Genomic DNA, 115,343 nt, shown 5'->3' on the forward strand with positions numbered 1-115,343 from the left:
TACGCCCGCTGCCGTGACGCCTCACGCGACGCACGGGTCTCGGCGATCAGCCGGTCGGGGTCCACACCGTGCGCCGCGGCCTGGCGCCGGCCGCCGAGCTCCAGCCAGCGCAGGAGTGTCGCCTCGGTGATCTCGGGGTGGAACTGCACGCCGAGCGCCCGGCCGACCCGGAACGCCTGCGGACCGACCGGGCCGCGGGCCAGCTCCACGGCTCCCGGCGGAATCACGAACCGGTCGAAGTGCCACTGGAACCATGGGCCCGCCGAGATCAACTCCGACGTGCCGGTCTCAGAGATCTCGACAGCGTCGGCGGTCCTGGTGGGCAGGGTGGTCTCGACGGGCCGGGCAGTCGTGGCGGGCCGGGCGGGCCCGTCGGTCCCGGTGACTTCTACGGCCATCCAGCCGATCTCGGGGTTCGGCGCCCGCTCCACGCTTCCGCCCAGGGCGGTCGCCAGCGCCTGGGCTCCGAAGCAGATGCCCAGGACGGGGATGTCCGCCGCGTGTGCGGTGCGCAGCAGGTCCAGTTCGCCGTCGATCCACGGACCGACCGCGGCGCGGTCGTAGACCGACCAGGGGGCTCCGAGCAGCACCAGCAGGTCGTGGCCGAGCGGGTCGGGGAAGGCGAAGTCCACCGCGGGGGCGTGGTGCCGGTCCTCGGGCACGACGGTCAACTCGTCCAGCGCGTAGCCGAGTTGGACGAGGCGTTCACCAACAGGGCCGGACAGCGACGCGTGGTCGTGGCGTACGACGAGGGCGCGCACGTGAGTTCTCCCCTTCTCGGCGGCACCGGGCGGCCACCGGCTGCGGGCCGGACACATCGGCCTCGGTCGGGTTGACCTCGAACGGGTCAGCTCTTGTGGTCCGTGACGTCCCGACGATATCGTTTGACTCCAAACATATCGTATCGCGCACTCCGGGAGACACCCATGGCGGACGGCACCCACGACGACTGGCTGCGCCGCGCCAAGGCGCTGACACCGCCCGCGGCCCATCACATCGACGGCACCGAGGAGCCGGGCGGCGGGCGGACCTTCGCGGTGGTCTCGCCTCGCGACGGCCAGGTGCTGGCCCGGGTCGCCGACGGCGGCGAGGCCGAGGTGAACGCCGCGGTGGCAGCCGCTCGCCGGGCCTTCGACTCCGGCCCCTGGCCGCGACTGGCGCCTGTCGACCGGGGCCGGGTGCTGCTGCGCATCGCGGACCTGCTGGAGGAACGGCGTGCCGAACTCGCTCTGACCGTCAGCCTGGAGATGGGCAAGCCGATCACGGACGCGTACGACATCGAGCTGCGTGCCGCCGTCAACACCTTCCGCTGGTACGGGCAGTTGGCCGACAAGCTCACCGACGAGTCCCCGCACACCGCGCCGGACGCGCTCGCGCTCGTCACGCGGGAGCCGGCCGGGGTCATCGGCGCGGTGGTGCCGTGGAACTTCCCTTTGACGCTGGCGAGTTGGAAGGTGGCCCCGGCACTGGCGGCGGGCTGCACGGTCGTGCTGAAGCCGTCGGAGAACTCTCCGCTGTCCGCGCTGCTGCTCGGCCGCCTGGCGACCGAGGCCGGGCTGCCGCCAGGTGTCCTGAACGTGGTCGCGGGTGACGGGCCGACCGCCGGACGCGCGATCGGTCTGCATCCGGACATCGACGTCCTCGCCTTCACCGGCTCCACCGCCGTCGGACGCCACTTCCTGCACTACGCCGCCGACTCCAACCTCAAGCGGGTCTGGCTGGAGCTGGGCGGCAAGTCGCCCAACATCATCCTTCCGGACGCCCCTGACCTGGAGAAAGCCGCCGCCACCGCCGCCTGGGGCATCTTCTTCAACCAGGGCGAGATGTGCACCGCCCCCTCCCGGCTGCTCGTCCACTCCTCGATCGCCGAGCGCGTCACCGAGGCCGTCGTGGCACGGGCCCGGGAGCTGCGGGTCGGTGATCCCCTGGACCCCGGCACCGAGATGGGCGCCCTGGTCGGCGAGGGCCACCTGGATCGCGTACTGGACCACATCGGCGGCGGTCTGGAGCAGAGCGCCCGGCTGCGCACCGGCGGCACACGCATACTCACCGACTCCGGCGGCAGCTTTCTGGAACCCACCGTCTTCGACCGGGTCGGCCCGGGGACGCGACTGGCCCGGGAGGAGATCTTCGGCCCGGTGCTGTCCGTGCTCGCCTTCGACGACCTCGACGAGGCCGTCGCGCTCGCCAACGCCACCGAGTACGGGCTCGCGGCCGGGCTGTGGACCAGCGACCTGTCCACCGCGCACCAGGTCTCGCGCGCGTTGAAGGCCGGCACGGTGTGGGTCAACTGCTACGAGGAGGGCGATCTGACCGTGCCCTTCGGAGGCATGAAGCAGTCCGGGAACGGCCGGGACAAGTCCGCCCACGCCCTGGAGAAGTACACCGAACTCAAGACGACCTGGATCCAGTTGTGACGACGCTCGTGACACCTCCCAGCAGACCGCTCATCGCGATACCCGCCCGTTTCGCCGCGTCCACCTCGGCCCTGCGATACGCCGCCGAGGTCAACGCCCGCGCCCTGATCGAGGCCGTATGGCGGGCCGGCGGAGAGCCCGTGACCATCCATCCGGCCGACCCCGCCGACACCGATGTGGCGGCCCGGATCGCCCGCTTCGACGGCGTACTGCTCCCAGGCGGCGGCGACCTCGCCCCGCGCCGCTACGGCGCCGCCGACACCCACGACAGCGTCTACGACGTCGACGACCTCCAGGACGCCTTCGATCTCGAAGTCGCCCGCCAGGCACTGGGCTTGGGGTTGCCCCTGCTCGCGATCTGCCGTGGTCTCCAGGTCGTCAACGTCGCCCTCGGCGGGACCCTCCACCAGGACATGGGCGGTCCCGCCGGCGAACACCGGCACGTCGTGCACCCGGTGGCGATCCGGCCCGGCTCACTGCTGGAACAGGCCGTCGGGTTGGGGAAGGTGGAGGCATCCTGCTATCACCATCAGAGAGTGGACCGTACGGGCACCGGCCTGACGGTCACCGCCCGCGCCGCCGACGACACGGTCGAGGCGCTCGAACTCCCCGGCGCCAAAAGCTGGTTCACCGCCGTCCAGTGGCACCCCGAGGACACCGCGCACCACGACGAGACCAACCAGAACCTCTTCGACGCGCTGGTCCGCGCCGCCGGCACCGCACGGCGGGCCTGCGTCGCCCAAACCAGTTGAGATGCTGCCCTACGGTGCGGAAGGGTCCATGGTCATGGAGTTCTTCTGTTACCACCGCGATCGGCCCGGATCCCTGCCGCTGCGCGACGAACTGCTGGAAGAGCACTGGTCCTACATGGACCGGTACGAGAAGGAGATGATCGCCCGCGGCCCGACCCTCGCCGACGACGGAGACACACCCACCGGCAGTGTGCACATCGTCGACCTGCCGGATGCGGCCGCCGCCCGCGCGTTCGCGTTCGACGAGCCCAACTACCAGGCCGGCGTGTACCGGGACGTGCTGCTGCGCCGGTGGCGCAACATGCTGGGGCGCACCATGTGGGAATTCCCCGGTGGCCGAACTGATGGCAACCGGTACCTGGTGCTCGGCCTCGGCGCGGGACAGGACGCCGACCTCAACCTGCCGCCCGACCAGGACGAGCTGATCGCGTACGGGCCGCTGCTGTCCGACGACGGCACCGCCTGGCTGGGTACAGCGGCACTGGTCCGAGCGCCGGACCCGGACACGGCACGCGCCGTCCTGACCCCGGACCGGTACGACGGCATCGAGGTCCACAATTGGTGGTTCGGCGGGCGGTCGTCCTGAACGGGCCGACACGGCGGCACGCCGCCTGAGCACATCCACTGAGCAGCGCCGGGAGGCCCCGGAGTCAGCGGTCATCGGCCCACTCCCGGCACGGTCCGGAGCACCGCCCCGATGGGCGAACCCGGGCCTCCACGGCGCCGCCACCGGCGGTGACGGCGTTGTGGGATGCTGGGCGAGTGACATTGGAGGACCTCGTCCGGTTGCGCCGGGCCCGTGACCGGATGGACCGCGACTACGCGCAGCCGCTCGACGTTCCGGCGCTGGCGCGGGCCGCCCTCATGTCGCCGGGCCATTTCTCCCGCAGCTTCCGCGCCGCCTTCGGAGAGACGCCGTACAGCTATCTGATGACGCGCCGGATCGAGCGCGCCAAGGCGCTGCTACGGCGGGGTGACCTGACGGTGACGGAGGTCTGCTTCGCGGTCGGCTGTACCTCGCTGGGATCGTTCAGCTCGCGGTTCACCGAGCTGGTCGGCGAGAGCCCGAGCTCGTACCGGGCCCGCCGCCATGACGAGGGCGCCGCCATCCCGGCCTGCGTCGCCAAGATCCACACGCGACCGGTCAGGAATGGAGAAGCCAAACCCACCCGCCGTCCGTAGCGTGGAACGCATGGACATCAAGCTTTCAACCTGCTTCATCGCCGTCGACGACCACGACAAGGCGCTCGCCTTCTACCGGGACGTTCTCGGCCTGGAGATACGCAACGACGTCGGGTTCGAAGGGATGCGCTGGGTGACCGTCGGCTCGCCGTCGCAGCCGGATGTGGAGATCGTCCTCGAACCGCCCCTCGCGGACCCGAACGCCTCTCCCGCCGACAAGGAAGCCATGGCGGAACTGCTGGCGAAGGGCATGCTGCGCGGTGTCATCTTCACCACCGACGACGTCGACGCCACCTTCGAGCGCATCAGCGCCGCGGGCGGCGAGGTGCTGCAGGAGCCGGTCGACCAGCCGTACGGCGTCCGCGACTGCGCCTTCCGCGACCCCTCCGGCAACATGCTGCGCTTCAACCAGTCTCGCAAGCAGTGAGCTCTGATCCCGCGAACCGGACACTGCTCTCCCGGCGAACCGAAGCGCCACCAGTGCCCCGGCCGGGATGCGATCTGCTCAGGTGATCACCTGGTGCGCGCCGGACACGGCAAGGACGTCGTAGCCGATCCGACGGCCTTCCAACCGGGACCGCGTCAACCAAGGGAACCAGACGTACGAAGCTGGTTAGATCGAGCGAGGCGACGCCGACGGAGACTGCGAAGGCGGCCCCGAGTTACAGATGGAGACAGGATGAGCATGGCCACGAGGACGGACACGCAGTCGCCTGCGCTGCACGTTGCCGACAGCCACGATCTGATCCGCGTGCACGGAGCGCGCGAGAACAACCTCAAGGACGTCAGCATCGAGATCCCGAAGCGCCGCCTGACGGTGTTCACCGGCGTCTCCGGCTCGGGCAAGAGCTCGCTGGTGTTCAACACCATCGCCGCGGAGTCGCAGCGGCTGATCAACGAGACCTACAGCGCCTTCCTGCAGGGCTTCATGCCGACGCTGGCGCGGCCCGAGGTCGACGTACTGGACGGGCTGACGACCGCGATCACCGTCGACCAGCAGCGGCTGGGTGCCGACCCCCGCTCCACCGTCGGCACCGCCACCGACGCCAACGCGATGCTGCGTATCCTCTTCAGCCGGCTCGGCCGGCCGCACATAGGCCCGCCCAGCGCGTACTCCTTCAACACCGCCTCGGTCCGGGCGAGCGGTGCGATCACCGTCCAGCGCGGTAACAAGACCAAGGCCGAGAAGGCGACCTTCGAACGCACCGGCGGCATGTGCACGCGCTGCGAGGGCCGCGGCAAGGTCTCCGACATCGACCTCACCCAGCTCTACGACGACTCCAAGTCGCTGTCCGAGGGCGCGTTCACCATCCCCGGCTGGAAGTCGGACAGCCAGTGGACCGTGGGGCTCTACGCCCAGTCGGGCTTCGTCGACCCGGACAAGCCGATCCGCCAGTACACCAAGAAGGAGATGCAGGCCTTCCTCTACGGCGAGCCGGTCAAGATCAAGGTCAACGGCATCAACCTCACCTACGAGGGCCTGATTCCCAAGATCCAGAAGTCGTTCCTGTCCAAGGACAAGGAGGCGATGCAGCCGCACATCAGAGCTTTCGTGGAGCGGGCGGTCACCTTCACCACCTGCCCCGAGTGCGACGGCACCCGGCTCAGCGAGGGCGCCCGGTCGTCGAAGATCAAGAAGATCAGCATCGCCGACGCGTGCACCATGGAGATCCGCGACCTGGCCGAATGGGTCCGCGACCTCAAGGAGCCGTCGGTGGCACCACTGCTCACCGCCCTCCTGGGAACCCTCGACTCATTCGTGGAGATCGGCCTCGGCTACCTCTCGCTCGACCGCCCGTCGGGCACGCTGTCGGGCGGCGAGGCACAGCGGGTCAAGATGATCCGCCACCTCGGCTCCTCCCTCACCGACACCACCTACGTCTTCGACGAACCCACCATCGGCCTGCACCCCCACGACATCCAGCGGATGAACGACCTCCTCCTCCGCCTGCGGGACAAGGGCAACACGGTCCTCGTCGTCGAGCACAAGCCGGAGGCGATCGCGATCGCCGACCACGTCGTCGACCTCGGCCCCGGCGCCGGCACGGCGGGCGGCACGGTCTGCTTCGAGGGCACCGTGGAGGAACTGCGGGCCAGCGACACCATCACCGGCCGCCACCTCGACGACCGAGCCACCCTCAAGAAGACGACACGAAAGCCCGCAGGCACGCTGGAGATCCGAGGCGCAACGGCGAACAACCTCCAGAACGTCGACGTCGACATCCCGCTGGGGGTGCTCTGCGTGGTCACGGGCGTCGCAGGCTCCGGCAAGAGCTCCCTGATCCACGGCTCGATCCCGGCGTCCTCGGGCGTCGTCTCGGTCGACCAGGCCCCCATCCGCGGCTCCCGACGCAGCAACCCGGCGACGTACACCGGACTGCTCGACCCGATCCGCAAGGCGTTCGCCAAGGTCAACGGCGTCAAGCCGGCACTGTTCAGCGCCAACTCAGAGGGCGCCTGCCCCACCTGCAACGGCGCCGGCGTCATCTACACCGACCTGGCCATGATGGCCTCGGTCGCCACCCCCTGCGAGGACTGCGAGGGCAAGCGATTCCAGCCGGCAGTCCTCGAATACACCCTCGGCGGCAAGGACATCAGCGAGGTGCTCGCGATGTCGGTGACCGAGGCCGAGGAGTTCTTCGCCACCGGCGAGGCGAGCACACCGGCAGCGCACCGAATCCTGGAACGCATGGACCAGGTGGGCCTGGGCTACCTGAGCCTGGGCCAGCCCCTCACCACGTTGTCGGGCGGCGAACGCCAGCGCCTCAAGCTCGCGACACACATGGGCGACAAGGGCGGCGTCTACGTCCTCGACGAGCCCACCACGGGCCTCCACCTCGCCGACGTGGAGCACCTGCTCGGCCTCCTCGACCGCCTGGTCGACTCCGGTAAATCAGTAATCGTCATCGAGCACCACCAGGCGGTCATGGCCCACGCCGACTGGATCATCGACATGGGCCCCGGCGCAGGCCACGACGGCGGCCGCATCATCTTCGAAGGCGCCCCCACCGACCTCGTCGCCGCCCGCTCCACCCTCACCGGCGAGCACCTCGCGGCCTACGTCGGCACCTGACCGAGGCCCTCGCGGACACCGTGAGACGAGTTCTCTCATCTGTTTCGACTCGTCTCACGGTTCACGGGTGCGGGTTGTCGCCGTAGTCCTCGTCGCCGACCACCCTGCGGACGAGCGTGCCCGCGTCCAGAGCATGGGCAACCATCCGCGCGGCCGGCACCGGCTCGATCGCGAAGTCGAGGGCGTCGGGGACTCCGGCGGCCCGGGGGTGGTCGTCGTCAGCGGTCCACGAACGCGGTTCGCAACCGGCAGGCGCAACTTCCTTGCTGAATCGCGATCCACACTGGGTGACTCTTTGCCACTCCGAAGGCGGATAGCACAAGAAAGGCAAACAATGCGCGCGACATGCGGTCTATTTTCGCTTCATGGATGACTCATTGAAGGACCTCACTGGAACTCGCGGCGTGAACCCACTGCGGCAGCTGTCTCTGGAGCAGCTGCGGCAGCGCACGAGTATGAAGTGGACGACCTACCAGGACGACGTATTGCCACTGTGGGTGGCGGAGATGGACGTGCCGGTCGCCGAGCCCGTAGCACGAGCCATCCACAGTGCGGTGGAGCGCGGAGATACCGGGTATCCGGCCGGAACCGCCTATGCCGAGGCATTCGCGGACTTCGCCGCGCGACGTTGGGACTGGGACGACCTGGCTGTTGAGCGGACGGCGATCGTCCCTGACGTGATGCTGGGCATCGTCGAGATGCTCAAGTTGGTCTCCGGCCCCGGGGACCCCGTCGTGGTCAACTGCCCTGTGTATCCGCCCTTCTTTCAGTTCATCCGCAACGACGGCCGGCCGGTTGTCGAGGCGCCGTTGACCGAGGAAGGGCGGATCGACCTGACCACCCTGGAGGTCGCATTCCAGAAAGCCACCGGTCGCGGCGGGCGGCCGGTGTATCTGCTGTGCAGTCCGCACAATCCGACCGGCACCGTACACACCGCCACTGAACTGACCGATGTTGCCGAGCTTGCGCGCCGGTACGCCGTGCGCGTGGTGGCGGACGAGATCCACGCTCCCATCGTGGCTGCCGGCACCTCCTTCGTTCCTTACCTGAGCGTGCCGGGCGCGGAGAACAGCCTGTCGGTGATGTCCGCCTCCAAGGCATGGAACCTGGCCGGTCTCAAAGCCGCCCTCGCCATCGCTGGCCCCGAGGCCGCCGACAACCTGGCCCGCCTCCCCGAGGAAGTCAGTCACGGCCCCAGCCACCTCGGCGTCATCGCCCATACCGCGGCTCTACGGGAGGGCGGTGCCTGGCTCGATAGCCTGCTGGCCGGACTGGACGAAAACCGTCATCTGCTCGGCGATCTACTGTCCACCCACCTGCCCGCCGTGCGCTGCCGCCCAGGCCAGGCCACCTACCTGGCCTGGCTGGACTGCCGGAAACTGGCCCTTGGCAACGACCCGGCGGCCGTCTTCCTGGAACGAGGCCGGATCGCCCTCAACTCCGGGATGGCCTTCGGGCCGGGCGGAGCGGGGTTTGTCCGTATGAACCTGGCCACCTCCCCGGAAATCCTCGCCGAAGGGGTCCGCAGGATGGCCTCCGTACTGTGAGCTCGTCGACTCGAAAGGGACGTGACGGGTAGCCTCTGCGGTCCGCTCAGCAGGACTGCGTAGGTAACCGCCCGTCCTGTGCGCCGCCGCAGAGCCGTGCCGCATCTCAGAGGCCGGCCCATGCGATCCGTCTTCGGCCACTCTTGGTCTCACTGACGAGCTCCCGATGCCCCAGGAGGGGGTCCCAGCCAGGCGGGGCGAGAAGCGGGCCTGGGCATTCGGTTCCGCGCGTCTCTCAGCCCATTGGCATCTCAGCGATGAGTTCATGCGCAATTGTCGGTACCGGGTCAGGGCCGGGGTTGGGCGAACAGGCCGGGCTCGATCTCGGCGCGGCGGGCCCGGCCGAACGCGGCGTACCCGCAGGCGCCGGAGCAGACCAAGCAGCAGGCGACCCGAGCGTTCTCGATGCGGCCGACGGTGTCGGTGCGCCGGCACCGCACACCCACGGCCGCGGTGCCCCTCCGCGGGTACCTGGTCTCGTCGACCACCCGCACCGCCTCACCGTGGCCGGGCTCGTTCAGCCGAGCACGAGTGGGATCTTCGCTGCCAGCTCACCCAACGCGGCCTTCTCGGCGTCCGTCGGAGCGCGCCGTCCGGTCCCGACCAGCAGCGCGTCCTTGTCGGAGAACGACGCCGGAATCGGTGCCCCGGCGATCTCTTCCAGCGACGCGCGGGCAGCCGCGAGGGTCTCGGCGGGCGGTTCGGCGGCCGCGGGAAGGTGCGCGATCAGGTCGAGGTGGTGCAGCGCCCATTCCATGACATACGCGGACAGGTAGTCGCCGACGGTCAGCACCTTGTCCTGGGTGCTGACGCGGACACCCGGGTCGGCGAGTTCGGCGGCGCGCCCGGCGGCGGAGCCGACGTCGTCGAAATGGAACTTGAGCCACCGCGGCTCGCCGTACGCGGCGGCCAGCCGGGGGATCAGCGCGTCGAGCGGGTCCTCGCCGGTCGGGGGTTCGACGAGGTTCCAGTAGGTGACCGAGTCCGCGGTCGGTTCGGTTTCGGCGGGCGTGACGAGTGTGATCAGGACGTCCTGGGCGTCGATGATCAGGTGGCACACCAGGTCCCGCACGAGCCAGCCGGTACAGCCGGACGGCCGTTCCCAGTCCTGGTCGGAGAGTTCGTCGACCGCCGTGCGCAATGCCGTCCAAGAGTGTGAGAAGAGATCCACTCCGGCAAGGTAGTCCCGTTCGGGAACGGCGGACAAGCGGATAAGGCCGGCCGACTCGCGTACCCGGACGGTCGGTTCGTGTACCCGGATCCAGCCCCCTCACCCCGACCGCCTCATTCATGTCCATGAATAAGGATCAAGTACCAGTCTATTGACGCGTTCACGGCACGCATTTAGCGTCCCATGGAAAGCGCTTTCCCTGCCCGGATGCGGGATCCGGCTGTTGGGCCCGTTCATGTGGTCGAACCGCTGCCTCGTCATGCCCGCAACACCACAGAGAGGGGTCAGCCCATGCGTCTGCCCTCGTGGCGCCGGACCGGACATCACCGCCGCACGGTCCCTCGACCGCTCCTTTCACCGGAGCCCTGGTCGGACGAGCCAACCAACATGGAGACAAACGATGCAACTGAGACCAGTCATCGCGTGCGTCGGCCTGCTGGCCGGTGCGCTCGTCGCGCTGTCCGGCACCACGGCGCAGGCCGCGTCCACCCGTTATGAGGCCGAGAGCTCCCCGGCGGTCTGTACCGGCGCCATCGACTCCGACTGGGCCGGCTACTCCGGCAGCGGATTCTGCAACGCCGACAACGCGGTAGGCGCGTACGCACAGTTCACCGTGAACGCCCCCGCCGCGGGCACGGCGACCCTGAGGATCCGCTTCGCCAACGGGACCACCGCCGCACGGCCCGCGAGCCTGACGGTGAACGGCTCGTCGGCCACGTCGGTGTCGTTCGAGGGCACCGGCGCGTGGGGGACGTGGGCGACGAAGACGCTCACGGTGCCGGTGAGTTCGGGCAGCAACACCATCCGGCTCAGCCCCACCGCCGCCGCCGGCCTGCCCAACATCGACTACCTCGAGGTCGAGACGAGCGGCGACAACCCGGCGCCGACGGGCCCCGCACTGTACGTGGCGCCGAACGGCACCGACGGCGCGGCCGGAACGGAGTCGGCCCCGACGACGCTCACCTCGGCGATCTCCCGCATCACGCCCGGCGGGACGATCTACATGCGCGGCGGTACCTACCGCTACTCGCAGACGGTCACCATCCCGGCGGGCAACAACGGCACCGCGAGTGACCGCACCGAGTTGACCGCCTACCCGGGTGAGACGCCCGTACTGAACTTCTCGGCCCAGAGCGAGGCCACGTCGAACCGCGGACTTGCCGTCAACGGGTCGTACTGGCACGTCAAGGGCATCGTCGTCGAGCGCGCCGGTGACAACGGGATCTTCGTCGGCGGCAGCAACAACATCTTCGAGCGCACGGTGACCCGCTACAACCGTGACACCGGGCTGCAGCTCTCGCGGATGCTCTCCAGCACCCCCAGCAGCCAGTGGCCGTCCAACAACCTCATCCTCAGCGCGGAGTCGCACGACAACGCCGACTCCGACGGCGAGGACGCCGACGGCTTCGCCGCGAAGCTCACCTCCGGTCCCGGGAACGTCTTCCGCTACGCCGTGGCCCACAACAACATCGACGACGGCTGGGACCTCTACACCAAGACGGACACCGGACCCATCGGCGCGGTGACGATCGAGGACTCCCTCGCCCACGACAACGGCACCCTCAGCGACGGCTCCCAGGCCGGCAACGGTGACCGCAACGGCTACAAGCTCGGCGGCGAGGACATCGGGGTCGACCACGTCATCCGGCGCAACATCGCCTACAACAACGGCAAGCACGGGTTCACCTACAACAGGAACCTCGGCACGATGTCGGTGTCGGACAACGTCAGCATCGACAATGACGAGCGCAACTACTCGTTCGACGGCGGCACTTCGGTGTTCCGGAACAACGTCTCGTGCCGTAGCGGCAGCGGGTCGAACGACAGGATCGTCGGTAATGCCGACAGCTCGAACCAGTTCTGGTCCGGCTCGAACGGGTCCCGGTGCTCCTCGTACTCCGGCGCCCTGAACTGGTCCTTCGCCTCGGACGGCCGCCTCGTCGTGACCTTCGGCGGCAGTCGGACAGCGCCGTGACCTCGAGGACGGCCCCGCGAGCGGCCGGCCATGACCGCGGCTCGCGGACCGTCCGGTCGAACGGGCCGAAGGTACTGACCCGGTCGACGGTCTGACGTCGCTGATGACCCTGGCCGGCGCATCCCGTTCGTCCGGATGGGCCGGCCGCACACCTCCGCCGCCTTCGGGCCCCATCCTTCAGACCACAGGCTTCAGACCCCGGGCTTCAGACCGCGGGTCTCATGCCTTGGGTCGACGCCCGCTGCGGCGCGGGGCCGGCTCGGCGCCGTCGAGGAGCTCCAACCGGCGTTCCTCGCCGAAGGATTCGACCTGGACGACGATCCGGCGCAGCGCGTCCGCGGTCGTACGGCACTCCTCGTCGCTGAGCGGGGCGGCGACGAAGGCCTCCTCCGCGTTGAAGGCCGGGAAGAGGCTCTGCATCAGGGCCTCGCCCTCGTCCGTGAGACCGAGCAGGACGCGGCGGCCGTCCGAGGGGTGCTCGGAGCGCCTGACCAGCCCCCGCGACTCCAGCGTGCGGGCCACCCCCGTGAGCGTGCCCTTGGAGATCCCGGCCTCCTCGGCGACGAGCCGCGTCTCCGTCTCGCCCGAGATCCACACCACCCACAGCACGACGAACCCGGTCCACGTCAGGTCGGAGCCCCGCAGTACGGAGTTCTCGACGTGCTGACGGACCGCGGACGCGGCGCGGTAGATGTTCGCGACGACCGCCATCTGCTCGTGCCGGATGGGGGTGTCGCCGAGCTTGGCCTTGACGAGTTTCTCGGTCTCGATGATGGATCGCTGCCCGACCACTGAACCCCTCCGATGCGCGCCGCTGAATCGTTCGGAGTCAAATTATACGTGTAACGTGCGGCCACCATACGGCCGGATGCCTCGGTTCTCCCGAGGCATCCGGCCGTACGCGTGTCGCGAGGTGACGCGGGCCGGGTCAGGCGTCGGCCTCGCGGGCAACCGGTGCACCGGCGTCCGCTGCCCGCACCGCCGCCGCCCTCCTCGCGTACGGCAGCCGGGAGAGGCCGACGCAGAGGAGCAGCACGGCCGGCACGGTCAGCGCGAGCCAGGCGGCCGTGGCGGAGTCGCCGCCGATGAGAGTGGTGAAGTTCTCCAGGATCAGCCAGATGGCACCCGCGGTGCCCGCCGCGCCGAGCAGGGGCGCGATCAGTGTGTTCCAAGGGCGGGTGTCCAGCCGCTCCCGCCGGAAGAACACGACGACCGACAGCGAGGTCAGGAAGTACAGCAGTGTGATGGCGAGGACGGCGATACCGCTGAACCAGGAGAACAGGGTGAGCACGGGGTCCTTGCCCGCCAGTGCGAACGGCACGACCAGCAGCGCGGCGGTGGCGGTCTGCATGGCGCCCGCGGCCCACGGCGAGTGCCGGCGGTTGAGGGTGGACAGCCGTGCCGGGAGCAGTCCGTCGCGGCTGAGCGAGTAGAAGTACCGGTTCGCGGAGTTGTGGAAGGCGAGGATGCCCGCGAAGAGGGAGGTGGCGAGCAGGAAGGGCAGCACGTCGTTCGTCCAGCCGCCGAACAGGTCCGCGACCGGGCCGAAGACGAAGGCCGTCGAGTCTCCGCTCTCCAGCGCCTGGCCGGCCGCCGCCCCGCTCTTGGACACCCCGTAGGAGGAGATGAGCATCCAGGAGGTGAAGGCGAAGAAGGCGGTGACCACGGCCACCGAAAGGTAAGTGGCCCTGGGGACCGTCTTCTTGGGGTCGCGGGCTTCCTCGCCGTAGATCGCGGTGGCCTCGAAGCCCAGCATCGAGGCCAGGGCGAACATCAGGGCCACGCCCGGCGCTCCGTCCAGCGCCGCAGAGACCGAGAAGCTCTCGGCCGGCGCCAGCCCCTCGGGGCCGCCGCCCTTGAAGAAGGTGACAAGACCGAAGGCCAGCAGGATGCTGAACTCAGCCAGCACGAAGACCGCGAGCACCTTCGCCCCCAGCTCGATGCCCGCCGCGCCGAGCACCTGGACGACCGCCATGGTCACCAGCGCGGCCGCCCACCACGGCACACTGACGCCGGCGTACTGGTCGAACAGCCCGCTCACCACGGCCCCGTACAGCCCGTACATCGCCGCCTGGATGGTGCTGTAGGCGAGCAGCGCCACGCCCGCGCTGCCCGTTCCGGCGGTCCTGCCCAGGCCCTTGCCTATGTACGTGTAGAAGGCGCCGGCGTCGACGACGTACCGGCCCATGGCCACGAATCCGACGGAGAACAGCAGCACGATCAGGCCTGCGATGGCGTACGCCGCCGGGGCGCCGGGCCCGTTGCCGATGGCTACGGCGATCGGGACGGCACCGGCGACGCCGGTGAGCGGCGCCTGGGCAGAGAGCACGAAGAAGAGGATGCCCAGGGCGCCGAGCGCGTTGCGCTTGAGCCCCGTCCGCGTGGCCGCCGTGGCCTGCGCGGTACTGGTGACAGCGGTCGTGTCCATATCGCTTACCTACCTTTTCGGGGGCCTGATGCCGCGGAACTCCCAGTCGCCGCCGAGCGCGGTGGAGAGCACTTCCTCCGACTCGGTGGGCTGGGCCCCGACGTCCGTGCGGATCGGAATCGGGCCGGTGACGATGTGGTTGCTGAGCCGTCCCAGGCCCTCGACCTCGACCTCGACGACATCGCCGGGCTGGACGGGGCGGGAGTTGGCGGGGGTGCCGGACAGCAGGACGTCGCCGGGGTAGAGGGTGATGGTGCGGGCGATGTCGGCGACGAGATAGTGCATGTCCCACTCCATCTCGTCGGTCGAACCGTCCTGCACCACCTCGCCGTTGACGTAGGTCCGCAGGTACTTGCCGTGGTAGTCCCAGTCGGTGACCAGGCCGGGGCCGAGCGGGCAGAGCGTGTCGGAGCCCTTGACGCGGAGCATCGAACCGGCGTCGGTGTCGCGGAAGTCGTGCAGGCCGTAGTCGTTGGCGACGGTGTAGCCCGCGATGTACTCCCCCGCCTCCGCCTGCGAGATGTTGCGCGCGGTCTTCCCGATGACGATGGCGACCTCGCCCTCGTAGTTGAGCCACTTGCAGCCCTCGGGGCGGACGATCGCGCCCTTGTGGGCGTTGAGGGCCGAGGTCGGCTTGTGGAAGTAGGTCGGGGTCGGGGTGAGCCGGATCTGGAACTCCTCGACCCGGCTGCGGTGGTTGAGGTGGACCGCGATCACCTTGGAGGGGACCACGGGCGGCAGGTGCTGGACTTCGTCGATCTTGACGTGGCGGCCGTCGCCGGCGATCAGTTCGTCGCCGTCGCGGACGGTCTCGGTGACGGCTCCGTCGAGGAGGACGCGGCGGTACTCGGGCATGCGTGGGCCTTCCTAGGCGCGGCTGTGGGGGGTACGCGGGCCGGGGGACGTGGGGACTCCGGTGCCGGTCCAGCCCTCGGCCGGGCGGTCGAACCAGAGGTGGGCCTGGCCGGTGCCGACGGAGTTCTCGTACTCGCCGTACTGGCGGCCCTTGGCGACGCAGGCCTGCTCGCCGAGGGCGCCCGCCATCATCAGGTAGTGGAAGAACTTCGCCTCGGGCTTGTGCTTCCAGAACTCGTCCATGGAGTCGAGGACCTTGTCGTGGCGGCCCTCCTTGAACCAGGCGATGCGCTCGTAGTCGGCCTCGCGGGCTTCGGGCGTGAAGATGTGGCTCGGGTCGCTGGCCTCGTGGTCACGGATCTCGCGCAGCGGCCAGAAGGTGTGGGAGAACGCCCCAGAGGCGATGAGCAGCACCCTGCGCCCGGGGGTGGCGGCGATGCCGTCGGCGAGCGCGCGGCCCAGGCGCAGATGGTCCTCCATGTCGCCGGTCTGGCAGACGCCGATGGTCACCCACTTCTTGTCGGGCAGTCCTTCGCCGAGGAACTTCCAGAGGTTGATGGTGGCGTAGTAGATCGGCAGGTAGTCGTCCTCGATCGCGGTGATCCAGGTGCCGTGCTTGTCGGCGAACGAGGCGATGTTGTGGGCGAGTTCGGGATCGCCCGGGAAGTCGTACGGCATGCGGCACATGCCGCGCGGCAGCTCCTCGGAGGTGAAGAGCCCGGCCCGGCGCTGCTGGGCGGTGACCACGAACTCGACGGTGGTGGCCCAGTGCGAGTCGAGGACCACGACGGTGTCGTAATCGCCTGCGGCATCGGATTCGAAGACGTCCTTACGCAGCTGCCGCAGGCCGGTGACGAGGGTGATCTCCTTGCCCTCGTTGAGCTCCAGCCGCTCGGCCTCGGGCAGCACGATGGTGGGCACATGGGCCAGCAGGCCCGCCCCGACGATTTCACCCATGGCTGTTCCATCCGTTCGGGGCGGTGACGGTGTTCTTGAGGTCGCAGTAGAAGTCGAAGCTCCAGGTGCCGCCCTCGCGTCCGACACCGGAGTGTCGGGAGCCGCCGAAGGGTGCCTGAAGGTCGCGTACGAAGAAGCAGTTGACCCAGACCGTGCCGGCGACGAGTTGCTCGGTGACGCGCTCGGCGCGCTCGTGGTCACCTGTGGCGAGGGTCGCGGCGAGGCCGAAGCGTGTGTCGTTGGCGAGGCGAACCGCCTCGTCCTCGGTGGTGAAGGTCTGCAGGGTCAGGACGGGCCCGAAGACCTCTTCCTGGACGATCTCGGAGTCCTGGGCGACATCGGTGAGGAGGGTCGGGCGGTAGTAGAGGTCCCTGTCCGCGCTACCGCCTATGACAGCGCGCGCCCCGGCCGCGACGGCCCGTTGCACGAAACCGTCGATCTTCTCCACCTGGCGGGGGTGGATGTTGGGTCCGAGGTCGGTGGCTTCGTCGCGCGGGTCGCCCTGCTCGAGAGTCTCGGACTTCGCCACGAAGCGTCGTGTGAACTCCTCGGCCACCGACTCCTCGACGAGGATGCGGGTCGCGGCCAGGCACACCTGTCCGGCGTTGTCGTACTGCTCGACCGCGAGGTCCACGGCGAGGTCGAGGTCCGCGTCGGCGAAGACCAACAGCGGTGACTTGCCGCCGAGTTCGAGGCTCAGCGGGGTGAGGTTGGCGGCCGCCGACGCCGCGATCCGCTTGGCGGTCGGCACCGAGCCGGTGAAGCTGATGCGGCGTACGTCCGGGTGCGAGGTGAGGGCGTCCCCGATCTCGGCGCCGTACCCCTGGACGACGTTGAGCACCCCGGCCGGGAGCCCGGCTTCGGCGGCGATGTCGGCCAGCAGGGACGCGGTGAGCGGGGACCACTCGGCGGGCTTGAGGATCACGGTGTTCCCGGCGGCCAGGGCCGGGGCGACCTTCCAAGTCGCCAGCATCAGCGGTGCGTTCCACGGCGTGATCAGCACGCACGGGCCCGCCGGGTCCCAGCTCACGTGGTTGGTGTGCCCGCGCGTCTCGAAGTCCTCGTGGTCGAGCCGGAGCAACCAGTCGGCGAAGAACCGGAAGTTGTGCGCGACCCGCGGCATCACACCACGCCGGTGCGACCGCAGCAGCGCCCCGTTGTCATGGGTCTCGACGATCGCCAGCTCTTCGATCCGCTTGTCCACCCCATCGGCGATGGCATGCAGAATGCGGGCACGTTCGGCACGCGGGGTGACCGCCCAGCCGGGAAAAGCCTCACGGGCGGCGACGACGGCGGCTTCAGCCTCGGCCGGCCCGCCGCGGGCGATCTCCCCGAGCACGCTCTGATCGATGGGCGAAACATCGGCGAACGTCTCGGCGGAGGCGACGCGTCGGCCTCCGATCCAATGCCGACTGTCGACGGAAACTCCGGCAACGACGATTTTCTCAGACATGAGAATGGCTCCAGATGTAGGAAAAGGGGATGGGAACGCCCCTGTAAGGGGCGCGGGGCTGTATCGATGTGCGGCTCCGCCGCGTGGGCGCGACAAGCCACAACGAACCCGCACAAACCCACCAGCCTCACCCGGCAGCCGCTCCCGACGTCCCGGCCTCCAACAGCCGACCGCCGTCCCAGACCACGCCAACTTGGCGGAAGTACGCAGCGATCGGCTCACGAACCTCCAGCCGCGCCAACTCCTCCCTGGGCGCCTCGAACAGCTCCAGCTCGGCATCGCCGACCCACGCCGGGCCGCCCTCGAAGGAGGCCGCCCCCGTCTCGATCAGCTCATCCAGAGCCAGCCCCTTGCCGTTCTCGATGGACGGCAGCCACCGGTGGTGAACCATCGGGTGGCCATTGACGAACCCGTTCGTCGATGACGGCTCGCGCAGGGTCACCACGGCCTGGGCAAGCCGCCGGTCAGCGGCGGCAAGGGTGGCCCCGAACCGCGCCCCCGTCTCGATCCGCGGAGCGGGCCCATACCGATGAGGCCGCGTCTGATGGATCGACCCGAGCTTCTTCGGATACCCCTGGTGCAGCCCGCGGGCTATCGCAAAGTCCTTGTCGACCCAGATGTAGACGCACCGCGAGTACGTCTGCCCCCGGTACGAGCAGCGCACGACCGCGAACGCCTCCTTGTACTGCGAGCGCACCGGATCGAGCAGTTCCTCGCCCGAGGCCGAGCAGGACTGCCAGTCGGCCCAGATCAGGGCAACCGCGCCGGGGTCCTCGTCGGCCAACTCCAGTGGTTCCGGCAGGAGTTCACGCACCCGCGAGGGATCCGTGCGGTATTCGACGGTGAGCAGGTCACCCGAGTACAGCCATGGAGGTGAGGGAATCAGCGACGACGACCCGGTCGCCGTCTTGGGGTGGAAGTAACCACGGACGCTGGCCATGACGTTGGTTCCTTACGCGGTGGGAGCGGGCTGCTTGAGGAGTTCGGCGCGGTAGCGGGCTGTCTTCGCGGCCGTCGCGGGGCCGCCGAGGGCGACGACACCGACCAGCCGGTCGTCGCGGTGGTAGCCGACCAGGACGTCACCGGCCGGGTCGCCGTCGAGGACCCGTACGTCGTCTCTGCCGAGCACCGGCGCGCCGAACGACTGGAGCCGGAACTTGTGCTGGTCGCTCCAGAAGGTCGGCAGCGGCGCGAACGGCGCCAACTCCGCCCCGGTGCCCGTCAGATGGGCGACGAGGGACTTCGCCGCGTGCTTGGCGGTGTCGGTGGGGATGGACCAGTGCTCGACGCGCCGAGGCACGTCGTCGTAGCGGGCGTTGGGGAAGCGGGCGACATCCCCGACTGCGACGACGTGGGGCAGACCGCCGACACGCAGGAAGTCGTCCGTGAGGACGCCGTCGGACAGATCGAGTCCGTTGCCGTCCAGCCACTCGGTGTTGGCGACCGAGCCGACGGACTCCACGACGACGTCGGCCGGCAGTTCGGTCCCGTCGTCGAGCACGACGCCCGTCACCCGGTCGGTCCCGGTGAAGTGCCGGACCGTACGGCCGAGCGCGAAGCGCACCCCGCGCTCGCGGTGCCGTTCGAGAAGCGAACCCGCCAGCAGCTCGCCCAGCGGGCCCACCATGGGCAGCGGCAGCGGATCGACGACGGTCACGTCCCGGACTCCGAGCCCGATGGCGGTGGCGGCCACCTCGCAGCCGATGAACCCGGCGCCGACCACGACCACGCGGGCGTCGGACCGGGTCAGCTCGTCGCGCAGACTCCGGGCGTCGGCGAGGGTGCGCACGGTGTGGCGACCGGCGAGTGGCCCCGCGCAGCGCAGCCGCCGCGGGCGCATGCCTGTGGCGACGACCAGACCGTCGAACGGGATCGTCGAGCCGTCGTCGAGTTCGACGACGCGGTCGGCCAGTCGCGCCGCCGTCACGGAAGCGCCGAGTCGCCACTCCACATCGGCCGCGGACGCCTTGGGCGTGAAGGCAAGGGACTCGAAGGACGCCCTGCCCGCCAGCACCTCCTTGGACAGCGGTGGCCGGTTGTACGGCATGTGCGGCTCGTCCCCGATGACGGTGACGGCCTCGGTCCAGCCGGCGGCGCGCATCTGCTCGGCGGCGCGCAGGCCGCCCAGCGAGGCGCCGGCGACGACGACACGACGGTTCACGGCGGTCAGCCCTCGACCGAGATGGCCTGCAGCGGACACACGTCCGCCGCTTCCTCGACGTCGTCGCGCAGCGCGTCGTCGGGCTCGGCGTCGAAGACGAGATGCCCGTCGTCGCCCAGCTGGAAGACGTCGGGAGCTGCGAAGACGCACTGTCCGTGGTCCTTGCATTTGGTGGTGTCGACGACGACCTTCACGGCCGGACCCCTCTCAGACAGGTCGTTTGGTTCCAAACAAAGTAGGGAGCGAAATCCGGTCGGTCAATACCTGACGAGCAGGAGAAAAATTGAGGGAGAACCCCTTGTGGAGACGTGAACCGATGCCTACCGTTTGGAGCCAAACAAATCAGCGGGTCGGTCCGTACGACCCGCTGCCCACACTGGGCCCAACCGTCCGAGGAGACACCGGTGAGCGCTCAGCCATCCCCCGGGGCCGAAGAGGTCCGACGCCATACAGAGCGGCTTGCCGCCGAGGGCATCGACGTGGTTCGGGTGACCTATCCGGACCTCATCGGCACCGAGCGTGCCCGCGACGTTCTGCTCGATCACCTGCCCGCAGCGTGCGAGCACGGGCTCGCCTTCTGCCGGGCGGTCTATCACACCTCCCCCCAAGGGGACGTCGTCCCGGTGGCCGGAGGTCTCGACGCGGGGCTGCCCGACATCACCGTGCGCCCGGACCTGGACACCCTGACGGCGGTGCCGTGGGAGCCCGGTGTCGCCGCCTGCCTCGGCGACGTCGTCGATCCGGCGACCGGATCCCCCGCCGCCGAGTCGCCCCGCGACCTGCTGCGCACGGTCCTCGCCCGGTGTACCGAGCACGGTCTGCGTCCGGTGGTCGGGCCCGAGCTGGAGTACTACCTCTGTGATCCCGAGCCCGGCCAGGCGAGTGGCTGGCGCCGGTACGAGTCGACCCCGGGCGTCGTCTACACAGCGGGCCTGCGCGCCGACCCGGACAACCACCTGCTCCGTACACTGCGCCACGCGCGGGATCTGAACATCGGGGTCATCAGTGGCAACCACGAGTTCGACGGCGGGCAGTTCGAGATCAACCTGACCCACTCCGAGGCCCTGTCGGCCGCGGACCGGGCCTTCCGCTTCAAGGCGGCGGTCAAGGAGCTGGCCCGCAAGGAGGGCCGCCTCGCTACCTTCATGGCGAAACCCTTCAACGACGCGGGCGGATCGGGCTTCCACCTCCACCTGTCCTGCGACGACACCGACGGCCGCAACGTCTTCGACGACCCGTCCGGTGCCCATGGTCTGTCCGCCACTGCCCGGCACGCCATCGCCGGCGTGCTGGCGCACGCCCCCGCGCTGGCCGCGCTGCTCAACCCGACGGTCAACTCGTACAAGCGGTTCGGGCCCGACACACTGGCGCCCTGGCTGGTGGACTGGGGCCTGGACAATCGCAGCGCCATGGTCCGCATCCCGCCCGAGCGCGGCTCGGGCGCCCGGCTGGAGCTACGGCTCGGCGACGCGAGCGCCAATCCGTACCTGGCGATCGCCGGGATGATCGCCGCCGCGCTGCTCGGCCTGTTGGCCGGCGAGGAGCCCCCGGCGCCACTGGAGGGGTACGGCTACGACACGGCCCGGTCCGCCGTACTGCCCATGACGCTGCCTGCCGCGCTCGACGCCCTGGAGTCGGACACCGCCCTGACCGAGGTGCTCGGCAAGGACTTCACCACGTCGTTCCTCTCCTACAAGCGCAACGAGGTGGAGCGCTTCCAACGGCACGTCACCGACTGGGAGTTCACCGAGTACGCCTACCACCTGTGACGGCCCACGCCCTTGCCCACGCTCCTAAGGATCCGGCCATGCCCGACACCCTGCCCACCACCGCCAACGTGCGCGAGCCGCTGCCGCTCGCGGACGTCGACCTCGCCGACCTCGACCACTTCACCGACGGTGTCACGCCCTGGCGGATGTTCCACACCCTGCGCCACGAGGACCCGGTCCACTGGCAGCCCGAAGAAGCCCCCAACTCCGGTTTCTGGTCGGTGACCCGGCACGCGGACATCGCCCGCGTCGACCGTGACGCCGAGACGTTCACGTCCACCAGATTCGTGAATCTCGAAGAGGTCGACGACGACCAGATCAAGAAACGCGCCTCCATTCTGGAACTGGACGGCGTACGCCACCGCGCGCTGCGCAGCCTGCTGCAACGGCAGTTCGGCGCGAACGTCATCAGTGAGTACACCGACTTCCTGCGCGGCCTGACCGCGAAGACGCTCGATGCGGCACTCGCGAAGGGCAGCTTCGACTTCGTCGCCGACGTGTCCGCGGACTTCCCCATCAACGTGCTGGCCCGCCTCCTCGACGTACCGCCGGAGGACAACCAGCAGCTCATCGACTGGGGCAACCGCATCATCGGCAACACCGATCCCGACTACGCGGACGTCCTGCTGAACAGCGCGGAGAGCGAGCAGTACCGCGATCTGCCCTTCCGCTCCCCCGCCTCGCTCGAAGTCTTTGCGTACGGACGGGAGTTGGCCCGGCAGCGACGCGGCGGCGACGGTACGGACCTGGTGTCGCGGCTGGTCAACCAGACCCCGCGCGACGGGGTGCCGCTGACGGAGCAGGACTTCGACAACTACTTCCTGCTGCTGGTGGTGGCCGGCAACGAGACCACTCGGCACGCCATCTCGCACTCCATGCTGGCCCTCATCCAGCACCCCGAGCAGCTCGCCCGCCTCAAGGACGACCCGTCCCTCATCCCGACCGCGGTCGAGGAGTTCCTGCGCTGGGCCTCCCCCGTGTACCACTTCCGCCGCACCGCGACCCGCGACGTCGAACTCGGCGGCAAGCAGGTGAAGGAGGGCGACAAGGTCGTCATGTGGTACGCGTCCGGCAACCGCGACGAGGCCGTCTTCGAGAACCCCTACGACTTCGACGTCACCCGGCAGAACAACGACCACGTCACCTTCGGCAAGGGCAGCCCGCATCTGTGCCTGGGTAATCTGCTGGCCCGCACCGAGATCCGCGTCATGTTCGAGGAGCTGATCCCGCGCCTGGCCGACATCCGGCTGGCCGGGGAGGTGCCGCGGGTGCGGTCCAACTTCGTGAACGGCATCAAGAAGCTTCCGGTGGAGGTCACCCTGGCCTGACGGGCCGGCCGCCGGGCCAGGGTGACCGCGTACCTCACGTGCGACAACGGTCCTTCACTTGAAGAAGCTCAACGGCACCGCTCGTGCCATCGCCTCCCGGCCCGCGTCGTTGGTGTGCAGGTGGTCGCCGCTGTCGTAGGCGGTGAGGAGTCGTTCGGGCTCGTCCGGGTCACGCAGCGCGGCGTCGAAGTCGATCACACCGTCGTACTCGCCGCTCGTGCGCAGCCAGTGGTTGAAGGTCTTGCGCGCCGCCGCGTTCTCGGGGGTGTAGAAGCCGAGCGTGTCGTTCTTGAAGGGTGTGATCGTGGCTCCGTAGATCTTCAGTCCGCGTTCGTGGGCGCGCGCGATGAGCTGCCGGTGGCCGTCGATCAGGTCCTGTGCGGTCACCTTCTCGGAGAGCGGGGCGATGGTTCCGGGGTGCCCGAGGTCGTTCACGCCGATCAGGACGAGGACGTCGCGGACGCCGGGCTGGGCGGCCACATCACGGTCGAAGCGTTTGAGTCCGCTCTCGCCGAAGTACGCGGCGTAGGCCTCGGCTGGGTTGCCTGCGGGCGGGTTGGGATCGTGGAGGAGACGGTTGCCGCTGATGCCCTTGTTGAGGACGCCGACGGGGTGGCGGGGTCCGCCGGGTCCCTGAAGACGCTGGGCGAGATAGTCGGTCCAGCGGTGGTTGGTGTCGAGGGTGCTGTCGGCGGTGATGGAGTCGCCGAGCGCGACGACGGCCGAGGCCTTACTCGTGTCGGAGGGCCCGGTGGCGGTGGCCCGCACGCTTACGCCGGTCAGGAAGTACCAGCGCTCGGTGACGGACTCGGCCTCGATCTTGGTCTCGCCCGTGACGTTGCCCGCCGCGACGTAACCGCGTTGCGAGGCGAAGGAGTTGACCGTGGATCCCGGGGTGCTTTCGGGGAGATAGATGCTCACGACGAGGTCTGAGCGTGGGGGTACGCGGAGCGTGACGGGGTCGCTGAGTGCGGGCGCTCCCGCGGGGATGGACAGGGTGGACTTGCCGCCGAAGGTCAGGCGGCGGTCGGTGGTGGGGTCTATGGCCGCCTCGTCCGTGCCTGGCGCGCGGCGGGCGATGTGCACTTCGCCGATCTTCAGGGGCTGTTTGCCGAACTCGTTCGACAGGCGGATTCGCAGGGCGTGTCCGGCGATGCTGGTGTGCACGATCTGGCGGATCGTCTGGTTCTGGAAGGTCGTGGTGTCCGTCTTGGGCACGGCTGTGGGCGCGGTCGCCCATGTCCCGGTCCAGTTGGTCGATGTGGCTGGCGCTGGCGTCGGTGATGCGGGAGTCGCGGAGGCCGTGGGGGTGAGTGCGGCGGCTCCCAGCAGGGCTCCGGCGAGTAAAGCGGAGAGTCTCTGGCGGACGGTCAGGTGCTTCATGTGGTCTCCTCGTCGTCCGGAGGAAGGGGTGGGGCGGGCAAGGGCGTTGGCTGCGAGTGCGTTGTGGCTGGTCGCGCAGTTCCCCGCGCCCCTGGCGGGGCGGGGCCCGAGGTCCCTGTCTCCAAGTGCCCGTACGCGTTCGGTGGCCAACTCAGGCCCCTCTCCGGCACATTGACCGATCCGCAGGGAGATGCTTCGAAAATTTCGGAGCACTTTACGAATGAGCGGTCGTGACGATAGAGAGGCCTGTTCCTCGCGTCAAGACGCTGGTAACGAGGGGCAGTTGTGCCGACAGGCGGGCAACTCGCCCTCCGCTGCAGGGTTATCGCGGTGAGGAGGAGTGGACAGCCGCCCTGCCCGGCGCGTCCGGCATGGCCCACGCCGCGGTGAACCGGTGTCCGGTGGCGACCAGGCCCATCTGTTCGCCGAGGAAGTAGCCGCGCGGACTGGCTTCGTCAGGGATCCTCGGTGCCCGGCGCATGTCGAACGACACGGGAGTGAGCCGGGTCTCCCGCCAGGTCGCCCGGCCACTGGCACAGTCGGCCGGCTGCGGGCGGCAGCGCACCAGCCAGCGGTCCGTCAGCAGCGGCGCACCCGCGTCGTTGTGCCGGAAGTCGGAGTGGGCAACGCCGACCGTTCCGTCACGGCCGACCTCCAACGAGACCGTGAACGCCTGCTGGTTGGGCGGCGGGATGTCGGTCGGCGTGCGGTTCACCTTCACCGGCGCCGACCAGGTGCGGCCGCCGTCGTCGGACGAGGCCAGGGCCACCGAGTCTGCGGCCCCACCGGTGAACCGCGAGTCCTGCCAGGCCACATGGATCCGGCCGGTGCGGCGGTCGACCGCGGTGTCGGAGAGCAGGCTTGTGGTGTGCGAGACCTGTTCACCGGATTCGGGGTCCTGGAACAGGAACCTGGTCCGCAGGTCGGCCACCTTCACGGGCTCCGACCAGGTGCGGCCGCCGTCGGTGGAGCGTACGGCCTGGAGGGCGAGCCGGTTGGTGATCGGGCCCTCACCGAACCGGACCTGAGTGTGGACGTTCACGAGCGTGCCGTCGTCGAGCACGGTCAGCCGGTGGCCGGAGACGAGGCGCTGGTCGCCGGCGTCCACGACCAGGGTCGGGGGCTGCCAACTGCGGCCGCCGTCGGTGCTGCGGCTGATCCAGGCGTCGTTGCGGGTCCGCTCGACCGCGGGAAAGCGCGGAGTGACGACGTACAGCACCTTCGGATCGCGCGGATCCGGAACCGCCGGGCCGGAGCCGACCCCGCCCCGCGTCGGATCGGTCTCCTCGACGATCACTGCGGGCCGTGTCCAGGTCCGGCCGCCGTCGTCGGAGCGTACGGACATGCCCGCGCTGGCGGAGCCGTCGGCCATGGCGAGACCGCCGGTCACCAGCAGCGCGCCGTCCGCGGTGAACGTCACGGCCGGTTCGTCGACGTAGTCGTAGGTGCCTCCCGAGCACCTGGTCAGGCGGGGAACGACCGTGCGGTTCCAGGACTTTCCGCCGTCGCGCGTGACGGCGAGGACCAGGCCGCGCTGGCGGTCCTGCGGCCAGACCGCGGCGATGCTACGGGGGTCGGCCGGGTCGGCGGCGAGTTGCGGCTCGATGGCGCCGTCGGCCATCTTGCCGTCGAGCGCGCCGGGTGCACAGCCGGCGAACGGACTGGCTCCGGACAGCCGCACCGGTTCCGGCCCGCGTCCGTCGGCACTCGCCCGGGCCGAGGTGCCGGACAGGGCGAGGGCCGGTAACAGGACCGCGGTGAGGACGGCCAGGGAACGTCGCGAGGAATGCGGGACATAGCGCACGGAAGGCTCCTTCCAGACGGTTGCCACCATCCTCGGGAGGCCTTCCTGCCCTGTCGTCCTACGCGTGGAGCTGACGCTCCTACCTCCTCGGGAGTACCGGGAGCAGGCCGTGCCCCGGTGGCGGTGAGCACCGTGCGGTACCGGCGGGCGGCTTCTCCCTCGGCCAGTTCACGGAGGGCAGGCCGCTCGCCAGTCCGCATCCGTATGTGGGAGCCGGTGAGATGCGCTGACTCCCGGGCCCGCAACTTCTTCGGATGCCGGGCTTGCCCTCTCACTGATGTGAAGGTTTCAGCATGGCCGTATGACGACCGCATCGATCGCCGGCAGCTCCGGCGCGTCCTCCCCCGCCAGGCCCGGCCTGCCGCTGTCAGGGCTGCTGGCTTTGTCCACGGCCGCCTTCACCGCCGTGGTGACGGAACTGCTTCCGGCGGGTCTGCTGCCTAGGATGGCGCCGGACCTCGGGGTCTCCGAGGCGCGGGTGGGTTTTCTGGTGACGGGGTACGCGGTCGCGTCGTTCCTCGCCGCGATCCCGCTCACGGCCGCGCTGCGCGGGCTGCCACGGCGGCCCGTGCTCATCGGCGTGCTCCTCGGTTTCGCGGCCGCCAACACCGTCACCGCACTGTCGTCCTCGTACGGTCTGACGTTCTCGGCTCGGCTCGTGGCCGGGGCCATGGGCGGCACGCTGTGGGCGATGCTCGTCGGGTACGCCGCCCGTATGGTGCCCGCCGAGCGGCGCGGCCGGGCCATCGCGATCGTGCTGGCGGGCATCACACTCGCGCTCTCCCTGGGGCTGCCCGCGGGCACCGCGCTGGCCGACGCGCTCGGCTGGCGTGCGGCCTTCGCCGCGCCGGCGGTGCTGGCCGTGCTGCTGGTGGTGTGGATACGGCGCCGGGTGCCCGGCTTTGCCGGTGAGGCGCCGGGCGAGCGCGTACCGCTGCTTCGCGTCGCCGCGCTGCCCGGGATCGGCACGGTGCTGTCCGTCACGCTGACCCTGCTGGTCGGCCATCAGGTGATGTACACGTACGTCGCGCCGTTCGCGGAGCATGCGGGCTTCGGCCGTACGGGGCTGGTGCTGCTGGTGTTCGGTGCCGCGACCGTCGTCGGGATCTGGGTCACCGGCGTGCTGGTCGACCGGCACCTGCGACGGACCCTGCTGGCGGCGCTCGCCCTGCTCGCGACCGCGATGCTCGCGCTGGGTGCGTACGCAGGGCATGCTGCCGTCCTTCTCGTCGCGGTCGCCCTGTGGGGCGTGGCGTTCGGCGGCGCTCCCACGCTGATCCAGACGGCGCTGGTCGATGCCTCCGGTGCCGCGAACGCCGACATGGCCACCTCACTGCAGACCACGGTCTACAACGCGGGCATCGCGGCCGGTTCCCTCACGGGCGGTCTGGCCCTGGAGAGTTCGGGTGCCGCGGCCCTGCCCTGGACGACTCTCTTGTTGGTCGCGGTGACGTTCGCGACCGTCGCCGCGGGGCGCCGCCGCGCCTTTCCGGCGCGGCGCACCACCGAGTGACCCGACATGCCTAGGGTCGATCCGATGTCAACGGGAAAGCGGGTACGACATGGTGAGTGATGACGAGCTCAAATATCTGCGCCGCTGTGTGGAGTTGGCGACCGAGGCACTGGAGGCCGGCGACGAGCCGTTCGGCTCGGTGCTGGTGGGTGCGGACGGCACGGTCCTGGCCGAGGACCACAACCGGGTGGCGTCCGGCGACCGCACCCGCCACCCGGAGTTCGAACTGGCGCGCTGGTCGGCGGCGCACCTGACGCCCGAGGAACGGGCCGCGGCGACCGTCTACACCTCCGGCGAGCACTGTCCGATGTGCGCGGCCGCACACGGCTGGGTGGGCCTCGGCCGCATCGTGTACGTGGCCTCCTCCGAGCAACTGGGGTCCTGGCTGGCCGAATTGGGGGTCCCCGCTCCCCCGGTCCGTACGCTGCCGATCCAGGAGGTGGCGCCCGGCGTGCGCGTCGAGGGTCCGATCCCCGAGTTGGCCGACGAGGTGCGGGCCCTGCACCGGCGCTTCCATCACGCGGCTGGATAGGCCCCCTTGCCGGCGACCAGCCGTTCGGCCTCCTCCCAGAGCTCGGCCTCGCGGGCGGGGTCGTACGACGCCGGTGCGGACCGGACGGGACGGCCGCGGTCGAGATAGCTCCCGGACGGAGCGGCCGGCGCGCCGACGGCCACCTCGGCGAGCTTGCGGCCCGACGCACGGGGGTTGGTCGAGCTCGGATGGACGCGGGTGAGGTGCAGCAGGCTGTTCCAGAGGAGACGGCCGAGCGGGCCCGCCTCACGGGCCAGCCCGGTGCCCGGCATCAGTCCGGGGTCATAGGTGTAGACGTCGATGCCTTTGGGAGTCCGGCGGTCCAGTTCGTGGGCGAGGTGCACGGTCGCCAGTTTGCTCGCCGCGTACGCGGAGCGGCCGGCCTTGGCGGTGTGCGCGTCCGGGGTCGTCCAGGGCAGCGCCAGCTCGGCGACCGGTGCGCTGCGCGGCGGCGGAACCAGGCCCCAGCTGTGCCGGAAGTCCCCGAAGTGCGTGCCGCTGCCGACGAGGACGATACGTCCTGGCGCCGTCAGCCGGTCCATGAGCCGCCGGATCAGCAGATGGTGTCCGAGGACGTTGGTGCCGAAGGTGACCTCGAAGCCGTCGGCGGTCCGGTCCGTGGCGGTGACGGCCTGCATGCCCGCGTTCGCGACGACGGCACGCAGCGGCGGAAGCTCTCCGGCATCGAGCAACTCCCTTACGGTGTCGGCCGCTTGGCGTACGGAGCCGAGCGAGCCGAGGTCGCAGGCGACGCCGCGCACCCGCGGGGAGCCGGTCTCGGCGGCGAGGCGCGCCGCGAGTCCTACCGGATCGGACCGGACGGCGACCACGAGGTGGAGATCGGGACGCTCGCGCAGGAGGGTCAGGGCGGTGACGCGTCCGAGGCCACGACCCGCGCCGGTGAGAAGCACGGTTCCGGGAGAGGGGATGGCAGGCATGGCTTGCTCCGGCTGTCAGAGGACGTGCGGCACGTACATATGGAGAGCCGATCCATACAGAAAATCGGTTCTCGATTCCAAACGGTACTCGATACCATTACGGATCGGGTACCCCTCAGCCCGATATCCTCGGCGCATGGACAACGGCAAGCCCTTGGGCAGCGACGACGAGATCCCGCTTCGGGAGCGGAAGCGGCTCCGGACCCGCGCGGCCCTGATCGACGCGGCCATGGGTCTGTTCGCCGAGCACGGCTTCGAGACGGTCACGGTCAGCGACATCGCGCGCCGCGCCGAGGTCGGCCGCACGACCTTCTTCCGCTACTTCACCGACAAGCAGGAAGTGCTCTTCGCGGACGAGGACCAGCATCGCGAGGCACTCGTGTCGGCCGTCGACGACGCTGCCGGCGCCGTGGCGCCCATCGGCGACTCGCTGGACCGCGCGCTGAGCGCGGGCCGCGCGGGGCTGAGCGCACTGGTCGGCAGCATCGCCGAGCACACCAACTGGCTGGCCGAGCGCGAGCGGCTGATCAACGGAGACGCCGCGCTCCTTGCCCGCAGCCTGGTGAAGCAGCGGGCGTACGCGGCCGCGGTCGTCGACGTGCTGGAGCGCCACGGCGCCGACCGGGAGACCGCCGTGCTCGCGGCGGCCGTGTGCCAGGCCTGCTACGAGGCGGCCGTCGCGCTCACGGAGGCCGAGCCGGAGCGGCTTCCGGGTGCCCTGGAGGCCGCCTTCGACCGGCTGTCCGCACAAGGCGCGAACGTACGGGACGACTGAGCCGTATGGGACGGGGCAGGCGGGAGAGACCGGCTCACCCGCCCCGAGGCCAGGAGATGTGGTGTCGCAAGATCTACCAGCCCGCGCGTCCGCGGCTCTGCGGGAACGCCTGCCCGAAACACGGGCCAAACCGGCGTCCCCGCGCAGGGACCCGTACTTCGACAACGCGAAGTACCTCACCATCGTGCTGGTGGCCTGCGGTCACGCCTGGGAGCCGCTGACCCACGGGAGCAGGGCCGCGACGGCGGCGTATCTCACCGTCTACGCCTTCCACATGCCCGCGTTCGCGCTCATCTCCGGCTATTTCTCCCGGAGTTTCGACATGGCGCCGGGTCGGGTGCGCCGGCTGCTGACGAGTGTCGTCGTGCCGTACCTCGTCTTCGAGACCGCGTACACGCTCTTCTACCGCTGGGCGCAGGACGATCCGGGCTATCCGCTGAGCCTGCTGGATCCCTGGTACGTGATGTGGTTCCTGGTCGCGCTCTTCATCTGGCGGCTGACCACTCCGATCTGGCTGGCACTGCGCCACCCGGTGCCGGTCGCGCTGGGTTTCGCCGTACTGGCCGCCGTGTCACCGGACCTGGGCGGGGACATCTCGATCCAACGCACCCTGGGATTCCTGCCGTTCTTCGTGCTCGGACTGACGCTGCGGGCCGAGCACTTCGATCGGCTGCGCACGCGCCGCGTACGGCTGCTGGCGCTGCCGGTGGGTGCTACGGCGCTGGGGGCGGCGTACGCGGTGGCGCCCTGGTTCGGTGCCGGGTGGCTCTACCACCGGGGCAGCGTCACGGGCCAGGGCGTGCCGAACTGGGTGGGGCTGGTCTCCACCCCCGCGTTGTTCTGTCTCGCACTGGTCCTGACCGCCTGCTTCCTGGCATGGGTACCGGGACGTCAGCTGTGGTGCACGGCTCTGGGCGCGGGGACGATGTACGGGTACCTGCTGCACGGCTTCGTCATCAAGGCGTCCCGCTTCTGGGACTGGTACGACCACCCGTGGCTGCACACCCCACCGGGCGCACTGGCCGTCACGGCGGCCGCCGTGGGGCTCATCACGGTGCTGTGCTCGGGCCCGGTCCGCTCCGTGTTCCGGTTCGTCGTCGAGCCGCGCATGGCCTGGATGTTCAGCCGCCGTGGCGAGAACGCCACGACTGACGGGCGACCATCGGGCTAGGCCTGGGCCAGGCGGTATAGGCCGGTCATGCATCGATCACCTGCCGGTGATCTCACCCGCTCACAACGACCGTCACCGACCGACGACTTCGGACTCGGTGTCGGTGTCGGCGACGCGCTCGTCGAAACGGCTACGGGCGGTCTCGATCTCGTGGAGGTACCGGCGCGTCCACGCGCACATGGCGTCGACCGTGCCGAGCAGCGCCTCGCCCGCTTCGGTCAGGCGATACTCGACGCGCGGCGGCACGGTGGCATGCACCTTGCGGTGCACGACGCCGTCGCGTTCGAGGCCCCGCAGGGTCTGGGTGAGCATCTTGTGGCTGATGCCGTCCACCGCGTTCCTCAGTTCGGTGAAACGCAGCGTCCGGTCGTCCAGGGCGTTGATGATCAGCAGCGCCCACTTGTTGGCCACGCCCCCGAAGATCTCACGGGCCAGCGAGTCGGCGCGCGTCACATCAGCGTTGTCGGGGTAGTCGGGATCGTGCCTGATCTGCTTGGTCACCATGAGGTTCTCCTCTCACCAAAAAGTGCGTTCTTCCTGCATGGAGCCTACTTCCTTACGGTGACAGAGTAACCGGAAGTGACCACTTCGAGCAGAGCAGGGACAACCCGCATGTACGTGCACGACCATCTCGGACGTCCGCTGGCCTCGGCGCGCCTGTCCGTGAAGGGCACCAGGCTCCACTACCGCACAGGAGGCCAGGGAGAGCCCGTGGTCCTGCTCCACGGCGCGCCGAAGACGAGCTACCACTGGCGGGACGTCGTTCCGCACCTGACGCCCCACCACACGGTGATCACTCCCGACCTGCGGGGGCTCGGCGATTCCGCCCCGGCCGCCGGGGGCTTCGACACGGCGACGCTCGCGGACGACATCGCCGAGCTGATGAGCGGGCTCGGCTTCGACTCCTACCGTGTCGTCGGCGAGGACTGGGGCGCCTGCGTCGCCTATCAGCTCGCGGCCCGCCACCCCGGTCGGGTGCGGCAACTGGTCTACCAGGAGGCCTACTTGGCGGGCTTCGGCTGGGAGGAGATGACCCACCTCGACGCGGAGCGAGTGGCCGCCGGGGAGTGGATCTACCACATCGGCTTCTTCTTCCAGCCGGATGTCCCCGAGATGCTCATCACGGGGCGCGAGCGGCAGTTCATCGACCACTGGATGTCCCAGGAGGCCCACAACGTCGACGCGCTCTCCTCCGACTTCCTGGACGAATACGTCCGGTGCTGCACGATGCCCGGCCGCCTGCGGGCGATGCTGTCCATCTACCGCGCCTCTCTCGAGGACGCCGAACTCAACCGCGCCGCCGCCCGCACCCCGCTGCCGATGCCCGTCCTCGCGGTCGGCGGGAGGTACGCCATGGGCGGCGATCCGGCCCGGCAGATGCGCGAGGTGGCCACCGACGTGCGCGAGGTTCTGCTCGACGCGGGGCATCACCCCGCCCAGGAAACACCGCGCGAGACGGCCGAGGCCTACTTGGAGTTCTTCACCGGCGAGCTCGCTGACAGGCGGAGCCCCGCCTCTGGAGGCGAGGGCGGGCCCGGCAGCCGTCGTAGGGTGACCGTTCATGGATCACGTGATACTGCGCCCGGTGGCCGAGGACGACCTGACCGTGATGGAGCGGTTCCTGGCCGACCCCGAGGAATCCTCGCCCTTCCAGTGGTTCGGCTGGTGGGACACCGGACGCTGGCGGCGGCAGTGGGCCGAAACCGGCCTGATCACCGATGAGGCGGGCCATCTGATCGTGGCGCGCGACGGGGAAGCGCTGGGGTTCGTGGCCTGGCGGAAAGTCGCCGCCACGCGGAACTCGTACTACTGGAACATCGGTATCGCCCTGCTCAGCAAGGCCCGTGGCAAGGGCGTGGGCACGCGGGCACAGCGGCTGCTGGTCGAGTACCTGTTCGCGCACACGCAGGTGGTACGGATCGAGGCGGACACCGACGTGGACAACATCGCCGAGCAACGGGCCCTGGAGAAGGCCGGGTTCACGCGCGAAGGCGTGCTGCGGAGCGTGGTTTTCCGCGACGGGCGGTGGCGGGACGGGGTGCGGTACAGCATTTTGCGCGACGAGGCTGCCCCGGCCGGCCGCTGAGCGTCCGCTCGTGACAGGGCCGTGCGGACTCGCGACGGAGCCGTACGGAGCAGACCCCACCGGTTGGTGTGCCCGGTGGGGTCTGCCGTCCTCGGAGGTGTCACTCGGCTGCTCGTCGACGGAGCGCTGGGGCGGTCGGCGCATCGCCGAGGAGGCTGTCCGCGCAGGAGCGTGTGCTCGGCTCAGCGCAAGCCCATGCGCTGGGTCGGCGCTCGATCACGGGCCTCCGACAGCGCTCGATCACGGGCCGGGGCGGCGGAAGAGCGCGAGTTCGGTCCCACGCCCGACGCGAACTCGGCCGATGGACCACAGGCTCGGGTCAGCGGCCGTCTGTGGGCTCGGACCGACCCGTGCCCGTGCGCTCGGACCGGCCCATGCCCGTCCTCTCACGCTCGGACCGGCGCACGGCAGCGGGCCGGAAACGCCGGTACAGCGCGGCCCCGCCCAGCAGCAGGGCGGCGCTCGCGGCGACCGCCGGTGCCGTCAGGTCCGTGCCGGTGTGGGCGAGGGACGCCCCGGGCCCGGGCTGCGGCGTCTGCGGGCCCGTCGACTCCGCCGGCTTCTTCGGCGGCGAGGACGGCTTCGGGGCGGGAGGCGTGGCCGGGTGGTGGGGTCGGCCCTCGGACGTGTTCGTGGACTCGTTGCCGACGGCGGCGTTGCCGATACCGACGACGCTGACCGAGTTGCCGGAGACGTTCACGGGGAGCCGGGCCGGGAGCTGTACGCCGTTGCCGGAGAGCACGCCCGGTGAATCCTTTCCGCGCCCGTCGGCGGCGGCACCGGCGTGCCCCTTCCGGGCGCCTCCGTTGCTGCCGCCGGCCTTGCTGCCGCCCTCGTTGGCGCAGCTGTTGCCGGTCGCGGGGTTGAGGAGCCCGGCCACATTCACGGTGTTCCCGCACACGTTCACCGGAACGTGCACCGGGAACTGGACCGTGTTGCCGGAGATCAGCCCGGGCGAGTCCGCTGTGGCGCCGTCCGCCGCGGAGTCCGCGTACACCGGCATCGTCACGGCCACGGCGCCGGAGGCGGCGGCCGCGATGATCAAACCATTTCGGGTAACCCGTCTCATAGGTTCCCTGCCTTCCAGACATGGTCGCGGGCACTCGCCCGCACCGGTTAAAACGCGGGCGAACCATGCGAGTTATGGCTTATCGGCCTTTCACTCCATCGAGCGGCATGCTTATCGAACTGTTCGCTCCGGTCGAACCGTTCGCTCCGGCACCGCGGCGCGGGACGCGCGGCACGCCGGATGCCACACGCGGGCGCGCAGGGTAAGCCCTCCGCGGCCGGTCCGCTCGCCGAGAGGCGTGGTCGGGGGTGCCCCCTTATCGTGATCGAGGGGGAATCCCCGGCGGTGGCCGGGGCGTCCCGGGAGGCCTGTCATGCTGTCCACGCACCAACGCCTCGCGTTCTCCGGCGCCGTGACGCTGGCCCTGCTGGGAGCCGGGCTGCCGTCGACGACCGTGGCGACCGCCGACCGTCCCGACCTCTCCCGCTTCTACGACCAGAAGATCAAGTGGTCCGCCTGTGAGGGCGACGGCCTGCCCAAGGACCTGCAGTGCGGGAAAGTGACCGTCCCACTCGACTACGCGAAGCCCGCCGACGGGACACTCGACCTGGCCATGGCCCGCTTCAGGGCCACGGGGAAATCCAGAGGTTCGGTGCTCCTGAACTTCGGCGGACCCGGCGGGCCGGGAGTCAGTGAACTCATGGCCGGCGGCAAGGACTTCATGGGGCTGACGGAGGGCTACGACGTGGTGACCTTCGATCCGCGCGGCGTCGGCAGAAGCTCACCGGTCACCTGCGGCGAGGGCGCCGACGAGGCCTTCGGCGCGGCGGACCCCGACGCGGCCGACAGCAACGATCCGCGGGCCGATCTCGACGTGCTGCGGAAGGCCGCCGCCGAGTGCGCCAAGCACTCCGGGCCCGTACTGCCGCACATCGGCACGGTCAACACCTCGCGCGACCTCGACGTGATGCGCGCGGCCCTCGGTGACAAGAAGCTCAACTACCTCGGTTTCTCCTACGGAACGCGGCTGGGCGCCGTGTACGCGGCCCAATTCCCCAAGAAGACGGGCCGGTTGGTGCTCGACGGTGTGGACACCCTCACCGAACCGATGAGCAAACAGGGCATCGTCGGCGCCGAGGGCCAGCAGACTGCACTCGAGGACTTCATCAACTGGTGCACCGAGGACATCAATTGCGCGTTCGGGCAGGATCCGCGCTCGGCCCGGGAGGACGTGGTCCAGCTGGTCGACTCGCTCGACGAGAACCCGGTGCCCACGGACTTCGGCGAACAGTTCTCCGGCCAGGACCTGGTGGGCGCCATAGGCCAGGCCCTCTACAGCAAGGAGCTGTGGCCGACCCTGTCGCGGGCTCTCACCTCGCTGGTCCAGGACGGCGACACCCGCGGCATCATGCAGTTCTCCACCGGCGGCCTCACGGTCCGCGGCGAAGGCGGGCTCGCCCGGGACGGGGGCCTCGTCGACGAGGGCGACATCCCGGCCGACAACCTCCCGGCCGCGCTGATGGCCATCAACTGCGCCGACGACCCCGACCGGCCCACCGCCGACCAGATCACCGAGAACCTCGACAGGCTGCGCGCCGAATACGAGGAGGCGTCCCCGGTCTTCGGCCAGTACCGGCTCACCCAGGTCCTCATGTGCTACGGCCGCCCCAAGGGCACCACGTACATCCGCGAGCACGTACGGGACGTCGACACCCCGAAGATGCTCCTCGTCGGCACCCGCGGCGACCCCGCGACCCCGTACCGCTGGACCATGGAGACGGCGAAACGGCTCGGCTCGTCGGCCGTGGTCCTGGACAACAGGGGCGAGGGCCACACCGGGTACGCGTCCTCGAAGTGCGTACACCGGAAGGTCGACGACTTCCTGCTGTACGGGTCGCTGCCAGCCGACGGGAGCTCCTGCGGCGCGGAGGAGTGAGCCCCCTCGCCGGGGCGTGCCGCCCCGGCCACGGCCCTGGCCGAGCGGCCGCGCCACGACGCCGCGGTGCGTTGCCGCAGATCTCCGGGGAACCCCGAACGGCATGTCTGCTTTCGCCTCCGTTCGCCTCATGGGTTTGACTCGTGGTGTGCGCCGGTTCATGTTGCTGCTGCTCGTCGCCCTCGCCGCGGCCGGGACGGTGGTCCTGTCGGTCGGCGTCTCACCCTGGTGGTGGTGCGCGGCGGGCATCCTGCTGGCACTGACCGTCCTCGGAGTCTGGGATCTGTGCCAGACCCGTCACTCGGTGCTGCGGAACTATCCGCTGCTCGGCCATCTGCGCTATCTGATGGAGACCCTGCGCCCTGAGCTTCAGCAGTACTTCATCGAGCGGAACTACGACGGGCGGCCGTACGACCGTGACGTCCGCAGCATCGTCTACGAGCGGGCCAAGGGCGTGGAGGCGGAGGAGCCGTTCGGCACCGAGCGGGACGTGTACGCCGACAGGCACGAGTTCCTGGTGCAGTCGATGCGCCCGGTCGAGCCGCCCCGGCAGGCTCCCACGGCGCGCGTCGGCGGCCCCGACTGCAAGCGGCCGTACGACATGGCCCTGCTGAACGTCTCCGCGATGAGCTTCGGCGCGCTGTCCTCGAACGCGATCCTGGCGCTCAACAAGGGCGCGGCGCTGGGTGGCTTCGCCCAGGACACCGGTGAGGGCGGGCTGTCGGAGTACCACCTGCGCCACGGCGGCGACCTGGTGTGGGAGATCGGCACGGGGTACTTCGGCTGCCGGACCGCCGACGGGGGCTTCGACGAGCGGGAGTTCGCGGACAAGGCGGCGCTGCCGGAGGTCAAGTGCGTGTCCTTGAAGCTGTCGCAGGGGGCGAAGCCGGGGATCGGCGGGGTGCTGCCGGGCGCGAAGGTCAACGCCGAGATCGCGGCGGCGCGTGATGTACCCGAGGGCGAGACCGTCATCTCGCCGCCGTACCACCGGGTGTTCTCGACACCTCGCGAACTCGTGCTCTTCCTCGCCCGGATGCGGGAGGCGGCAGGCGACAAGCCGACCGGCTTCAAGCTCTGTGTGGGTTCGCGGCGCCAGTTCCTCGCCGTGTGCAAGGCGATGCTCGCGGAAGGAGTGACGCCCGACTTCATCGTCGTCGACGGTTCGGAGGGCGGGACCGGGGCGGCGCCGCTGGAGTTCGCCGATCACATCGGTATGCCGCTCACGGAGGGATTGATGACGGTGCACAACGCCCTCGTCGGCGCCGGGTTGCGTGACCGCATCCGGATCGGCGCGAGCGGCAAGGTGGCCACCGGTACCGACATCGTGAAGCGGCTGCTCCAGGGCGCCGACTACACCAACGCCGCCCGCGCGATGATGTTCGCCGTCGGCTGCATTCAGGCACAGCGCTGCCACACCAACACCTGCCCGGTGGGCGTCACGACACAGGACCCGCGGCGCGTGCGCGCCCTGGACGTGGCGGACAAGGCCGAGCGCGTGCACCGGCTCCAGCGGGCCACCGTCGCCGCCGCCACGAAGATCATGGGAGCCATGGGCGTGCACGCGCCGGACGAGCTCGAGCCGGGCATGTTGATGCGTCGTACGGACCCCACGACCGTCCTGTCGTACGCCGAGCTGTACGAGTGGCTCGCGCCGGGCGTCCTCCTCGGCGAGCCGCCCGCGGCGTGGGATCCGGACTGGGTGGCGGCGGATCCGGACGCGTTCTGAGCCGGTGTTGCCTGTGACCGGAGCTCAGAGGTCGACCGGGTCCCGCACGATCGGGCACGTCACGCAGTGACCGCCGCCCCCGCCCGTGTGCGTCCTGGGGCAGGCGGGGAGGCGACGCGGTTGCCCGGCGACACCAACAACCAATTGCCCTGTTTGACCGATCGAGTTCCTCCGAGTGCCCGCTCACCGATTCGGCCCTATGGTGCATCTATGGAGCACGTTCTCAGCCCCACCACACTCACCGAGCTGCGCCGCCCGCGGCCCTATCCGGCCGTCTCGGTGCTCACGCCGACCCATCGCCGCGAGCCCGACAAGGCACAGGACCCCGTCCGGCTGCGGAATGTCCTGGCCGAGGCGAGGAAGCAGCTGGAAACCGACCCCGCGGTCACCCGTGAGCGTCGGATGGACGTCGTCGAGCAACTCGAGCAGGCGCTGGCAGAGGTCGATCTGGCTCACGCCGAGGACGGCCTCGCGATCTTCGCGGCACCCGGGGAGCACCAGGTGTGGTCGCTGGCCCGGTCCGTGCCGGAGCGCGTCGTCCTCTCCGACACCTTCCTGACCCGCAACCTCGTGGCCGCGCAGGCCGCCGAGCGTCCGTTCTGGGTGCTGGTCGTCTCCGCCGACCGGATCTCCCTGTGGAGCGGCGGCGCCGGCCATGTCGTCGAGACCGAGACTGCGGGCTTCCCTCTGACGCGGAGCCTGGAGGACCCGGACGTCGAGCGCAAGGAACGCGTCGGCGACGTGCCGAGCACCTTCAGCGACGAGCGGACGCGCCATTTCCTACGGGACGGCGACACCGCCCTCGGAAGCGTCCTGCAGGCCGACCCGCGGCCGGTGTACGTCGTCGGCGAGCAGGCCGCGCTCCCCCTCCTCGACGAAGTCGGCACCGTCACCAAGGACGCCGTCCATGTCCCGCACGGCGGCCTCGGGCACGCCGGCGCCGAAGCCGTATGGCAGGCGGTCCGCCCCCTCGTCACGGCCCAGGACCTGAAGAACATCGACACCGTGACACGGGAGCTCGAAACCGCCCGCGGGCGAAAGGAGTTCGCGGCGGGCGTCGACGAGGTGTGGCAGAACGCCAGCGCCGGCCGCATCCGACTGCTGGCCGTCGAGGAGAACTACCGCGTGACCGTACGCGACGACGCCGGCGACCATCTCGTCCCCGCCGCCAGCGACGACATCGACGCCCGCGACGACATCGTGGACGAGATCGTCGAACAGTGCCTGGACACCGGCGCACAGGTCCGCTTCGTCCCGGACGGCACCCTCGCCGACGCGGAGGGCATCGCCGGAGTGCTGCGCTACTGAGCCCGCGGGCTCGAGGCGTAAGAGCCGGAACCGGACGTACAAGGCCACCGTGCCGACGAGTCAGCCCCGTTCGGGGTTGAGCTCGTCCACGGCGGCCTTCGCGTCTCCCACGGCTGCCTCCGTCGAGGTGGTGTCGAAGCCGGAATGCCGCCCGCCGCACAGCGCTCGCCTCCCGTACTGATGGCTGTCCCGTCCCAGAGCGGCGCTTCCGGTCCGAGACCGGCGGCCTGCTCGCCGTCGTCGTGACCATCACCAACAAGACGGACGCACAGGCCTCGTACGCCGTGCGGGTCGACTTTCTCGACCCAGCCCCTCGCCGTCAGCCGCAAGTCCGCTGAGCCGGTACTGACGCCGAAGCTGGCCAAGGCGCAGCGGTACTGAAGTACCGGGGCACCGGACTCGTCCAGCGGCCGTCGGTGCAGCCGAGAACCAGGAACTAGCCGAGGCGCGAGACCTGGTAGTGGCTGATGCGCCAGCCCTCCTCTGCGCGCGTCACCAGCACGCCGAGGTTGACGCCGAGCGTGGGGCGGTCGGGAAACGAGAAGTCGACACTCAGATAGCCGAGTACGAGGTCGTCGGCGAGGCGTCTGGTTTCGAGAATCCGGTACGCCGCCGTCATGCCGACGGGCTGGGAGTCGTAGTAGTCCGCGATGCCCTGTCGCCCCACGCTGTAGGGGTGCAGTCCCTGGAAGATCGCTTCTTCGGTGAACAGGGAGGCGACGCGCCGCGGTTCGTGCTTGTCGACGGCGGCCTTCCACTCGTCGAGGACGACGCGCAGGATCGCGTCAGAGTCTGTCACGCTGTTCATCGGGGTTCTCCTGTCGGTGGAACCGTCAGTGGCCGGCACTCACGCCGCCGTCGACATGGAGGATCTCGCCCGTGACGAACGGGGCGTTCTCCAGGTAGATCACCGCGTCGACGATGTCGCTCTGCTCACCCATCCGCCCGACCGGGTGCAGGGCGGCGAGCGCCGCATGGGTCTCCTCGGGGTGCATGGGGGTCTTGATGGTGCCCGGGGAGACGGCGTTGGCGCGGATACCGCGGGTGGCGTACTCGATGGCGAGGGACTTGGTGGCGGACTGCAGACCGCCCTTGGTCAACGAGGCCAGCACGGAAGGGACGTTGGCGTCGGCGTTGTCGACCAGGCTGGTGGTGATGTTGACGATGTGACCGCCGCCCTGGGCGAGCATGTGCTCGACGGCCGGCTGGGTGATGCGGAAGAAGCCGGTGAGGTTCACGCCGGTCACCGTGGCGTAGTCGTCCTGGGTGTAGTCGGTGAAGGGCTTGGCGACGAAGACGCCCGCATTGTTGACCAGGGTGTCGATGCGGCCGAACCTCTCCACGGCGGCGGCGATGACACGTTCGGCGGTGGCGGGGTCGGCGATGTCGCCCCGGACGGTCAGGATGCCCGCGTCGTCGGCGGGGGCGATGGTGCGTGAGGTGGCGACGACCGCGTAGCCGAGCTTGCGGTATGCGTCGACCAGTCCGGCGCCGATGCCCTGCGATGCGCCGGTGATGACGGCGACCTTCTGGTGCTGAGAGCTCATGGTGACCTTCCTTTAAACCAGTGACCGGTACTAGCCGACCGGTCGACTATTTGGAAGGTAGATCGGTCCACTGGACACCGTCAAAGCTCAGCAGGGCTTCTCCCGGGACCTGTTTCCTCCCGTCTGGGAGGAGCAGGCTCTCAGCGCAGGTCAGCGCAGGTCAGCGCAGGTCAGCGCGGGAGTGCGTACGGGTCGTCGGCGGGCAGCCAGGCGTCCGGAGTGTGGATCCCGAGGTCCCCGACGCCGTCGCAGAGGGCATCGACGACGGCGAGGACCCCGGCACGCTCCTCGGTCCCGCGCCAGACCAGGGACCAGGTCCAGTACACCTTCGGCGCGACGACCTCGCGACGGACCAGGTCGGGCGGCAGCGCAGTGGTCTGCCCCTTGGGCGAGTTGATGACGGGTCGGCGGCAGCGGCGGACGTGGTCGAAGAAGGCGGGGCCGGTGATGGCTCCGTCGGAGATGCGCACCGCACGGGCCCCGGTGGCCCGCGTCAGTTCTTCGGCGTACATGTTCCAGGACGCCCAGGAGATGACGTCGTCGTCGATGAGGACATCGGTGTCCCGAGCGGGTACCTCCCCGGTGTCGATGCCCGTGGCAACGGCGTAGAGCCGGTCGGCGCCGATGAGCCGGGCCCGCAGACCGTGCCGCTCCAGGTCGTCGGACCGCACCCAGCACACGGCGAGGTCCAGGCTGCCGTCGGCGACCCGGGCGGCCTGGGTGTGGGAGGGCGCGATCCACGCGTCGATGTGGAGTTGGGCCACCGCGGAGGTGCGGGCGGTCAGGTCTGCCGGAAGCCAGTTGACGTAGCCGAGCCGTACCGGCTCCGATCCGGACAGCCGGCGGGCGCGGTGCCGGAGGTCGTCGGCCTGTTCAAGCAGGGCGCGTGTGTGCGGGAGCAGGGCGGAACCGGCCGGAGTGAGGGACACCGAACGGCGGTCGCGGTCGAAGAGGCGCACACCGAGGTCGCGTTCGAGCGCCTTGATCTGCTGGGACAGGGAAGGGCCGGCGATCAGGAGCCGCTCGGCCGCCCGGCCGAAGTTCAGCTCCTCGGCGACCGCCACGAAGTACCGCAGTTGGCGCAGCTCCACGCTCGCCATGCTACGTCCGGTGGGAGGCTGCACCTACCAGCAGAAAGGAAGCCGGTCGTGGCGTCCGGCCTGGTGGCGGGCGCACGCTGGCGAGAAACTCACCCGACGGCAGGTGACCCCGGCACCTCTCACCGACACCCGGGCAGACGGTCCGGCGGCCACCGCTCCGAAAACACAGGACACCACCAATCACCATCGCGGCGTTTCCGGTCCGCGCCGGACGCCCCACCGAGCGGAGCAGCACCATGCGAGAGTTCCTAGTGGAGATCACCACCACCGTCCCCGAAGGCACCGGCCAGGACGAGGTCGACCGGCGACGCGCCGCCGAAGCCGTACGCGCCAGGGAACTGGCAGCCGCCGGCCACCTGGCGCGGCTGTGGCGCCCGGTCGGCGAGCTGCGCAGCATCGGCATCTGGCGGGCCTCCGACGAGGAGGAGCTCCACGAAAAGGTGCTCGGCACGCTCCCGCTGCGCCCGTGGATGAGCCTCACGGTCACCGCGCTCCAGTCCCACCCCAACGATCCGGGCCGGACCGACGCCAGGCCGTGACGGCACACTTCCCGTGCGCACTCACCTTCGCCCTGTGGTCACGTCGCCCAGGCCGCCGCAGCCGCCTTCGTGCTGTGCATCGGCTGCGGCGCCCCAGGGTGGTCGTGCGGTGCGGCCTACCGGAACAACGTTCCGCACCGGCGGAAGCCCGCGCGGCCCAAGAGGGGAACAGTGCATGATGGAGCCGAGTCCCAAGCGGCCCACCGCTCGCGGCTCCCGTCCTCCCCGGACCTCGTCAGCGGCGCCTGGCCGGACCGGCCTCATGCTGTCCGTGTCCGGTCTCGCACCCGGTGCAGGCCGGCCCCACGTCGGTGTACCGCAACCGTGCCTTGGAAGTGGAGTGGAGCCCTTCATGACCACACCGCGGGACCTACTGTTGGTCACCATGGACCTGCCGGCCGACTCGCCCGTCGAGCAGGGCGACCTGTCGCTCGCTCTTGCCGGCGCCGAGTTGCTCGACCTCATCGACGCACACGCCCTCACGCTCGACGGCGACCGCATCGTGCCCGGCCCGCAATCGGCCATGGATGATCGTCTGTTGTACGAGGCAGCGTCGTCGCTCAGCCGGCAGGCGCCGTACGAAACCGTCGAGGACTGGCTGTGGCGCCGCGGCCGTGGGCTGTCCGCGGCCTATCTCGCAGTCCTGGAGGCGGAAGGCGGGGTCACCCGGCGGCGTCACCGCTGGATTCCCCTCCCGGAGGGCCGATCGACGCTGGTGGACTCACCGGCCCGGCGCCACGCGGCCGACCGCTGGGCGTCGGGCGAGCCCGTCCTCGCCGGTCTCGCAGCCGCCGTCCGGATCCACGGCGGGCCGGCCACGGACCGCGCCCGCCTCGCCGACGGCCCGGTCCTGACCGTACTGGCCACCGTCAACGACGCGGTCACGGAACTGGAAGCCGTGCGGCAACGGCGCCGCATCGAAGACGCGGCCTTCGACAACATCTGGCGAGGCCAGTGACCAGGCCACGGGCGGATGGCAAGCCGTGCCCACGACGCTGAGGCACTCACCGCATTCACTTGCCGGTTCACTGGTGCGTACGACCCTGGGGCGCTGAGGGGCATCGGCCACACCATGCCGCGTCCTGGTGTCAGACGCCGACCGCAGTCCCCTCCTGTGCGCGAGCGCCGAGCAGGGCCAGGCAGTTGGCCCACAGAGGGCTGAGCCACTGGGTGTTGTTGTAGAGCTTGGCGAACATCACCTGGCCTTCGAGCTGAGCGACGACGGCCCGTGCGGCGGCCCGGGTGTCGGTCACCGTGACTTCTTCGCGCTCAAGGGCCTGGGTGATGACCGAGTCGACCATCTCGACCTGCGCCTCGAAGATCTCCTGCAGTCGCGTGCGGACGGCCTCGGTCTGGTTGCTCATCTCCAGCGTGAGATTGCCGAACAGGCAGCCCGAGACGGTGCCGCAGTTCCGCTGTCCGGTGCGCTGGCCGGCCTCCGTCTCCTCGAACAGTCGCTGCAGCCGGTGCAGCGGCTGCGCGCCACCGTTCAGGATGCGCGCCCAGGTGCGCTTCTGGCCGGCCCAGTGCTCGTCGATGACGGCAAGCGCGAGAGCTTCCTTGGATTCGAAGAAGTAGTAGAAGCTGCCCTTGGGCACGCCGGCCGTCTTGCAGATCTCCGCCACGCCCAAGGCGGAGTAGCCACGCAGTTCAATGAGCGACTGCGCGGCGCTGAGGATCTTCTCCCGAGCGTCGCTGGTCCGTCCCATGGAGGAAGTCTACCGACCGGTCGACTACGCCTGCCGAAGTGACCCGAGTACCTCCGCGGGGGCCGGCCATCGCTGAGCGTCACGCACACCGGATCCCATCCCGCACACACGCTCGCCGAACATATGATTGGACAGGCGCTCCCCCATCACTGACACCCATCAACTTGCCTACGTCTTCTACGACTTGACCAGCGACGCCCGTACTGAATCCATCCGATCAGTATCCTCCGCAAGGACTGCGACATATGCCAGAGGCACCACCACATCGTGTGTTGCCAAATCCCTTACAGCGCGTCGCAGGCTGTGCAACAGTCGTAACCGGTCCTTCCCTCAGCCTTGGTCGTACCGTGCCTGTATCGGAGTACGTCATGCCGTCCCATCTCTCGGCGGACCACCCGGCCGCCCAGCCGCCTCCGCGCGGCTCGGTCGACGCGCTCATTTCGCAGACGCGTCGGCTGCGGGGCGAGGTGGATGCCGTACGGCGTGACGCGCCGGCCGACGGCGCGGACCCGGAGGGACGCTGGCAGCGCGCCCTGTGCGACCTTGCGGTGCATCAACTCAACGATCTCGACGAGCACTTGGCGCAGCTGAGGGACGGCCCGCCGCCCGTGCCGGTCGAGCACGAGGCGGCGGCCCTCACCGTGCGAGCCGTGCCGACCGCACCGGGGCAGGGCTCACTGCTCAGCCGGGTCGGCAGCGCCGAGTGGAACCTGCTGACGGACGAGGCGAGCTGGTCCGGCGAGCTCTACCAGATCCTCGGCCGCGACCCCGCCGCTCCCCCGCTCACCCTCGACGAACTGCCCTCCGTGGTGCTCGACGAGGACCGGCCGAGGCTGACGGCGATGGTCACGGACTGTCTCATCGACGCCAAGCCGATCGACGGCGAGTTCCGCATAGTCCGGCCCGACGGCGGCGTGCGGACCGTACACATGATGGGCGAGCCCGTGCTCGACGCCGACGGCAGCACCGCCTCGATGTGGGCGGTACTGAGAGACGTCAGCGAGCTGCGCCGCAGCCAGCGGACCGTCAGTGAGACCCGTGACTCGCTGCAGCACCAACGGCACTTCGCGCAGACCGAGCACCGGCTCGCGGTCGAGTTGCAGGAAGCCGTGCTGCCGCCGTGGCGCGGTTCCCTGCGGCTCCCGCACCAGGGACCGGAGACACTCGACCTGGCCGCCCGTTATCTGCCGTCGTCGACGAGTGCGCTGATCGGCGGCGACTGGTACGACGCCCTCGAACTGCCCGGCGGAGAAACGCTGTTGAGCGTCGGAGACCTCACCGGTCACGGCGTCACGGTCACCTCGGGCATGGCGATGATGATCGGCGCCCTGCGCGGCATGGCCGTGGCGGGCACCGAGCCCGGCCAGCTCATGGCGTGGCTCAACCAGTTACTCGACGCCTCGGTCCAGCCGGCCCTGGGCAGCGCGGTGTGCTGCCGCTACCGGCCCGAGACCCGCACGCTCACCTGGGCGCAGGCAGGACACCCCGCCCCGCTGCTGTTCCGCAACGGGACGGGGCGCATGCTCACGCCGCCGGACGGCGTCCTGCTCGGCGCCACCTCGGGTGCCGACTACGGGCAGGCCGAAGAGGCACTCGAACCGGGCGACCTGCTCCTCCTGCACACCGACGGACTGGTCCCCCGGCGATGGGGGTCCCCCGGCTCGGGCGACGCAGCCGAGAGCGCGGGAGACACCGCGGCCGTGAGCCGTCTCCTCGACCTGGCACCCCGCTTCGGCGAGGCACGCGCCGCACAGGACTGCGTACGGACGGTCGTGGAGGAGTTCGGTGAGACGGAGCGCGAGGACGACGCCTGCGTACTGATCGCCAGGGTTGCCACCTGACGTCGGCCCACAGCCGAAAACAGTCCCGGCGCTTGTTGGTTGATCTTGATTTATCGCTACGGCCGCTTGCCGATACAGCGGCATAAGCCCCCTATGCCCGTGAGCTGTTGCCGCCCCGGGTCTTCAACGCGCCCTTGGGCAGCGACAGTTTGATCTCCTCACGCAGGTCGTGGATCTTCGGATAGCTGGAGTACTGCCCGGTCAGCCGGTACATCTCACGCAGCCGGTCCCAGGTGCGATGGGAGGAGTTCGAGCCCATCGAGGTCAGGGCCAGGCGTGCGTACCGGTCGGCCTGTTCGGGGTCGTCGGCGATGAAGCAGGCGGACGCGAGCGAGATATGGTCGAAGATCTTCGACCGGTCCCGGCCCTTCTCCCGCAGCTCCAGCGCCTCCTTGGCGTGGCGCTGCGCGACGGCCGCCGCGGATGGTTCGTGCTCCGCGAGCGTCCGGTAGGCCAGGGCCTGCATCCCGTGCATGTCGGCCTCGTCGAACAATTGCATCCAACTCGGCGGCGGTACATCACCCTTGTCCGAGACGAAGAGGTCCTCCGCCTCCCCCAGGGTGCGCCGCATGGCCTGGCCCTTGCCCATGGACGCCTGTGCCCAGGCCTCGATGGTGTAGAGCATGGCCTGGGTGCGCGGCAGGACCTCGTCACCGGAGCCCGACTTGGCGAGCTTCATGAGGTCGAGCGCGTCGTCGGGCCGGCCGAGGTGCACCATCTGGCGGGCCGCTCGGGAGAGCGCCTCGCCGGCACGGGGCCGGTCGCCGCCTTCTCGGGCCGCGTGCGCGGCGATGATGAAGTACTTCTGAGCCGTGGGCTCCAGGCCGACGTCGTGCGACATCCAGCCCGCGAGGACGGCGAGGTTGGCGGCGACGCCCCACAGGCGTCGCTGCAGATGGTCAGGATGTCGGTAGGAGAGCATGCCTCCTACTTCGTTGAGCTGTCCCACGACAGCCTTGCGTTGCAGCCCGCCGCCGCGGGCCGCGTCCCAGGCCCGGAACACCTCGACCGAGCGCTCCAGTTCCTCGATCTCCTGCGACCCGATGGGGGCGGCCTCGTAGCGGTCGAACCCAGCGGGGTCGGCATGCAGGGGATTGTCGATGTCAGGGGCGTCGGCCGTCAGGGCCGGATCGGTGTGCAGCCAGTCGTGCATGGCGCTGCTGAGTGCGGATCCTGCGGCGAGCGCGGCGCCCGCGCCCACCAAGCCGCGTCGGTTGAGCATGAGGTCCATTCCCGTGAATTCGGTGAGGACCGCGGCGGTTCGCTCGGGCGCCCACGGCACTCCGTCGGGATGTTCCACACTCCCGCCGCCCTGCCGTTTCCCCGTGCGCCCGTGCCGGACCAGACCGAGATCCTCAATGGTCACGACACGGCCGAGTCGCTCGGTGAACAGTGCTGCCAGCACCCGCGGCACCGGATCGCGCGGGATCTCTCCCATGTCGATCCACCGCCGCACCCTTGAAGTGTCGGTCGCCAGCTGGGGGTGGCCCATGGCCGCCGCCTGCCGGTTGACCATCCTCGCGAGTTCCCCCTTGGACCAGCCGGCCAGGCCGAACAGGTCCGAAAGGCGGGTGTTGGGTTGTCCGCTCACGTCAAGCCCCCAGGTTCTCGGCTGAGTTGACAGTAACCGTCTGTCAGTTGCTCCGGGACTATTCGCCAGGGTTCGCCAGGGCACGCCAGATGGTGTGCCACTGGGCATCGGGTGTCAGGTAGGAACGCGCCACCCCGACCCGGTCGCCGAAGGGACATTCCCCAGGGTGCACCAGGGCGACCGGGGCGGGTAGCGCGGCAATCGCAGGCACACGAAGGGATCTGTTTCGCCCATGTACGCAGCATCGTCCTCCGTGTCCGCTCCGCCCCGGTCGCTGCACGCCCGCCCGGCCGGCAGCGGCCCCTACCTCGACCCCGCGCGCCCCGCGGCGGCCCCCGTGCTCGGTGCCGGTCGGACTCGGCGCGTTCCGGGGCTCGGCACCCAACCGCTCAGCGGGAGACTCGACTTGTCCGGCCCTCAGGGCGCGCAGCTGCGCACGGCGATCGCGTCGGTGCACCGGATCTGTCCGGAGTTCGCTCCGGTGCAGGTGCTGCGCCGCAGCGGCCGCTCCGTGCTCCTTGTCGGCACGACAGGACGCAGCACCGCCGTAGCCAAGTGTTTACTGGACCACTCCCCAGTGTGGGCCGAGCGGATCCGCCATGAAATAGCGGCATACCGCTCGTTCGTGCGGCACCGGCCTCCGGTGCGGGTGCCGCGCCTGATCGCGGCGGACCCGGACAACTGCACGCTGGTGATCGAGCGGATGCCGGGACGGGTGGCGGCGCTGCAGCGGCATCCGGCGGAGTCCCCGCCGCGCGCGGACATCAGGGCGGCGCTTGGCGCGATCTGCCGGCTCAACGCATGGCGTCCGCCGGCGGGCACGTTCGAGGCCCCGCTGGACTACGCGGCGCGGATCTCCCGGTATCACGAGCTGGGTCTGCTCACCGACCGGGACATGGGCGATCTGCAGAAGCTGGTGCACGGCATCGCGCACTCGGCGGGCCGCCAGGGCATGGGCCAGTTCTGCCACGGCGACGCTCTCCTGTCAAACATCCTTCTCTCACCGGCCGGTCCAGTGCTGGTGGACTGGGAGCACGCGGGCTGGTATCTGCCGGGGTACGACCTGGCGACACTGTGGGCGGTCCTCGGGGACGCGCCCGTCGCCCGGCGGCAGATCAGCCAGCTCGCTCAGTCGGCGGGACCCGCAGCGCGCGACGCGTTCCTGGTGAACCTGATGCTCGTCCTCACCAGGGAGATCCGTACGTACGAGACGGCCGTGCAGCGTTCGATGCACGAGGCGACCCCGGCGGCACCGGGACCGGCCCACCCGGGTGCTGCGCCGTCCGGCGAGGAACAGCGGCTGCTGCTGAGGCGGCTGCACGACGACTGCCAGATGGCCCGCAGGGCCGTTCGAGCGGCGGTCGGCACTCGCTGACGGGGATGGTGGTCCGCGGTGCGCCTGGGACAGCGGCGCATCGCGGACCTTCGTCATGCCAAGATCCCGGCTGCCCGGTGCGGGGAGCGTGGCGGATCGGCCTCCTGGACACCAGCGCCCCACAGACGCGAGACAGACGCTTCGTTGCTGGGAAGCCTGTGATGCCGGGAGGCCCGTGGTGCCGGGAGGCCCGTGGTGCCGGGAGGCCCATAGCAGCCCGTGATGCCGGGGAGGCCCGTGGCCCGATGCCGGTGGATCGGCTGCCCGATGACGGCCAGTCCGCAAGACCAGGGCCGGGGAGCCCGACGGCCGCGACCGCCTTGCTTCGGCGAGGGCGTTCCCCCGAACAAGGCACAGGTCCACTCCACTGACGCCCCGCAGGCCCGCCCACTGCCGCCGCGAAACCCTCGATACCCGCCGCTGACATGGGAAATCGCCTGCCCGTGGGCATGATTGACGGATCGTCGGAGAGCCGGTACCACTGACGCACGCCCGGCCCCGCACGCACCATCGCGCTCGATCGTCCCAGGAGGCCTGCCTTGCGAGGATCCGCCACCGCCGCCACCGACTCCAGCCCTTCCGCCGGGAACAGACGCGCGCGCAGGGCCGCGGGTGCCGTCGCCTCGGCTGCGCTGCTGCTGCCGCTGCTCGGCGCCGCCCCCTCCGACAGCAGCACGTCAGTGCCCTCGGCGCGTCTGCAGAGTGCCTTTGCCGCCGCCTCGGCCGAGTACGACGTGCCGCAGAGTGTGCTCCTCGCCGTCTCCTATGTGCAGTCCCGCTGGGACGCGCACGACGGGGCGCCGAGTGTCACGGGTGGCTACGGACCGATGCATCTGACCGACGCGCGCACCGCGATCGCCCGGACCGTGGCACCGCACCACAGCGACGGCACGGAGGACGCGCGCGGCGACGACTCACGCGCGACTCTGCTCCCGGAATCGCCGGAAGCGAAGGCCCCGGAGAACGCTCAACTCCCGGCCCGGCTCAAGACGTTGACGAAGGCGGCCGAACTGACCGGCATTCCGGCGGAGCAACTGCGCACGGACGCGGCGGCCAACGTGGCGGGTGGTGCCGCACTGCTGGCCGCCGCCCAGAAGCAGCTCGGCGAGCCGCTCAGCGACGACGCGGCCGACTGGTACGGGGCGGTGGCACGCTACTCGGGCGCCGACGACACGACGACAGCGGCGACGTACGCCGCTGACGTATTCGACGTGATCCGCCGGGGTGGGCAGCGCACGACGGACGCGGGCCAGCAGATCGCGCTGGCATCGCAGCCACAACTGCGCCCGGACACTGCCCAGTTGAAGCAGGCGGGGCTGCGAGGGGCCAACGCGGACGGGACCGAGTGCCCGGCGACCGTGTCGTGCGAGTGGATTCCGGCGCCGTACGAGGAGTTCGGCGACGGGGACTACGGCAACCACGATCTGGGCGACCGGCCCAAGTCCCAGAGCATCGAGTACATCGTCATCCACGACACCGAGGCGACCTGGGACACGACTCTCAAGTTGGTCCAGGATCCGGCCTATGTGTCGTGGCAGTACTCGCTGCGCTCCACCGACGGGCACATCGCCCAGCACGTGAAGGCCAAGGATGTCGCCTGGCACGCGGGCAACTGGTACGTCAACGCCAAGTCGATCGGGCTGGAGCACGAGGGGTTCCTCGCGGCGCCGGACGCCTGGTACACGGAGGAGATGTACCGGACGTCGGCGCGGCTGGTGAAGTACCTCGCGAAGAAGTACGGCATCCCGTTGGACCGGCAGCACATCCTCGGCCACGACACGGTGCCGGGACCGACGACGGCGACCATCCCGTCGATGCACACCGACCCGGGCCCGTACTGGGACTGGCAGCACTACTTCACGCTGCTGGGCAAGCCGCTGCGCGCCACGCCCGGATCGAACGGCGGGCTGGTGACCGTACTCCCCCAATTCACCAAGAACCAGCCGGAGTTCACGGGATGCGTCACCGCGGGCGAGGCCTGCGCGGCGCACGGATCAAGCGCCGTACGGCTCTACACCCGGCCCAGCGAGGACGCCCCTCTCGTCAAGGACGTCGGTCTGCGGCCCAAGGGCGAGGACTCCACGACCGATGTGAACGACGTGGGCTCGCGCGTCTCCACCGGCCAGCGGTACGCGGTCGCCGGACGTGACGGCGACTGGACGGCGGTCTGGTACCTGGGGCAGAAGGCCTGGTTCAAGAACCCCAAGAGGCAGCCGACAGCGGTGAACGCGGCCGGTCTCGTCGTGAAGCCCAAGGCGGGTCTGGCGGAGATCCCCGTATACGGGCGCGCGTACCCGGAGAAGGAGGCCTACCCGGAGGGTGTGCCCGTCCAGGCGGTTTCGCCGCTGCCGTACAAGCTCCTCGAAAAGCAGAAGTACGCCGTCGGCGACAAGGTGCCGGGCGAGTACTTCTACGCCCCGACGTTCGACACGACGCCGCATCGGGTGGTGCGCGGCTCGGACATGTACTACGAGATCCAGTTCGGGCACCGGGTGGCGTTCGTGCGAGCCGCCGATGTGCGGGTGATGCCGTCCGCTTCGTAGGCCGTCACTTCGGCGGCTGGTGCAGTCCGAACGGGGAGCCCTGGTCGTCGCGGCACAGTTTGAACCGGCCGAACCGGGCGGCCGTCTCCTCACTGTCGCCGCCGCCCTCGCCCAGCTCCTCCACCGTGCCACCCAGGTCACGGACCCGGGCGACGGCGGCGTCGAGGTCATCCACCCGGAAGAAGAGGTAGGGGGAGGCTCCGGCGTCGCCACCGTGCATACCGCCCGGCACTCCGTCGGTGGTGATGGCGAAGCCTCCGCCCTCGGACGTGCCGGGTTCGAAGGTCCAGCCGAGGAGGGTTCCGTAGAAGGCGCGGCCCCGCTCGGGGTCGGCCACGCCGATTTCGAAGAAGGTCGGTTCGCCCGTCATCGTGCGTCTCCTGTCGTGAGACATGTACCGGCCGCCTGAAGCCACCGTACGCGGGAGGGTACGCCGGCGCCCGCCGTACGGCTCGTGTGGCGGAACTCAGCCCTTGAGTCGGCGCAGCCGTTCCGCGTCGCAGGTGCGCGGGCAGGTGGCGCAGGCCTCGGCCGGGCGGATCGTGTAGTAGAGGCAGCAGCCCATGCGGGTGCGGGTCGGGTGCTGCCGGCCGTCGCCGTCGGTGAGGTCGCGGAAGTCGGCGCCGCCGGGGAAGGGCGGGACGGCGGAGGGCAGCAGCGAGGTCGCGGCCCGTACGGCGTCGGGCTCCTGGCCGAGCATGCGGCCGAGGTACCAGATGCCGGAGACGAGGTCGTCGGTGACCATGCCCCACAGGGCGCGCGGGCCGCGCCGGATGTGCGGGGCGATCGCGGAGAGCAGCGGTTCCATGTGGTCGGCGATCGCCACCCTCAACTCAGCCCGGAGAGCCTCCTCGTGAGGGGCCGTCAGCACGCCGGGGAGTGCGGCGACAGGATCGCCCGGGAGGCAGGCGAGGTCCGGTCCCGGGCTGATCTCGAAGACAGCGGTCGCCAGGTCGAGGCGTACGTCCTCGGGGTGAATCCGCGGCACCCTGCCCGTGAGGTACCAGACGCCGCTCATCAGCAGGCCGACCGACCACACGTAGTCGTGGAGGGCACGCGAGGCGGCGACGTCCCGGCGCGGGGTGTGGTCGTAGCGTTCCTCAATGCGAGCGGCCTCGGCTTCGACGAAGGCGTTGAGGGCTTCCTGATTCTCCGTCAACTCGATGCCGCTCACACCCTTTTGGGTGCGGCCCGGCTCAGGGTCGGCCACCCGTACCGTCAACGCCGGGCACACTTCGGCCAGTTGTCGATACGTGCCCGCGAGAAGGCGGGACACGGACGTGGCTGCACCGGTCGACACGGTCTCCAGGGCCACGGTCATCGGAACTCCTGATACATGGGGGGCAACGCGAGCAGAAGAGGTAAGCCTTACCTTAGTATAGAGATCGCCAACAGCAGTGCGTGACCGCACCTCCCGAACAGCGATCAAGGGAGGTGCACGTCACCGTGCCTCCACAGCTGGTTGAAAAGTAAAATATGCCTAACTTGACCTCACGCATTGTGACTGCGACCGAACAGGCCGCACCTGCGGGTGTGCCCGTTGTCGTCGCCACCTTCGCGCCGCACCCCAACCGCCTTGCCGAGTATGTGTGGTTCGCGTTCGCCGGTCCGACGGGTGCGGCGGTGCTCACCCAGGCGCCGGCGCGTCGATCGGGTGACGTCGGTCCCGTACGTCTCGCGCTCGGCGAGGCCACCGGTATGGGGCTCCCGAGTAGGTAACTCCCGCTGACCGGAGCGGGCCTCCGCCACCGGCCCGCCCCTCAACCTCCCACTCACGAGCGGACGTTGTCCCTGCCCATGCGCTTGTATCTGCTTGCCCTCAATCCGACCGACTCCGTCACCGAGGGGTTCCTGCCCGCCGCGGCGCGGCTCGGCCTGGACGTCACTGTCCTGACCGACCAGCCGGACGCCCACCGGCGCACATATCCGGGGATCGAGATCCTGAAGTGCGACGTACGCGACTTCCGCTCCGTCGTCACCCGGATCTCGACCCACCACCGCCCCGACGCGGTCTTCACCAACAGCGACCATCTGCAGACCCAGGCCGCCCTGGCCGCCGACTACTTCGGCCTGCCCGGCAAAGACTGGTCGGTCACCCTGCGGGCCAAGGACAAGGCCGAGATGCGTCGCCATCTCGCCGCCACCGGCGCGGACGCGGTGTGGGCGGCGGAAGTCACCGATCCCGCCGACCTGACCGCGCTCGACGTGCCGTACCCCTGCGTCGTCAAGCCTCGCGAGGGCGTGGCCAGCGAGGACGTCGTGCTGGCCGACGGTCCTGAGGAGCTGGTGGCGCACTGCGCGGAGATCCAGAGCCGTCGCTCGGGGGCCGCCCTGGTCGTCGAGGAGTATCTGCCCGGTGAGCTCTACACCCTGGAGACGCTCGGCGACGGTCACGTCCGCCATGTCCTGGGCGGTTTCCACACCGAGGTGTCACCGCCGCCGTACTTCATCGAGGAACGGCTGACCTTCGTCACGGCCCATCCCGACCCGGTCGTCTCCCAGGTGCTGGCCCAACTCGACGCGCTCGGCGTCGGATTCGGCGCCTGCCACACCGAATTCGTGGTCCACGAGGGCCGGGCACGCATCATCGAGGTCAACTACCGGGCCATCGGCGACCAGTGCGATCTGCTGCTCGCCAGGCTGCTGGAGATCCCGCTCTTCGAGCACATCCTCCGTACGCACCTGGGTGAGCGCCTGCCCGCGGACCTGGGTGTGAGACGCGACGGCGCAGCCCGTCTGGAGTATCCCTACGCCGAGAGCGGCGGGACGCTCATCGCGGCCCCCGCCGCCGTGGAACTGACCGTTGACGGCGTGCAGTTGACGTACCGTCCACTTCGCGAGATCGGGGAGCGGCACGAGCTGTATCGCACCAATCGCGACTTCCTCGGCGTGCTGCGGGCCATGGGTACCGATCAGGCGGCCGTGGACAAGGCGGTGGCCGAGTTCCTGGCCGGGCAGTGGTGGGAGATCCAGCGGTGACGGCCGCGACCACATCGGTCTCCGAGGTGGCAGACGCCGCCGAGGCCGAGTTGATGATCCGGGTGCTCAGCGCTCTGCTGCGCGAGGACGTGGTCGGCTTGCGCACGCGCAGCACCCGCGTCGAACGGCCGGACGGGGCCTGGCTGCGGCGGGCCGACGGCCACGGGCAGGCCCTGCTCATGCCCGTCACCGAGGACGGGTTCCAGTGTGCGTACGCGGCCCGACTGCCCTTGCTCGTAAAGGAGTCCCTCGCAGGGGAATCCGAGGAAGCGGCTCCTCTCCGGCAAGAGACATACGAAACGTGCGACGCCGTCCTCGCCGCGCTGCGCGCCCTCGCCGAACCGGCCGACCACGACGGATTCGACGCCTTCGCCGAGGAGTGCCGCCAGACGCTGGCCACCATGCGGATGCACACATCGGCTCGTGCGCAGGTGACCAAGCGGCTGACGGAGCGTCATGGTCCAGCTCCGGCTCAGTGGACGGGGCTGATCGGCGCGCTGGCGTTCGACACGCTCGCAGCCCACCTGGACCATCCCGTCTACCCGACCGCGCGCGGCCGCTCCGGTCTCGCCGAGGAGCAACTACGGGCGTACGCACCGGAGTTCCACCCTAGTTTCGCGCTGCGCTGGCTGGCCCTGCCTCGGGAGGCGGTCACGGGGGCGTTTCCGGACGGCTGGCCCACGCCCGCGCTGCTCGGTCTGGCTGATCTCGACCGCACTCACGTGGCTCTGCCCATACATCCGTTGACCGTCGGCGCCCCGCTCGAGGGTGCCCTGCGTGCCACGGGGCTGGCGGACCACGCAGTGCTCGCCGACCGTGCGCACCTCAACGCCGTGCCGACCCTGTCGATGCGCACCGTGGCCCTGTCCGCCGATCCGTCACTGCACGTCAAACTGCCCCTGGCCACCGCCACGTTGGGGCTGCGCAACCGGCGGACCATCAAGCCCGGCACACTCGTCGACGGGGCCGCCGGGCAGCGTCTGATCGAGGAGGTCGTCACCCGCGAGCCACGCTTCCAGGACACGATCCTGCACGCCGACGAGAGCGTGTACGCGCACGCCGGGCACGAACTGCTCGCCGCGCTGTTCCGGCGCTACCCCGCCGGTCTCGAGAACTCCGTCGTCGTCCCCATGGCCGCGCTGCTCGCGGAAGCCCCTAACCCTGGCTCTGGTCCGCGCTCCGGCCCCAGCCCCAGCCCTGGCTCTGACTCTGGCTCTGGCTCTGGCTCTGGCTCTGGCTCTGGCGGACGGATGGTTGTCGATCACCTCGCCGACCGCTTCTACGGCGGCGATCCGCTCGCCCTGCTGGACGCCTGTCTGACCCTGCTCTTCGACTGGCAGACCACGCTGTTCGGGTACGGGATCGCGCTGGAGTCGCATCAGCAGAACGTCTCGCTGGTCCTCGACCGGCAGGTCGACGGTCGTACGCGGCTACGGCTACTGTTGCAGGACAACGACGGGCCGCGCATCAACACCCGGCGGTTGCGTGAGCGATTGGGCGGGCGGCTGGGTGATGACGCTCCCGGTCCGCGCGACTTCGACGACGCACGGATCTTCAGCGAGAGCGACCAGCCGGTCATCGACCTCTTCACCACGATCACGGTCCATCTGTGCGCGGGCGCCTACGCGTTCGGGCTCGCCCGGCACGGTCGCGCTCCCCTGCCGGTGCTGCTGCGGCTCGTACGCGACCGACTCGCCGAGGCGGTCGAGCGGCTCGGAACGGGAGCGGGCGAGCCCGGTGCCGTACTGCGGGCCCAGGTGCTGGATGCGCCGCGGCTTCCGGTCAAGGCGATGGTCACCGCGGGAACCCTGCTCACCAAGGAACGCTCGGGCGCGGCGGACATCAACAAGCACTACACCAGCGGCCCCAACTACCTTCTGCAGGGCGGGGATTCGGCATGAGCGCCGTGGTCCTGCGGATGCCGCGCTCCGGGTTCGGCCCCCCGGCACGTGCACGCCGTCGCGGGCTGTTGCTTCGTGCCGTCGTTCGCGGCGCTGGGCGTGTCGCCGTTCCTGACCGAGATCCCGCGGGAACTCGTCGACCGGACGGTTCGCTGGGCGGGTTTGCTGGATGTCGTTCCCATCGTGTACGGCGTGCTCGGCGCCCCGCTGTGGGGGCAGCTCGCGGACCGCTTCGGCCGCAATCGGCTGTTGCTGCGTGCCCCCGGCGGGCTCTTCGGCTCGCCGGCCTTCTTCTCCACAGCCGGCGCGGTCGCCGCCGGCGTGGTCGCGGCGGCGGGCAGCGCCCGTTTCGGTTCGGCCGTACCCGTACTGATCGGCAGCGCCGTCGCCCTGCTCACCTTATGCGCGACCATCCTCCGCTCTCTTTGCACCCGCTGGAGCCCAACATGCCCTCGCTGACCGAGTCGCTCGGTAGCACCCCCGCACCCGCCACGCAGGCCCAACTCCCCTCCGCCGACGAGGCCGTGGCGCACACGCTCCTCAACTGTCTGCTGCGCGAGGTGTCTGGCCCCGAGCGTCAGACCGCCTTCACCGACGGTCATCTGCTGCTGCGCCTCCCGCGCCGGGGCGTGCTGCTGCGCGTGGCCCTGCGCCGTACGTCGCTGCTCGGCGCGCATCGCTTCAGCGGCCCGGTGAGCGAGCAGACGGCCGACGGCGGCTGGAGCGAGGTCGACTGGCGACGGCTGGCCGAGTACACGCAGGACGAGCTGTATCTGCGTACCGGTGTGCGCAATGACGAGTTCCTGGAGCAGATCGACTCCAGCCATCGGACCATCGCCGCCGCACTCCTCGTACGCACCGGGACCGGCGCGACTCCAGGGGACACGCCCGTCGCCGCCTACCTCGCCTCCGAGCAGTCGCTGCTGTTCGGGCACCGCTTCCACCCCACGCCGAAGGCGCGCACGGGGGACGCGGACTCCTGGCCGGCGTACGCGCCGGAGGCCGGCGCGGTCTTCCCCCTGCGGTACCTCGCGGTACGGGAGCACCTGATCGCCGAGGAAGCGGCGGAGCCCGGGGCTCTGGATCCGCTCGACCGGCTGGACCGGCTGGACCGGCTGGACCGGCTGGACGGCGGCGACGTACCCGACGGTTATCGGCTGCTGCCCGTGCACCCCTGGCAGTACGCGATGCTGCGCGAGCACCCGTCGCTGGGCGCCGCGCTGCGTCGCGGGGACATCCTTGACCTCGGCCTGGGCGGCAGGCCCTTCGCCGCGACGGCATCCGTACGGACGCTGTACGACGGCGAGTCGTTCCTGAAGTTCAGCCTGAACGTGCGGATCACCAACTGCCTGCGCAAGAACGCGAGTTACGAGCTGTCCGGAGCCGTCGCGCTCACCCGTGTCCTGGGCCCTGCCCTGGCCGACCTGGCCGAACGCTTCCCCGGCAGCGCGGTGCTCCGCGAGCCCGGGTACCGCAGCCTCGCCCTCCCGGGCCACGACGGAACACCGGACCGTGAGCTGCTCGAAGGCTTCGGTGTCATCGTCCGTGAGGGCCTGACGCGGCGGCTGCTGCCCGGCACCACCCCGCTGCTGGCGGCTACTGTCGCGGACGAGTATCCGACCAGTGGCGCGCACATCTCCCGTCTCCTCGGCGACGCCGACGCGCAGGCCGCGCTCGACTGGTGGTCGGCCTACCTCAGGCTGCTCGCTCCGCCCGTCCTGGCCGCCTACTTCGACCACGGTCTGGTGCTGGAACCGCATCTGCAGAACGTGCTGATCTGCGTCGACGGCGACGGGATGCCCGCCCAGGTCCTCTTCCGTGACCTGGAGGGCACCAAGCTCGTGCCCGAGCACCACGCCCAGACCCTCGCCGCGCTGTCGCCCGAGGTAGCGGGCCCGATGACGTACGACGCGCAGCGCGGCTGGGACCGGGTCGTCTACTGCCTGCTCGTGAACCACGTCGCCGAGTTGCTCGCCGCCCTCGCCGACCTGCACCCGCACGCCGAGCCCGCGCTCTGGGCGGCGGTCCGCGGCACGCTCCAGGCATACGCCGACCGGTACGGCTGCCCACCGCCGCTGGCCGCGCTGCTCGCCGGGGTGCCCCTGCCCGCCAAGGCGAACCTCCTCACCCGTTGGGAGCGCAAGGCCGACCGCGAGGCCCGATACGTCCGTCTGCCCTCACCGCTCGGCGAGGACATCCTGCGCCACACGACCGGGAATACCCGATGACCATCCTCACCGCCGCAGTACGGGACCGCGTCCTGTCGCTGCCCTCCTCCGAACTCCCCGCCTACGTCTACGACTTGGCCGCATTGCGGGAACACGCCGCATTCGTGCGGGCCGCCCTGCCCGAGCGCGTCGAGCTCTACTACGCGGCCAAGGCCAACCCCGAGCCGGAGATTCTGGCCGCTCTCTCCCCGTACGTGGACGGCTACGAGGTCGCGTCGGGCGGCGAACTCGCCCATGTCGCCAAGGCGGTGCCGGGCCGTCCGCTGGCCTTCGGCGGTCCGGGCAAGGCACCCGCCGAGATCACGGCCGCGCTGGAGCGGGGTGTGGAGCGCTTCCATGTGGAGAGCGCGCACGAGCTGCACATGCTGGCCGCACTGGCCCGGCAGGCCGCGCCCGGCACACGGGTAGCGGTCCTGCCTCGTTTCAACCTCCCTGTGGCGGCGGGCTCGTTGGCCGCGAGCTCGCTTGCGATGGGTGGCCGTCCCGCCCCCTTCGGACTCGATCCGTCCCAGGCGGACACGGTCGTGCGCCTGCTCACCGACGGCACGTATCCGCACCTCGAACTCCGGGGCGTCCACGCCCACTTGGCCAGTGGGCTCCGGGCTCCCGAACTGCTCACGGTGGCCGAGTCGATCGTGAGCTGGGCCGTGGGGCTGGCCGAGCGGCATGGGGTGCGGCTCGCCGAGGTGAACGTCGGCGGGGGCATGACGGTCGACTACGGCGTCCCCGAGTCGCGTTTCGACTGGGCCGCGTACGGCGAGGGGCTCGCCCAACTCGCCTCCAGGCACCCGGATCTGACGCTGCGTATCGAGCCCGGGCGGGCGCTGACGGCGTACTGCGGCTGGTACGCGACCGAGGTGCTGGACGTGAAGCACAGCCACGGCGAGGAGTTCGCCGTCGCGCGCGGTGGCACGCACCACCTGCGCACTCCGGCGACCAAGGGGCACGATCAGCCCTGCTCCGTGCTGGAGGTGGAGGACTGGTCGTACCCCTGGCCTCGGCCGGTGGCGCAACGCGAACTGGTCACGCTCACCGGCCAGTTGTGCACTCCGAAGGACGTCCTGGCCCGGAATGTCCCGGCGCCGGGGCTCAGGGCGGGCGACCGTGTGGCGTTCGCGCTCGCGGGCGCCTACGCGTGGAACATCTCCCACCACGATTTCCTCATGCACCCACGGCCCGGGTTCCACTTCCTGGACGCGGAGACGATCGGGAGGTGAGGGGCGTCTTGCAGGGACTCCTGACCCGGACTCCCTGTTAGGACTTCTCGCCCCAGGTGTACCTCCGCCCGGCGATCGCCTTGAGCGTGATCTCGCCGTCCGGCAGCAGATCGCTGCGGACGGTGAGACGCCCGGTCCGGGAGGCGGTCAGCGCGATGAGGGTCGCGTGACCGCCGGCCCAGTCGATGTCGACGGTGACGCCCCCGCGGGCACGCAGACCGCGCACCGAACCGTCCGGCCAGGCGGCCGGCAGCGCGGGGAGCACCTCGATCGCGTCGTACTGGCTCTGCAGCAGCATCTCGACGATGCCGGAGGTCGCGCCGAAGTTGCCGTCGATCTGGAACGGCGGGTGGGTGTCCCAAAGGTTCGGCAGCGTCGACGACTTGAGCTGTTCGCCGAGCATCTTGTGCGCATGATCGCCGTCGCGGAGCCGCGCCCAGAAGTTGATTTTCCAGGCCTTGGACCAGCCCGTGCCGCCGTCGCCGCGTGCGGTGAGCGAGACCTTCGCGGCGGCGGCCCACTTGCTGCCGGGTTCGATCTGGCGGCCGGGGTGCAGGGCGTAGAGGTGGGAGACGTGGCGGTGGTCGTCGTTCGGGTCGTCCAAGTCCGCCTTCCACTCCTGGAGTTGACCCCAGGATCCGATGCGCAGGCCGGGGTCCAGGTCGGCGAGGGTCTTCTCCAGCTCTCGACGGAAGGCCGGGCTGTCGCCCAGGATCCGGGCTGCCTCAAGGGTGTTGGTCAGCAGGTCGTGCACGATCTGCTGGGACATGGCGGCGCCCGCGGTGAAGTCACCGTGCTCGGGCGAGTAGCTGGGCGTGACGACGAGGGAGCCGTCGCGCGGATCGTTGCGCAGGTTGTCGAGCCAGAACTCGGCTGCCTCCTTCATCACCGGGTAGGCGGTGGAGCGCAGATACTTGGTGGAACCCCCGAACCGGTAGTGCTCGTACAGCTGTTGGGTCAGCCACGCGGCCGCCTCGGGGAACCAGAAGGCCGTCGACCAGTCGTGCACACCCGTGAAGCCGTACGGATTGGTCTCGTTGTGCACGACCCAGCCTCGCGAGCCGAACATGTCCTTCGCCGTACGGCGTCCGGGGGCGCGCAGCGCCTCGACGAAACGGTCGTACGGGGCTGTGGTCTCGGCGAGGTTCGCCGCCTCGGCGAGCCAGTAGTTCATCTGCAGGTTGATGTTGACGTGGTAGTCGGCCGACCACGGAGGCGAGGTGCTGTTGTTCCACACGCCTTGAAGGTTGGCGGGGAGCGAGCCGGGGCGTGAGGAGGCTATGAGGAGGTAGCGGCCGTACTGGAAGTAGAGGGCTTCCAGGGCACGGTCGGTGGCGGTGGTACCGCCGGTGTAATTCGCGAGCAGTTGGTCCGTTGGGACGTCGGGCACTTCCGCACGGAAGTCCAGGGCCACTCGGCGGAACAGGGCGCGGTGGTCGCGGACATGACGGGCGATCAGTGACTCGTAGCGTTCGCCGGCCTTGTCGATGGTGCGGGTGACGGCGGCGTGCGGGTCCTCGCCGCGGTAGTCGGGGTAGGTGTCGGCGTAGTCCGTGCCGGCGGCCAGCACGAACCAGGCGCTGTCGGCACCGGTCACGGTGATCGTGCCGTCGGCGTTCGAGGTGACGGTTCCGCCTGCGCTGCGTACGCGGATCTGTGCCTCGAAGCGCAGCCCGTTGTCCGCGAGCGTGCCGCGCACCGTCAGCTTCCCGTCGGCCGCGGTGGCGGTGAAGTCGCTGCGGAGCGAGGTGTGGCGAAGGGTGAAGGTGACGCTGCCGGGCCGGTCGGCGCTCAGCCGTCCCGCGATGACGCCGTCGGGGTACGAGGCGAAGAACTCTCTTTGGTGGCGCACCTGTTGGTGGGTGTAGACGACGGTCGCGACGGCGCTGTCGATGTCGAGTTCGCGCCGGTACGTGTCCGGGGGCGTCGCCGCTGCGTTCGGGATGTCGAAGTGGAGGTCGCCGAACGTCTGGTGGGCGCCGTATCCGACGCGCGGCTGGCCGAGCTCGGCGGCGACGGAGTCGGGGTCGAGGCGGGTTTCGGCGTCGATCTGGTCCTGCACGGCGGTGATCGCGCCCGGGCGGGCCTCGCGCCAGTTGCCGAAGTCGTAGCCCTGGGCCGAGCCGGGGCCACCGGTCCAGAGGGTCTTCTCGTTGAACTGCAGCCGCTCGGAGGCGAGCGTGCCGAACACCATGGCGCCGAGCGCCCCGTTGCCGATGGGAAGGGCTTCGCGCTCCCAGTCGGCGGCCGGGGCGGCGTACCGGAGCACCGATGGCTCCCGTGACGGGGCTTGTGCCTCGCCCTGCGGCCGACCAGGCGATACATCGGAGGTATCTGCGGCCTCGGCCCCGGAGGGCATCAGGGCTTCTGCGCCCAGGGCGAGACCGGCCGCACCGCCAGCTGCGGTTTTCAGGGTGGCTCTTCGGGATACCTCGTGCGGCTCACAGGACTCTTGCGATTCATGCGGCTCATACGACATGACCCCTGACGCTAGAGGTCCGATCACCCGAGCGGCAAGGGTCATGACACGGCACGTGCGGAGAGGGTTCCGGGCGGCGGGGTTCAGCCCTGCTGGAAGAGCTCCGCGGGCAGGGGCTTCAGGAGCGCGTACAGGTCGTCGGTGATGGGGCGGTCCCAGGCGGCGATCGTCACCAGGACGTTGTCACTGCGGTCGAACTGTACGCAGGAGATGCGCGTCTCGGAGAGCTTGAGGCGGCGCACGATGAGGAGGTTGTCGCCCTGCATGACCGGCATGTCCTCGGCACCGACGACCGTGACCTCTTCCTCGTTCTCCAGCGCCACCAGCAGCTGCGCCACCTCGAACGGGACCTCGCCCTCGGCGACGTCCCGGGCCGGCGAGCCCTCCGGCAGATTGCCGATGATCATCGCGGGGCCGCGGCCGCCGAACAGGTCGTAGCGCAGGAACACACCCTGGCAGCTTCCGTCGGGCGCGGGCAGCAGGCCCGCACCGAGATTGCCCGGCCAGTCGCCCGGGTCCATGGCCAGAACGTCGAAGTCGGGCCCGGCGGGAGTGGCGCTGCGGCGGCGGAGGAAGGACATGCCGCAATGGTACGTGCCCCGAGGGGTGGATCGGCGTGGGGTCGACGCCCGTTGACCGCGTCCGTTGACCGCGCTCCGGCCACCATCTGTATGCCCACACCTGTTGCGAGTGCCGCGGACCCGTCCGACCGTCACTGACCGGAGCGGTCGGCCAGCTGTTCCAAAAGGGCCACGGCCTCGGCCGCGCGCTCATGCGGCACGAAGAGGTGGTCGTGGTGGAAGCCCGCGACGACATTGCAGCTCAGACCCGCTTCCGCGAGCGCCTGGGCGACGGCGGCGGTGAGGCCGACGGCGTCCAGCGCGGAGTGGATCCGCAGGGTGATCCAGCCGGCCACGTAGTCGTACGTCAGTCGTGCGGCGTCGGCGTCCTCCTGCTCGACGACGAGGGCCAGACCCTCGTCCTCGACGACGGTCACGACCGGCGAGAGACCGGGAGGCGCCGTGGCGCCGGGGACGGTGGTGAAGACGAAGCGGCCGGGGTGCAGGGCGGGCTCCATGCCGCTCAGCAGTCGACCGAGATCACGTTCCGCGCCCATGCCGCTCGTGCCGCTCATACACGGAGGCTATGCCGTTTTCTTGTGCCTCTCATGATGGCGGGCGACACGGGCCCGGTTGCCGCACGACGGTTTGCACCACTCCTGACGCGGGTGGTCCTTGAGGAAGTAGCGCACACAGCGCGGCGCGTGGCAGGCGCGCAGCCGCTGCCGGTCGGGGCTCGCGAGGAACGCGATGGCGGCACGGGCGAGGGTCGCGGTGAGCTCGGCGCCGCCGTGGACGGGTTCCTGGCGTATGGCGGGGTCGGCGCCCTCCGGCCACGACAGCACGGGGACCGTCGGGGCCAGGGCCGCGCGGATGTTGAGCCGCTCGACGGCGTCCCGTACCGGCATCAGCCGGGCCGCGTCGGCCGGGCTGGGCTCGCCGGGGCGCACGGCGCGGGCGAACAGAGCGCGGACGGCGGCGCGGACGTCCCGTACCGCGGCCAGTTCGGTCTCGTCGGCCTCGAACCCGTCCGCGCCGGCTTCCGGATGCTCGCGCACCCAGGCGGTGAGGCCCGCCGCGGTGGCGAGGTCGTCGGCGACTCCACCGTGGCCGTCGTAGCGGATGGTCACGGCGAGGTCCAGGGCAAGCCGTGCGTCCGCGCTGATCGAGACGTTCATGGTGCTAATGATACGGTCGGCCTCATCCATTAGTGAACGAGCAGGTTCATGAGCGTACGACCGGGGAGGGTCCGTGGAGGATCTGCGTCAACTGCTGCGCGGCCTGGAGGTGTTCGCGGGCGAGCTGCCCGCGTTCGACCCGTCCGTGGCCCCGGACACACCGGCGGAGCTGTTCGTGGAGTGGTTGCTGGCAGCCGTGGCCGCCGGGGTGCGTGAGCCGCACGCGATGACGGTCTCGACGGCGGGCGCCGACGGGGATCCGACGGCGCGGACACTGATCCTCAAGGGCCTCGGCCCGGACGGCTGGCAGTTCGCGTCGGACGGCGGCAGCGTCAAGGCCCGGAACCTCGCCGAGCGGCCCTTTGCGGCGCTCACCTTCTACTGGCCCCAGCTCGCGCGGCAGGTCCGGGTGCGCGGCCCGGTCGTGCCCGAGAGCCCCGACGACAGTGCGGCCGACTTCCTGGCACGGGGCGCCGGAGCCCGCGCCGAGGCCCTCCTCGGCCGTCAGTCTCAGCCTCTCGCGGACCTCGCCGAGCGCGACGCGGCCGTGAAGGAGTCGCTGGCCCGTCTGGAGGCCGAGCCGGATCTGGTGGCGCCGGGCTGGACCCTGCACTCGGTGCGCGCCGAGTCCGTCGAGTTCTGGCAGGGCGACAAGGAGCGACGCCACACGCGGCTGGCGTATCTGCGGTCCGGGGAGGGCTGGGACAAACAGCTGCTGTGGCCGTGATCGCGAACCGCGACGCCGCAGCGACCGCGACACCCGCGCCAGGGCATGCGAAACACGCGCGTGCGTGCCGCTCAGTACTGCTCGGCGCTGGGCTGAACCGCCCTCACTCTCGGGCTCAGCACTCCTCAGCGCTGGGCTGAACCGCCCTCGCTGCCCGACTCAGCTCTCCTCGCCGTCCGGCGGTACCACCGCCACCGGGCTCGCCGCGTGCAACAGCACCGCCTGCGTGACCGAGCCCATCATCCGGGCGGGCGCGAGCAGCCGTCGCCGGTGGCGGCCCACCACCACGAGGTCGGCGTCTTTGGAGGCCGCGACGAGGTGACCGGCCGCGTCGCCGGGCACCACGTGCTGATCGGCGCCGACCTCGGGATGCCGCCCGATGTGCGGGGCGACGAAGCCGTCGGCCAGCGTTCTGGTCTCGGACTCGATGGCGTCCTGATCGACGATCATGGCCGGGACAAAGTCACCCGCCTGTGCGGGCCAGGGATACGCGGCGACCACCTGGACGCGTGCCCCGCGCCGGGCGGCCTCGGCGAACGCGAAGGCGAGGGCCGGATCGTTCGGGCTGTCCACGTGCAGGCCGACGACCACGCGCGGCCCGGGCCCGACGAGCTCGGAGTCGTGCACCTCGCGTCCGGGCCGGGGCACCACGACGACGGGGCACTCCGCGTCGCGCGCGGCGGCCAGTCCGTTCGAGCCGAGCAGCAGGCTCGCGAAGCCGCCGCGGCCGCGGGAGCCGAACACCATCAGCTGCGCGTCGGCGCCGAGGCCGGGCAGCAGGGCAGCGGGCGCGCCGTCCAGGGAGACGTACTCCGTGACCGGCAGGTCGGCCCGGTCCTCCAGTCGGACGCGCACGTGATCGAGGACGCGGTCGGTCTCCGTCTCCGGCTGCCCGACGGTGAGGGTCTCCGGGCGCGCCCAGGGCGCGTACTCCCGCACATGGACCACGTGCAGCGGCGCCTCGCGCCTACGGGCCGCGTCGAGGGCCCAGTCCAGGGCGCGCAGGCTGTCGTCCGACCCGTCGACCGCCGCGATGACCGGCAGGGTGCTCATGGAATCCTCGCCTCCGGAACGCCGTCTTCTGCTTCCCGGGGCCAGCCTCGCTCAGGCGTGACCCCAGGAAGGTGCCGAAGATCGCGTGTCCGGAAAAAGGGAAGGAAAACCCTCTTGTCGGATCAGGCTCCCCCACGTCCAGTCGCGTGAGGTCGCCTTCTCACGTGAGGTCGAACTCCCCCTCCCGCGCCCCTGACACGAACGCGCCCCATTCCGCGGGCGTGAAGATCAAGGAGGGGCTTTCCGGGCGGCCACTGTTGCGCATCGCGATGAATCCCTCGACAAAGGCGATCTGGACATCCCCAAGCCCACGGCTGCTGGAGTGCCAGTCGGCGTTGCTGAGGTCAAGCTCCGGCTTGTCCCAGCCCGCGAGCGGGTGCTGCTGGATGGTGCTCTCGGCCACGTCCGTGCTCCTCCCGGTTCGTCGTCCGCGGCCAGCCTAGCTTTCGGTTACTGCCGCGCACAGGCCACGTGAGGGGGACACCTTCAGGAGACCGGCGGTTCGGCTCCGACCAGCCACATCGAGAAAAACTGGGACCCGCCGCCGTAGGCGTGCCCGAGGACTCGACGGGCGCCTTCGACCTGGTGTTCTCCGGCCTGTCCACGCACTTGAAGTGCGGCTTCGGCGAACCGGATCATGCCGGAGGCCCCGATCGGATTGGTCGACAGCACGCCGCCCGACATGTTCACCGGCAGGTCCCCGTCCAGTTCCGTGACCCCGGATTCGGTGAGTTTCCAGCCCTCGCCCTCGTCGGCGAAGCCCAGGTTCTCCAGCCACATGGGCTCGTACCAGGAGAACGGGACGTACATCTCGACCGCGTCGATGTCGCGGCGCGGATCCGCGATGCCCGCCTGCCGGTACACGTCGGCCGCGCAGTCCTTGCCGGCCTGCGGCGACACACAGTCCTTGCCCGCGAACATGGTCGGCTCGGAACGCATCGCGCCGCCGAGCATCCAGGCGGGCGGCCGCGGCGAACGGGCCGCTCCCGCACGGTCGGTGAGGACCATCGCGCACGCGCCGTCGGACGACGGGCAGGTCTCCGAGTAACGGATGGGGTCCCAGAGCATGGGTGAGGCCTGGACCTTCTCCAGCGTGATGTCGTGCTCGTGGAGGTGGGCGTACGGGTTCTTGAGCGCGTTGCGGCGGTCCTTGTACGCGACGAGGGAGCCGACCGTGTCGGGGGCGCCGGTGCGCCGCATGTACGCGCGCACGTGCGGGGCGAAGAAGCCGCCGGCACCCGCGAGCAGAGGCTGCTGGAAGGGGATCGGCAGGGACAGGCCCCACATGGCGTTGGACTCGGACTGTTTCTCGTAGGCGAGGGTCAGTACGGTGCCGTGGACGCGGGCCGCGATCAGGTTCGAGGCGACGAGGGCGGTGGAGCCGCCGACGGAGCCCGCGGTGTGGACGCGCAGCATCGGTTTGCCGACCGCGCCGAGGGCGTCCGCGAGGTACAGCTCGGGCATCATGACGCCCTCGAAGAAGTCGGGCGCCTTGCCGATGACGACGGCGTCGATGTCCGCCCACGTCAACTCGGCGTCCTGGAGCGCCCTTTGGGCTGCCTCGCGGACAAGTCCCGCGATCGACACGTCCCTTCGGGCCGCGACGTGCTTGGTCTGGCCGATCCCGACGACGGCCACGGGCTCCTTGCTCATCGCGGGTCTCCCTCCAGTACGGCGACCAGGTTCTGTTGCAGACACGGACCCGACGTGGCGTGCGCGAGCGCGCGGTTGGAGTCGCCTCGCTGGATCCGGGCGGCCGCCTCGCCGATGCGGATGAGACCCGCGGCCATGACGGTGTTGGCGGCGAGCGCTCCCCCGGACGGGTTGACGTCGACACTCTCGTCCAGCCTCAGGGCCTTGCGCAGTACCACCTCCTGAGCAGTGAACGGGGCGTGCAGTTCGGCTGTGTCGACAGGCCGTTCGAAGGCTCCGGCCCTCTCCGCCGCCAGCCGCGTGGACGGCGAGTCGGTCAGATCCCGTACACCGAGACCGTGTGCCTCGATCCGGTGGTCGATGCCCCGGATCCAGGCGGGCCGCTCGCACAGTTCGCGGGCCCGCTCCCCCGCCGCGAGGATCACCGCGGCCGCTCCGTCGCCGATGGGCGGGCAGTCGCCGGTACGGAGGGGGCGTACGGCATAGTCGCCCCGCGGCACCGAACCCCTCAGCTGGGCATGGGAGTTGTCCGCGGCCGAGGCACGGCTGCGGGCGGCGACGGCGGTGAGCGCCGGCTCGTCCGTGTCACCCGCGTCGATGAGCGCCTGCGCCTGAAGAGCCGCCAGGGCTATGGAGTCCGGCCACAGGGGCGCCACGTAGTACGGGTCGAGCTGCCTGGTCAGTACGTCGCGTACGGAGCCGGGTGACGACTTGCCGAACCCGTACACGAGCGCGGTGTCGGCCTCGCCGGTGAGGAGCTTCGTCCAGGCCTCGTACAGCGCCCAGGCCCCGTCCATCTCCACATGGGACTCGGAGATCGGCGGCCAGGCCCCGACCCCGTCGAGCGCCATCGTGAAGGAGAACGCCCGGCCCGCGAGATAGTCCGTGGAACCCGAGCAGGTGAAGCCGATGTCGCTGGTCTTCAGACCGGTACTGGCCAGCACCTGGTGCAGGACCGGCATGAGCATCTCGACTTCGGAGAGCTCGTCGGTGGTGCGCAGGTGATCGGTCTGCGCGAAGGCGACGACGGCGATGTCCCTCAGCGGCCGCGGCGCGGGCATCTACACCAGCTCCTTGTACGTGTCGTAGTCCGCGTCGGGTTCGCCGGTGGGCCGGTAGTGGTCGGGATAGCGGCCCCCGTCCGTCCACACCGGCTCGACGCGCAGGCCCATACGCACCTGGTCATAGGGGATGCCGCCGATACGGCCGTGCAGGGCGAGGTCGGCGCCGTCCAGGGCGATGTGCCCATAGACGTAAGGCACTTCGATGTCGAGGTTCTTCGCCTTGATGTTGACGATGCAGTACGTCGTGACCGTGCCCCGCGGCCCCACCTCGACCTGTTCCGATGTGGCCACACCACAGGTGGGGCACGCACCCCTCGGCGGGACGTACACCTTGCGGCAGGACGGGCAACGCTCACCGACGGTCCGCCGCTCGACGAGCGCGTTGATGTAACCGGACTGGGCACGGCCGGGCGAATAGACGTAGTCGAGACGGGCCGGCGCGACGATACCGGTCACCATGTCCGCGAACTGCCCGTCGTGGCCGGTGAGTTCGCGGGTACCGTCCTTGCCGCCCTCGTACGGCTCGAAGCAGGCGATGTCCGTGATGGCACCGGAGCGTTCCTCGGCCCAGCGGACCCGGACCCGCATTCCGGTGTGTACGGACTCGGGGCCGCCGGGCGCGTCGAGGGCGTGCAGGAGGGCGGTGTCGGCGCCGTCCAGTTTCACCAGGACCCAGGCGAACGGCGTGTCCAGCGGCTGGCCCCGGCGAGGTTCGTGGTTCCAGGCCCAGGTGGTGACCGTACCGGTGGGCGAGACCTCCACGAGGTCGCGGAGGTCATCGGACGTGACGGGGTCGTACTCGACGGGCGGCACCAGAATCCGCCCGTCAACGGTCTTCACCCCAAGCACGACCCGCTCGCGCAGCCCGGTGAGGAACGCACTCTGGACGGGCCCGAGGGAACGAGTGAAGGGAAACTCGACGACCAGGGGGGCTTTGAGAACTTCAGGCACTGGGTCTCCTCACACGACGGGGCTGCGCCCCGTTAAGGGGCGCGGGGAACTGCGCGACCAGCCACAACGGACCCGCAGCGTCAAACCGGCCTGCCAAACGTCACTCCCGCCGATACACCGGCGGACGCTTCTCCGCAAAAGCCCTCGAACCCTCCTTGGCGTCAGCCGTATCGAAGATCGGCCACCCCCGCTTCAGCTCGGCGGCAAGCCCATCGGCCTCGGTCATCTCCGCGGTCTCGTACACGGACGCCTTGACGGCCTCGACGGCGAGCGGACCACACGCGTTGATCCGCCCGGCGATCGCGAGAGCCTTCTCCAGGGCCGTCCCGTCGGGGACGACATGCCCGATCAGACCGATGTCGGCGGCCTCCCGCGCCGAGTACGGCCGACCGGTGAGCAGCATCTCCAGCGCGTGCGTGCGCGGAATCTGCCGCTGGAGGCGAACCGTCGAGCCGCCGATCGGGAACAGACCGCGCTTCACCTCGAAGAGCCCGAACGTGGCGGACTCCCCCGCGACCCGGATGTCGGTCCCCTGAAGGATCTCGGTACCGCCGGCCACACAGTGGCCCTCGACCGCGGCGATCACCGGTTTGCGCGGCCGGTGGTGGCGGAGCATCGCCTTCCAGTGCAGATCGGGGTCGGCCGTCAGGCGGTCCCGGTACTGCTGCCCCTCCATCCCCTTGCCCGCCAGGGCCTTGAGGTCCATGCCCGCGCAGAACGCGCCGCCCGCGCCGGTCAGGACGATCGAGCGGATGGCGTCGTCCTCGTCGGCCTCGACCCAGCCGTCGTACAGACCGACCAGCATCGGCAGCGAGAGCGCGTTCTTGGCCTCGGGCCTGTTGAGCGTGAGCACCAGTGTGGCGCCTTCGCGCTGCACGGTGAGGTGTTCCGTCCCACCCATTGCCGTCCTCCCGTCTCAGGAACGAGAACAGGTTGCAGGAGGCGCGGGAGCACTTCAAGGGTTTTCTGACACGCAGTCAGATTTCTTCTGCGCGAACCCTTCACAGTTGTGGCGGGCTTTGCTCTGATGACCGGCGAAGCGATGACGCACGTCCATTCGCCGATGCTTGCCGGGGTCAGGAGGAGCGGTGGAGTACAACCTTGCCGACCTGTTCGAGTCGGTCGTCGACGTGGTCCCCGACCGCGAGGCGCTCATCCATATCGACCATCCCGGTACGGGTGCGGAGCGCCGCCTGACGTACGCGGAGCTGGACGCGGCGGCCAACCGCGTCGCGCACCACCTGATCGACAGCGGCATACGTCCCGGTGAGCATCTCGGGCTGCACCTCTACAACGGCATCGAGTATCTGCAGACCGTCCTCGGGTGCCTCAAGGCACGGATCGTGCCGGTCAACGTCAACTACCGCTATGTGGAAGAGGAGTTGGTCTACCTCTACCGGGACGCCGATCTGGTGGCGCTGGTCTTCGACACGGAGTTCACCGAGCGGGTCGCGGCGGCCCTGCCGCAGGCCACGGCGCTGCGGCACCTGATCCGGGTGGGCGCTCCGGCACCGGACGCACCCTCACTGCCCGCCGTGGACTTCACCGACGCGGAGGCCTCCGGGTCCCACGGGCGCGGATTCCCACCACGCTCGGCCGACGACCAGTTCATCATCTACACCGGCGGCACGACCGGTATGCCCAAGGGTGTGATGTGGCGCCAGGAGGATCTGTTCTTCTCGGGGCTGGGCGGTGGCGCGCCGACCGGTGAGCCGGTGAAGACGCCGGAGGAGCTCGCCGAGCGGGTCGCGGCCGGCGGAGACGGGATCACCTTCTTCCCCACCGCACCCCTGATGCACGGCACCTCCACCCTCACCGCCTTCATCGGCTTCAACTTCGGCCAACGCGTCGTGATCCACCGCAAGTTCGTGCCCGAAGAAGTGCTGCGGACGATCGAGAAGGAGAAGGTCACCAGCGTGTCCCTGGTCGGCGACGCGATGCTGCGGCCGCTGATCGACGCGCTGAACGGGCCCATGAAGGGCACCGACTGCTCCGCCCTGTTCAGTGTCTCGTCGTCCGGCGCGATCATGTCCGAGACGGTGCGCGCGCAGTTCCAGGCGCTCGTGCCGAACGTGATGCTGCTCAACAACTTCGGCTCCTCGGAGTCCGGTTTCAACGGCACGGCCACGGAGGACTCGGGTCCTGACCGCGGCTTCCGGATCCGCGTCAACTCCCGTACGCAGGTGGTGGATCCGGCGACCTACGAGCCGGTCGCCGTCGGCGAGCCCGGCCGGATCGCCCAGCGCGGGCATGTACCCCTCGGCTACTACAACGACCCGAAGAAGACCGCCGAGACCTTCTTCCAGAAGGGCGGCGAGCGGTGGGTGCTGCTCGGCGACATGGCGACCGTCGACGAGGAAGGCGTAGTCACCGTCCTCGGCCGCGGCTCGCAGTGCATCAACACCGGTGGCGAGAAGGTGTATCCGGAGGAGGTCGAGCAGGCGCTCAAATCGCATCCGGACGTGTACGACGCACTGGTGGCCGGAGTGCCCGACGAGAAGTGGGGCAACCATGTGGCGGCCGTGGTGCAGCTGCGCGACGGCGCGGGCCGCCCCTCCCTGGACGACATCCAGACCCACTGCCGTACGCATCTCGCGGGCTACAAGATCCCCCGCCAACTGGTGATCACGGACACCATCCAGCGATCACCGAGCGGCAAGGCGGACTACCGGTGGGCACGGTCAGTGGCGGCGGAGGCGTCCCGCTAAGCGGTCTCGGGGAGGTGGGGGCGTGCCTCACCTCCCCGAGACCGCTTAGCTTCCCCCGGAGCAGGGAAACCCTCGCTCCCTGCTCTGACTAGGGTTTGGGCGTCGAGCCGTACGCCGTCAGGAAGCGGTCGCGGAAGGAGTCCATCCGCCACACCGGTGCCTTCTTGTCGGGCTTGATTCCGTCCGTCCAGCCCCAGTCTTCGATCTTGTCCAGTACGGACTTGTCGTGGGCGACGATCGAGACCGGCACGTCCCGGCTGGCGTTGTTGCCGCTGACGCGAGCCATGGGCTGGTGGTCGCCGAGGAAGACGAGCACGGTGTCCTTGCTGCCGTACTTCACCACGTAGTCGATGAGGGAGTTCACCGAGTACTCGATGGACTCGCCGTACGCCTTCTTCACCTTGCCGGAGTCGTAGAAGACGTCGCCGGGGTCCTTGCCGGCCTTCTGGATGCCCTCGTAGACCGAGCCGTCGCCGACCTGGTCCCAGGGGATCGTCTTGGGGAGGGGCGCCCAGGGCTGGTGGCTGGAGGTCAGGATGATCTCCGACATCAACGGCTTGTCCTGCTTCTTGCCGTGCTCCAGCCGCTCGAAGGCCGACAGGGTGTACTGGTCGGGCATGGTCGACCAGCTGAACTTCGGACCCTCGTATCCCAGTTCGCGGGAGTCGTAGACCTCGTCGAGGCCGTAGAACTTGCCCTCGGGCCAGTTCTTCTGGACGCCCGGCATGACGCCCACCGTCCGCCAGGCACCGGTGCGCTGGAAGGCGCCCGTGAGGGTCAGGTGCTCGCCCGCGGTGACGGTGCGGTAGCGGTTCTGGTTGTTGATCCACAGGCCCGACAGGAAGGTCGAGTGGCCGAGCCAGCTGCTGCCGCCGTACGTCGCCGAGGTGAGCCAGCCGCTCTTGGCCGAGAACCCGGCCTTGGTCAGCGCCTCATTCTGCGCCGCGAGCGTCGCGTCGACGCCCGGCGCGATGTCCGGGTCCTCGACCGCGCTGCGGCCGTAGCTCTCGATGAAGGCGATCATGACGTCCTTGCCGCGCAGATCGGTGAGCAGCTGACTGCCCGGGGTGCTGCCGAAGGCGTCCTTCTTGGCCTCCTTGGCGAACTCCGCCTCGTCCTTGAGAGTCGCGCGCACCCGGTGCACACGGTCCTCGACGAGGGCGGCCGTGCTCCTGGCCGCGATCGGCGAACCGGTGCCGAGCTGCAGACCGAGCGCCGCGCAGGTGACCCAGGCGGTCCCGGCCACCAGGGTGGCCCGGCTGGCCGCGTCGCGGTTGCGGGCCATGACGTTGCTCACCCGGAGCACCGCCAGGGTCAGCACGACGAGCACGATGAGGACGAGGGCCACGACCCCGATCAGGGCGCCGATCGCACCCCCGCTGCCCATCGAGTCCTTGATGTACGCCTGTGCGTCGTCGAAGAGGACCCAGTCGAGGACCACGTTGAATCCTCGGCCGAGGAACATGTTGAAGCCGATGTCGAGGAGGTTCAGCACGGTCAGCAGGCCGAGGCCCAGGCCGGCGAGGACCGCCATCACCAGCCGTGGCCTGCGCGGCAGGACGATCAGCACGGCGGCGCCGAGGACGGCCTCCACCGGGATGCGTACGAACAGGCCGGGCCGGAACTTGTCGAGAGAGGTCGGCATGAGAAGCGCGAAGCACACGAGCGCGAGGGAGAGGGCTGTGATCGTCCACCCCACGTTGCGCGCGGCGACCGGGTGCTTCTCCCGCCACTTGCGGGCGGCGACGGGCTTGTCCGGGGTCTCGGTGGGGCTGTCGCTCGCCTCGGTGGGGCTGTCACCCGCCTCGGTAGGACCGTCACCCGCCTCGGTGGGACTGTCGCTCGCCTCGGCAGGATCGTCACTCGCGGAGGCGTCCTCTTCAGCCCCTTCAGCTGCGGCGCTCTCCTCAACTGCGGGGCCGGTCTCGGAGGCGGTGCCCTCCTCAGCCGCCGGACTCTCTTCCGAGAGGGCGGGGTCGTCGGGCGCGGCCGTCGGAGAGGCCTCCGGCGTCACGTCCTCCTCCGGGGTTGTCCGGTCCGTGTCCGGCAGTTCACGAGAGCTTGTGGTGCGCGACAACCCGAAGGTCCTTCCTTGCGAAACCCGGTGGTGACTCGGCGGACCAGGATCGGGTGGTCGGGCCGCCGTTACTGGTACGGCTCACCGGCGGATTCAGTTCAACCCGTCATCCAACCCATCGAGGATCCCACCCCCTGGGATTCAATCACCGGCTTCGACCGCCGGAGAAATCTCCCCGAACCGGTCCCTCAGCTCCCGCTTGAGGATCTTCCCGCTGGCATTGCGCGGCAGCTCGTCCACGAACAGCACCCGCTTCGGCGCCTTGAAGTGGGCGAGCTTGTCGCGCGCGTGGGTGACGAGCTCGTCCTCCGTGACCTCACCACGGGGGACGACCACCGCGGTCACGGCCTCGATCCACCGCTCGTCCGGCAGCCCGATCACCGCGACCTCGGCCACCTCGGGATGCGTGTACAGCGCGTCCTCGACCTGCCGCGAAGCGACGAGTACGCCCCCGGAATTGATGACGTCCTTCACCCGGTCGACGACGGTGAAGTATCCGTGGGCATCCCGCACCACGAGATCGCCGGAGTGGAACCAGCCGTCCCGGAAGGCCTCGGCCGTCTCTTCGGGCTTGTCCCAGTAGCCCTCGCACAACTGCGGTGACCGGTAGACGACCTCACCGGAGGTGCCGTCGGGCACGTCCTTGCCGTTCTCGTCGACCACCCGCGCGTCCACGAACAGCACCGGACGGCCGCAGGAGTCCATGCGCCCCTTGTGCTCGTGGGGCCCGAGGACCATGGCCAGCGGGCCGATCTCGCTCTGACCGAAACAGTTGTAGAAGGCCAGTTTCGGGAGCCTTTCGCGGAGCCGCTCCAGTACGGGCACCGGCATGATCGACGCCCCGTAGTACGCCTTGCGCAACCCGCTCAGGTCGCGTGTCGCGAAGTCGGGGCGGTTCGACAGGCCGATCCACACGGTGGGCGGCGCGAAGAGACTGTCCGCGCGGCCGGCCTCGACCAGGTCGAAGAGCTGGTCGCCGTCGGGCGCGTCGAGGATGGTGTTCTGGGCGCCGACCGCGAGATACGGCAGCAGGAACACGTGCATCTGCGCCGAGTGGTAGAGCGGCAGCGAGTGCACGGGCAGATCCCCCGCGCTCAGATCGAGAGCGGTGATCGCGCTCAGATACTCGTGCACCAGCGCCCGGTGGGTCATCATCGCGCCCTTGGGGAGGGCCGTCGTACCCGAGGTGTAGAGCAGTTGCACCAGGTCCTCGGTGCGCGGTTCGGGACCGTCGTACGGAGGCGTCGAGTCCAGCCGTGCGAGCAGCGAGTCGTCGGCGTCGCGCAGCGGCACCACCCGTACGCCCTCGGGCAGTCGACCGGCGAGGTCCGGGTCGGCCAGGACCAGCGTGCTGCCCGACTGGCCGATGATGTACGCCAGGTCGTCGCCGGTCAGGTTCTGGTTGACCGGTACGTGTACGAGTCCGGCCCGCGCGCAGGCCAGGAAGCCGATGAGGTACGCGTCCGAGTTGTGGCCGTAGGCACCGACGCGGTCGCCGGGCGCCGCCCCGGACGAGCGCAGCACCTGCGCCGCTCGGGAGACCGCCTCGTCGAGTTCGGCGTACGTCCAGGAGCGTTCGCGGTAGGTGACCGCGACCCGAGCCGGGGTGCGCCGGGCGCTGCGCTGCAGCACCCCGTCAACCGTGCTGCCGTGTCCAGGCGTCATGACACATGATCCTCGTTCCGCGCCACGAGCGAGGTCAAGTCTCGCGAAGCGAGGCCGGCCCTCGCGAAGGCGGCGGGGCCCGGTCACGCCACGCAGGTGAGATCCAGTCACGCGAAGGAGGTCAGGACCGAACCACCGACACGGTGCATACCCGTTGGTACGCTCAACCGCACCTTCCCTCAATGACGTTGGGAGGCACGATGCGCACCCGCCTGAGACAGTTCGTGATCACGGTCGTCGCCCTGTGCACCGCCTCGGCCGCGCTGCCCGCGGCCGCGGCCGATGGCCAGGACCGGCAGGAACATCCCTCGCACGGCGGTCTGTCCGCCGTCATCCGCTACACCGAATACGGCATTCCGCACATCCTCGCGAAGGACTACGCGAACCTCGGTTTCGGCACCGGCTGGGCACAGGCCGCCGACCAGGTGTGCACCCTCGCCGACGGCTTCGTGACCGTTCGCGGCGAGCGCTCCCGCTTCTTCGGCCCCGACGCGGCGCCGGACGGCTCGCTCTCGTCGGCCGCGAAGAACCTTTCCAGCGACCTGTACTTCCGCGGAGTGCGGGACGCGGGCACCGTGGAGAGGCTGCTCGCCGAACCCGCGCCCCGAGGGCCGGGCCGTCAGGTCAAGGAGCTGATGCGCGGCTGGGCGGCCGGCTACAACGCCTGGCTGAAGCAGAACCGGATCACCGACCCGGCGTGCAAGGGCGCCGTCTGGGTACGGCAGGTGACGCCCCTGGATGTGGCGTCCCGCGGTTTCGCGCTGTCCGTGCTCGGCGGCCAGGGCCGCGGCGTGGACGGCATCACGGCCGCACAGCCCCCGGCCAACGGGACGGCGCGTACACCGGACGCCCAGGACACCGCGCGCGCCACGCAGAAGCTCTTCGCCTCGGGCGCGTCCGACATGGGCTCCAACGCCGTGGCGTTCCACGGCGACACAACGGCCAACGGCCGGGGCCTGCTCCTGGGCAACCCGCACTACCCGTGGCAGGGCGGCCGCCGCTTCTGGCAGTCCCAGCAGACGATCCCGGGCGAACTCAACGTCTCCGGCGGCTCCTTGCTCGGCTCGGCGACGATATCCATTGGCCACAACGCACATGTGGCCTGGAGCCATACCGTCGCCACGGGCGTCCCCCTCAACCTCCATCAGCTGACGCTCGATCCGGCCGATCCCACCACGTATCTGGTGGACGGCAAACCGGAGCGCATGACGAAGCGGACCGTGACCGTCGGCGTGAAGGACGCCGCGCCCGTGACCCGCACCCAGTGGTGGACGCGGTACGGCCCGGTCGTCAACTCCCTCGGCGCCCAGGTTCCGCTGCCCTGGACCACGACGACGGCGTACGCGCTGAACGACCCCAACTCCCTCAACCTACGTGCCTCGGACACCGGGCTCGGCTTCAGCAAGGCACGCAGCACCGGTGACATCCTCAAGACGCTGAAGCGGACGCAGGGGCTGCCGTGGGTCAACACGATCGCGGCCGACTCCGGCGGGCACTCGCTGTTCACGCAGTCGCAGGTACTCCCCCGCATCACCGACGAGCTCGCCCTGCGCTGCTCGACGGCGCTCGGCAAGGTCACGTATCCGTCGTCCGGTCTGGCGATCCTGGACGGCTCGAAGAGCGACTGCGCGCTGGGGAAGGACGACGATGCACTGCAGCCGGGCGTCTTCGGACCCTCGAAGATGCCGGTCCTCAAGGACGCGCCGTACGCGGAGAACTCCAACGACAGCGCCTGGCTGGCCAACGCCGACCGGCCGCTGACGGGCTACGAGCGGGTCTTCGGCAGCATCGGTACCCCGCGTTCGCTGCGCACACGCGGCGCGATCGAGGACGTGGCGGCCATGGCGGGGCGCGGCGACCTGACCGTGAAGGACCTCCAACGACAGCAGTTCGCGAACCGCGCGCCCGCAGGCGATCTCGCGGCGGACGACGCAGCCCGTGCCTGCGCCGCACTCCCGGGAGGCATGGCAACGGGCAGCGACGGCACGGCGGTTGACGTCACGGAGGCCTGCGGCGCGCTCAAGGCGTGGGACCACTCCATGGACACCGGCAGCCGGGGCGCGCTGCTCTTCGACCGGTTCTGGCGGAAGCTGATCGCGGCGGTGCCGGCCGCGCAGCTGTGGAAGGTGCCGTTCTCGGCGGCGGACCCGGTGCGCACCCCGAACACGCTGAACACCGACGCACCGGGGTTCGCCAGGGCTCTCGCCGACACCGTGACCGAACTGCGCGCGGCGGGCATCGCCCTGGACGCGAAGCTCGGGACGAACCAGTTCGTCGTACGCGGCGGTCAGCGCATCCCCGTCCCGGGCGGCACCGAGTCGCTCGGTGTGTGGAACAAGATCGAGCCGGTGTGGAGCGCGGCGGCCGGCGGCTATGCGGAGGTCAGCACCGGGTCGAGCTACATCCAGGCGGTCGGCTGGGACGGCAGCCGCTGCCCGGTGGCCCGTACGCTCCTGACGTACGCGCAGTCGTCGAATCCGACCTCGGCCCACTTCGCCGACCAGACGCGGCTGTTTTCGGCCGAGAAGTGGGTGACGTCCCGCTTCTGCGAGAAGGACATCTTCTCCTCGCCCGCGCTGAGGGTGGTGCGAGTGCACGATTGAGCGAGTGAGCAAGTGCCTGTGGTTCCGCCCCACATGGGGTGGGACCACAGGCGATCGTGACAACCTGCGGCATCAGGACGACCAATCTCACCCCGGCCTCACACGGGACGAGTACGCCCCTCCCAATACGGCTCTCGCAACCGCCGCTTGTAGAGCTTGCCGTTGGGGTCGCGCGGCATGGCCTCGATGAAGTCGACGCTCTTGGGCCGCTTGTACCCGGCCAGTTGCCGCTCGCAGTGCTCCAGGATCTCGGCGGCCAGGGCATCGCCCGGTTCGAAGCCGGGGGCGGGTTCGACGACGGCCTTGACCGCCTCGCCCCAGTCGTCGTGCGGAATTCCGAAGGCGGCGGCGTCGGCGACGGCGGGGTGGGTGAGCAGCGCGGCCTCGATCTCGGCGGGGTAGATGTTGACGCCGCCCGAGATGATCATGTCGATCTTGCGGTCGCGGAGGAAGAGATAGCCGTCCTCGTCGAGATATCCCAGGTCGCCGACGGTGAAGAAGTCGCCGATGCGGTTCTTCTTCGTCTTGGTCTCGTCCTTGTGGTAGGAGAATCCGCCCGTGCTCATCTTCATGTAGACGGTGCCCAGTTCGCCCGGCGGCACCTTGTTGCCATCGTCGTCGAAGACCGCCAGCTCGCTGATGGGCCAGGCCTTTCCGACCGTGCCGGGCTTCTTCAGCCAGTCCTCGGCGGTCGCGAAGGCACCACCGCCCTCGCTGGCCGCGTAGTACTCCTCGACGCTGTGGCCCCACCAGTCGATCATGGCCCGTTTCACGTGGTCCGGGCACGGGGCGGCGCCGTGGATGGCGTGCCGCATGGACGAGACGTCGTAGGCCGCCCTCGTCTGCTCCGGCAGTGCGAGCAGGCGGTGGAACTGGGTCGGGACCATATGGGTGTGCGTGCACTTGTGGGTGTCGATGAGCCGCAGCATCTCCTCGGGCGTCCACTTGTCCATCAGCACCAGCCGGTGCCCGATGTGCAGGGACGCGCCCGCGAACTGGAGGACCGCCGTGTGGTAGAGCGGCGAACACACCAGATGCACGTTGTCGTCGAAGGGCTTGATGCCGAAGATGCCGAGGAAGCCGCCGAGATACGACTCCTCGGGGAGCTTGCCGGGCAGCGGGCGCCGTATGCCGCGCGGGCGGCCCGTCGTACCCGAGGTGTAGTTCATGACCCAGCCGAGCGTGCGGTCCTCGGGCGCCGACCCGGGCTGCCCGTCGAGGAGTTCGGCGTACGGCCTGAAGCCTTCGACCGCGCCGACCGCGTACCGCCGGTCCCCGGGGAGCTTCGCCTCGTCGGCCGCATGGCGTGCCGCGTCGGCGAACCGCTCGTGCGCGATGAGCACCTTGGCACCGGAGTCGGAGACGATCCAGGCGATCTCGGGGCCGACGAGATGGTGGTTGACGGGCACGAGATAGAAGCCGGCCTGCGAGGCGGCGAGGTACGCGGTGAAGAACTCGACGCTGTTGGGCAGGACGACGGCGAAGGCGTCACCGCGTTCGAGCCCGGCGGCGCGCAGTCCGTGCACCAGCCGGTTCGTCTCGGCGTGCAGCCGTCCGGCGGTCCACTCCTCGCCGTCGGGCGCGATGAGCACGGTGCGTTCGGGGTCGGCCGTGGCCTGCTCCCAGAAGCCGTTGGAGGACTGACTCACGCCTGGCTCCTTCCGGCGATGCGGTTGAGTCGGTCGACGGCCTTCTCGAAGCCGCGGGTGAGGTCGTCGACGACCTCCTGGACGCTGCGTTCGCTGTTCATCCGGCCGACGATCTGCCCGACGGGCGTGCCGAGCAGCGGTTCCACCTCGTACTTCTGGATCCGCGAGACCGCCTCGGCGACCAGCAGCCCCTGCAGGGGCATGGGGAGTGTGCCGGGTCCGTTCGGGTCGTCCCAGGCGTCGGTCCATTCGGTACGCAACTGCCGTGCGGGTTTCCCGGTCAGCGCCCGCGAACGGACCGTGTCGCCGGATCCGGCGGCCAGCAGCTTCTGGGTCAGGGCGCGTGAGTGCATATCGGCCTCAGTGGTGGTCAGCCATATAGAGCCGAGCCACACACCTTGGGCGCCGAGAGTGAGCGCGGCGGCCATCTGCTGGCCGCTGCCGATGCCGCCCGCCGCGAGCACGGGCAACGGGTCGACGGCATCCACGACTTCGGGTGTGAGCACCATCGAGGCGATCTCACCGGTGTGGCCGCCGGCCTCGTAGCCCTGCGCGACGACGATGTCGATGCCCGCCTCCGCGTGCTTGCGGGCGTGCCGGGCGCTGCCCGCGAGCGCGGCGACGAGTACGCCCTGGTCGTGGGCGCGTTCGATGACATCGGCGGGTGGTGAACCGAGTGCGTTGGCCAGCAGCTTGATCGGATAGTCGAAGGCGACGTCCAGCTGGGTGCGGGCGACCTGTTCCATCCAGCCGGTGATGCGCCAGCCGGAGGCCTCGCCCTCGGCGAGTTCCGGCACGCCGTGCTTGGCGAGGGTGTCATTGACGTACTGGCGGTGCGCCTCGGGGATCATCGCCTCCACGTCCCCCTCGGTCACGCCTTCGACCTTCTTGGCGGGCATCACGACGTCCAGCCCGTACGGCCTGCCGTCGACGTTCGCCTCGATCCAGTCGAGGTCGCGTTTGAGGTCGTCGGGGGCGGTGTAGCGGACCGCACCGAGCACACCGAATCCACCCGCTCTGCTGAGGGCAGCGGCGACGGCGGGGAACGGCGTGAAGCCGAAGAGGGCGTGCTCGACTCCCAGTTTCTTGCTCAGCTCCGTCTGCATGGGCGCAGGATGCCGCAGTCCTCCGGACGAGGGAAGACTTTTTCTGATGGCCCGTCAGTTTTCTTGGATCGGGCTCGAGTCGGGGCGGCACCGTTGACACTTCCCACCTCTGACACAAAAGTTTCATCAGACACCATGAACCCGGAAAGATACTTTCAGGCGGCACGGCGGGAGGCTCATAGATGACAGGCAGAGCAGGCGGCGGGCCGACCCGTCGCCAACTGGGTCGGGGCTTGACAGCCTTGGGCGGCGCGCTGATCCTCGCGCCCCTCCCCGCGGCGTCGGCCGCGCCCGGCACCGCCGAGAGCAACGGTGCGGGCCACGGCCGCCCGACCCTGCGCCCCGGCTCCGCCGAACACGCCGGGCTGCTCCCCGCCCACCTGCGCCAACTCGTCACTGATGCCGAGAAGTTCCTCGGCCCCTCCCCCACGTACCCCTGGTACGCGGGCGCCGTCCTGCTCGCCGGACGCGGCGGCACGGTCGCCCTGCATCAGCCGATCGGCAAGGCGGTGCGCTACGCGGCGTACGACGAGAAGGCCGACACCGGTGTGGAGTTCCCCGCCGACCAGCAGATCGCGATGACCGAGGACACGGTCTTCGATCTCGCGTCGGTGTCGAAGCTGTTCACCTCTATCCTCGCCGTGCAGCAGATCGAGCGCGGCGCCCTTGAGCTGGAGGGGAAGGTCGCCTCGTACCTCCCGGACTTCGGGGGCGCGGGCAAGCAGGACATCACGATCCGTCAGCTCCTCACCCACACCTCGGGGTTCCGTGCCTGGATCCCGCTCTACAGCGCACCGACGTACGAGGAGAAGCTCCAGCTCATCTGGAAGGAAGCGCCGCTCAACCCGCCGGGCACCAGGTACCTCTACTCGGACCTCAACCTGATCTCGCTCCAGCTCGTCCTGGAAGAGATCACCGGTCGCACTCTGGACGCACTGCTCCGAAACGAGATCACCGCTCCACTCGGGATGCACCGCACTCGCTTCAACCCGCCCGCCTCCTGGAAGCCGCGGATCGCCGCCACCGAGGACGCCCGGAAGCCCTGGTCCGGGCTCGACCGCGACCTCGTATGGGGCGAGGTGCACGACGAGAACGCGTACAGCCTGGGCGGCGTGGCCGGTCACGCCGGCGTCTTCTCCAACGCGTGGGACCTCGCGGTCCTCGGCCGTACGCTGCTCAACGGCGGCGCGTACGGCAAGGCGCGCATCCTCGAGCCCGAGTCCGTGGAGCTGATGTTCACCGACTTCAACACGGCCTTCCCCGGTGACGAGCACGGCCTCGGCTTCGAGCTCTACCAGCACTGGTACATGGGCGCGATGGCCACACCGCGCACCGCGGGCCACACCGGCTTCACCGGCACGTCCCTGGTCCTCGACCCGACGACCGACTCCTTCCTCATCCTTCTCGGCAACTCCGTTCATCCCGTGCGCAGTTGGCGATCCGGTTCCGCTCCCCGGGTCGCCGCCGCCAACAATCTGGCCCGCGCCGTGCCGGTCCGGCCCGCTCGAGGACGTACAGCCTGGTTCTCCGGCATGGCGACCACCACGTCCGCGACGCTGACCCTGCCCGCACTCGATCTCGGCACCGGTGGTCGTCTCCGATGCGCCCTGTGGTGGGACACCGAACCGCAGTCGGACGCCCTCTTCCTGGAGTCCTCGGCGGACGGCGGCACGACATGGGAACCGGTGCCGTTCACGACGGTCCGGCACGGCGAGACCGTCCAGGACCATCCCGCCGGTTCCGTCACCGGCTGGTCGGGCCGGGTCTGGCACCGGCTCACCGCGGATCTCACCGGGGCCCGACAGCTCGTCCTGCGCTGGCGGTATGCGACGGACCGGCTCTACGTCGGCCGCGGCGTGTACGTCGACGGCCTGCGTGTGGAAACCGGCGGCCACGTCGTCTTCGACGCGTCACGGCCGGCGGATGCCGCGCGTATCGAGGCGACGGGCTGGATCCCTTCGACGGACTGAGGGTGACCGAAGGGCCGGTCCGCCGAAGGCAGACCGGCCCGGGCGCAGGTCACGGCAGCGCCACCGGATCACCCATGAGCGTCCTCACGCCGACTCGTACTCGTCGTGGCGACGCCACCAGAAACCGGTCTCGTTGCGACCGAGTGGCGCGCGGTCGAGCCACTGGTACATGCCCCAGAGGCCGTCCACACCGCGCTCGTACGCCGAGTAGGTGTGGTAGACGCCCCCGTCGTCGAGTACGAACGCGCTCACGCCGGGACCTTCTCGCCGGTACGTCGCCCAGTCCGTCTCCACGCTCGACGCGATGTCGTCGAGCACGGGATTCTCCGCACCCTCCGGCTGCCGAAGATCCACCGTGCGGAAGTTGTACTCGACGGCACCCGACTCCCACTCCTGCTGGGTGTGCGACGTATGGAAGTCGTACTTGAAGTCGCCGCCGAACGAAGACGCCCAGGGGAAGCTCCACCCCATTCGCCGCTTGTACTCCTGCAGTTTCGCGAGTGGAGCCTGCGAGACCGCGCAGAGCGTGACGTCGTGGTTCGCGAGGTGGACGACGGAGCCGTCGAAGCCGTCCGCGATGGCTGAGCAGGACGGACACCCCGCTTTGTAGTCGGGCCCGAACATGAAGTGATAGATGAGCAGTTGTGAGCGCCCCGCGAAGAGATCCGCGAGGGACGCCGCGCCCTCGTCGGTCTCGAAGCGGTACTCCTTGTCGATGCGGACCCAGGGCAACTCCTGCCGTCGCCGCGCCAGTTCGTCGCTGCGCCGGGTCAGCTCCTTCTCGGCCTCCAGCAGCTCCAGGCGAGCCGCAAGCCACTCTTCACGTGTTCCGGTCTTGTGATCGGTCACCACTTCGCTCCTCCTGCTCCGCCGCCTCGGCGACGCGCTTGATGTTCGCCAGCCGCCGATCCCAGTCGGCCGCGAGCCCGGCCATCCACCGTGCCGTCGCGTCCAGTGCCGCGGGCCGCACCGCGTAGCGCACCTCGCGTCCGACCCGGCCGCCGGACACCAGCCCGGCGGCGTCCAGGACGGCGAGGTGCTTGACCACCGCCTGCCGCGAGACGGGAAGGCGTCCGGCGAGCGTCGTGGCGGTGGCCTCGCCCTCCGCGGCGAGCACATCGAGCAGCCGGCGTCGGGTCGGGTCGGCCAGCGCGCCGAGGACGCTGTCGACCGCGTCGACGGCGCCGAGGCGTTCGTCCGTCACTGGGATGGCTGTTCGGCGCGCTTCTTGAGCGCGTCGAGCTCCAGGGGCCAGCCGGCGGTGTGGTCCTTGAGGTTCTGGCTGCGCAGCTCCTCGGACCCGGCCAGCGCCTCGAACCCGCTCTCGACCACACGAAGCCGCGTCCGGTCGCCCTCCTGCGTCAATGTGAACTCCACGAGGGTGCTGTTGTCCTCGCGCAGCTCTTCTCCGGGGAACGCGCTGGTCCAGCGGTACGCCAGGTACGTCGGCGGCTCGACCTTCTCCACGCGCACCGGGAAGTCCCCGTGCTCGGCGTTCTTCGCCACCATCGACTCGCCCTCCTTGGCCACCGTGCCGGGCAGACTCGCCTTGTCGGCCACCCAGAACCCGGGCTGGGCCACCAGCGACCAGACCCGCTCCAGGGATGCCGCAATCAGGGTTTCACGTTCGATCCGGTCCTCGCCCATCAGTGGACTCCTTCGTCGTCACCATCGGATGCAACTCCATGGTTGCACATCGACCCATCGGGCGCAACCAGAGGGTTGCACTTCATATGCCTGATGGGCCGACGGACCGCCGTGTCCGTATCGTCCGGGTGATCTCGTCGGGGTCCGTCACCGAGACGGCCAGGCGGGCGAAGGGCGCGGAGCGCCGAAGGTCCACGCAGACCACCGGGTCGGAGGCGTTCAGCGCGACGAAGTCACGGCCGTCGCGATGCTGCCACTCGCCCACACAGAACCGGCCGGGGCTGTAGCGGCCACGGCGCCGGCCGCCGCGCAGAGCGCGCCACCAGTCCGGTTCGACCCTCACGTCCTTCACCGCCGTCAGCGGTATCCGCACATCCCGGCACCTGGTCGCGGCCTTCTCCCGCCAGGACAGACGGACGACGATGTCTTCCCCGTCCACCACAAGGCGTGCCATCGAAGCATCACTCCCTCCGACAACTCCGCCGCCGACGCCCAGGCCCTGGCCCTGGTCCGAACCGGGCCTCGAAGCCGAGTACCACGGAACCATGTGCTGTCACACCGGTCCCTGAGCTTCGTGCTGTCACACCCGTCCGTGGGCCTCGAGGTCTTCGAGCACCGCCATGGCCGCGTTGTGCCCGGGCACCCCGCTCACCCCGCCGCCGCGCACCGCGCCCGCACCGCACAGCAGGACGTTCGCGTGGGCGGTCTCCACGCCCCAGCGGCCGGTGCCCTCCTGGGCGTAGGGGAACGCGAGGTCGCGGTGGAAGATGTTGCCGCCGGGCAGCCGCAGGTCGCGCTCCAGGTCGAGGGGCGTCTTCGCCTCGATGCAGGGCCGGCCGTCGGCGTCGGTCGCCAGACAGTCGGCGAGCGGCTCGGCCAGGTGTGCGTCCAGCTGCGCCAGCGTCGACTTCAGCAGTTCCTCGCGTACGCCGTCGTTGTCGCGGGCGAAGAGCCGGGCGGGCGTGTGGAGGCCGAAGAGCGTGAGCGTGTGGTAGCCCAGCTGGGCCAGGTCCGGGCCGAGGATCGTCGGATCGGTGAGCGAGTGGCAGTAGATCTCGGAGGGCGGGGCCTCGGGCAGCGCACCGGACGCGGCCTGCGCGTGCGCGGTCGCCAACTGCTCGTATCCCTCGGCGATGTGGAAGGTCCCGGAGAAGGCCTCGCGCGGGTCGACGGACGTGTCGCGCAGCCGGGGCAGCCGCTTCAGCAGCATGTTCACCTTGAGCTGGGCGCCCTCGGCGGGCGCGGGCGGCTCGTCGCCGGTGAGCCGTGCCAGCTCCTGCGGGGAGGCGTTGACGAGGACGTGCCGGGCCCGGACGACCCCTTCTCCGTCCTCAGTCCGGTACGTGACCTCGGCGTCGCGTCCGTCGGTCCGCACCCGGACCGCCTCGTGCCCGGTGGCGAGGACCGCGCCCGCGCCGCGCGCCGCCCCGGCCAGCGCGTCGGTGAGCGCCCCCATACCGCCCACCGGCACGTCCCAGGCGCCCGTGCCTCCGCCGATCACGTGGTAGAGGAAGCAGCGGTTCTGCCGCAGGGACGGGTCGTGGGCGTCGGCGAACGTCCCGATGAGCGCGTCCGTGAGCACGACGCCGCGTACGAGATCGTCGGTGAAGGTGTCCTCGACGGCGACCCCGAGCGGCTCTTCGAAGAGGATCCGCCAGGCCTCCTCGTCGTCGATGCGGCGGCGCAGTTCGTCGCGCGTGGGCAGCGGTTCGGTGAGCGTGGGGAACACCTGCTTGGCGACCCGGCCGGTCATTGCGTAGAACCGCTGCCACGCCTGGTACTCGCGATCCGAGCCCGTCAGCCGGGCGAAGGCCTCCCGGGTGCGCCGTTCGCCGCCACCGACGAGCAGTCCGGTCGGCCGGCCGTCGCGCTCGGTGGGGGTGTACGAGGACACGTTGCGGCCACGGACCCGAAAGTCCAGACCCAGGTCCCGGACGATCTTCCGGGGCAGCAGGCTGACCAGGTACGAGTACCGCGACAGCCGCGCGTCGACACCGGCGAACGGCCGGGTGGACACAGCGGCCCCGCCGGTGGTCCCCAGCCGCTCCAGAACCAGGACGGACTTCCCGGCCCGGGCCAGATAGGCGGCGGCGACCAGCCCGTTGTGCCCCCCGCCGACGATGACGACGTCATGTTCCCGGTGTCCCTCATGTGCAGCCATGCCCCTTCGTAACACGCGATGATCTAGAACGGCCAGAGGTACACGGCACCCGGCGGGCGCCCGACCGGGGACAGGGCCGCAGGCCCCTCAAGGGGCGCGGGGAACTGCGCGCCCGGCCACGGACAACCCGCACCTGCGAACGACCGGGGTCTGGGGCGCAGCCCCAGTTTCGGGAAAGGAAAGCGCGGGGCTCAGCGAGCCCCGGACGCCCGCTGGCGTAAAGCCGCCACCCTCCGATACAGCTCAACCGCCTCCGCCCCCCGCCCGAGCTGCTCCAAACAGTGGGCCTCGTCATTGCGGCTGGCCAGAGCATCAGGATGATCGGCACCCAGCACACGCTCACGCGCGGCAGCCACCTGGCGGTACTCCGTGAGGGCGTCGGCCCACCTCCCGAGCCAGCCGAGGCCGACGGCGACCTCACGACGGCTGACCAGTGTGTCCGGATGGTCGGCACCGAGTACGCGCTCACGGATCGCGCACACGTCACGGGACTCCGCCAGCGCTTCCTCCCAGCGGCCGAGCCGGCCGAGGTTGACGCCGAGGCCGTGCCGGGCGCGCAGCGTCTCGGGGTGGGCGGGGCCGTGGACACGGGTGCGGTCGTCGATGAGGCCGCGGTACAGCTCGAGCGCCTGGGCGCTACGGCCGAGCCGCCCGAGGCTGATGCCGACCTCGTAGCGCGCGGCGAGCGTGTCCGGATGGTCGGGCCCGAGCGCCTGCGCCCGCGCCTCGGCGACCTCCTGGTACGTCTGCAGCGCCTCCAGCCAGCGGCCCAACTGGCCGAGCGCGTACGCCACTTCGTACCGCGTGACGAGCGTGTCGGGATGGTTCGCGCCGAGCACCCGGGCACGGCCCGTGGCCACCTCGCTCGCCATGCGGTACGAGTCCTCCAGGCGCCCGAGCCTGCTGAGGTTGAAGGCGAGGTTGTGGCGGCAGCGCAGGGTGTCGGGGTGGTCGGGTCCCATGGCGCGTTCCCGGGCGGCGAGCACGGTCGTGTAGACCTGGTGCGCATCGAAATGGCGACCCAGCTGGCCCAGTACGTACGCCATTTCCTGGCGCGCGGCCAGCGTGTCCGGATGGTCGGGGCCGAGCACGTGCTCCCTGGACTGGGCCACGTGCGCGTACTCGCGCAGCGCGTCGGCGGGGCGGCCGGTGCGGCTGAGGGTGAAGCCGACCTCGTAGCGGCTGGCCAGCGTGTCGGGGTGGTCGGGCCCGAGGGCATGCTCGCGTTCGGCGGCCACCGCGCGGTGCACCTCGCCGGCCTCCGCCCAGCGGCCGAGCCGCCCCAGGCTCAGTCCCGCGTTGTGGCGGCCGGTGAGGGTGGTGATCAACTCCGGTGACGGGGTGGGCCGTTCGGCGGCCACCGGTTCCTGGGCGCCGCGTGTGTCGGTCCGGGCGATCCAGTCGCCGGTGAGGCCCGCGGCGGCGTCCGGCGGTGTGGTGCGCAGTCCGGCGCCGGTCGCCTTGTGGCCGGTGGTCATCCCGCGGGTCCAGGACGGCAGGCGCGCTTCGCGCGAGGCAGGCTGCTCGGCCGGCGTGCGTGCCACGGGTGGCGACACGACCGTCGGAACGTAGGCCGATGCGGTGCGGCCCGTGCCGAGGCGGCGGCCCAGCTCCCGGGCGTCGTGCGGTCGCTGACCGGGTTCCTTGGCCAGCAGGTCGAGGATGATCCGGTCCAGGAAGTCGGGGAGTTCGGCGCGATGGCTGCGCGGCGGCTCAGGAGTCGTGTCCCGGTGCCCGACGAGGACCGCCCACGCGTCGTCGAGGTCGAACGGCGGGGCGCCGGTGGCGATCTCGTAAAGCACGCAGCCGAACGAATACAGATCGCTGCGGTGGTCGACGTGGTCGCCGCCGATCTGCTCCGGCGACATGTAGTGCGGGGTGCCCATGGCGATGCCGGTGCCGGTGAGCCGCGAGGTGAAACCGATGTCGTGGCCGAGGCGGGCGATGCCGAAGTCGCAGATCTTCACCGTGCCGTCGCCGAGCCGCATGATGTTCGCGGGCTTCAGGTCGCGGTGCACGATGCCCTGTTGGTGGGTGTATGCGAGGGCGGCGGCCGCCTGCTCGGCGATGTCGACGATGTCGGCGACCGGCAGCGGGTGATGCTTGTTGTCCTCCAGGAGCTGGCTGAGGTTGCGCCCGTCCAGCAGCTCCATCACCAGATACAGCACGCCGTCGGACTCGCCGAAGTCGTGGACGACGGTCACCCCGCGGTGCTGGAGGGCCGCGGCCACCCGGGCCTCGCGGCGAAACCGTTCCCGCAGAACGCGGGTGAAGGACTGGTCGTGGTGGTGGCCCAGCGGTTTGAGGCACTTGACGGCGACCTGTCTGCCCAGCGACTCGTCCCGGGCACGCCACACCTCGCCCATGCCGCCTCGACCGATCAGGTCGAGCAACCGGTACCGGCCCTGGATCAGCCTGGTCTCCCCCATCTGCTGCGATCGCCCCCGTCACTCAGCCCCGCCCTCCCCTGGCTCGTCCAGTATGGCGAGCTATCGTCCGAGTTTGTACGGTGCCGGGCGCGAGCCGGGTCCGAGCCGTGACATGGCGCGGATAATGTGTTTGGGCGGCAGTTGCCAGCGCAGACGTGCGGGAACACAGCGCAACACGGTGCCGGTGAGACGCAGTTGCCGCGTCACCGTGCCGGGCGACCGTATGGATCTGCCGTACAACTCATGGGCGTACGACGGCAGCGAGGCGTACGCCACGTGCGCCACCCACCGCCACAACAGAGCGCGCGCCGGCACGAGCAGCGGGTGGATCGGCGGCCGGCGCAGGAAGTCGTCGACCTCCCGTGTCTCCGGTCCCGCGGCCAGTTCGGGACGTATCTTCTCGAAGTACTCGGCCAGTTCTGCCTGGTCAGAAGGCACTTCGGCGGGGTCGAGCCCCACCAGCCGGGCGCTGACGCGGTGTTCGTCTATGTAGCGGTCGGCCTGCGCGTCCGTGAGCCGGAAACCCGAGCGGCGTGCGACATGGAGGTAGGAGTCGATCTCGGCGCAGTGCACCCACAGCAGCAGCTCGGGTTCGTCGATCCGGTACCTCTCCCCCGTGTCGGGGTCGGTCGCCGTGAGCATCGTGTGAATCTTCCGCACTCGGGCACCAGCCTTCTCAGCAGCCTCCTGCGTCCCATACGTGATCGTGCCGACGAAGTCGGCCGTACGCATCAGCCGGCCCCAGGCGTCCTTGCGGAAGTCGGAGTTCTGCATGACGCCGCGGACCGTGCGCGGGTGCAGGGCCTGGAGGTAGAGCGCGCGGATCCCGGCGACCCACATCATCGGGTCGCTGTGTACCTGCCAGGTGACCGAGTCGGGGCCGAAGAACCCGGGGTCGCCCATGTGATCCACGTCCACGCTGTCAGTGTGACCCGGACCGCTGGTTTGGCGCTAGGCAACGTTCGTGACCTGGGTTGACGAAAACCACAGGGCCCCCGGCACCCGCTTCTACGAGATCGACGGCGGCACCGCCCGCTTGGCCGACGCCCTGCTGGCCCGGGTGCGCGATCGGGTCCGCGATCATTGCGCCGACGAGAACGAATGCGATGCGGCGTCTGCGCGGACGTCGCGGTGAGGTCGGATCGTGGAAAGGCCCGTCCAATGTGATCGCGAAGAGTTGTCGGCGCCATGTCGGAGCACCGCCCGCCCTGTTGCCCGAGCGGTGCTCCGGCAGGTCTCGGGTCAGACGCGGCGGCGGGTGAAGCGCTGGTTGGGGTTGCCGGCGTAGGTCCACTGGGAGATGCGGGCGCCGTCGGCGGTCGAGTGCTCCCAGACATCCATGGCCAGGCCGGACTCCCGGTTGACGAGGCTGATCACGTCACCGCCATGGTCGACCACGCGCCACTGCTGGCCGGTGGCGCCGGTGTCGGCCTGCTGGACGACGTCCGCGCCGGTCGCGGTGCCCGTGGGCTGGAGGAACAGGCCACTGTGCCGGGCCTTGACGCGGACGTGACCGTCGCCGGCGTCCACAAATTCGAACTGCTGGTTGGAGCGACTGTTGGTGGTCCACTGGACGAGCCGGGCGCCGGCAGCGGCGGAGGCCTCGTAGATGTCGGCGGCCTTGCCGCTGTGCTGGGCCACCAGGGTGTAGGCGGCCGGGCCGCCGGGTGAGTCACCCAGCTGGGCTTCCCACCTGGTGTTGGACCCGGACGCGTCGGCGGGGAGGCGGTCGCGTGCGGCGGTGTCGCCGTACATGGTCCAGCGGGCCCAGTCGACGACGGTCCTCGGGAAGCGCTGGTCGCTCCAGAAGCTGGTGTGGCTGCCGCCGACGAAGGTGAGGAATGCCTTGGGCCAGGTCATCTCGGTGTACGCCTGCCGGGCGGAGGAGTACTGCGTGGTCGAGTCCCGGTCGCCGTGGACGAAGAGGACCTTGGCGTTGACGGAGGAGGACGGGTTGCCCATGTCCTCGCAGGACTGCGGGTTGGCGGAGATGATCCGGCTGTCGGGCCAGGAGGTGAGCAGGCCGTGGGTGACCATGCCGCCCAGGGAGTGGCCGGAGACGCCGACGCCGATACCGGTGTTGATGTGCCCGGCCAGCGGACCGCTCGCGTTGAGCGCGAGGGTGTTGGTGATGATCTGCGAGACGTCCTTGGAGGTGTTGCCGTTTCTGACGTCGGTGAAGTTGTGGTTGAAGTGCGGGGCGGGGACGATGAAACCTGCCGCGGCCAGGGCCCGGATGATGAACAGGGAGTTCTGCGGGCTGCTTTGGAAGCCGTGGGTCATGTTGTAGACGGGGAAGACGCCGTTGGCGACGGGGGCGTCGGTCACCGGGTTGCCGCCGGGGGTGCCGGTGGCCGGGTAGTAGACGTAGGTGGTGCACGGGCGGCTGCCGCGGGTCCAGTTGTACCGGCGCACGCCGACCGCAAACGGCGTGGTCGGCGCCGTGTCCAGCGGCCCGACGGCGGCCGGTGCCTGTCCTGCGCCGAGCAGGGACAGGCCCAGGCCCGTCGCTCCGGCCGCACTCATGCTGAGGAATGTCCGTCGTTGCATGGTCATGGATGACTCCTTGGGTGCAGGGATGGGTGTAGCGGTTGGAGTTCGGCTGGGCCCGTTGCCGGGTGCGTCCAGTCGGCGGCAGGTCGACTGGACGCGCGGCGCGAAAGCGGGTGTGGGTGCTCCTGCCACCCGCGGGGGGCAGGAGCGTTGTGCGGTTTGTCAGGGGAGCCACCGGATGTTGGGGTTGGTGCGGCCGTTCGGGTCGAAGACGGCCTGTGCCCGGCGGGGGGGCCGAGTGACCGGAACACTGTTGTGAAGGGTGATGGCGCCGGTGCCGTCGTGGTCGGCCGTGGTGTACGGGTACGCGGTCTTACAATCCCTCCGCCTCCTGGTCCTTCGCTTGGCGATGGAGGCTATGAGGTGGTCAAGTCGTGTTCGCCGCGTCTGGGAACGACGTCGATGACCGCCGTGACCGGTCCTGTGTCGGTCATCCCGGTGACTGTCACCTCACCCGGCCTGTCGGTCGCGCCAGGTGGCAACGACTGCCAGCGGACGGGGACGCTGGTGATCGTGTTGTTGGCGGTGGTGAGCATGCGGATGGAGGAGGGCAGCTTCGGGGCGGCGCCCACCACGGTGGCGGTGTAGATGGTGTCCTGGAGGATGTGCTTGGCGCGGCTGGCGTTGAAGACGTTGATGGACGCGTGCGGCTCCCACGTGTTCGCCAGCCCGGGCACGGCCCGGAACATCGGCTGGTAGCCAGCCGGCTCCCACACCAGCACACCTGAACCTCGGTTGTCGACCACGTCGTTGGCGGCCTGGAATACCCTCCGGACAGCGTCCGCCTGGCCCTGAATCGTTCGCGGGAAGGGCGAGTTGGGCAACGGCGAGCCGTCGCCGCCCGAGGCGGGATAGGCGGTTTCCGCGATGTCGATTTCGTAGTCGGGATAGGTGGTGGCCATGGTGTTCAGATTGAGATCCAGCGCCTCGGGCGTACCGTGCCACTCCGGGTAGTACGAGATGGCCAGCACATCAGGGTTCTGACCCTTTGCCTTCACCCGGGTGAGGAACTGGTGCCAGAACTCCATGGTTTTGGCGAGCTTGTCCTTGTCGACGATGACGTGTATCTCGACCTTGGATGTCGGCGACGCGTCGCGTACGGCTTTGATCCCGGCAGCGGCCAGGGTGGTGAACCGGTCCCAGGCCTGGTCGTACAGCTGCTGCTCCCCCGGGTCCGTCGACCGCCAGTACTTCCACAGCAGGCCACCGCCGGGCTTCGACTGGTAGATGTCGGCCTGGTCGACGAAGTACGGCGGAGTCGTCGTGCCGATGTGGGCGGCCTCGCTGCCGTACATGAAACCATTGATGATCTCGTTGCCGACGGCCACCTTCCCCGGCGTGGTGCCCTGCTGGATCAGCCGGTCCAGATAGTCGGCGGTGTGGTCGTACACGGCCTGGGACAGGTCCGGGAATTCCAGCTCGGCCCAGTCGCGTGGTTTCGGTTGTTTGCTCGGGTCCGCCCATGAGTCCGCGTAGTGGAAGTCGATTCCGAGGCCCATGCCCCGCTGCTTGATCCACTGCGCGGAGACCAGGGAACGCTCCGGCCCCTGGCGCGGTATCGGCGTCGGTTCACCGGTGCTCTCGCTGCGCGGCTCGTTGAATATCCGCAGCCGGCTGTACTCGATGCCGCGGTCCTTGGCCACGTCGAGCAGGTGTGGCCCGGCACCGCGGTCCGGGGCCAACGGGTCGACCCAGTACTGCCGGTCCTGGAAGTCGTCCACCCAGGACAGATCGGCGCCGAGGGTGAGGTCGTCGCGCAGGTAGTTGAAGACTTGCAGCTCGCTGACACCGGCCCGGGTACGGTCCGACCCACCGGTGAACATCAGCCGGACGAAGCGCGTTCCCGGCCGGGTGAACAGGTGCACTTCGCCTCGCGATACGGCTTTGTTGTGGGACCTGTCGGCGATGGTCTTCCACCGGCGGCCGTCGGATGACGCCTCGAGGACGTACCGGTGGGCCACGCCGCGGTCCGGGAACAGCACCTTGGCCTTGCGCAGGTTGTCGTAGGCCCCACCGAGGTCGACGGTGAGCCACTGACGGGCGCCGCCACGATCCGGGTGCCACGAGGTCGTCGGGTCGCCGTCGATGGCCAGCCCGGCGTTCGACGAACCGGTGGCGGCGGTCGCCGAGGCCCAGGGCTTGGCGGCGATATTGCTTTCGATCGGCTTGATGTCCGCGGTTCCGAACGTCGCGTGGGCCGGATGGGGCACCATGAGTACGTTCGCGGACACCATGGTCACCAACGTCGTCGTGCCCGCGATGACGCGCGGCAGACGCGTTCTGCTCATGTCCTTCTCCTGACGATGTCACGTACGGGCGGCATGGGCTGTTCCGTGCGCTCTGCCGGTCGCAAAGACCGGCAGAGCACGGGATGTCAGTCAGCCGACATCGAGGTAGTCGACGTTGGGCAGTCCGGTTGCCGTGGTCGGATCCAGCCGGATGGTGTTGCTGCCGGCGTTCAGCGAGACCGTCACGGTCTTGGTCGTCCACGTCGTCCACGCACCGGTGGACTCGAACGAAAGCGCCCCTGCCGTGGATCCGTTGACGACGAGGTTCGCCGGCCTCGCACCGGTAGTGGCGCCATTGGCGAACCGGATCCCCAGCGTCGCCGTACGGGCGGTCTCGGAGTTCACGGTGAACTCCGCGAAGGCCCCCACAGCGTTGTCGCCGTTGCAGAACCCGCTACCGGAATAGCCGGCTTGATTCGAGTCGATCGTGCCCCGGCACTGCGCCGGAGCGGTCTCTGCCTCGTAACGCCCCGGAGGCGGTGGCGTGTCGGGAGAGGTCTTGACGAGTGAGAGCTGGTCGACGACGACGCCGCCCGAACCCGACGCCCGCACGGTAACGGTGGCGGCCCCACTGGGCAGCTGGATGCCGGTGAGCTCGCGCTTGGCCCAGCCGCTCGACGACGGGATGTTGAGGGTGCGTTGGCTGCCGTTGGCGTCGGTGATCACGACCTGTCCGGCACTACCCCGAGCGTGCAGGCCCAGGGTGTAGTTGCCTGCGGGCACCGACGCGATCCGCTGCTCGACACCGCCGCTGTTGCTCACCTGGAGGGCGAAGCGAGACCCGTTCACACCGCCGTTGACGTTGGTCACCGAACCGCCGAGGTTCCGCCATCCGCGCACACTGGAGACGATGATGCGGTCGGCCTGGATGTCGGGGTTGAGGATGTAGTTGTTCGCCGGCCCGACGCGCCACTCTCCGGTCGTGACGTTGAACTGCCACTGGCTCACCGAGTGGAACTGCGGCCGCGCGCCGGTCTTGGTGATCGGCACCCACTGGTTGTAGCCGATGCCGTTCCAGGCGAAGTCGGCCCAGCGGTCGCCGGCGTAGATCACCGTGTTCTGCTTGGTGCCCTTGACCGTCACGAAGAACCCGGTCTGGGTCACGTGGCTGTAGTCCATCTCGGTGCCGGCAAAGACGTACTCGCTGCTGTAGGAGCCCTGGACGTTGCTGCTGGTCGACTCATTGACGTAGTTGACAGAGGTGTTCCAGCCGTGCAGGTCCGACGCCGCGTGGTAGTACTTGCCGTCGAGCTTGAACATGGCGTTGCCCTCGCGACCGTCGCCGCGGCGGATCTCCACGCCTGGCTCGATCCGCAGCGAGTCGGACTCCCGGAACTTGGCCACGAAGCCGCGCGACCGTCCTTCGCGGTTGGAGAAGATCAGGTAGTCCTTGCCGTCGTCGTCGGTGAAGACGGTCTGGTCTCCGGTGCCGGTCGTCGGCGAGTTGGTGATCTGGGTCTGGAAGTAGCCGTAGTCGAAGGTGTCGGTGGGTGAGTCGCCCTGCAGGAGCAGGACCCCGTGCCCGCCTCCGACGTAGGCCTGGACGGCGAGCACGTACTTGCCGGTGTTCTCGTTGTACGAGATCCCGAGCCGCCCGACCCACCCTGCCTGACCGAGGGTGGCGCCGTTTTGGATCGGGGTCGACCGCGTCGCGACCCGGTTCTCGAACTTCCAGTTCACCAGGTCCTTGGACGAGTACACCGGGATGGACCTGAAACTGACCTCGCCGTCGTACTTCCTCGTCGGATTGGCCCGGTAGGACTCGGCGCCGAGGTAGTGCACGCCGTACCAGTAGTAGGTGTCACCGAACTTGAAGACCCCACCGCCCTGCGAGTAGATGGGGTTGCCGCTGGTGTCGTTCCAGAAGGTGTTGTTCGTGATCGTCTGGAACGTGCCCTCGTCGGCAGCCTGCAGATCGCCGGCGGCGTTCATCAGGGCCGTCTTCGCCTCGGCGACCTCCGGCTTGGTGGCCGATGTGTCGTCGGCTACGGCGTCCGCGGAACGCAACGCCTTGGCGAAGGGTTTCCAGGAGCCCGCCGTGTACTTCGACGGAGTGCGGGTCTCGTACTCGGACACCAGGTACTTCAGACCGCGATCCGCCACCGGTCCAGCAGCGGCGCCCTGGGCTTGTAGCTCCGTTGTCGATGTCTGCGCCGTCGATGTCTGTTGTGCCGGTGCCTCCGCCGACGCGGTGCCCGCCCAGACCGGCGCTGCTAAGGACACGGACAACAAGGCGGCCGCGGCCAACTTCCAGTACTTCGAGACGACACGCGTTGTGTATCTCAAGATGTCACCTTCCATCACTCTCGAAGGCGCCGAGGTCCGGCGCACTTCCACTGAAGGGCAGTCCCACGTTGGTGCCCTTGTCGATCAGGGCACTGCTCGCCGCGAGGCGGAGGTGGGGCAGCACGGGCAGGCTTCCGTCGCTCTGGCGGGGCGCGTCCCAGCCGGACGTCGACACACTCTGGAACTGGGAGTCCGACAGGGGGACGCCGAGGTTCCAGGAGTTGTACGCGGCGTTCGTGCCGGTCATGTACGACGTCGGCGTTCCGGTGTAGGCGATGTTGTTACGCAGGTTGCCCCGGCCGACGGCGGCGCCGCTCGAATCGACTCCCCGCATGTTGAAGTTGGGGTTGTTTCCGTAGCCGGTGTTGTTGAAGAAGTCGTTGGCCACCGGGTGGTGGTTGGCGTAGAAGCCGGCCGCCTTGTTGAGGAACGCCACCGAGGAGCGGACGGTGTGCTTCGGCGCGTTGGCCTGGTAGTCACCCCCGTAGCCGCCCGACTTGAAGCCGGCTCCGTTGCCGGAGGGCGTCGTAGTCCCCGGCACGTATCCGTTGCGCCAGGCCCACGAGTTCTCGATGGTCACGGGCGAGTAGGTGGAGATGAGGTCGAACCCGTCATCGGCGTTCCACCACGCGCGGCACCCCCGGAACACATTCGCCGCGCGGCCGGCCGGCGTGTAGTGCGCACCGAACCCGTCGGCGTTCTCGCCGGGACCGTCACTGCTGCGCAGGTCGTAGTTGTCATGCGAGTCCGAGTTGAGGACGAGGTTGCCGGCCCCGCCGTTGATGAACAGGCCGGTGCCCATGTGGTGGTGGGTGTTGATCTGCTCGAAGATGTCGTTGCTGCCGGAAACCCAGATTCCCCAGGACTCGGCGTTCTGGTTGTTGTTCTGGCGAACGCCGGTGACTTCCAGTCCTTTGAGGTGGAGCCAGCTGCCGGTGACGTTGAAGCCCTTGATACGGCAGTTGTCCGTCATGCGTGAGAAGTCGAAGACCGGCTTCTCGCCCGGATGGGCCCAGTACCGGATCGGGTTGCCGGAGCTGCCGCTCTTGTTCAGGGTGATCGCGTCGACTCTGGCGGTCTGGCTCGAGCAGGCGCTGTTCGCACGGGTGTAGGCGTAGGTGCCGCCCCGGAAATAGACCGTGTCACCCGCCGTGGCGACGGCCTGCGCACGGGCGATCGACGCCCACGGAGCGGCCTGCGTACCCGCTGCGCTGTCACTCCCGTTCGGGGCGACGTAGTAGGTGTTCCCGGCCGCCGCATCGCTCGCGGACGCCGAGCCGGGGACCATCGCGATGGAGCTCGCCGTGACCACCGATAACAGGAGGGCAGGGCTGACTGACTTCGCGTTTCTCACAGCGTCATCTCCCGGGGTAGGTGATGTTGGGCCGCGGTGGCCGGGCCATGCCGGCGCCGAGGAAGTAGTCGACGTGGTGGGACTGCATGTAGCCCTTGAGCGTCATGGCGTTGCGGTAGGCGGGGTTGTGCGCGAGCGTGTACAGCCTTGTGTTCGTCGGGCGATCGGTGGTGAAGATGATCAGCTGGTTGTAGCTCGCGTTGGTGTACACGGCTTCCTCACGCCAGTCGCCGAGGATGTCGCCGTAGAAGGTGGGCTGGACGTTCTGGCTCGCATCGACCGCCCCGTAGTTCGAGGTGGTGAGCAGCCTCGGCAGGCTGTTGGTGGGTTTGGGGTTGTTCGGGTCCCACTTCTCGAACTTGCCGTCGTTGAGCAGCTCCATCGTGATGTCGCCGTCCCACCACAGGCCCAGCTGCGGCCATGGCCGCAGCGAGGTGTTCGGTTCGGTGAGGCGGTTGGTGGGCGCGTTGTAGAGGCCGGAGAAGGACCAGACCTCCATGCCGGGGAAGCGTGGGTCGATGTCGCCGGCCATGCCTCGGCCGACGTCGGCGGTGCCCGACGCGGAGTGTCGCCAGATCATGGCGCCGGTGGCGGCGTCGTAGTAGTACTCGCGCAGACCGCTGGGGTTGTCCTGCTGGACTCCGTAGCCCTCCAGGCCCGGCCGGTTCGGGTCCATGTCGGCGATGTGGAAGCGGTCGCCGTGGACGACGCCCTGTGGCCCCAGCGAGTACTTGAGTGTGCCGTCGCCGTTGAGCACGAACCCGATCTCGGCGACCTCGTCCCGGCCGTCGCCGTCCACGTCGATCACCCGGGTGTTGTGCCCGTCGGGCAGGTTCTGGTTGCCGCGGAGGAACTTCCACTGCTGGGTCAGCGTGCTGCCGGTGAACCGCCATGCGGTGAACATGAGGTTGAACCCGCCGTCGCCGACCCGGTTCTTCATGAACGCGACCAGGCTGGGGGTGGCGCCGTCAAGGTGGCCGACACCGAAGCGCGCGTACATCGGACCGTCGGACAGGTAGTCGGTGGGCACCGGCGCGGTGGCGCGGGCCGCCCCGGTCACCCCGTCGAGGATGGCGATCGCCTGACGGGTGTTGTTGGGCAAGCCGTTGTACGTGGTGCCGTCGCCGAAGCGGACACCGTTGGCGATCCGCACGGCGACCTCGGCGCGGCCGTCGCTGTCGAGGTCGTGGACGGTCACGCCGTCGTTGTGTCCGACGTCGATGGTGGACGATCCGCCTTCGATGTTGTTCTGGTTGGTGCTGTTCGGTCCCATGTTGACCGACCAGAGGAACTGCCCGTCGCTCCTGTAGGCCTCGAGTGTCTGCGGCGATGTCTGGCGGTCCAGGACGAAGTCGTACTCACCGTCGCCGTCGAGGTCGCCGACCCAGACGAACTTCACCGGGCCACCGGCGCGCAGCGGTACGCGAAGGGCCGGCTCGACGGCGTGATTGGCGGTCAGGGTGAAGGCGCCGCTCGGTGACTGCTCCGCGCCGTTGATCACGGGCCGTACCCGGTAGCTGTTGGACCGGGTCGAGTCGGCCGTGGAGTCGGTGAAGTTGGTGCCTCCAGTCAGGACCGCGGAGTTGAGCTTGACCTCCTGACCCCCGGCGGTGGACCGGTACACGTTGAACCCGATGCCGTCCGGATCGAGCCCCAGCAGCCGCCAGGAGACGAGAACGCTGGTGGTGCTCGACCGCACGGCCACGACGCCGCGGCCGAGGTTCTCCATCGGTCTGGCGGCCGCCGCGACGCCGTCCGTCGCCGTCTCGGCACCCGCGTCTCCTGCGAGCGTCGGAGTCGCGACGGACAGGAGAACGGCTGTGGCCCCGGCTGTCCAGACCTTGGTGAATCGTTTCATTGATCCTCCTGTGTGGGGGCAGGACTCGTGACTGAAGAATTCGACGCAGGTGCGGAGACTGCTTTCGCAAGGCGCCGACCCTGCGCGTGCTTATTCAGAACTTCATGGCGCCGGCGGCCAGGTTGGCGATGAAGTGGCGCGAGCCGATCAGGAAGACCCCGATCAGCGGGATCACCGACATGAGCGCTCCGGCGATGACCATCGACTGGTCGGTGGTGTAGATGCCGTTCAGCTGCTGCACGGCCACCTGCAGCGTCACCTTGCCCGGGTCGGTCATCACGATCAGTGGCCACAGGTAGTCGTTCCAGATGTGGAAGAAGGTGAAGATCCCCAGGAACGCCAGCCCCGGGCGAAGCACCGGCAGCCCCACCGTCCACCACTGGCGGAAGAACCCGGCCCCGTCGACCCTCGACGCCTGGATCAGCTCGTCGGCGATCGCGCCCTGCGCGTACTGGCGCATCCAGAAGATCCCGAACGCGTTGGCCGCACCGGGGATGATCAGCGCCTTGAGCGAGCCGACCCAGCCGAGCCAGGCCAGGGTGACGAACTGCGGCACCAGCGCCAGCTGCATCGGGATCATGAAGGTGGCCAGCACGATCCAGAACAGCACCCTCCGCCCGGGGAAGTCGTACTTGGCGAAGGCGAAGGCGGCCAGCGAGTCGAAGAGCAGCACCAGGAACGTCACGGCTGTGGCGGCCACGACGGTGATGCCCATCGACCCCCAGAAGTCGATCCCGTCGAACACCTTGTTCATGTTCTCCCACAGGTGGGGGCCGGGGATCAGCTTGGGCGGGTAGGCGAAGATGTCCCCGGTGGTGTTCGAGGCCATCACGAACATCCAGTAGAACGGGAAGATCGTGATCAGCACGCCGAGCAGGAGCACGGTGTGGCCCACGATCGTCCGCGACCTCGCGGCCGTCTCAGCGCGCACGGGACTTCCCCTTCCGCTTGCCGGTGCCGATCGTGTCCTCGTCGCGGCCGCCGATCAGCCGCCAGTTGATGACGGAGAACACCGCGATCAGGAGGAACAGCGCCCAGCCGACGGCCGCGCCATAGCCGAACCGGTTGAAGATGAACGCCTGCTGGTACAGGTAGAGCACGATGGTGGTGGCCTCGCCGCCGGGCCCGCCGACGTTCCCGTTGTCGTCCACCGGGAACAGCACCTGCGGCTCGGTGAACAGTTGCAGCCCGCCGATGGTGGAGGTGACGGCGACGAACAGGATCACCGGGCGGAGCATCGGGATGGTGATCCGGAAGAAGGTCTGGCGGCTGTTGGCGCCGTCGACCTTGGCCGCCTCGAACACGTCGCTGGAGATGGCCTGCAGGCCGGCCAGGCAGATGATGGCGTTGTAGCCGACCCACCGCCAAGTGGTGATCGCCGCCACGGAGACCTTCATCGCCCACGGGTCGGACAGCCAGCCGACCTCGCCGGCGTTGATCGCCCGCAGCGCGCTGTTGAACAGCCCGGAGCTGTCGCTGAAGATCGAGCCGAGCACCAGGGTCATCGCCACGATCGAGGTGATGTTCGGGGCGAAGTAGGCCACCCGGTAGAACGCCTTGAACCGCACGGCGGTGTGCAGCGCGTAGGCGATGACCAGCGCCAGAAAGATCATCGGGGCAGTGGACAGGAGCCAGATGATCAGGGTGTTGCCGATCGACTGCCAGAAGTCGGAGTCGGTCACCAGGTACGCGTAGTTCTCCCAGCCGATCGACTGCGTCTCTCCGATGCCGTCCCACGACATGAACGACAGGTAGATGGAGAAGCCGACCGGGAAGATGCCGAATACGGCGAAGAGGATGAAGAAGGGGGAGACCGCCGTGTACATCGGCCAGTAGCGGCGCCAGCCGGGCAGCGGCTTGGACCCGTCCGGCGGCGGCTTGGCGGCGCTCCCGCGCCGCTCGACGGTCTTCCCGCGCAGCGCATCGGCGCGGCCCATTCAGATCGCCCCCTCGCGGGTGAGTTCGCGCTCGATGGTGTCCTGGGCGTCCCTCCATGCCGTGTCGACGTTCTTGCCGGACTCCACGTTGGCGAGCTCGGCGGCGAAGACGGGGTCCATCACCCGGTCGTACGGGCTCTTGTAGACGGTCTTGACCTGCCGCGCCGACGGGCCGAACACCTCGATGGTGCGCTGCCCGCCGTAGAAGGGCCGAGGCTCACGCATCTCCGGCCTCGTGAAGGAGCGCGGGGAGGACGGGAACAACGACATCTCCGTGAACGCCTTGACCTGGTTCTCCGGAGACTGCAGCCAGGTGATGAACTTGTAGGCCGCCTCGGGGTTCTTGGAGTACTTGGTGATCGCCAGGAAGGAGCCGCCGACGTTGCCGGCGCCACCGGGCGGGTCGGCCACCCGCCACTTGCCCTCGGTCTTCGGCGCGGCCGACTCCGGGAAGGCGAAGCCCCACCACACCGCGCCGATGCCGACCGGCTGGCGGCCGCTGGTGACCACGCCGTACAAGTCGGTGGAGCCTTCCGGGGCGCCGGCCGACAGGCCGTCCTTGCCGATCCGGTAGGCCAGTTCGAATGCCTCGCGCAGCTCGTCCCGGTCGCCGATGTACCGGCCGTCCTCGGTCATGAACTTGCTGGCCAGCTGGCCCAGCCGGATGTCCCAGACGTGGTGGATGTTGGGGCAGATCACCGCGCGCTCCCGGGACTTCTGCAGCTCCTTGCCCAGGGCGATGAAGCCGTCCCAGCCCGGGGCCCGGGCGGCCAGCTCCTTCGGGTCGGTGGTGATCCCGGCTTCCTGAAGCAGGTCGGCGCGGTAGAACAGCCCGGTGGGGCCGGTGTCCATGGGGAACGCGATCATCCGGCCCTCGGGCGTGATGCACTCGTTCCACTTCCAGTCCAGGTACCGGCTCTTCAGCTCGGCCGCGCCGAAGTCGTTCAGGTCGACGAACACGTCCTGGTTGGGGAAGTAGGTGGCCACGTCGGAGTTGATGCCGATGATGTCCGGCACCAGGGACTTGCCGGCGAGCGCGGTACGCACCTTGGTGTTGAAGTGGCCGCCGATGTTGGTGCGACTGAGTCTGAAGCCCTCGGCCCCGGGAATGCCCTTCGCCTCGGCCCGGGCGACCAGCTCGTCGCTCACCGACCGGTCCCAGGTCCACAGCGTGATCTCATCCGAGTCGCCGAGCGAGCGCTGCAACCCGCAGCCGGCCAGCCCGAACCCTCCGGCGGCCGCTCCGGCGCCCAGCGCCAGAAGCCGCCTTCGTGACACTGCCATGGGCGCGTGCACCACCTTCCGAGCGAGCGGCCCACCCCTTGATCGCTCCGGTGGTGACCGAACAGACATCGCGAACGGCTGCTCTGGTTGAACAGGGATCGGCGTTCTTGAGGATGCTCAGCGTTGCCGCCGACGCGCTGCACACATCGCTGCCCACGAGCGGCGGTGCGGACATCGTGGTCCACAGGACGAAGTGGCTGCGCAGTTCCGTGTCAGTCAGGCCGGGGCGGCCGACCTCCGGCATGCCCCGGCCGTAGCGGGCGTCCTGCGCATGCCCGGGCTGCGTTGGCCATCGGGTACGTGTTGAAGTACGGCGCGCAGGTCTTGTCCGCCGGCACCGCGCAGATGCCGGACTCCAGTCCTTTGCTGTGCAGCTGGTCGCCGAGGGCTCCAACTCGCACGCTGGTCCGGGAACCACCGCAACTGTCGAGCCGACCGGCCGTAACTCACGCATGGAGATGCCTCCTGTCACCACTGATGCGGAGGTACAAAGGCCCGAGGCGGCGAGGAGCGATGCATGCGATCTGCTCTGTGCGCGCCACCTGACTGTGAACGCTCCCACATCGCTTCGAATGACAGAAGAGTCGCGATCGGACCCTCATCTGTCAATCGCTGCGACCCAAATCCCTTTGAACTCAGGGGTAGGCCGTCGGGCCGTCAGCCGTGGCTGTGACCGATACCAGCACTCATGCCGGCGATCGTGTGGGCACGGATGTCGAGGTGCGGACCGTCCGTGGACCGGGCCGCCACCGAACGGACGTGTTCCTGGGCCGGTTGGGCCAGACCGTCGTACACCGCGACGCACACTTCCCGCGCTCGGGACCGAGGCCAGTCGGCCGGCAGCAGATCGATGGGCAGCAGGGGGTCCAGCACCGGGAAGTGGCGGTAGGTGTTCATCACCTCGGTGCGGGCGCGCACCGCCGCGGCGCCGGTGACGCCGCCAGCACTGATACGGGGCAGCAGGCTGCTCCACCGCCGGATGAAGATCTCGTACTGGTCGGCGATGCCGGGCAGGTCCCATGCCTCGATCGGGTTGCGGTTGGCCTCCGTCTCGAGATCCACCTGTCGCGCGCGGAACACGCTCACCGCTCCCAGCGCCAAGTCGGCCAGTTCGGCACGCCCCTTGGGGGTGAGGGGGTGCGGCGACGCCCAGACCGCGTCGTACAGCGGCGCGTACCCCCGCCACCGCAGCGCTGTGCGCAGCGCACGCCGTCGCGTGCTCTCCCGTTCCGGCACGGAGAAGGCGACCAGGGTCCACCATCCGTCCCATGAGTCGGGTTGCGTGGTGAACGTGGCGATCGACGCACCGCCGCTCCACAGATCGACAGCGGCCTCCCGTGTCAGCCGGTACGAGCTGTACCGCCCCTGCCGACTGCCCTCCAGCACCCCTCGACGCACCAGCCTGCTGATCGTCGTACGGGCGGCTCCGGCGGCCACGTCGAACTCCCCCAGCAACGCCACGAGCGCCGCCGCCGGCAGCCAGGCCCGGGCCGGAAACGTGTAGTCAGCGATCAAGGTGACCGTCAAACCCGCGGGTGAACCGCCGGCCTGCCAGCGCGGCAACCGCATCGGCCGAGTGCCTTCGCCAGAGAAGATCTCCTCGAGGTGGGACAGGTTCGCCAAGGTCTGCTCCGACGCGTCGAATACGGCGGTCCCCACTGTAACGGCCCAGCCCAACGCCCAGACCTGACTTCGACGTTGGCCGCCGCCACCCTGTCCACCGAGGCCTCCGACAGCCACCTCGCGCCAGGGAACGCACACCCGAACATCACCTGACTGACATGGTTGAATAACAGTTCGATGCCCGGTCGGACGCTGAGTGAAGCGTACTTCCGAGCAACAGAGGGATCTCGCCTGCCGCCCTGGCTGCGAGTGCCAGGACGGTCCGCCGTCATTGCATCAACGGGGCGGCGGGCGTCTGGGCCGGATGTAGCCGGCGAAGTCCAGGCCACCCCCAAAGCGCAGCACACGGTCAGGCCACCATCGGCGACCACGCGATGAGCCTGTTCCGGACCCCGGGACACACTGTGCACGTTCACACTAGTTCGCGCGCAACACTTGAAACGATCTCCAGCATGCGCTTACATCGGCAAGCGTTTGACCGTGTACGTTCACAGTCTTGATGCAGGACCACACGTCCTCATGTTCCCCCAGGACCAAAGGAGGACCTGTGGTCAAGCGGCAAAGTGGTCGCGCCGAGTCTGCCGAGTCCGCCGAGCTGCTCCGCACACGCGCGAGCGCTTCCCACTCATGATCACCGGGAGCGTACGACCATGCCATGACCACCCACCACCGCGCCCAGGCAGGTAGATCTACTTGGTTTTGACACCCTCAAGACTGGAAGAGAGGGAATACCCATGGTTTCACCAGCAGGGAAGATCAGAGCCATTTTCCTTGCCGCCGTGTTGGCGGTCGCCGCATCTGTCGCCGGCCTGACGAACCAGGCATCGGCCGACACCACGACACAGCTGAACGCCTCGCAGATCGTCGCCGACATGGGCGCCGGCTGGAACCTGGGGAACCAGATGGAGGCCAACTCCAACGGATATCCCAGCGAAACGGCATGGGGCCAGCCGACCATCACGCAGGCCCTCATCGACAAGGTGAAATCCGCAGGATTCAAAACAATACGAATCCCGGTCTCCTATCTGGGACACATAGGTCCCGGCCCGGACTACACGATCAACGCCGCCTGGCTGAACAGGATCCAGGAAGTCGTCAACTACGCCTACAACCGTGGCCTGTACGTGCTGATCAACATGCACGGCGACGGCTACAAGACCATCCAGGGCTCCTGGCTGATCTGTGACTCGTCCAACCAGACGGCGATCAGGGCCAAGTACCAGAAGGTCTGGCAGCAGATCGCGACCAGGTTCCAGAACTACGACCAGCGCCTGATCCTGGAGTCCATGAACGAAAACTTCGACGGTCAATTCGGCCGCCCCACCCAGCCGTGCTACTCGAACATCAACAGCTACAACCAGATCTTCGTGGACACCGTCCGGAGGACCGGCGGGAACAACGGTTCAAGGTGGCTGCTCGTTCCCGGCTGGAACACGAACATCGAGTACACCGCAGGGAACTACGGCTTCGTGCTGCCGACCGACCAATATCGCTCCCCTTCCATCCCCAGTGATGAACAGCGCATCATGATCTCCGTTCACTACTACGATCCGTGGGACTTCGCCGGAGAGGAAAGCGGCACCATCACGCAGTGGGGACGAGCAGCGACCAATCCGTCAAAGACGTCTACCTGGGGACAGGAGGACTATCTGGACGCGCAGTTGAAGAAGATGTACGACAAATTCGTCGTGCGGGGATATCCGGTAGTCGTCGGTGAGTACGGTGCGATCGACAAGTCATCGTTCGATTCATCGAACTCCAGGTATCGTGCAGACTACGTGCGCACCGTCGTGTCCACCGCCAAGAAGTATGGAGCGGCCACAGTCTACTGGGACAACGGCGCAACCGGACGGTACGGGTTCGGCCTATTCAACCGACATTCCTATGCGGTGACCCAGCAGGGCATTATTGATGCCATCATGAGCGGCGTTGGTGGCGGTGGTGGCAGCCCGGGCCTACCTCTCCTCCGGCGCTTGGACGATTAGGAACGCCAGAACCGGGCGATTCTACGCCGACTCCGAACCGAACAACGCCGTCATCTGGAACTCCGGCGAAGTCACCCCAGATTCGCTATGGAGGCTCGAATCAATCTCCGGAGGATTCCGAGTCAACAACGAACAATCCGACAGGCACTACATGTACGGGACCTCGGCCGGCGAAGTGAAATGGCCAGAAATCCTAAGTGCCAACTAAGAATCCTCGTCACAGTCAGGCTAACGCCGTACCCGTGGCATCCCCAGACCGATCCACGAGATGATCTCCCGCTGGATCTCGTTGTTCCCGCCGCCGAACGTGAAGATCACAGCCGATCGGTAGCCGCGCTCCAGTTCGCCGTGGAGCACCGCGCCCGCCGAGCCCTCCTTGAGGACGCCGGCCACCGCGACGATCTCCATGAGCCAGGCGTACGCGTCCCGGCGCGCCTCGGAGCCGTACACCTTCACGGCGGAGGCGTCCTGGGGGGTGAGGGTGCCCTCCTGGACGGCGTTCACCATCTGCCAGTTGAGGAGTTTCATCGCGTCGAGCCTGGTGTGGGTCTGGGCGAGGCGGCGGCGTACCCAGGGCAGGTCGACGACGCGTCGGCCGTCGGCGAGCTTGGTCTCCATGGCCCAGCGCTGCACGTCGTGCAGGGCGCGGATGGCCATGGTGCCGTGCGCGGCGAGGGTGACGCGCTCGTGGTTGAGCTGGTTGGTGATCAGCCGCCAGCCCTTGTTCTCCTCGCCGACGCGGCGGGAGACGGGGACGCGGATGTTCTCGTAATAGCTGGCGGTGGTGTCGTGCGAGGCGAGGGTGTTGATGATCGTGCAGGAGTAGCCGGGGTCGGAGGTCGGCACGAGGAGCATGGTGATGCCCTTGTGGGGCGGGGCGTCCGGGTCGGTGCGCACCGCGAGCCACACCCAGTCCGCCGTGTCGCCGTTCGTCGTCCAGATCTTCTGGCCGTTGACCGTGTAGTGGCCGGTCGTCTCGTCGCCCTCCCGGACCGCGCGGGTCTTCAGCGCGGCCAGGTCCGTGCCCGCGTCGGGCTCGCTGTAGCCGATCGCGAAGTCGATCTCGCCGGAGAGGATCTTCGGCAGGAAGTACGCCTTCTGTTCGTCCGTGCCGAACTGCATGATCGTCGGGCCGACCGTGTTCAGTGCCATCAGCGGCAGCGGTACGCCCGCCTGGGCGGCCTCGTCGAAGAAGATGAACTGTTCCATCGGGGTCAGGCCGCGCCCGCCGTACTCCTTCGGCCAGCCCACGCCGAGCCACCCGTCGGAGCCGAGCCGGCGGATGGTGTCGCGGTAGAAGCGCTTCTGCTCCGCCGGGTCGCCGTAGCGGGAGTAGACGTTGTCCGGCACCAGTTCGGTGAAGTAGGCGCGCAGTTCGGTGCGCAACCGCTGCTGCTCCGGCGTGTATTCGAGATGCACGGCGCCTCCTGGCTCCCACTGGTCCGCTGACAGGGCCCAGGCCACCCGGGCCTGACGGCGCACACCGTAGAACGTGTTCCAGAAATTGGGAATGCCGGTGACGTACGTACCTGCGTGCTCGCACGAAGAGGGTCCCCGGATCGGTGATCCGGGGACCCTCTTCGGTGAGCGAACCGATCAGTGCGCGACGGGAGTTGCCCGTGCTTCGGGCGCCTTCCCCTCGGCCGTGGCCGGCTTGGGAGCCAGCAGGCGCTCCGCCAGCACCCCGAAGACCAGGCCGTACACGGTCCACAGGGTCGCCTGGATGGCCAGGGTGGCCAGCCGGTACTGCCACAGCAGGGTGGCGGGGAAGCCCTCCGGAGCCTCGTTGAACGACGGCAGGAACGCGTATGCCAGGCCGACTGTCAGGACGAAGAACGCGCCCGCCGCGACGCTGGCGTTCCAGTTGCCCAGGCGTGCGGCGAGGCGTTTGCCGAGGATCACCGCGGCGACGGTCAGCAGCACGCTGAGCACGATCATCAGGAAGAACAGCGCGGTGCGCTGGTTGAGGGTGTCGGGGTCGCCGACGGCGGGCGGGTTCGCCGGGTACTTGAGGAACGGCACCACGTAGACCGCGAACAGCCCGGCGGCCGCCAGCAGCAGTGCGCTCGCGCGCGGCCCGAAGCGGCCGATCCTGCCGAGCGCGAAGCAGTACGCGAGGGCGGCGATGCCGCCGAACGCGACCCCGTAGACGAGGATGCCGGTGGCCAGGCCTCCGGTGGACTGCATCGCACGGGTGACGAGTTCTTCGCCGCCGTGTTCGTGGGCGTGGGCCTCCTCGAACGCGATCGCCTCGTCGACGCGCGGTTCGGCCAGGAAGTAGGAGACGACCAGGGCGAGCACGCCCGCGGCGAGACCCGCGAGCATGCCACGCACCAGGAGGTTTCTGACGGTGACGGAGTTCATGGAGTTGTCCTGTCGGTTCCTTGTCGCCGTCAGTGGCAGGGGAAGCCGAGCAGGTGGCGGGCGTCGTGCACCCACTCGTGCACGCCTTCGCCGGAGACCAGGGAGGTGGCGCCCTGTTCGGCGCCGACGAAGTAGAGCAGCACCAGCATCAGGATGCCGAAGAAGACCGCCCAGGGGGCGATCGCGCCGATCGGCAGCTTTGCGGGTACGGCGGGGGTGGTTGCGGTCGGCTGGGCGACGGCGGACTGCGCCATGGCAGGACCTCCTGGGGGAACTCGCGTCCCATCTCGGTGGTGCACAGGACGACGGCCACGGGTCTGACTTGCTCGACCTTCACCGCCCCTGGTGGGAGCGGTTGGTACGGGGCTTACAGTGGCGCGACCGTGCCGGATTCTCACCGGCTTCCGTCGAACCGTCGTCAATATCGACGAGAAGGTACCGCGAAGCGGAAGCGCGGCCAAGGGCGCACGGGGTGCCGGGGCGTGCGCCGGTGTCCTGGCCATGACACCAATTCCCGGTACTGACAGGGGTGTTGAGCAGTTGGGGAGCACGGGAGTGAGCCGATGACCTGCCGAGTGATGTTGATCTCACCAGCGATCAGTGCGGCGCTGCGGGAGGCTCGTTTCGACGATGAATGTCCTCTCGACGCGGCCGGGCTGCGGCTCGCGCGGTCCGCCGCGGGCTCGCTGCCCGCCCCTGACCAGGCGTTGGCCTCGCCCACCGTGCGCTGCCGGGAGACGGCCACGGCCCTCGGCCTCGACGCCGTCGCCGAACCGGAGTTGGCCGGCCTGGACGTGGGCCGCTGGCGCGGGGCCACCCTCGCCGAGGTGAGCGCCGGCGAACCGGAGGCCGTGGGGCGATGGCTGGCGGACCCCGCGTCCGCCCCGCATGGTGGCGAATCGGTACGTGCGCTGTGCGAGCGCGTCGCGAAGTGGCTCGAGGCGGCCGCCGGTTCGGGCACGGGCCGTATCGTCGCCGTCGTCGAGCCGGAGATTGTACGGGCCGGGGTGGTACGAGCGCTCGGGGCACCGGAGTCGGCGTTCTGGCGCGTCGATGTGCCGCCGTTGACCGCGACGGAGTTCAGCGGGCGGGCGGGGCGCTGGAATGTGCGGGTCGGGCGGGCGCTCGGGGAGTGAGCCAAGGGCCTGCCCGGAGTGGGATCAGGGGCCGTGCGCGGCGGACCACCGCGCTGAGCGCCCACCGCTGCGCCGGAGTTCGGCTTCGCCGACCTGCCATGCCACGCCGCTCATCGCGCTGCGGTGCCCCGTCGCCCCGGGCGAGAGGCTCATCTCTGGGCGCGGACCCGTTGGCCCTCGGCCGCCTCAACCCTGGCAGAGCACGTCACCTCAGCAGGGTGAGGAACTCCGTGCAGGCGCGTGCGCAGTCGCGGCAGGCCTGGGCGCCCTCCTCGGCGCCGGGGCTCCGGTCGAAGACGTGCGCGGTCTCCAGACAGACCGCGCGGCACCATTCGACCTGGGCACGCACCCCGGCCTCGGCCTGCGCGCTCTGTTCGGCCAGGGCGCGGCAGGTCGCGTCGCAGACCTCCGCGCACAGGATGCCCTTGCGCCGCAGCTCCTGCTGGTCCTCGGGGCCGTCGAGATCGGCGAGGCTCGCGCGCAGAGCGCACACCCGCGCGCACTCGGTACAGGCCTGCGCACAGGCGAACCGGTCCTCGAGGAAACGGACGAGTTCCTGTTGCTCTGGTACTGACACGTGGTCCGGGTAGCCGGACACCGGCACGCCAAACCCGGCGGTTGCAGACCTGTTTCGGAGCGGGGCGATCTGCGGGCGAAGGACGCTGCGTCAAGGCGGAGTTCATGACGAGCCAGGTCCCGCGGGCTGTCGTGGACGACGGAAAACCGCCACTACGACGGCTTCTTCTCCCCCCGAGCGTCTCCCTGCGCATCCCCCGGCGCATCTTCCCGCACATCACCCTGCGCGGCCTTCAGATCGGCGAGCAGTTCGGCCTGTCCCGCCAGGACCCCGGACAGGATGGTTCGCGCGATCCTGAGCAGTTCGGCCACGTGGGGGCTGGTCAGCGAGTAGTAGACGTTCAAGCCCTCCTTGCGGGTGACGACGAGATTCGCCCGCCGCAGCACGGCCAGCTGCTGGGAGAGGTTCGCAGGCTCGATGCCCACCTCGGGCAGCATCTCCGCCACGGCATGCTCCCGCTCACTCAGCAGTTCGAGGACACGGATGCGCGCCGGATGCCCGAGCGTCTTGAAGAACTCGGCCTTCAGTTGGTACAGCGGCGTACTCATACGGCCGCCCCCACCCCTGCCGGGCAGCTCAGCCGCACTACCCGGCCCTCGGCGCACCGCGTCCACGCACTCGTCACACGCATGCGCCCCATCCTCCCCCGGGACACCGACGGAACCGAATCCGCACTCGAACGGAGGCGCGCCTGAGTCCGGCCGGTGCCCGGCATCCGGGGGCGGCCCCTATCGCGCCGCCTCCTCGTTCGCCGCGCGGATGTCCGGAGTGGACGCCGGCGCGGGGACGAAGGGCAGGAGTCCGGCCAGCGCGAGGTGATCGCGGGCGCCCCGGATCGCCTCGGGAGTGGTGGCGTACTCGCGGCCCTCCAGACGAAGGAGGTCGAGCGCGCCGACGGAGTCCAGGACCTGGCGCTGTCCGGGACGGATGCCGGAGGTCATGACGACGATGCCGCGCCGGTGGAGCTTCTGCACCGCGTCCTTGAGGACGAGCGCGCCAGTGGCGTCCATGGTGCTCACCCGGGACATGCGCAGGATCACGACCCGGACGTCGGCGACCTCGCTCAGCTCCAGCAGGAAGCGGTGCGCGGCGGCGAAGAACAGCGGTCCGTCGATGCGGTACGCCACGATGTGCTCGGCGAGGAGCGCGTGTTCCTCGGCGCTGTGATCACCGCGGTCGAGCTCCACCTGGTCGAGGCGGGCCTGCTTGGCGACCGCGCGCAGCGCGAGGGCGCCCGCCACGACGAGACCGATGATCACGGCGTAGACGAGGTCGAGGACGAGCGTGGCGACGGCGGTGAGGACGAGGATCACCGCGTCGGAACGGGTGGCCTTGACCATCGCCCGCAGCGCGCCGACCTCGACCATCCGGATCGCGGTGGCCAGCAGCACGCCGGCCAGTGCGGCGAGCGGGATCCTCGACACGAGGGGCGCCGCCGCGAAGACGATCACCGCCAGAATCGCGGCGTGCGTGAGCGCCGCAAGGCGTGAGCCCGCGCCCGTGCGCACATTGACCGCGGTCCGGGCGATGGCGCCCGTCGCGGGCACCCCGCCGAACAGCGGCGCCGCGATGTTGGCGAGCCCCTGTCCGAACAACTCCCGGTCGGGATCATGCTTCTGCCCCACTGTCATACCGTCCGCGACCGAGGCCGACAGCAGCGACTCGAGCGCCGCCAGCGCGGCCACCGCGACGGCGGGGGCGAGCAGCGAGCCGAGCGTGCCCGGGTCGAGGAAGCCGAGCGTCGGTGCGGACAGCCCGGACGGCAGATCGCCGATGGGCGTGGCCGCGTCCAGATCCGCGAGCTGCGCCACGATCGTGGCCGCGATGACGGCGAGGATGGAGAAGGGAATGGTCGGCCGCCACCGCGCCCCGACGAGCATGACCACGGCGACGGCGGCCGCGAACAGCAGAGCGGTCCAGTTCGGGTGGCCGGCGAACTCCTCGATCGCGCGCCAGGTGACCACCAGTACGCGGTCGCCCTCGGGCGCGGCGACGCCCAGCGCGTTCGGCACCTGCTGAAGTCCGATGACGCACGCGATGCCGAGGGTGAACCCCTCGACCACGGGCGCGGGCACGTACTGCATGTACTTGCCCGCCCTCAGCGCCGCCAGCGCGACGAGCATCAGGCCGGCCATCAGCCCGACGGTCAGTACGCCGGTCGACCCGTGCTGGGCGACGATCGGCACCAGGACCACGGTCATGGCCCCGGTCGGGCCCGACACCTGCAAGTTCGAACCGCCGAAGACCGCGGCAAGCGCACCGGCGACGACCGCGGTGGCGAGGCCCGTCTCCGCGCCGAGGCCGGAGGAGACACCGAAGCCCAGGGCGAGCGGCAGCGCGACGATTGCCACGGTGAGCCCGGCGAGCAGGTCCCGCCGTGGGGTACGTCCCATCTCCGTCAGGTCGGTGCGAGTGGGCAGCAGTGCGGTGAGCCGGGTCCGGACCCGGTCGAACCCCGATTTCATCGCGCGGTTCCCTCGGCTTCCCGCAGTTCGGCCAGCAGCTCGTTCTGTCCGGACAGGACCTCGGTCAGGATGCGGCGGGCGGCTCGCAGGAGGTCCGCGACGTCGCCGCCGGCCAGCTCGTATATCACCGTCGAGCCGTCGCGCGTCGCGGTGACGATGCCCGAGCGGCGCAGCACCGCCAGCTGCTGCGACAGACCGGAGGCTTCCGTCCGGGTCGCGGCCAGGAGGTCGCGCACCGGGGTCGGTCCGTCCTGCAGCAGCTCCAGGACCCTTATACGGACCGGATGCCCGAGCATGCGGAAGAAATCAGCCTTGGCCTGGTAGAGCGGAACCGACACGACCCCTCGACTTCCCACTTCGGACGCCCACCCCCGGGGCACGCGGAACGCCACGCCCACGGCTACCTGCGGGCACGACGGAGTCAGCATCCAATTAATTGCGAAGTTTTGCAATTAAGCATCTATCGAGACCGTCGCACAGCAGAGCCGGAAGTGGCCGGGCGTGTCGAAGTTATTGACGTGGCCACACCTGCATCCTACGGTCTGACCGGTTTACCGAACCATGTTCGATATCTCGATCAGCCATAGCGGGTGCGAGCGCACACGGGACACCGCTAGGCACCCCACGCCCGGGAGATCTCCATGAGCCGCAGTCGCAGACCGAGCCACACCGCCCGCCGAGGAATCCACCCGCTCCTCGGTATGGCCATGGCGCTGATCCTCGCCCTGGCCGCCACCGTGACCGCGGGCACCCAGCCCGCCCGCGCCGCCGACTCCGCCTATGTGATGGGCTACTTCACCGAGTCCCCGAACGGCGCCGGCACCGACTACGGCCTGCACCTGGCCGTCAGCACCGACGCGCGCAACTGGACTCCGCTCAACCAGAACAACCCCGTGGTCACCCCGACGCAGGGCACGGGCGGTCTGCGCGACCCGTTCATCATGCGCAAGCAGGACGGCACCTTCGTGGTGATCGCCACCGACCTCAAGGGCACGGACTGGACCCAGCAGAACGAGTACATCCACGTCTGGGACTCGACCGACCTGCGCGGCTTCACCAACTACCGCCGGGTGAAGATGCACTCGATGGCCACGCACAGCTGGGCCCCCGAGGCGTTCTGGGACGCGAGCCGCGGCCAGTACGGGATCATCTACTCGGCCGTCAACTCCAGCGGCCACAACGTGATCATGGTGAACTACACCACCGACTTCCGGACCGTCTCGTCGCCCCAGGTGTTCTTCGACCCCGGCTACGACGTGATCGACGGCAACATGACCACGAACGTGAACGGCGTCAACTACCTGTATTTCAAGGACAGTTCCAAGCAGACACTGGTCGGCGCCAGGTCCACGTCCCTGAACCCCGGAAGCTTCCGGCCCTTCAGCACCGCGGTCGCGCACGGCGGCACCGAGGCCCCGATCGTCGTCAAGTCCCCGACGTCGAACGGCTGGTTCCTGTGGGGCGACACGTACACCCCCAACGGCGTCTTCTACGCCTGGCAGTCCGCCGACCTCGCCAGCGGCACCTGGGCCCCGGTCGACCAGCGCCAGTACACCCAGCCGGTGAACTCCAAGCACGGCACGATCGAGGAGATCACGACAGCGGAGTACGACAACCTCCTGGCCCGCTACGGTTCGCCGTCGTGGAACCGGCTGAAGTCCTACAACTTCCCCGACCGGTACGTACGGCACGCGAACTACGCCGGCCGCATCGACCCGTACCCGTTCGACCCGTACACCGACGCGCAGTGGAAGCTCGTGCCCGGCCTGGCCGACGGTTCCGGGGTCTCCTTCCAGTCGGTCAACAACCCGACCCGCTACCTGCGGCACAAGAACTACCAGCTTGTCCTGGAGCCCGACGACGGCACGACGACGTTCGACCAGGACGCCACGTTCTACCGGACGGCGGGCCTGGCGGACTCCTCCTGGTCGTCCTTCCGCTCGTACAACTTCCCGGACCGCTACATCAGGCACTCGGGATACGTCCTGCGCATCGATCCGGTTTCGACCGCCACCGACAGGTCCGACGCCACGTTCCTGGTCGGCCGCTGAGCCCTCGGCCCGACGCCGCCCCGCGCGGGTCCGCCCACCCCGGCAACCAACCCGGGGTGGGCGACCACTGACCCGCGACACCA

98 protein-coding genes and 1 riboswitch are annotated in these 115,343 nt (G+C 69.5%); of the genes, 38 read left to right on the forward strand and 60 right to left on the reverse strand.

The genetic code is table 11. The features are described 5' to 3' along the window. Positions 1-761, reverse strand: a 761-nt coding sequence (locus tag GAS53_RS18390) for a type 1 glutamine amidotransferase (protein WP_151478830.1), incomplete at its 3' end; no start/stop codon positions are given. Positions 762-926: 165 nt separating this feature from the next. Here GAS53_RS18390 and GAS53_RS18395 point away from each other — a divergent pair. The 7 genes from GAS53_RS18395 to GAS53_RS18425 all read left to right on the forward strand — a co-directional run bounded on the left by GAS53_RS18395 (position 927) and on the right by GAS53_RS18425 (position 8,971). Continuing rightward, complete coding sequence (locus tag GAS53_RS18395; protein WP_151478714.1) at positions 927-2,417, forward strand: aldehyde dehydrogenase; 1,491 nt, start codon at positions 927-929, stop codon at positions 2,415-2,417. Beyond that, the gene (locus tag GAS53_RS18400; RefSeq protein ID WP_225858976.1) at positions 2,414-3,169 is read left to right on the forward strand and encodes a gamma-glutamyl-gamma-aminobutyrate hydrolase family protein; all 756 of its coding nucleotides are present in this window, start codon (positions 2,414-2,416) and stop codon (positions 3,167-3,169) included. The genes GAS53_RS18395 and GAS53_RS18400 overlap by 4 nt, the downstream gene beginning before the upstream one ends. Positions 3,170-3,203: 34 nt before the next feature. Then, positions 3,204-3,755, forward strand: coding sequence for a YciI family protein (locus GAS53_RS18405; RefSeq protein ID WP_151478715.1), 552 nt, complete (start codon positions 3,204-3,206; stop codon positions 3,753-3,755). Positions 3,756-3,931: 176 nt separating this feature from the next. Continuing rightward, positions 3,932-4,351: a helix-turn-helix transcriptional regulator gene (locus GAS53_RS18410; protein WP_151478716.1), complete on the forward strand. Its 420-nt coding sequence runs from the start codon at positions 3,932-3,934 to the stop codon at positions 4,349-4,351. 10 nt (positions 4,352-4,361) lie between these two features. Continuing rightward, a complete protein-coding gene (locus tag GAS53_RS18415; protein ID WP_151478717.1) occupies positions 4,362-4,778 on the forward strand; it encodes a VOC family protein in 417 nt (138 codons plus the stop codon). Between the two features lie 252 nt (positions 4,779-5,030). After that, on the forward strand, positions 5,031-7,424 hold the full coding sequence (locus tag GAS53_RS18420; protein ID WP_151478718.1) for an ATP-binding cassette domain-containing protein: 2,394 nt from the start codon (positions 5,031-5,033) through the stop codon (positions 7,422-7,424). 365 nt (positions 7,425-7,789) lie between these two features. Then, a complete protein-coding gene (locus GAS53_RS18425) occupies positions 7,790-8,971 on the forward strand; it encodes a MalY/PatB family protein (protein ID WP_151478719.1) in 1,182 nt (393 codons plus the stop codon). A 287-nt stretch (positions 8,972-9,258) separates the two neighbouring features. Here the strand turns inward: GAS53_RS18425 and GAS53_RS18430 are convergent, their stop codons facing one another. Together GAS53_RS18430 and GAS53_RS18435 are read right to left on the reverse strand one after the other, a co-directional pair. Then, complete coding sequence (locus GAS53_RS18430; RefSeq protein ID WP_151478720.1) at positions 9,259-9,465, reverse strand: hypothetical protein; 207 nt, start codon at positions 9,463-9,465, stop codon at positions 9,259-9,261. Positions 9,466-9,488: 23 nt separating this feature from the next. Beyond that, positions 9,489-10,142, reverse strand: a complete 654-nt coding sequence (locus GAS53_RS18435; RefSeq protein WP_151478721.1) for a maleylpyruvate isomerase N-terminal domain-containing protein — start codon at positions 10,140-10,142, stop codon at positions 9,489-9,491. 400 nt (positions 10,143-10,542) lie between these two features. On the opposite strand from GAS53_RS18435, the gene GAS53_RS18440 reads away from it, so the two are divergent. Beyond that, positions 10,543-12,117, forward strand: a complete 1,575-nt coding sequence (locus GAS53_RS18440; RefSeq protein ID WP_151478722.1) for a carbohydrate-binding protein — start codon at positions 10,543-10,545, stop codon at positions 12,115-12,117. A gap of 219 nt (positions 12,118-12,336) precedes the next feature. Here GAS53_RS18440 and GAS53_RS18445 read toward each other — a convergent pair whose 3' ends face one another. The 8 genes from GAS53_RS18445 to GAS53_RS18480 form a co-directional block, all read right to left on the reverse strand. Then, positions 12,337-12,909: a MarR family winged helix-turn-helix transcriptional regulator gene (locus tag GAS53_RS18445; protein WP_151478723.1), complete on the reverse strand. Its 573-nt coding sequence runs from the start codon at positions 12,907-12,909 to the stop codon at positions 12,337-12,339. A gap of 136 nt (positions 12,910-13,045) precedes the next feature. Next, positions 13,046-14,545, reverse strand: a complete 1,500-nt coding sequence (locus tag GAS53_RS18450) for an APC family permease (RefSeq protein WP_151478724.1) — start codon at positions 14,543-14,545, stop codon at positions 13,046-13,048. 9 nt (positions 14,546-14,554) lie between these two features. Beyond that, complete coding sequence (locus GAS53_RS18455) at positions 14,555-15,400, reverse strand: fumarylacetoacetate hydrolase family protein (protein ID WP_151478725.1); 846 nt, start codon at positions 15,398-15,400, stop codon at positions 14,555-14,557. Between the two features lie 12 nt (positions 15,401-15,412). Beyond that, positions 15,413-16,357 carry a 3,4-dihydroxyphenylacetate 2,3-dioxygenase gene (locus tag GAS53_RS18460; RefSeq protein ID WP_151478726.1) on the reverse strand — a complete coding sequence of 315 codons (945 nt, stop codon included), beginning with the start codon at positions 16,355-16,357 and terminating at the stop codon, positions 15,413-15,415. Continuing rightward, a complete protein-coding gene (locus GAS53_RS18465) occupies positions 16,350-17,810 on the reverse strand; it encodes an aldehyde dehydrogenase (RefSeq protein WP_151478727.1) in 1,461 nt (486 codons plus the stop codon). The genes GAS53_RS18460 and GAS53_RS18465 overlap by 8 nt, the downstream gene beginning before the upstream one ends. A gap of 127 nt (positions 17,811-17,937) precedes the next feature. Next, positions 17,938-18,750 (reverse strand): acetoacetate decarboxylase family protein, encoded by an 813-nt coding sequence (locus tag GAS53_RS18470; RefSeq protein ID WP_151478728.1) that lies wholly within the window; start codon positions 18,748-18,750, stop codon positions 17,938-17,940. A 12-nt stretch (positions 18,751-18,762) separates the two neighbouring features. After that, positions 18,763-19,971 (reverse strand): NAD(P)/FAD-dependent oxidoreductase, encoded by a 1,209-nt coding sequence (locus GAS53_RS18475; RefSeq protein ID WP_151478729.1) that lies wholly within the window; start codon positions 19,969-19,971, stop codon positions 18,763-18,765. Positions 19,972-19,976: 5 nt separating this feature from the next. Then, positions 19,977-20,165, reverse strand: coding sequence for a ferredoxin (locus tag GAS53_RS18480; protein WP_151478730.1), 189 nt, complete (start codon positions 20,163-20,165; stop codon positions 19,977-19,979). Positions 20,166-20,375: 210 nt separating this feature from the next. Here GAS53_RS18480 and GAS53_RS18485 point away from each other — a divergent pair, with 210 nt between their 5' ends. Further along, the gene (locus GAS53_RS18485) at positions 20,376-21,740 is read left to right on the forward strand and encodes a glutamine synthetase family protein (RefSeq protein ID WP_151478731.1); all 1,365 of its coding nucleotides are present in this window, start codon (positions 20,376-20,378) and stop codon (positions 21,738-21,740) included. 38 nt (positions 21,741-21,778) lie between these two features. Next, positions 21,779-23,068: a cytochrome P450 gene (locus tag GAS53_RS18490; protein ID WP_151478732.1), complete on the forward strand. Its 1,290-nt coding sequence runs from the start codon at positions 21,779-21,781 to the stop codon at positions 23,066-23,068. Between the two features lie 54 nt (positions 23,069-23,122). Here the strand turns inward: GAS53_RS18490 and GAS53_RS18495 are convergent, their stop codons facing one another. Both GAS53_RS18495 and GAS53_RS18500 read right to left on the reverse strand, forming a co-directional pair. Beyond that, the gene (locus GAS53_RS18495; RefSeq protein WP_151478733.1) at positions 23,123-24,451 is read right to left on the reverse strand and encodes an SGNH/GDSL hydrolase family protein; all 1,329 of its coding nucleotides are present in this window, start codon (positions 24,449-24,451) and stop codon (positions 23,123-23,125) included. Between the two features lie 322 nt (positions 24,452-24,773). Then, positions 24,774-26,255, reverse strand: coding sequence for a sialidase family protein (locus tag GAS53_RS18500; RefSeq protein ID WP_192583164.1), 1,482 nt, complete (start codon positions 26,253-26,255; stop codon positions 24,774-24,776). A 301-nt stretch (positions 26,256-26,556) separates the two neighbouring features. On the opposite strand from GAS53_RS18500, the gene GAS53_RS18505 reads away from it, so the two are divergent. Further along, entirely contained in the window at positions 26,557-27,768 is a 1,212-nt protein-coding gene (locus tag GAS53_RS18505) for an MFS transporter (protein ID WP_151478735.1), read from the forward strand. Positions 27,769-27,817: 49 nt separating this feature from the next. Then, positions 27,818-28,300 carry a nucleoside deaminase gene (locus GAS53_RS18510; protein WP_151478736.1) on the forward strand — a complete coding sequence of 161 codons (483 nt, stop codon included), beginning with the start codon at positions 27,818-27,820 and terminating at the stop codon, positions 28,298-28,300. On the opposite strand, the gene GAS53_RS18515 is transcribed toward GAS53_RS18510, so the two are convergent. Then, entirely contained in the window at positions 28,285-29,238 is a 954-nt protein-coding gene (locus GAS53_RS18515) for an SDR family NAD(P)-dependent oxidoreductase (RefSeq protein WP_151478737.1), read from the reverse strand. The genes GAS53_RS18510 and GAS53_RS18515 overlap by 16 nt on opposite strands. 136 nt (positions 29,239-29,374) lie before the next feature. Here GAS53_RS18515 and GAS53_RS18520 point away from each other — a divergent pair, with 136 nt between their 5' ends. Then, entirely contained in the window at positions 29,375-30,013 is a 639-nt protein-coding gene (locus GAS53_RS18520; protein WP_151478738.1) for a TetR family transcriptional regulator, read from the forward strand. Positions 30,014-30,074: 61 nt separating this feature from the next. Beyond that, a complete protein-coding gene (locus GAS53_RS18525; RefSeq protein ID WP_151478739.1) occupies positions 30,075-31,184 on the forward strand; it encodes an acyltransferase family protein in 1,110 nt (369 codons plus the stop codon). A gap of 72 nt (positions 31,185-31,256) precedes the next feature. On the opposite strand, the gene GAS53_RS18530 is transcribed toward GAS53_RS18525, so the two are convergent. Then, complete coding sequence (locus GAS53_RS18530) at positions 31,257-31,688, reverse strand: winged helix-turn-helix transcriptional regulator (RefSeq protein WP_151478740.1); 432 nt, start codon at positions 31,686-31,688, stop codon at positions 31,257-31,259. A gap of 108 nt (positions 31,689-31,796) precedes the next feature. On the opposite strand from GAS53_RS18530, the gene GAS53_RS18535 reads away from it, so the two are divergent. Together GAS53_RS18535 and GAS53_RS18540 are read left to right on the forward strand one after the other, a co-directional pair. After that, a complete protein-coding gene (locus tag GAS53_RS18535) occupies positions 31,797-32,906 on the forward strand; it encodes an alpha/beta fold hydrolase (protein WP_318722791.1) in 1,110 nt (369 codons plus the stop codon). Beyond that, positions 32,794-33,270, forward strand: coding sequence for a GNAT family N-acetyltransferase (locus tag GAS53_RS18540; RefSeq protein WP_318722794.1), 477 nt, complete (start codon positions 32,794-32,796; stop codon positions 33,268-33,270). The genes GAS53_RS18535 and GAS53_RS18540 overlap by 113 nt, the downstream gene beginning before the upstream one ends. Before the next feature lie 319 nt (positions 33,271-33,589). Here the strand turns inward: GAS53_RS18540 and GAS53_RS58005 are convergent, their stop codons facing one another. Further along, the gene (locus tag GAS53_RS58005; RefSeq protein WP_151478742.1) at positions 33,590-34,339 is read right to left on the reverse strand and encodes a chaplin; all 750 of its coding nucleotides are present in this window, start codon (positions 34,337-34,339) and stop codon (positions 33,590-33,592) included. A gap of 313 nt (positions 34,340-34,652) precedes the next feature. On the opposite strand from GAS53_RS58005, the gene GAS53_RS18550 reads away from it, so the two are divergent. The 3 genes from GAS53_RS18550 (at position 34,653) to GAS53_RS18560 (ending at position 39,249) form a co-directional block, all read left to right on the forward strand. After that, positions 34,653-36,215, forward strand: coding sequence for an alpha/beta hydrolase (locus GAS53_RS18550; RefSeq protein ID WP_151478743.1), 1,563 nt, complete (start codon positions 34,653-34,655; stop codon positions 36,213-36,215). A 160-nt stretch (positions 36,216-36,375) separates the two neighbouring features. Beyond that, complete coding sequence (locus GAS53_RS18555; protein ID WP_225858988.1) at positions 36,376-37,941, forward strand: FMN-binding glutamate synthase family protein; 1,566 nt, start codon at positions 36,376-36,378, stop codon at positions 37,939-37,941. A gap of 210 nt (positions 37,942-38,151) precedes the next feature. Then, complete coding sequence (locus GAS53_RS18560; protein WP_151478745.1) at positions 38,152-39,249, forward strand: baeRF3 domain-containing protein; 1,098 nt, start codon at positions 38,152-38,154, stop codon at positions 39,247-39,249. Positions 39,250-39,685: 436 nt separating this feature from the next. Here GAS53_RS18560 and GAS53_RS18570 read toward each other — a convergent pair whose 3' ends face one another. From GAS53_RS18570 to GAS53_RS18580, 3 genes are all read right to left on the reverse strand, one after another. After that, positions 39,686-40,057, reverse strand: coding sequence for an SgcJ/EcaC family oxidoreductase (locus GAS53_RS18570; RefSeq protein WP_151478746.1), 372 nt, complete (start codon positions 40,055-40,057; stop codon positions 39,686-39,688). Between the two features lie 25 nt (positions 40,058-40,082). Beyond that, the gene (locus GAS53_RS18575; RefSeq protein WP_151478747.1) at positions 40,083-40,796 is read right to left on the reverse strand and encodes an SDR family NAD(P)-dependent oxidoreductase; all 714 of its coding nucleotides are present in this window, start codon (positions 40,794-40,796) and stop codon (positions 40,083-40,085) included. A gap of 170 nt (positions 40,797-40,966) precedes the next feature. Then, positions 40,967-41,896 carry a LysR family transcriptional regulator gene (locus GAS53_RS18580; RefSeq protein ID WP_151478748.1) on the reverse strand — a complete coding sequence of 310 codons (930 nt, stop codon included), beginning with the start codon at positions 41,894-41,896 and terminating at the stop codon, positions 40,967-40,969. Between the two features lie 236 nt (positions 41,897-42,132). Between GAS53_RS18580 and GAS53_RS18585 the strand changes: the two genes are divergently transcribed. Beyond that, positions 42,133-42,435, forward strand: a complete 303-nt coding sequence (locus tag GAS53_RS18585) for a muconolactone Delta-isomerase family protein (protein WP_151478749.1) — start codon at positions 42,133-42,135, stop codon at positions 42,433-42,435. Positions 42,436-42,787: 352 nt separating this feature from the next. Beyond that, positions 42,788-43,393, forward strand: coding sequence for a GOLPH3/VPS74 family protein (locus GAS53_RS18590; RefSeq protein ID WP_151478750.1), 606 nt, complete (start codon positions 42,788-42,790; stop codon positions 43,391-43,393). A gap of 130 nt (positions 43,394-43,523) precedes the next feature. Here the strand turns inward: GAS53_RS18590 and GAS53_RS18595 are convergent, their stop codons facing one another. After that, positions 43,524-44,144 carry a TetR/AcrR family transcriptional regulator gene (locus GAS53_RS18595; RefSeq protein ID WP_151478751.1) on the reverse strand — a complete coding sequence of 207 codons (621 nt, stop codon included), beginning with the start codon at positions 44,142-44,144 and terminating at the stop codon, positions 43,524-43,526. A 368-nt stretch (positions 44,145-44,512) separates the two neighbouring features. Here GAS53_RS18595 and GAS53_RS18600 point away from each other — a divergent pair, with 368 nt between their 5' ends. Then, positions 44,513-45,985: a PP2C family protein-serine/threonine phosphatase gene (locus tag GAS53_RS18600; protein WP_151478752.1), complete on the forward strand. Its 1,473-nt coding sequence runs from the start codon at positions 44,513-44,515 to the stop codon at positions 45,983-45,985. 91 nt (positions 45,986-46,076) lie between these two features. Here the strand turns inward: GAS53_RS18600 and GAS53_RS18605 are convergent, their stop codons facing one another. Next, the gene (locus GAS53_RS18605) at positions 46,077-47,576 is read right to left on the reverse strand and encodes a DNA-binding protein NsdB (RefSeq protein ID WP_151478753.1); all 1,500 of its coding nucleotides are present in this window, start codon (positions 47,574-47,576) and stop codon (positions 46,077-46,079) included. A 232-nt stretch (positions 47,577-47,808) separates the two neighbouring features. Between GAS53_RS18605 and GAS53_RS18610 the strand changes: the two genes are divergently transcribed. After that, entirely contained in the window at positions 47,809-48,951 is a 1,143-nt protein-coding gene (locus GAS53_RS18610) for an aminoglycoside phosphotransferase family protein (protein WP_151478754.1), read from the forward strand. 539 nt (positions 48,952-49,490) lie between these two features. Next, positions 49,491-51,494: an N-acetylmuramoyl-L-alanine amidase gene (locus GAS53_RS18615; RefSeq protein WP_151478755.1), complete on the forward strand. Its 2,004-nt coding sequence runs from the start codon at positions 49,491-49,493 to the stop codon at positions 51,492-51,494. 4 nt (positions 51,495-51,498) lie between these two features. On the opposite strand, the gene GAS53_RS18620 is transcribed toward GAS53_RS18615, so the two are convergent. Both GAS53_RS18620 and GAS53_RS18625 read right to left on the reverse strand, forming a co-directional pair. Further along, a complete protein-coding gene (locus GAS53_RS18620) occupies positions 51,499-51,864 on the reverse strand; it encodes a VOC family protein (RefSeq protein ID WP_151478756.1) in 366 nt (121 codons plus the stop codon). Between the two features lie 96 nt (positions 51,865-51,960). Continuing rightward, positions 51,961-52,815, reverse strand: coding sequence for a (2Fe-2S)-binding protein (locus tag GAS53_RS18625; RefSeq protein ID WP_151478757.1), 855 nt, complete (start codon positions 52,813-52,815; stop codon positions 51,961-51,963). 164 nt (positions 52,816-52,979) lie between these two features. On the opposite strand from GAS53_RS18625, the gene GAS53_RS55205 reads away from it, so the two are divergent. The 6 genes from GAS53_RS55205 to GAS53_RS18655 all read left to right on the forward strand — a co-directional run bounded on the left by GAS53_RS55205 (position 52,980) and on the right by GAS53_RS18655 (position 59,819). Continuing rightward, positions 52,980-53,213 (forward strand): hypothetical protein, encoded by a 234-nt coding sequence (locus GAS53_RS55205; protein WP_192583166.1) that lies wholly within the window; start codon positions 52,980-52,982, stop codon positions 53,211-53,213. Between the two features lie 78 nt (positions 53,214-53,291). After that, entirely contained in the window at positions 53,292-54,473 is a 1,182-nt protein-coding gene (locus tag GAS53_RS18635) for an ATP-grasp domain-containing protein (protein ID WP_151478758.1), read from the forward strand. Continuing rightward, the gene (locus tag GAS53_RS18640) at positions 54,470-56,374 is read left to right on the forward strand and encodes an IucA/IucC family protein (RefSeq protein WP_404829252.1); all 1,905 of its coding nucleotides are present in this window, start codon (positions 54,470-54,472) and stop codon (positions 56,372-56,374) included. Before GAS53_RS18635 ends, GAS53_RS18640 begins: the two co-directional genes overlap by 4 nt. A 75-nt stretch (positions 56,375-56,449) precedes the next feature. After that, on the forward strand, positions 56,450-56,833 hold the full coding sequence (locus tag GAS53_RS55210) for a hypothetical protein (RefSeq protein ID WP_192583167.1): 384 nt from the start codon (positions 56,450-56,452) through the stop codon (positions 56,831-56,833). Continuing rightward, complete coding sequence (locus tag GAS53_RS18650) at positions 56,821-58,602, forward strand: IucA/IucC family protein (protein ID WP_151478759.1); 1,782 nt, start codon at positions 56,821-56,823, stop codon at positions 58,600-58,602. The genes GAS53_RS55210 and GAS53_RS18650 overlap by 13 nt, the downstream gene beginning before the upstream one ends. Continuing rightward, positions 58,599-59,819: a type III PLP-dependent enzyme gene (locus GAS53_RS18655; RefSeq protein WP_151478760.1), complete on the forward strand. Its 1,221-nt coding sequence runs from the start codon at positions 58,599-58,601 to the stop codon at positions 59,817-59,819. Before GAS53_RS18650 ends, GAS53_RS18655 begins: the two co-directional genes overlap by 4 nt. A gap of 37 nt (positions 59,820-59,856) precedes the next feature. Here GAS53_RS18655 and GAS53_RS18660 read toward each other — a convergent pair whose 3' ends face one another. The 4 genes from GAS53_RS18660 to GAS53_RS18675 all read right to left on the reverse strand — a co-directional run bounded on the left by GAS53_RS18660 (position 59,857) and on the right by GAS53_RS18675 (position 64,036). Next, complete coding sequence (locus tag GAS53_RS18660; protein WP_151478761.1) at positions 59,857-62,088, reverse strand: glycosyl hydrolase family 95 catalytic domain-containing protein; 2,232 nt, start codon at positions 62,086-62,088, stop codon at positions 59,857-59,859. Positions 62,089-62,381: 293 nt separating this feature from the next. Then, positions 62,382-62,879 (reverse strand): hypothetical protein, encoded by a 498-nt coding sequence (locus GAS53_RS18665; protein WP_151478762.1) that lies wholly within the window; start codon positions 62,877-62,879, stop codon positions 62,382-62,384. 131 nt (positions 62,880-63,010) lie between these two features. Continuing rightward, positions 63,011-63,415, reverse strand: coding sequence for an ACT domain-containing protein (locus GAS53_RS18670; RefSeq protein ID WP_151478833.1), 405 nt, complete (start codon positions 63,413-63,415; stop codon positions 63,011-63,013). 27 nt (positions 63,416-63,442) lie between these two features. After that, positions 63,443-64,036, reverse strand: coding sequence for a CGNR zinc finger domain-containing protein (locus tag GAS53_RS18675; RefSeq protein ID WP_151478763.1), 594 nt, complete (start codon positions 64,034-64,036; stop codon positions 63,443-63,445). 73 nt (positions 64,037-64,109) lie between these two features. Here GAS53_RS18675 and GAS53_RS18680 point away from each other — a divergent pair, with 73 nt between their 5' ends. Further along, positions 64,110-64,763: a pyridoxine/pyridoxamine 5'-phosphate oxidase gene (locus GAS53_RS18680; protein ID WP_151478764.1), complete on the forward strand. Its 654-nt coding sequence runs from the start codon at positions 64,110-64,112 to the stop codon at positions 64,761-64,763. A gap of 159 nt (positions 64,764-64,922) precedes the next feature. Here the strand turns inward: GAS53_RS18680 and GAS53_RS18685 are convergent, their stop codons facing one another. The 6 genes from GAS53_RS18685 to GAS53_RS18710 all read right to left on the reverse strand — a co-directional run bounded on the left by GAS53_RS18685 (position 64,923) and on the right by GAS53_RS18710 (position 70,385). Beyond that, positions 64,923-65,816, reverse strand: coding sequence for a universal stress protein (locus GAS53_RS18685; protein ID WP_151478765.1), 894 nt, complete (start codon positions 65,814-65,816; stop codon positions 64,923-64,925). A 160-nt stretch (positions 65,817-65,976) separates the two neighbouring features. Continuing rightward, complete coding sequence (locus GAS53_RS18690) at positions 65,977-66,219, reverse strand: DUF397 domain-containing protein (protein WP_151478766.1); 243 nt, start codon at positions 66,217-66,219, stop codon at positions 65,977-65,979. Positions 66,220-66,302: 83 nt separating this feature from the next. Further along, complete coding sequence (locus GAS53_RS18695; RefSeq protein WP_151478767.1) at positions 66,303-67,469, reverse strand: thiolase domain-containing protein; 1,167 nt, start codon at positions 67,467-67,469, stop codon at positions 66,303-66,305. Then, the gene (locus GAS53_RS18700) at positions 67,466-68,530 is read right to left on the reverse strand and encodes a thiolase domain-containing protein (RefSeq protein ID WP_151478768.1); all 1,065 of its coding nucleotides are present in this window, start codon (positions 68,528-68,530) and stop codon (positions 67,466-67,468) included. Before GAS53_RS18700 ends, GAS53_RS18695 begins: the two co-directional genes overlap by 4 nt. Next, complete coding sequence (locus GAS53_RS18705; RefSeq protein WP_151478769.1) at positions 68,531-69,484, reverse strand: Zn-ribbon domain-containing OB-fold protein; 954 nt, start codon at positions 69,482-69,484, stop codon at positions 68,531-68,533. 100 nt (positions 69,485-69,584) lie between these two features. Next, a complete protein-coding gene (locus GAS53_RS18710; RefSeq protein ID WP_151478770.1) occupies positions 69,585-70,385 on the reverse strand; it encodes a crotonase/enoyl-CoA hydratase family protein in 801 nt (266 codons plus the stop codon). A gap of 187 nt (positions 70,386-70,572) precedes the next feature. Here GAS53_RS18710 and GAS53_RS18715 point away from each other — a divergent pair, with 187 nt between their 5' ends. Next, entirely contained in the window at positions 70,573-72,192 is a 1,620-nt protein-coding gene (locus GAS53_RS18715) for an acyl-CoA synthetase (RefSeq protein ID WP_151478771.1), read from the forward strand. Between the two features lie 88 nt (positions 72,193-72,280). Here GAS53_RS18715 and GAS53_RS18720 read toward each other — a convergent pair whose 3' ends face one another. Continuing rightward, on the reverse strand, positions 72,281-74,269 hold the full coding sequence (locus tag GAS53_RS18720) for an alkaline phosphatase family protein (RefSeq protein WP_151478772.1): 1,989 nt from the start codon (positions 74,267-74,269) through the stop codon (positions 72,281-72,283). 141 nt (positions 74,270-74,410) lie between these two features. Beyond that, the gene (locus GAS53_RS18725) at positions 74,411-75,934 is read right to left on the reverse strand and encodes an acyl-CoA synthetase (protein ID WP_151478773.1); all 1,524 of its coding nucleotides are present in this window, start codon (positions 75,932-75,934) and stop codon (positions 74,411-74,413) included. Between the two features lie 200 nt (positions 75,935-76,134). Here GAS53_RS18725 and GAS53_RS18730 point away from each other — a divergent pair, with 200 nt between their 5' ends. Next, the gene (locus tag GAS53_RS18730) at positions 76,135-78,537 is read left to right on the forward strand and encodes a penicillin acylase family protein (RefSeq protein ID WP_151478774.1); all 2,403 of its coding nucleotides are present in this window, start codon (positions 76,135-76,137) and stop codon (positions 78,535-78,537) included. 98 nt (positions 78,538-78,635) lie between these two features. Here GAS53_RS18730 and GAS53_RS18735 read toward each other — a convergent pair whose 3' ends face one another. After that, positions 78,636-80,186: an acyl-CoA synthetase gene (locus GAS53_RS18735; protein ID WP_151478775.1), complete on the reverse strand. Its 1,551-nt coding sequence runs from the start codon at positions 80,184-80,186 to the stop codon at positions 78,636-78,638. Next, entirely contained in the window at positions 80,183-81,292 is a 1,110-nt protein-coding gene (locus GAS53_RS18740) for an NAD(P)H-dependent flavin oxidoreductase (protein WP_151478776.1), read from the reverse strand. Before GAS53_RS18740 ends, GAS53_RS18735 begins: the two co-directional genes overlap by 4 nt. Before the next feature lie 182 nt (positions 81,293-81,474). On the opposite strand from GAS53_RS18740, the gene GAS53_RS18745 reads away from it, so the two are divergent. After that, on the forward strand, positions 81,475-83,262 hold the full coding sequence (locus GAS53_RS18745) for a serine hydrolase domain-containing protein (RefSeq protein WP_151478777.1): 1,788 nt from the start codon (positions 81,475-81,477) through the stop codon (positions 83,260-83,262). Positions 83,263-83,346: 84 nt separating this feature from the next. Here GAS53_RS18745 and GAS53_RS18750 read toward each other — a convergent pair whose 3' ends face one another. The 7 genes from GAS53_RS18750 to GAS53_RS18780 all read right to left on the reverse strand — a co-directional run bounded on the left by GAS53_RS18750 (position 83,347) and on the right by GAS53_RS18780 (position 90,402). Beyond that, entirely contained in the window at positions 83,347-84,111 is a 765-nt protein-coding gene (locus GAS53_RS18750; protein ID WP_151478778.1) for a DUF899 domain-containing protein, read from the reverse strand. Further along, positions 84,083-84,466: an ArsR/SmtB family transcription factor gene (locus GAS53_RS18755; protein WP_151478779.1), complete on the reverse strand. Its 384-nt coding sequence runs from the start codon at positions 84,464-84,466 to the stop codon at positions 84,083-84,085. Before GAS53_RS18755 ends, GAS53_RS18750 begins: the two co-directional genes overlap by 29 nt. Next, positions 84,463-84,909: an SRPBCC domain-containing protein gene (locus GAS53_RS18760; RefSeq protein ID WP_151478780.1), complete on the reverse strand. Its 447-nt coding sequence runs from the start codon at positions 84,907-84,909 to the stop codon at positions 84,463-84,465. The genes GAS53_RS18755 and GAS53_RS18760 overlap by 4 nt, the downstream gene beginning before the upstream one ends. An 82-nt stretch (positions 84,910-84,991) precedes the next feature. Further along, positions 84,992-85,363 (reverse strand): hypothetical protein, encoded by a 372-nt coding sequence (locus tag GAS53_RS18765; RefSeq protein ID WP_151478781.1) that lies wholly within the window; start codon positions 85,361-85,363, stop codon positions 84,992-84,994. A 126-nt stretch (positions 85,364-85,489) separates the two neighbouring features. Further along, a complete protein-coding gene (locus tag GAS53_RS18770; RefSeq protein WP_151478782.1) occupies positions 85,490-87,070 on the reverse strand; it encodes a phytoene desaturase family protein in 1,581 nt (526 codons plus the stop codon). 191 nt (positions 87,071-87,261) lie between these two features. Further along, on the reverse strand, positions 87,262-89,499 hold the full coding sequence (locus GAS53_RS18775; RefSeq protein ID WP_151478783.1) for a serine/threonine-protein kinase: 2,238 nt from the start codon (positions 89,497-89,499) through the stop codon (positions 87,262-87,264). A gap of 60 nt (positions 89,500-89,559) precedes the next feature. Beyond that, complete coding sequence (locus tag GAS53_RS18780; protein WP_151478834.1) at positions 89,560-90,402, reverse strand: oxygenase MpaB family protein; 843 nt, start codon at positions 90,400-90,402, stop codon at positions 89,560-89,562. A 61-nt stretch (positions 90,403-90,463) separates the two neighbouring features. On the opposite strand from GAS53_RS18780, the gene GAS53_RS55215 reads away from it, so the two are divergent. Next, on the forward strand, positions 90,464-90,634 hold the full coding sequence (locus GAS53_RS55215) for a hypothetical protein (RefSeq protein WP_192583168.1): 171 nt from the start codon (positions 90,464-90,466) through the stop codon (positions 90,632-90,634). A gap of 107 nt (positions 90,635-90,741) precedes the next feature. Here GAS53_RS55215 and GAS53_RS18785 read toward each other — a convergent pair whose 3' ends face one another. The 9 genes from GAS53_RS18785 to GAS53_RS18825 form a co-directional block, all read right to left on the reverse strand. Beyond that, positions 90,742-92,055 (reverse strand): RICIN domain-containing protein, encoded by a 1,314-nt coding sequence (locus tag GAS53_RS18785; RefSeq protein ID WP_151478784.1) that lies wholly within the window; start codon positions 92,053-92,055, stop codon positions 90,742-90,744. A gap of 353 nt (positions 92,056-92,408) precedes the next feature. Next, entirely contained in the window at positions 92,409-94,340 is a 1,932-nt protein-coding gene (locus tag GAS53_RS18790; RefSeq protein ID WP_151478785.1) for a glycosyl hydrolase 53 family protein, read from the reverse strand. Positions 94,341-94,430: 90 nt separating this feature from the next. Then, positions 94,431-96,626: a family 43 glycosylhydrolase gene (locus GAS53_RS58785; RefSeq protein ID WP_450164415.1), complete on the reverse strand. Its 2,196-nt coding sequence runs from the start codon at positions 96,624-96,626 to the stop codon at positions 94,431-94,433. A gap of 4 nt (positions 96,627-96,630) precedes the next feature. Then, complete coding sequence (locus GAS53_RS18800; RefSeq protein ID WP_225858979.1) at positions 96,631-97,938, reverse strand: right-handed parallel beta-helix repeat-containing protein; 1,308 nt, start codon at positions 97,936-97,938, stop codon at positions 96,631-96,633. Positions 97,939-97,984: 46 nt separating this feature from the next. After that, positions 97,985-99,838: a rhamnogalacturonan lyase family protein gene (locus GAS53_RS18805; protein ID WP_151478787.1), complete on the reverse strand. Its 1,854-nt coding sequence runs from the start codon at positions 99,836-99,838 to the stop codon at positions 97,985-97,987. Between the two features lie 94 nt (positions 99,839-99,932). Continuing rightward, positions 99,933-100,769, reverse strand: coding sequence for a carbohydrate ABC transporter permease (locus tag GAS53_RS18810; RefSeq protein WP_225858980.1), 837 nt, complete (start codon positions 100,767-100,769; stop codon positions 99,933-99,935). Further along, the gene (locus GAS53_RS18815; protein ID WP_151478788.1) at positions 100,759-101,775 is read right to left on the reverse strand and encodes a carbohydrate ABC transporter permease; all 1,017 of its coding nucleotides are present in this window, start codon (positions 101,773-101,775) and stop codon (positions 100,759-100,761) included. The genes GAS53_RS18810 and GAS53_RS18815 overlap by 11 nt, the downstream gene beginning before the upstream one ends. Then, complete coding sequence (locus GAS53_RS18820; protein WP_151478789.1) at positions 101,776-103,059, reverse strand: ABC transporter substrate-binding protein; 1,284 nt, start codon at positions 103,057-103,059, stop codon at positions 101,776-101,778. Between the two features lie 657 nt (positions 103,060-103,716). Next, positions 103,717-104,682: a PaaX family transcriptional regulator gene (locus GAS53_RS18825; RefSeq protein WP_151478790.1), complete on the reverse strand. Its 966-nt coding sequence runs from the start codon at positions 104,680-104,682 to the stop codon at positions 103,717-103,719. Positions 104,683-105,416: 734 nt separating this feature from the next. Here GAS53_RS18825 and GAS53_RS18830 point away from each other — a divergent pair. Further along, complete coding sequence (locus GAS53_RS18830) at positions 105,417-106,667, forward strand: glycoside hydrolase family 5 protein (protein WP_151478791.1); 1,251 nt, start codon at positions 105,417-105,419, stop codon at positions 106,665-106,667. A 228-nt stretch (positions 106,668-106,895) separates the two neighbouring features. Here the strand turns inward: GAS53_RS18830 and GAS53_RS18835 are convergent, their stop codons facing one another. The 3 genes from GAS53_RS18835 to GAS53_RS18845 form a co-directional block, all read right to left on the reverse strand. Beyond that, positions 106,896-108,086, reverse strand: a complete 1,191-nt coding sequence (locus GAS53_RS18835; protein WP_151478792.1) for an acyl-CoA dehydrogenase family protein — start codon at positions 108,084-108,086, stop codon at positions 106,896-106,898. Positions 108,087-108,263: 177 nt separating this feature from the next. Next, positions 108,264-109,031 carry a CbtA family protein gene (locus GAS53_RS18840; protein WP_151478793.1) on the reverse strand — a complete coding sequence of 256 codons (768 nt, stop codon included), beginning with the start codon at positions 109,029-109,031 and terminating at the stop codon, positions 108,264-108,266. Between the two features lie 29 nt (positions 109,032-109,060). Then, positions 109,061-109,285: a CbtB domain-containing protein gene (locus tag GAS53_RS18845; RefSeq protein ID WP_151478794.1), complete on the reverse strand. Its 225-nt coding sequence runs from the start codon at positions 109,283-109,285 to the stop codon at positions 109,061-109,063. A 36-nt stretch (positions 109,286-109,321) separates the two neighbouring features. Continuing rightward, a riboswitch (cobalamin riboswitch) is annotated at positions 109,322-109,463 on the reverse strand. A 131-nt stretch (positions 109,464-109,594) separates the two neighbouring features. Between GAS53_RS18845 and GAS53_RS18850 the strand changes: the two genes are divergently transcribed. Continuing rightward, positions 109,595-110,167, forward strand: coding sequence for a histidine phosphatase family protein (locus tag GAS53_RS18850; RefSeq protein ID WP_151478795.1), 573 nt, complete (start codon positions 109,595-109,597; stop codon positions 110,165-110,167). A 205-nt stretch (positions 110,168-110,372) separates the two neighbouring features. Here the strand turns inward: GAS53_RS18850 and GAS53_RS18855 are convergent, their stop codons facing one another. From GAS53_RS18855 to GAS53_RS18870, 4 genes are all read right to left on the reverse strand, one after another. Continuing rightward, positions 110,373-110,744 (reverse strand): four-helix bundle copper-binding protein, encoded by a 372-nt coding sequence (locus GAS53_RS18855; protein ID WP_151478796.1) that lies wholly within the window; start codon positions 110,742-110,744, stop codon positions 110,373-110,375. A gap of 152 nt (positions 110,745-110,896) precedes the next feature. Next, a complete protein-coding gene (locus tag GAS53_RS18860) occupies positions 110,897-111,292 on the reverse strand; it encodes an ArsR/SmtB family transcription factor (protein ID WP_151478797.1) in 396 nt (131 codons plus the stop codon). A 180-nt stretch (positions 111,293-111,472) separates the two neighbouring features. Then, positions 111,473-113,209: a SulP family inorganic anion transporter gene (locus GAS53_RS18865; protein ID WP_151478798.1), complete on the reverse strand. Its 1,737-nt coding sequence runs from the start codon at positions 113,207-113,209 to the stop codon at positions 111,473-111,475. Then, positions 113,206-113,547 (reverse strand): ArsR/SmtB family transcription factor, encoded by a 342-nt coding sequence (locus GAS53_RS18870; protein WP_151478799.1) that lies wholly within the window; start codon positions 113,545-113,547, stop codon positions 113,206-113,208. The genes GAS53_RS18865 and GAS53_RS18870 overlap by 4 nt, the downstream gene beginning before the upstream one ends. A 363-nt stretch (positions 113,548-113,910) precedes the next feature. On the opposite strand from GAS53_RS18870, the gene GAS53_RS18875 reads away from it, so the two are divergent. Then, on the forward strand, positions 113,911-115,260 hold the full coding sequence (locus GAS53_RS18875) for a glycoside hydrolase family 43 protein (protein ID WP_151478837.1): 1,350 nt from the start codon (positions 113,911-113,913) through the stop codon (positions 115,258-115,260). Positions 115,261-115,343: the final 83 nt, after the last annotated feature.

Origin of the sequence: Streptomyces albicerus (genome assembly GCF_008905045.1) — a bacterium.
Lineage (GTDB): Bacteria > Actinomycetota > Actinomycetes > Streptomycetales > Streptomycetaceae > Streptomyces > Streptomyces albicerus.

Excerpts from the sequence above, each read along its gene's own strand:
- GAS53_RS18395 (WP_151478714.1), top strand. The coding sequence starts at position 927 with ATGGCGGACGGCACCCACGACGACTGGCTGCGCCGCGCCAAGGCGCTG.
- GAS53_RS18405 (WP_151478715.1), top strand. The coding sequence starts at position 3,204 with ATGGAGTTCTTCTGTTACCACCGCGATCGGCCCGGATCCCTGCCGCTG.
- GAS53_RS18415 (WP_151478717.1), top strand. The coding sequence starts at position 4,362 with ATGGACATCAAGCTTTCAACCTGCTTCATCGCCGTCGACGACCACGAC.
- GAS53_RS18420 (WP_151478718.1), top strand. The coding sequence starts at position 5,031 with ATGAGCATGGCCACGAGGACGGACACGCAGTCGCCTGCGCTGCACGTT.
- GAS53_RS18425 (WP_151478719.1), top strand. The coding sequence starts at position 7,790 with ATGGATGACTCATTGAAGGACCTCACTGGAACTCGCGGCGTGAACCCA.
- GAS53_RS18440 (WP_151478722.1), top strand. The coding sequence starts at position 10,543 with ATGCAACTGAGACCAGTCATCGCGTGCGTCGGCCTGCTGGCCGGTGCG.
- GAS53_RS18450 (WP_151478724.1), bottom strand. The coding sequence starts at position 14,545 with ATGGACACGACCGCTGTCACCAGTACCGCGCAGGCCACGGCGGCCACG.
- GAS53_RS18455 (WP_151478725.1), bottom strand. The coding sequence starts at position 15,400 with ATGCCCGAGTACCGCCGCGTCCTCCTCGACGGAGCCGTCACCGAGACC.
- GAS53_RS18460 (WP_151478726.1), bottom strand. The coding sequence starts at position 16,357 with ATGGGTGAAATCGTCGGGGCGGGCCTGCTGGCCCATGTGCCCACCATC.
- GAS53_RS18465 (WP_151478727.1), bottom strand. The coding sequence starts at position 17,810 with ATGTCTGAGAAAATCGTCGTTGCCGGAGTTTCCGTCGACAGTCGGCAT.
- GAS53_RS18470 (WP_151478728.1), bottom strand. The coding sequence starts at position 18,750 with ATGGCCAGCGTCCGTGGTTACTTCCACCCCAAGACGGCGACCGGGTCG.
- GAS53_RS18490 (WP_151478732.1), top strand. The coding sequence starts at position 21,779 with ATGCCCGACACCCTGCCCACCACCGCCAACGTGCGCGAGCCGCTGCCG.
- GAS53_RS18495 (WP_151478733.1), bottom strand. The coding sequence starts at position 24,451 with ATGAAGCACCTGACCGTCCGCCAGAGACTCTCCGCTTTACTCGCCGGA.
- GAS53_RS18505 (WP_151478735.1), top strand. The coding sequence starts at position 26,557 with ATGACGACCGCATCGATCGCCGGCAGCTCCGGCGCGTCCTCCCCCGCC.
- GAS53_RS18510 (WP_151478736.1), top strand. The coding sequence starts at position 27,818 with ATGGTGAGTGATGACGAGCTCAAATATCTGCGCCGCTGTGTGGAGTTG.
- GAS53_RS18515 (WP_151478737.1), bottom strand. The coding sequence starts at position 29,238 with ATGCCTGCCATCCCCTCTCCCGGAACCGTGCTTCTCACCGGCGCGGGT.
- GAS53_RS18520 (WP_151478738.1), top strand. The coding sequence starts at position 29,375 with ATGGACAACGGCAAGCCCTTGGGCAGCGACGACGAGATCCCGCTTCGG.
- GAS53_RS18530 (WP_151478740.1), bottom strand. The coding sequence starts at position 31,688 with ATGGTGACCAAGCAGATCAGGCACGATCCCGACTACCCCGACAACGCT.
- GAS53_RS18535 (WP_318722791.1), top strand. The coding sequence starts at position 31,797 with ATGTACGTGCACGACCATCTCGGACGTCCGCTGGCCTCGGCGCGCCTG.
- GAS53_RS18540 (WP_318722794.1), top strand. The coding sequence starts at position 32,794 with ATGGAGCGGTTCCTGGCCGACCCCGAGGAATCCTCGCCCTTCCAGTGG.
- GAS53_RS58005 (WP_151478742.1), bottom strand. The coding sequence starts at position 34,339 with ATGAGACGGGTTACCCGAAATGGTTTGATCATCGCGGCCGCCGCCTCC.
- GAS53_RS18550 (WP_151478743.1), top strand. The coding sequence starts at position 34,653 with ATGCTGTCCACGCACCAACGCCTCGCGTTCTCCGGCGCCGTGACGCTG.
- GAS53_RS18555 (WP_225858988.1), top strand. The coding sequence starts at position 36,376 with ATGTTGCTGCTGCTCGTCGCCCTCGCCGCGGCCGGGACGGTGGTCCTG.
- GAS53_RS18560 (WP_151478745.1), top strand. The coding sequence starts at position 38,152 with ATGGAGCACGTTCTCAGCCCCACCACACTCACCGAGCTGCGCCGCCCG.
- GAS53_RS18570 (WP_151478746.1), bottom strand. The coding sequence starts at position 40,057 with ATGAACAGCGTGACAGACTCTGACGCGATCCTGCGCGTCGTCCTCGAC.
- GAS53_RS18575 (WP_151478747.1), bottom strand. The coding sequence starts at position 40,796 with ATGAGCTCTCAGCACCAGAAGGTCGCCGTCATCACCGGCGCATCGCAG.
- GAS53_RS18580 (WP_151478748.1), bottom strand. The coding sequence starts at position 41,896 with ATGGCGAGCGTGGAGCTGCGCCAACTGCGGTACTTCGTGGCGGTCGCC.
- GAS53_RS18585 (WP_151478749.1), top strand. The coding sequence starts at position 42,133 with ATGCGAGAGTTCCTAGTGGAGATCACCACCACCGTCCCCGAAGGCACC.
- GAS53_RS18590 (WP_151478750.1), top strand. The coding sequence starts at position 42,788 with ATGACCACACCGCGGGACCTACTGTTGGTCACCATGGACCTGCCGGCC.
- GAS53_RS18595 (WP_151478751.1), bottom strand. The coding sequence starts at position 44,144 with ATGGGACGGACCAGCGACGCTCGGGAGAAGATCCTCAGCGCCGCGCAG.
- GAS53_RS18600 (WP_151478752.1), top strand. The coding sequence starts at position 44,513 with ATGCCGTCCCATCTCTCGGCGGACCACCCGGCCGCCCAGCCGCCTCCG.
- GAS53_RS18610 (WP_151478754.1), top strand. The coding sequence starts at position 47,809 with ATGTACGCAGCATCGTCCTCCGTGTCCGCTCCGCCCCGGTCGCTGCAC.
- GAS53_RS18620 (WP_151478756.1), bottom strand. The coding sequence starts at position 51,864 with ATGACGGGCGAACCGACCTTCTTCGAAATCGGCGTGGCCGACCCCGAG.
- GAS53_RS18625 (WP_151478757.1), bottom strand. The coding sequence starts at position 52,815 with ATGACCGTGGCCCTGGAGACCGTGTCGACCGGTGCAGCCACGTCCGTG.
- GAS53_RS18635 (WP_151478758.1), top strand. The coding sequence starts at position 53,292 with ATGCGCTTGTATCTGCTTGCCCTCAATCCGACCGACTCCGTCACCGAG.
- GAS53_RS18650 (WP_151478759.1), top strand. The coding sequence starts at position 56,821 with ATGCCCTCGCTGACCGAGTCGCTCGGTAGCACCCCCGCACCCGCCACG.
- GAS53_RS18655 (WP_151478760.1), top strand. The coding sequence starts at position 58,599 with ATGACCATCCTCACCGCCGCAGTACGGGACCGCGTCCTGTCGCTGCCC.
- GAS53_RS18665 (WP_151478762.1), bottom strand. The coding sequence starts at position 62,879 with ATGTCCTTCCTCCGCCGCCGCAGCGCCACTCCCGCCGGGCCCGACTTC.
- GAS53_RS18670 (WP_151478833.1), bottom strand. The coding sequence starts at position 63,415 with ATGGGCGCGGAACGTGATCTCGGTCGACTGCTGAGCGGCATGGAGCCC.
- GAS53_RS18675 (WP_151478763.1), bottom strand. The coding sequence starts at position 64,036 with ATGAACGTCTCGATCAGCGCGGACGCACGGCTTGCCCTGGACCTCGCC.
- GAS53_RS18685 (WP_151478765.1), bottom strand. The coding sequence starts at position 65,816 with ATGAGCACCCTGCCGGTCATCGCGGCGGTCGACGGGTCGGACGACAGC.
- GAS53_RS18695 (WP_151478767.1), bottom strand. The coding sequence starts at position 67,469 with ATGAGCAAGGAGCCCGTGGCCGTCGTCGGGATCGGCCAGACCAAGCAC.
- GAS53_RS18700 (WP_151478768.1), bottom strand. The coding sequence starts at position 68,530 with ATGCCCGCGCCGCGGCCGCTGAGGGACATCGCCGTCGTCGCCTTCGCG.
- GAS53_RS18710 (WP_151478770.1), bottom strand. The coding sequence starts at position 70,385 with ATGGGTGGGACGGAACACCTCACCGTGCAGCGCGAAGGCGCCACACTG.
- GAS53_RS18725 (WP_151478773.1), bottom strand. The coding sequence starts at position 75,934 with ATGACGCCTGGACACGGCAGCACGGTTGACGGGGTGCTGCAGCGCAGC.
- GAS53_RS18730 (WP_151478774.1), top strand. The coding sequence starts at position 76,135 with ATGCGCACCCGCCTGAGACAGTTCGTGATCACGGTCGTCGCCCTGTGC.
- GAS53_RS18740 (WP_151478776.1), bottom strand. The coding sequence starts at position 81,292 with ATGCAGACGGAGCTGAGCAAGAAACTGGGAGTCGAGCACGCCCTCTTC.
- GAS53_RS18745 (WP_151478777.1), top strand. The coding sequence starts at position 81,475 with ATGACAGGCAGAGCAGGCGGCGGGCCGACCCGTCGCCAACTGGGTCGG.
- GAS53_RS18760 (WP_151478780.1), bottom strand. The coding sequence starts at position 84,909 with ATGGGCGAGGACCGGATCGAACGTGAAACCCTGATTGCGGCATCCCTG.
- GAS53_RS18765 (WP_151478781.1), bottom strand. The coding sequence starts at position 85,363 with ATGGCACGCCTTGTGGTGGACGGGGAAGACATCGTCGTCCGTCTGTCC.
- GAS53_RS18770 (WP_151478782.1), bottom strand. The coding sequence starts at position 87,070 with ATGGCTGCACATGAGGGACACCGGGAACATGACGTCGTCATCGTCGGC.
- GAS53_RS18775 (WP_151478783.1), bottom strand. The coding sequence starts at position 89,499 with ATGGGGGAGACCAGGCTGATCCAGGGCCGGTACCGGTTGCTCGACCTG.
- GAS53_RS18780 (WP_151478834.1), bottom strand. The coding sequence starts at position 90,402 with ATGGGCGACCCCGGGTTCTTCGGCCCCGACTCGGTCACCTGGCAGGTA.
- GAS53_RS18785 (WP_151478784.1), bottom strand. The coding sequence starts at position 92,055 with ATGACCATGCAACGACGGACATTCCTCAGCATGAGTGCGGCCGGAGCG.
- GAS53_RS18790 (WP_151478785.1), bottom strand. The coding sequence starts at position 94,340 with ATGAGCAGAACGCGTCTGCCGCGCGTCATCGCGGGCACGACGACGTTG.
- GAS53_RS18805 (WP_151478787.1), bottom strand. The coding sequence starts at position 99,838 with ATGAAACGATTCACCAAGGTCTGGACAGCCGGGGCCACAGCCGTTCTC.
- GAS53_RS18815 (WP_151478788.1), bottom strand. The coding sequence starts at position 101,775 with ATGGGCCGCGCCGATGCGCTGCGCGGGAAGACCGTCGAGCGGCGCGGG.
- GAS53_RS18820 (WP_151478789.1), bottom strand. The coding sequence starts at position 103,059 with ATGGCAGTGTCACGAAGGCGGCTTCTGGCGCTGGGCGCCGGAGCGGCC.
- GAS53_RS18830 (WP_151478791.1), top strand. The coding sequence starts at position 105,417 with ATGGTTTCACCAGCAGGGAAGATCAGAGCCATTTTCCTTGCCGCCGTG.
- GAS53_RS18840 (WP_151478793.1), bottom strand. The coding sequence starts at position 109,031 with ATGAACTCCGTCACCGTCAGAAACCTCCTGGTGCGTGGCATGCTCGCG.
- GAS53_RS18845 (WP_151478794.1), bottom strand. The coding sequence starts at position 109,285 with ATGGCGCAGTCCGCCGTCGCCCAGCCGACCGCAACCACCCCCGCCGTA.
- GAS53_RS18850 (WP_151478795.1), top strand. The coding sequence starts at position 109,595 with ATGACCTGCCGAGTGATGTTGATCTCACCAGCGATCAGTGCGGCGCTG.
- GAS53_RS18860 (WP_151478797.1), bottom strand. The coding sequence starts at position 111,292 with ATGAGTACGCCGCTGTACCAACTGAAGGCCGAGTTCTTCAAGACGCTC.
- GAS53_RS18865 (WP_151478798.1), bottom strand. The coding sequence starts at position 113,209 with ATGAAATCGGGGTTCGACCGGGTCCGGACCCGGCTCACCGCACTGCTG.
- GAS53_RS18875 (WP_151478837.1), top strand. The coding sequence starts at position 113,911 with ATGGCCATGGCGCTGATCCTCGCCCTGGCCGCCACCGTGACCGCGGGC.